The sequence below is a fragment of the Phenylobacterium sp. genome (genome assembly GCF_031360265.1).
Lineage (GTDB): Bacteria > Pseudomonadota > Alphaproteobacteria > Caulobacterales > Caulobacteraceae > Phenylobacterium.
In genome coordinates this window covers 1-82370 of sequence record NZ_JANMBF010000099.1, presented here as the reverse complement: position 1 = coordinate 82370, position 82370 = coordinate 1, and the positions used below count along the sequence as shown (strand labels likewise).

Sequence of the window (82370 nt, the reverse complement as noted above, 5' to 3'; positions counted from 1 at the left end):
GGATAATGCCGCCTTCCTGCCGGACTGAACCCAGCCACATTGCCCCGTAGCCCGTCTGCGTCCAGGTCTGGAGCAGCGCTTCCACCTCGCGGGCGCGCCGCTGCATCACCTTGGGAGCCAAGTGCTCCCACCATTGGCGATTGATCGTGACCACGCGCGCCTCCCTAAGGCCGGTGAGGCTAACGCAACCTAGCGAACTCGGCACCTCCGACTAGCTAAAGGAAAGGCTCAAGTGTCGCCGGACTAACTCGTTCGATCTCGATTGACACGTCCTTCTGGAGTTCATTCGCTGCGATCCATGCCTTGGTGATCAGCTCGTCCATCTCCTTGTCGTGCAAATCGGCGATTGGTCCCTTGAAGGTGATCATCGCATTGAGCTGATCGATGCGGGCGATCAGTTCACGGACCCCTATTGCCACAGCTTCCGAGAGGAGCGCGTCGAGGTCAGCGTTGTGACGCAGCTCGACCATCATCTCGATTGAATAGGTTGCGGCAACTGTCGCTGGGATGATCTCGTTCGACATGCTCGGCCACATGCGATGGAGGGTGGACTTGCGCAGATCGAGAAGCATTTTCGTGCGCGACGCCTCCATGGACAGAGCCATGAGAAGGGCGTGGCGACGGCGGTCGTCGGACTGACGTTCGTGAGATGCGAATTGGCTCAATTGGTGTTCAAGCGTCGCAACCTGCTTGTCGCCCGAGCTTTTGGTGGCGCGGGCCTGGACGATACCAGCCCGATACGCGAGCCAGCCGGCGAGCAGCGCGAGCAGTCCGGCGATGAAGCTGCCCAGATCCCGCAGGACCCCGTAGACAAGGCACATGTTCATCGCGTTTCCACCACCCGACGCCAGAATGGATCATAGCGAGCGCAGCGGCGCGTGAAATGACCATGTCTTAGAGCGGCGCAGTTTTGGCCGTTCGCCAGACCTCAACAAGGCCCTCGGGCCTCGGTTCTCGCCGCTCCGGCACCGGACCCATCGGCGAGCCGGAGGCCGCCCAGCAGCCATCTCTGGCCTTTCAACGGGCATCGTGAGAACACTACCTCACCGTCGCCCGGCTTGATCACCGTCGGCGGGGCGCATCACGCGCACACGCAGGGACCCCCGCTTTGTCGGGCGGCTCCCGAAATAAAACACCTCTCGTAGGAAATACGGGAGGCGCGTTCCCTGTGTGCGCGTGATCAACCGTCCCGGCTCCAGCCGAGACGTACACGGGGTTACGTCAGTGGCGGTGCGGAGCGCAGCAGGCAGAGCGGTGGTGATCGGCTGCGCGGGGGTGATGGCCCTCGCTATGGGCGTGATCTTGGTGAATTGCGGAAAGACCACGGGGGCGGTCGAAAAGAACCCCGAGCAAGTTGCCCAGGCCACGCTAGAAAATGAGCAACCACCGGCGCCGTCACAAACCACTCCTGCGGAAACGCTAGCCGCCTCAGCCTACATCGCGGTGCGCCGACGTGAGTTGGGCGTGACACCGTTGGGCTGGGGCGACGCCAATTGGAAGAAGGTGACTGACCAGCTCACAACTACGCGCGCGGAACTCTGGAATAATGCCGACGAGATTGGCCGACCCACCCCGTATTTCGAGCAGATTGAAGGCCACGATCTAGCATGGTTGCAGGCGGAATATCGGAAGGCGCGGATTGCGCTTGAGAAGGAAGTCGAGGCGAGCAACGAGAAGCTCTGCGGAAGGGACAAGGCGTGTGTCGCGGAGCAGAGAGATGCGGGCTTCGGCGAGATGAACATGGCGCGGGCCGCAGGCCGTTGCGTGTTGACCGATGCCCCTCAAGCTTGTGAAATCGGAGCTGCCCAACAGGCGGCATACCCGTCGAAATGAAGGGGCGCACCACGTCACCGGTGAGGCCGCCAGCCTGCGGCACTGTGCGAATGCTCCTAGTCATGGTTGCGGTTGTGGCTCTTGCGGGATGCGGCGACCAACCCTCGCCTGCTGCCGAGCCGACGGGCCCGCCCGTGTCCCTTGCGGGCGCCAAATCGGAGGGCTCGCCGCCGTTGTTTCAGCCCGCGTGGGTTCCGCCCGCGAGGGGCTCGGGCAACTTCGAAATCTGTCTCATGTCTGACGCTGCCGAGAACGGGATCAGCCGGGTCACCATCCCCGACAATGTCGTCATGGCGTCGGCTGGGCAGTTGGTCACCAGCTTGCGAGAGCGCGGGAACAATGATCCGCGCGTCATGGGTGCAAGAGACAAGGAAGCCCAAGAAGCGGAGGCTTATGCTGTGATCACGACGCAACCGGTCACGTTGACGACGTCGGAGCCGTGTCGGATCACGACCGTTCGGGCGGCGGTCCATGACAACCTTCGATGGACCCATGCCGAGGTGCCTGCCGACCTCCACTTCACCTTCTCCCCATGGCCCGCGATGGTCCGCGCACGTGTTGTTACGACCGACTATTGGGGCAAGATGACGTCGGGTGGTGCCAGCCGAGGCGGGATCGCAGGCGATGCCATTGCGGGTGAGTATTTCAGCGGCGTCGTCTTGAAGGACGCCGGCAGCACCGTCCCACTGGTAGACCCGGCAGACTGACTTGAAACCCGCCTGGACGGCGCCGCAGATCAGCGGAGTACGCAATCGCCCATATGTGCGGCGGTCTGATAGGCGGTAGGACGTCGAGGCAGGTCTAGCGTTGGAGAATTGGGGAGTAGCATGAAGCTGAGAACACCGGCCGGGATGCTATCGGGTGTGACCGGCGCAGTTGCGGAATCCATGGCACCGCTGCTCCGCGCCTATCACCGATCAAACGCCGTCGAGCAAGACTACTATCGGTCGGTCATTGATCGCATGGTTCGACACCTTGAGTATTTTGTGGTGCCGGGGGTGTCAGTCGCCGCCCAGGCGTTGGCGGATGAACAAAAGCTGGGTGATTTGCGACTGAGGCCTTGGGAACACCGGAAGACCCGACAAACGGTCAAATGGGAGCACCACCCGCCGGTCGCCGATCTCCTCAAGAGGCTCTTCGCCCTTGCCGATCCCGAGCCGGACGACATTCAGGCGATCCTAATGTTCGCTGGGGTGAATTGGATCACGCAAGAGGAAGACAAGACGCTTCCCCGCTACAATCGCGGGCACGATCTAGCTGCGCCCTATCTAAATGTCGTGATGCTCCACGAATGCCGCCGCGACTAGCCGAGCAATGCGAAGGGCAGCCGCGCCTGACCCGGATCGCTGCGCGCCACCGACGCAAGTTCGGGGTGATATCACCCGCGGCCCACAATATTGAGATCGGGATTAGATGGGCGGGATGATGGATGTATTTCCTAGAAGCCCAAAAACGGTAGAAATTTCAACATGCGGTGGTGGACGCGACAGGGATCGAACCTGTGACCCCCTCGATGTCAACGAGGTGCTCTCCCGCTGAGCTACGCGTCCAAGCCGTGGTCCCGGGAAGGCGGGGATATACCGACGTGGCCAGCCCCGCGCAAGCGCGCCGGCGCCGGCGACGTCAGGCGGCGATCATCCGCTCCACCTCGGAGACGATCTCACGCAGGTGGATGGGCTTGGACAGCACCTTGGCGCCGGGCGGGGTCTGGTCGCTGGCAGCCAGCGCCACGGCGGCGAAGCCGGTGATGAACATGATCCTCAGGCCCGGATGCAGGGCGGCGGCCTGGCGGGCCACCTCGATCCCGTCCATCCCCGGCATGACGATGTCGGTGAGCAATAGGTCCCACTCCTGGTCCAGAACGGCGGCGGCGGCGTCGCCGTCGGCGCAGGCGGTGACCTCGAAGCCGGCGCGCTCCAGCGCCCGCGCGAGGAACCCGCGCAGGCTGTCGTCGTCTTCGGCCAGGAGAATTCGGGGCATGGGGTTCCGGATTGCAGGGACGCGGGGCGCGCGCGATCTGGCGAACGGATCAGCATACCCCGTCAACGGTAAAGGCGCGATGAACCCTTTGACCCGCGCCCCCGGCTGAGCGTTCTATGGCCCCGATGACCGGGTGGGAGCCTTTGGGGGAGTTTTTGGGGGAGCCTTTGGTGGAACCTGTGGTCGCGCCAGGGGCCGCCGAGGCCGCGCCGGCGCGCGCGGCTTTTGGCCTGTGGCGGGCGGCCGCCGAAGGTCGCGCGGCGCCGACGCCGCTGGTGTTCGCCTCGCCCCATTCGGGCCGGCACTATCCCGACGACATGAGGGCCGCCGCCACCCTCGACGCCCACGCCATCCGCCGCTCCGAGGACGCCCTGGTCGACGACCTGATCGCCGCCGCGCCCGGCCTCGGCGCCGCCCTGATCGCCGCCCGCTACGCCCGCGCCTACATCGACCTCAACCGCGAGGCCTTCGAACTCGATCCCGGCATGTTCGCCGACGAACTGCCGGACTTCGCCCGCATCCGCACCGCCCGGGTCGCCGCCGGCCTGGGCGCCATCGCCCGCGTGGTTTCCGAGGGCCAGGAGATCTATGCGCGCAAGCTGACCTTCGCCGAGGCGCGGGGCCGCATCGATGGCGCGCACCGACCCTATCACGCCGCCCTGGAGGCGTTGATCGCCGAGGCGCACCGGGCGCACGGGTTCGCCATCCTCGTCGACTGGCACTCGATGCCGGCGGCCGCCGGACGGCTCGGCGGACGCGAGCGGCCCTGCGATTTCGTGCTCGGCGACCGCTATGGCGCAGCCTGCGCGGGCCTGCTCACCACCCGGGTCGAGCGCGACCTACGGGCCATGGGCTACAGCGTCGCGCGCAACACCCCCTACGCCGGAGGCTACACCACCGAGCACTACGGCCGTCCGGCGCGGCGCACCCACGCCCTGCAGATTGAGATCAACCGCGCGCTCTATCTGGACGAGGCGAACCTGACGCCCACCGCCGGCTTCGAGAAGCTGAAGGCCGACCTCGAACGCCTGACGAGGGCCCTGGCCGGCGCGGACTGGTCGGCGCTGGCGGCGGGATAGCGGCCAGTGCGCGCCGAGGGCGTATCCGACCTCCCCGCCTCGTCCGGCGAGGTGACGCAGGGAGCACCCTTGGCGAAGCGCCAGCCGGCCGGTTCGCGCGGCTTGTCTATTTGTCGCGGCCCTCTAGCCTACGCCAGGCATCTGACATCGAGGGCTTCCCATGCATCGAGGATCCTGCCTGTGCGGCTCCGTCACCTTCGAGGTGAAAGGCGATCTTCCCGGACCCGACGCCTGCCACTGCGGCATGTGCCGCAAGCATTCCGGGCACTACTTCGCCTCGACCGATGTCCCGCGCGCGGCGGTGACCATCCGCGGCGAGGACCACGTCACCTGGTATCGATCCTCGGACAAGGCGCGCCGGGGCTTCTGCTCGACCTGCGGCTCGTCGCTGTTTTGGGATCCGTTGTTTCGTGACTGGATCGGCCTGGCCATGGGCGCCTTTGACACGCCGACCGCCACCCATCTGGCGATTCACATCTTCGTCGCGGACAGGGGCGACTACTATGAGATCGGCGACGACGGGGTGAAACAGGTTCAGCAGCTGCCGCAATAGCGGCGTAGGGGCCCCTCGACCGCGGCGCGATCCCTCAGCTTTCCGCCGCCGCCATCGCCGCTCTCGACGCCGCCATCATCTTATCGAAGGCGCCGGTGCGGATCAGTTCGCGCCGCTCCTCCAGGCCGCGATGCAGTTCCACCAGGGTCCTGGCGGCGTGTTCGTTGGTCTGGATCGCGGCCCAATAGGCGGCGACCCTGGCGTTGGCCGGGATCGGATTGTCGAGGCCGGTGGCCGGCAGCACGTTTTCGACCATGAACAGGCCGGGGACCAGCGCGCAGTCGGCCATCGTCAGGCGCCCGCTGCAGGCAAAGCCGTCCTGGCCGATAAGCCTGTCCAGCGCCTTGATGTTGCGCACCACCTGGCCGCCGAGCAGCTCGACGATCCCGTCGTTGCGGGTGGCGGCCCGTGTCTGCCCCGACAGCATGAACATGTTGTTCATGATGTAGATGTCGCCGATGCGGGCCAGCGTGCGGATATGGGCGGTCTCGCGCGGCGTGGCGCCGAGCATCGAAGGCCGCGGATAGATCTCCTCCAGATATTCCGCGATCACGTCGGATTCCGGCATCATGTCGCCGTCGATATCAAGCACCGGGATGCGGCCGATGGGATGGTCCTGGCGGAACTTCGGCGTGCCGAACGTCGCCGGCCGCTCCAGCGCAATGTCGGTGACGCCCTTGGCGTAGATCTGCATCCGCACGCGGGCGGAAAACGGGCTGAGATCCCCGGAATAGAGCTTCATCGTGGGCTGCATGGCGGCTGAACGCTCCTCTGGGCGGCGGCTGACCTTAGGCGTCGAAGCCGACAAATACAGCGGCCTCATCGACCGATTTGCGCTGCGACACCACCGCATTGGCCGGGAAGCTGTCGTCGGGATAGCCCATGGCGATGCAGATCATGATCACCTGGTCGTCGGGGATTCCCGCATGCTCGCGGACCACGGGCGACTGCATGATCCCCTGGCTGTTGATCACGCAGCCCAGGCCCCGCGACCAGGCCGCGTTGACCAGGGCGTTGGCCACCGCGCCACAGTCGAACGGCGCGATGTCTCCGCCGTGGATCGATCGGTCATAGGTCACCACGATCGACACCGGCGCATCGAACTGGCGAAAGCCCCGCAGCACCCAGTCCTGGCGCTTTTCCTGATCATGCCGCTCGATGCCCATGGCCGCGAACAGCTGCTTGGCCACCCCGATCTGCCGCTCCCGGTGCGCGCCGGCATAGTCTCCATGGCTGCGAAATTCCCGCGACGACGGCACGCCGGCCAGGTTGCGCTCGGTATTGCCCGCCCGGATACGGTCGAGCGGCGCGCCGGCCACCACATAGAAGTTCCACGGCTGGGTGTTCAGCGACGACGGCGCGCGCATCGCCATGGCGATGATCTCCTTGATCACCGCCTTGGCCACCGGCTCGCGCGTGAAGCCGCGGATGCTCCGGCGCCCCATGACAACCTCTTCGAACGTCAGGGCGGCAGCGGAGGAGGGTTTCATCGGCGGGGTCCTGCGCCTTCGCGGCGTGACGGTTCGAGAGGAAGCGGGCGAGCCCAGCGCGGGTCGCCAGCCGCTTGGTCGTGCGGGCGGGTCGTGCGGGTCGTGCGGGTCGTGCGGGTCGTGCGGGTCGTGCGGGCTGGGTACAGCAAAGGCGCCGTGCGCGTAAACTCATCGCGCCGGTGATTGACACCCCCCGCCCGGAAGGCTCCCGTCCGCCACGGGTCTACGGCGGGTTTGCCCGCCGGGGCGTTGGGCGATGAAGCTGTGGCTGGGGATTGTGGTGGGATTGGCGCTGCTGGCGCCCTCGGCCTTCCCCGACGATACTGCGAGTGGATGCTGTTCACGACCCGTGACAACCTCGACGGGCCGGGGTTTACCCACACGCCGCCGCCGGTGAAGGACCACTGCAGCCCGGTCGTACATCGGGCGGGGCGCCTGGAATATGCGCCCGCCGGCGAGAGCGTGGTGGTGAGCTTCGGACCCGAAGGGTTCACCGCCACGATCGCCGGACAGTTCAAGGATTACTGGACGCGGGTGAAGTGAGGCCGACGCGCCGCGCGCCGGCTTGCCGTCTCAGTAGTCGAACCGGGCGCCCACCTGGTAGGTCTGGCCATAGAATTCGCGCTGGATGGGTCGGTCAGCCGTCCCCTGGTAGAAGGCGTGGGGCGTGTTCAGCAGGTTCTTGGCGTTGAAATAGACCACCCAGTTTGGATTGACCTTGTAGCTGGCGCCGATGTCCATCGAGGTTCGGGTGGCGTTGAAGACATCGCTGGTCTTGTCCCCGCCAATGGCGAAGAGATCTGCCGAGGTCGAATAGGCGGCCAGACGCAACGCCACCGGACCCTTCTCATAGTATAGGGCTGCGTTCCAGGTTTCCTTCGAGGATGACGGGAGTGGCGATTTCTCGCCCGGACGGATCTCGAACTGGGAATCCACGTAGGTGTAGTTCGCGCTGACCCCGAGACCGCTCCACAACCCTGGAAGCATGAGGAACTTCTCGTCGATGTTCAGCTCAACGCCTCGCGCGTAAGATCCGTTCGCATTTGCAAATGTGAAATCCTTGAGCAGCACGCCCTGCACCACTCTCGTACCGATACTGTTCGCGACGATGTAGTTGGAGATATCCTTGTAGAAGAATCCCACGGAGATGATGCCCGACCCCCCGAGATATTTTTCAAAACTGATATCGAAGCTGTTCGCCCGCGCTGGCTTGAGGTTCGGATTCCCTTCGGACACGATTCCTGACCCGAGGTCGATGGATTCAGCCGCGGTGGACTGGTTGAATCCCGGCCGGGCGATGGTCGAGGAATAGGTCGCGCGGGCAATCAGATCGGGCTCGATCTCATAGCGCAGCTGCACCGCCGGGAAGAAGTCGACATAGTTGTTCGACGCCCGCACGGGATTGGCGACCTGACTGCCGGTTGCGTCCCTCACGAGCGCGAAGGCCGTGGATCGATCGTCGGTCTGCTCCACCCTCACCCCTGCGAGGATGCCCAGGCGCCCCAAGGTCACCCGATATTCGCCATAGCCGGCGTAGACGTTTTCCTTCACGTCCAGATACTGCTGATCCGCGCTGAGCTGGTCGGACGCGGCGACCTGCCCGGGACCAAACATGTTCTGTAGAAATCCGGGGATGATGTCCGGACCGTTCTGATAGAGGCCCCGATAGTAGCGCTCGGGAGGAGTCGACGAGGCCGCGGCCAACGGCAACGTGGTGAGGTTGGCATAGGACAGGGGCTGCGCGGTCGTGCGCTTGTGCCGCAGGCGAGCGCTCAACCCGACCTTCAGGCTTTCATCCGAGCCCCAGACGGCGAGCGGGTATTGGAGGTTTCCGGCGAACGACAACTCCTTGTCGAAATTGTCCGCCTTGCCGTTGACCAGGTTCACCAACTGATAGTTGGCGGGATCCGCGTAGGTCGCGCCGCCAATCGTATAGAGGGGCACGTGCCCGGGTCCGGTCGGAGCATAGGTGATCGTGGCCGCGGCGGGCGCCGGCGTGTAAGCGAACGTGGAGTTCACGTCATAGGGCTTGTGGTAGGTTCCTTCAGTGAAACCCACCCTGTAGTCGAGGACAGCCTTGTCAAAGATGTTCTTGCCGCCAGCGACGAACACGCGGTCGGTGGACGTCTCAGCCTCGTCGCGGAGGGATTTCAGGATGGCCGTCGACTGGCCAGCGGCGTTCGCGGCCTGCAAGGTGTCCACGATCTGGCCGTTTGGCAGGAGCGCCGCGTTGCCGTCCGGCACGAGTTCCAGGATCTGTCGCTTGTAGCGCTCCGTGTAGCCCGCTTCGAAGGCGCGCAGGTACCAGCTGTTGTTGTCGTCCGGCTGATAACCCAGGTCGATGCCGAGCGTGTGGCGTTTGCGGTTAAGCTCATAGTCCCGCTGCTGGAGGTCGCTGATCGCGCTATAGGGTCTGGCGCCAAGGCCTTTGGGGTCATTGAAATAGGCCGGCTCAACGTCGTCGATCCCGCGCTTGTCCTCGTAATACGTCCCGGTCACCACAATCGAGAACGGTCCGGGACTGAGGAACCCCGACGCCCCGCCGAAGTGGGCGCCGGCTGTCACCGCCACGTCGGTGATCGGCGTGTTGCGAAGCGGCTCATACCCGGAACCAATATTGCCCTGGATGAACGGCTCTCCACCGCGCGGGGCGGTCTTTGGCGTGATCTCGATCGTCCCGCCCAACGCCTCCGCGTCCTGTTCGGGCAGGTTGGATTTGGTGACCGTGATCGCCCCCACCAGGCCGATCGGAATCGAATCGAGCGTGACGGCGCGATAGCCCCCGAACGGCGAGGCGTTGTTCGTCGGCGGCAGGCGCAAGCCGCCGAAGGTGGTGCTGTTGAGATCGGCGTCCAGGCCGCGGATATTGACGTAGCGGCCCTCTCCCTCGTCGGTCTCGAGCGAGATCCCCGGCACCCGCCGAACCGCCTCGGCCGTCGACACATCTGGCAGCTTGCGGATCTCCTGGTAGGTCTGGATGACCACCAGGTTGGGGGCTTCCTTTTGAGCGCTGCGCGCCAGGGCCTGCGGCGCGCGCTGGGCGAGGACGACGATCTCCTCCAGGGCTGTCGTCTTGTTGTCTGCGGAGAGGTCCTGGGCTGTCGTTTCGCCCGCCTTCACCGCGACACGGGTCTCGGTCTCAGCGCCGTTCGCGGCGGTGACGACCAGTGTATAGGCGCCAGGCGCCAGGTCGCCAAGGGCGTAGGATCCATCGGCGCCGGCCTTCGCCGTGCGACCGTTTTCCCTGATCCTGACCGCGGCGCCGGCAAGCCCCTTGCTGTCCTTCACGCCCATGACATGCCCGGCGATGGCGCCGGAGGGCGGCTGCGCTGACATCGCGGGATGAGCGAATGTGAGAAGGCTGGCGGCCGAAAGTAACGCCAGTCTGAGGGCCGATCGATGCACGCCAAGCTCCTTTGGTGGAGCGCGTCCAATATCCGCGGCTGGATGTCCGGCTCCGTCCGTGGGGCTAGCGGCGGGAGACGACAGACCTGCGAACTTGGTGTGACAAATCCAAGAACACTCTTCAGTTGCCAGTCGATATTGCTTTTGGAGACTACAGTTCTTGTGGGTGTGTTCGCGGAATACTGTTCGATGACGTCTGGTCTCGGACACGAAGACTGATCCGTCCAGCCATCGCCGGCGCGACCGGGCTGGCCCCAAGCGGTTCCATCGGACGCTCCGCGGCGTTCGTCGCTCAAAACGGAATGAGCGTCGTCCAGAAAAGGCCGAAGATCGGACGCGCCGAATGACCGCCGCGATCAGCCGATCCGGGCGCGGACTTCGTCACGCGCCGTGTAGAGGCGCCAGAAGGCCTCGGCGATGACGGCCGGCTCGAGAGTGGGCATGCCGGGGCTCTCCGGCCCCGTGCCCCTGACCACGCCGGCGATGGTGACCTCGCCGACATAGACGCCTTCGCCGCGAAGCCTGGCCGACAGCAGGCCCACAAGCTTGGCCTTGGCCGCGTTGCCCAGCGGCACGCCGACCTCGCCCAGGGCAATGGCGATGGCGTCGATCATCGGGTTGAGTTCGCCGAACGCGCCATTGGTGACCAGGACCGCGCCGTCGCCGGCGGCCTTCAGGTCCGCCAACGCCTCCTGTACGGCGCTCAGCAGGCCCACCAGCGCCACATCGAACAGGCCCGCCGCCTTCGCCGGGTTGACCGTCAACAGGTCGCCGAAGCCCCGCCCGCTGAAGGCGTTCCAGTGGATCACGCCGATGGGGCCTAGCGCCGCGCGCGCCGCGACGATGGCGCCCCGGATCGACGCCGGATCGCCGGCATCGGCCGGGAAGGCGCCGGCTGCGATCCCCCTTGCCCTCAACCCCTCGACACCGGCCGCCAGCTTCGCCTCGGTGCGCGCCACCAGGGCCACGGAGAAGCCCTCAGCCCCGAACCTCTCGGCTATCGCGGCGGAGACGCCGGGGCCATAGCCGACGACGACAAGGGTCTTGGCCATCGACAGTCTCCTCTCAGTACTTGCTGGCGCCCTGGTAATAGGCGTCGGCACCCAGGCCGGACAGCAGGCCCGGCTCGCGGGGCGCCCAGCCCAGCGCGGCCCGCGTGACGTGGGCGGTGGCGGGCGCGTCAAGGCCGAAGAACATGCCGAGGAAGCCGAAGTGCTCGCCGGCCTTTTCGGCCTCAAGACTCTGCACCGGCAGGCTCAGATGGCGCCCGATCGCCTCGGCGATCTGGCGCGTCGGCACGCCTTCGTCGCCGACGGCGTGGTAGCGGGCCCCGGGCGAGCCCTTCTCAAGGGCGAGGCGATAGAGCCGCGCCGCGTCGAGGCGGTGCACCGCCGGCCAGCGATTGGCGCCGTCGCCGATGTAGGCCGCCACGCCCTTCTGGCGCGCGATGTCGATCAGGCGCGGGGTGAAGCCCCGGTCGTCCTGGCTGTGCACCGTTGGCGCCAGGCGGATGGCGGCGGTGCGCACGCCGCGCTCGGCCGCCGCGACCACCAGGGTCTCGGTGGCGCCGCGCCCGAAGTCCCCGCCGACCACGGCCTCGGTCAGCACCTCGCCCGGCCGCACCATCAGCAGGCCGGAGCTGATCACCAGGGGCTTGTCCGACCCCGCCAGGGCGTCGAGCATCGCGGCCACCGCCACGCGCTCGATCTCGGCGCTCTCGGCAAAGCGGGAGAAGTCGTGGATGAAGGCGGTATGGGCGACGGCGTCGCAGGCTCGCGCGGCGTCCGCCAGCGTCTGCGGCTCGGTCAGGACGCCGCGATGGACGTCGATCCCTCGCGCCTCCAGCGCGCGCGCGCCCTCATCGGACCGTGCGACGCCCAGCACCTGGTGCCCCGCTGCGACCAGCTCGGCGATCACGGCCGTGCCGATATAGCCCGTGGCGCCGGTGACCAGAACTCGCATGCGTGGGAACCCTCAGATATGACGCCAAAGCCACCATAGCCCACCCGCCTCCGCGAGAGAGTCGAAAACGCATACGGGGATGATCGGCGCCCGGAAGCAGACCTTCCCAACGTCCGCCAAAAATTGTCCACTCGGCCCCAATCCCACGTCCGTTTCTGTCGTGGCGGCATGGTCTGCTGCCGCCATGTCGGTGGCTGCGGCGATAGTGGGTGGCCCTCCGGGTCGCATCGCGACCTGAACCGCCCGGGGCAGGCTCCCGAGCCGGGCCAGGACGAGCTTTGGGGGGTCAGATCGAGAGCCGAAGGCGTCAGCGCCCTGCGGAGCGGCGGCTCTGGCGGCGCCGAGCGATGGACGATAGCGTCGGTGGACGAAGATTCGAACCAGAGGAGGAATTGATGAAATCCGTGGTTTTTGGCGCCCTGTGTCTGGCGGCGCTGTCGACAGCCTCGGTCGCGACCGCGGCGAACCCTCAGCTTGAGGCGCCGATCCATCGGTTCATCGACGCCTTCAACAAGAACGATATCACCGGCGCCGCCGCCACCCACCTGGCCAACGTCTCGATCATCGACGAGGTGCCGCCCTACCTCTGGCGCGGCCCCAAGGCGTTCAGCGACTGGGTGGCCGACCTGACGAAGAACGACGCCGCGGCGGGGATCACCGGGGAGCATGTCACCCTCGGGCCGGTGAAACGCGAACTGATCACGGGATCGAACGCCTATGTGATCATCGCGGCGACTTACAGCTTCCAGCAGAAGGGCGTGGCCATGCACGAGCCGGCGCAGATGACCTTCGCCATGCGGAAGGACAACAAGGGCTGGAAGATCGCCGGCTGGACCTGGACCGGCCCCGATCCGACGCCGAAGTAGCGTCCCCAATCCCGGTCAGTCGGCCCCCTCTCAGTCCGGCATGTCGCGGGGATCGCCGGCGCTCAGGCGACCGTGCTCCAGCCAGTCGGCGCAGGCCGGCGAGACCTTGCGGCGGAACACCGCCTCGTAACGGGCGAGGTCGGCGTCGGTGAGCACGTCGCGCCAGCGGCCGTTGGTTCCCTTGTTGAGGAACCGCTCCGCGCCCTTGTCGAAGTGTTCGCCGATGTGCGGCAGCAGCGCTTCGCTGTTCGCCTTCATCGCCGCGAAGCCCGCCGCCTGGGCCAGAGTCGCCAGCCGGTCGGCGGGCGTGTCGATCTCCAGGAAGGTTGAGATACGAGCCATCTCGCCGGCGAGGTCGGCCTTCAGGTCGGCGTAGTGGACGAACAGCAGGTTCTCGCGCCTGCGCTCGGCCCAGTAGGTGTTTTCGAAGTCGAAATAGGAGAGGTCGGCGCCCGGCCCCCTGGCCGGGTCCGCCTCGGCTTGCGCGATCCAGGACTGGAAGAAGACCTGGGGGTCCGCCGGCGGCGCCGGCGGCGGCCCGCCGGCCATCATATGGGCCAGCGCCGGGTCGCTCATGATGACGCCGCTGACCTTCATCCTGGTTTCCGTCGTGAAGCCGCTCACGTGGTTGTGCCAGGACATGAAGGCGTCGCGGCCGTCGCGGGCCACGTGGATGTATTTCACCGTGTCGTAGATCGGCAGGGCGTCCAGCGGCAGGTGGCTCTTGATGAACCGCCGGTGGGTCTGGGCCGCCAGGGTCGCGACATTGGCCTCGTGGGTGTCGAAAATCCGCGAGTCGAGCCAGACCGCCGTGTCCATGATCGGCCGTGGCGCGGGGTCCTGAAACACCAGCAGATCGACGATTCGCTGGGTCCAGGTGGTGCCGCACTTGGGATAGGTGGCGATGACGATGTCGTCGGGCCGCATCGCGAAGCCGTCCCAGCGGGAGGACTCCATGATCGGCGTGCGGACGTCCCGCGTCGGCGCGCGTTCGAGTTTGGTCATGGTGTCGCTCCCCCCAATTGGAGGCGGAAACCCTAGAACCGTCGCCGAGGCCGAACAACCTCGTCGCATAGGAATCCTATCGCTCGCCCGCCATCGTCAGGATCGCCGCCCACTCGTCCGGCTTCACGGGGGACACCGACAGGCGGAACAGGCGCAGCATGGCCATGTCGGCCAGCGCCGGGTTGGCCTTCATCCGCGCCAGGGTCACGGGGCTTTTCAGCGGCCGCACAGGGGCTAGCTCCACGGCGACGAAGCGGCCGGCGGGATCGCCGGGATCGAGGAAGGCCTCGGTGACCACCCTGGCCACGCCGACGACCTCAAGCCCTTCCTGGGAGTGGTAGTAGAACGCCTCGTCGCCGACCTTCATGGCCTTCAGGTGGAGGGCCGCGGTGTTGTTGCGCACGCCGTCCCAGACGGTCTTGCCGTCCCGCACGAGGTCGGCGAAGGCGTATTTCGCCGCCTCCGACTTCACCAGCCAGTGGGCCATCTGCGAGCTCCATAGGGTCCTGACAATCGCTGCTGACGGATCACGGTCCCGCCAGCTTGGCAAGCCGAGGGCCGATTCCCGCCGCGCCGGCGGTTGACTTGCGAGCCGCGCGTCGCCTTTTTCCACGCGCCTGAGGAGCCACCGATGCCGACCGACACCCCCGAACGCGCGGCCCTGAACCGCGCGGCTCACCACGCCCAAGCGTTCCTCGATGACCTGGACACCCGGTCGGTGGCCGCGACGGTCTCCCTGAGCGACCTTCGCGCGCGCCTGGCCCGGCCGTTGGGCGACGGCGGGACGCAGGCGACCCAGGTCATCGACGACCTGGTCGCCGACGTGGCCGGCGGCATCGTCGGCTCGCAGAGCGGCCGGTTCTTCGGCTGGGTGATCGGCGGCGGCACACCGGCGGCGATGGCGGCCGACTGGCTGACCACCGTCTGGGACCAGAACGCCTGCCTGCACATCTCCGGTCCGGCGGCGGCCGTGGTCGAGGAGGTCGCCGGCGCCTGGCTGAAGGACCTGTTCGATCTTCCGGCCGAGGCCAGCTTCGCCTTCGTCACCGGCTGCCAGATGGCCCACGTCACCGCCCTGGCGGCGGCGCGGCACGGCGTGCTGCGGGATCGCGGCTGGGACGTGGAGCGCCAGGGGCTGTCCGGGGCGCCGGCGATCCGGGTGCTGGCCAACCCCGACCGTCATGGCTCGGTGGACGTGGCCTTGCGGATCCTGGGATTCGGCCTGGACGCCCTGGAGCCCCTGCCGCTGGACGCCCAGCGCCGGGTGACGCCGGAGGGTCTCGCCGCCGCCCTGGCCCAACGCGACGCCCCCACCATCGTCATCCTGCAGGCCGGCGAGCTCAATCTGGCCGCCTTCGACCCGTTCCGCGCCCTGGTTCCCATCGCCCGGGCGGCCGGGGCCTGGACCCACGTGGACGGAGCCTTCGGTCTGTGGGCCAAGGTCAATCCCGCGCACCGCCAGCTGGCCGACGGGATTGAACTGGCCGACAGCTGGACCACCGACGGCCACAAATATCTGAACGCGCCCTACGACAGCGGGCTGGCCTTCGTCCGCGACGCCGATGCGCATCGCGCGGCCATGTCGCTGGCGACCAGCTATCTGCCGCCGGGCGGAGGCGTGGCGCGCGACCCGCTGGACTGGAACCCCGAGCTGTCGCGGCGCGCACGAGGCTTCACCGTCTATGCGGCCCTGCGCGAGCTCGGCCGCGAGGGCCTGGCCGACCTGGTGGACCGGACCTGCCGGCACGCCAGCACCCTGGCCGAGGGCATCGGCGCGCTGCCCGGCGCGGAACTGATCTCCACCTCGGGCCTCAACCAGGCGCTGGTGCGGTTCCCGGCCCCGTCCGCCGCCGCCACCGACGCCGACCATGACCAGCGCACCGACGCGGTGATCGCCGCGATCAACGCCTCCGGCGAGGCCCTGTTCGGCGGCGTGACCTGGAACGGCCGCCGCGCCATGCGGATCAGCGTCAGCAACTGGCGCACCACCGAGGCCGACGTGGCCCGGGCCATCGCGGCGGTCCGGGCTGTGCTGGCGCATGAGACTGGGCTTGAGCTGAGCTGACCCGCCAGGACGCTCGCGGAGTTTTGCTTGCCATCGGCCGCGCGCGGCGGGACGCTTGGGCAAGGGGCGCTTAGGCCCCGCGCCGGGGAAGCCGCCATGTCACGGGTCGAAGCCGTCGAATATACCGACGCCGTCTGTTCGACCGCCTGGGGGGCGGAACCGCTGCTGCGCCGGCTGGACTGGCGACACGGCCACCACATCGCCTGGCGCAAGGTCATGGGCGGCCTGGTCGGCGACGCCTCCACCGGCAGGGACGGCTGGGACCGGGTCAGCGCGGCCGAGCCCATGCGCGCCTACTGGAAGCGGGTCTGGCGGCTGACCGACATGCCCTATCCGAACCCCATGCGCCTGATGCTGCGATCCACCGATCCGCTGGGCGCCGCGGTCAAGGCCGCCGAGCTGCAAGGCCAGGACGTGGCCGACGCCGTGCTGCGCCGCTTCCGCGAGCGGATCTTCGTCGACGGGATCGGGCCGCAGACCCCCGACGAGTTCGCAGCCGCGACGGTGGGCGTGACGGGTCTCGACCAGGCCCGCTGGCGCGCCGACCAGGCCCGCGCCGAGGTCGCCGCCGCCTACCAGGCCGACTGGCGGGAAACGAGGCTTCCTAATGATTATGTCCGCAATCTCAAGCACGACAGCCCGATGAACGGCGAGCTGAAGCACTCCGAGGGCCACGACCGCTACGCCCTGCCCACCGTGATCTTCAAGGGCCCCGGCGGCGAGCACACCGTCGCCGGCTGGGTTGGCTATGAGGAGTACGTCGCCGGCCTCGAGGCGGCCCTGCCCGGCGCAACCGCCGACCCACGGCCGGATCCGACGGCCGCCGAGGCCTTCGCCCGCTGGGGCATGCTGACGGCGAAGGAACTGGCCTTCCTCTGCGGCGACGCCGCCCAGCCACCGGCCGACGCGCGGGTCCACGACTGGGGCGACGGGGTCGTCTACTATTCCGCCGCCGAGGCCAGGGCGCGCGGGCTCGCGGCGATGGCGGGAGCCTAAAGCTCGGCCAGCACCGCGTCGCCCATCTGCGCCGTGCTCAGCGTCCCGCCCAGGTCGGGCGTCCGCGCGCCCGTCTCTAGCGCCCGGTTGACGGCGGCGAACAGCGTGTCGGCAAGGTCCGGCCGCGCCAGCGACCAGCGCAGGGCCATCTCGAACGACAGGATCGCGGCCAGCGGGTTGGCGATGCCCTGGCCGGCGATGTCGGGCGCCGAGCCGTGGATCGGTTCGTAGAGGCCCGGCGTCCCAGGCGCGCCCAGCGCCGCTGACGGCAGCATCCCCAGCGAGCCGGTCAACTGGGCCGAGATGTCCGACAGGATGTCGCCGAACAGGTTGTCGGTGACCATGACGTCGAACTGCCGGGGGTTCTTGACGATCTGCATCGCCGCGTTGTCGGCCAGGATGTGCTCCAGCTCGACGTCGGCATAGTCGCGGGCGTGCAGGTCGGTGACGACTTGCCGCCACAAGAGCCCGGTTTCCATGACGTTGGACTTCTCAGCGCTGGTTACCTTGCCCCGTCGGCCGCGAGCAAGTTCGAAGGCCACGCGGGCCACCCGCTCGATCTCGCCCGAGGTATAGACCTGGGTGTCCACGGCGCGGCGGCCGCCGCCGGGCAGGTCCTCGATGAACCGCGGCTGGCCGAAATAGACCCCGCCGGTCAGCTCGCGGACGATCATGAAGTCGAGGCCCTCGATCCGCTCGCGCTTCAGGCTGGAGGCGTCGGCCAGCGGCTGGAAACAGAGCGCCGGGCGCAGGTTGGCGAACACGCCCATCCCGGTGCGCAGCGCCAGCAGGCCGGCTTCCGGGCGATGGGCGCGCGGCGCGTTGGCCCACTGAGGTCCGCCCACCGCGCCCATCAGCACGGCCTTGGCCGACCTTGCTGCCGCGAGCGTCTCGTCGGTCAGCGGCGAGCCATGCAGGTCGAAGCTGGTCCCCCCGAAAGGGCGCTCGTCGATCGTCAGGTCGTTGGCCAGGCGGTTGGCGACGCGGCGGACCTGGGCGGTCACCTCGGGCCCGATCCCGTCACCGGGCAGCAGCAGCAGGTCAGTCATGGGCCCCTCGACGCCAGGTGATTCAATCGGTTCTTCTTTGATCGTCATCACCCGGCTTGTCCGGGTGACCCATGATCTCGGCGATGAAGGCCGGAGCGCTGCGGCGCCCCCGAATCCGAGTCTGCCGGCACATAGATCATGGATGGCCCGGACAAGCCCGGCCATGACGTTCTTTCCACCCTAGAGCGGACGTTGCGAGGCGATCTCGTAGGCGAAGAGTTGGCGGTCGGATACCCCGAAGCTTGGCCACTGGTCCCGCCACGCCGCCATGTGCGACGTCCGGAAATGGGCGTCGAGGGCGGCCTGATCGCGCCAGGCCTCGAAGACGCGGACCAGTCCCGGATCGGCCACGTCGACCGCATAGGAATAGTCCTGACAGCCATCCTCGGCCCGGCTGGCGGCCAGCATGGCCTGCATATGAGGTCTGAACGTCTCGAGGTTCTCGGGCGGCACGCGCACGGTTCCGGCAATGATCAGGGTCATGCGTCCTCCAGCCCCTAGGCGTCTTCCAACCAAGGTTTAGCGAGCGCCTGTTTCATCTCATAGACATCGATGTCGGAGGCGGCCTGCAGGGTCTCGCCGATGGCGTCCAGGCCGTTCAGCATCTTCTGCTTGCGCTGCGGGTCGATCTCGAAGGCGAAGGTCCGGCCCGACGGCGAAACCACGGTCTGGGCCGCCAGGTCAACGGTGACCAGGTGGTTGCCGCCCTTGGCCTCCTCCATCAGCGCCTGCACCTCTTCGGCCTTCAGCACCACCGGCAGGAGGCCGTTCTGGAAGCAGTTGTTGTAGAAGATGTCGGCGAAGCTGGTGGAGATCACGCAGCTGATCCCGAAGTCCAGCAGGGCCCAGGGCGCATGCTCGCGGCTCGACCCGCAGCCGAAATTGTCGCCGGTCACCAGCACGCCCGCGCCCTTGTATTCCGGCCTGTTGAGCACGAAGTCCGGCCGCTCGCGGCCCTCGCCATCGAAGCGCAGGTCGTAGAACAGACCCTTGGCCAGCCCCTCGCGCTCCACGGTCTTGAGGAACTGCTTGGGGATGATCTGGTCGGTGTCGATGTTGGCCAGCGGCAGCGGGGCGATCTTCGCGTCCAGGCGGGTGAAGGCGTCCATCAGGAGGGATCCATTTGCGGCGAGGGCATCAGCATCAGCGTCGGCACGCCGCCCGGCGCATCGCGGACGGTGAACACCTTGGTTCCGGGCTTACGGCCGATGCGCACCTCGGAGACGTCGAAGCCGGCGGCGGCGATGCGGGCCTGGGCGGCGTCGGGGTCGGTGACCCGCCAGGCGAGGCCGCCGAACCGGTCGGGCTCGTCCAGGCTTTCTGGGCTGACCGGACCCTTCAGGCTCGCGCCCACTTCGAACACCGCCCCGCCGCAGCGAAAGAAAAGTTGCCGCGCGCCCCACTGTTGGTTGGCGCGGTCGAGGCGCAGGTCCAGGCCGAACTTGGCGCCATAGAGGCCGAGCGCCCGGTCGGGGTTGGGCGTGTGGACGACGACGTGATCGAGAGCGCTGACGGCGGCGGCCTCGCCGTCGGTCGGGGGCGAGAGCGGCGCGTCGGCCTTGGGCGTCAGGACGAAGGTGAGACCGGCGGCGCGCACACGCGCCAGCGCGCCGATCGGCTCGACCTCCAGCCCACGGCGGCTCAGCAGGCGCGAGGCGGCGGCGACGTCATCGACCTGGAACGCGGCCAGCCAGGTTCCTTCGCCGGCCGTGTCGATCTGAGCGCGCACGCGGTCGCCGGCCCCGCCCGCTCCCGTGGGCGAGATCACTTCCAGCGCCATGTTGGGAAAGCGGAACCAGGCGCGGTTCGCGCCATTGCGCGGCTCCAGGTCCGGCTCGCGGCCGAGCAGGCGGCGATAGCCATCGACCCCGGCGTCGAAGTCGGTGACGGCAATGGCGATGTGGTCGAGGGCGCGGATCATCGGGTCAGACCCATAGCACAGCCAGCCCTTCATAGGCGGCGAAGGCGCGGTCATGGGTGACGACGGTGAGGTTCTCCGCCATCGCCTGAGCAATCATCAGCCGGTCGAACGGATCGCCGTGGTGGCGCGGCAGGTCGCGCAGGCGCGCGGCGTGCGACAGGGTAAGGGGCAGGGGCTCGATACTGTTCTCACTGAGAATCACGGTGAATCTGGCAAGTGGGTCGCTCATGACGGCCGGCGGCAGCACCAACTTCCCCAGGCCGCTCTTGATGCAGAGTTCGGCGATACCGACCACGCTGACGTAAAGGTCATTGTCGGCATCCTGGAGCACTGCGCGCACTGCCTGCGGGATCGGCCGGTCGCCGCCGACCAGCCACAGCAACACATGGCTGTCGATCAGATATCGGCTCACGGATCGTCCGGCGGGAACACCGGCCCATCTTCCCACAAGGCGATCTCCTCGGGCGTGGTTTCAGGAAACACCTCCGGCGCCTGCCACCCGTAGTCGCGGCCCCATTGCCCAAACTGGCGCGGCGGACGCTTGGCCGCTTCGGGGATCGCCACAAGCCGCGCATAGGGCTTCCCGTTCTTGGCGATGATGATCTCGCCGCCGGCCGCCGCCTCCTCGACCAGGGCCGAGAGGTGGGTCTTGGCCTCATAGAGATTGACCTGTTTCATGGCTTCAAGATGGTCGCCTTGACCAAGTTGGTCAAGCTACAGGAAATCCCTGACGTCGGCGATGTGGCCCGCGATGGCGGCGGCGGCGGCCATCACCGGGCTCATCAGGTGGGTGCGGCTCGCGCGGCCCTGACGGCCTTCGAAATTGCGGTTGGAGGTCGAGGCGACCCGCTGGCCGGGGGGCGCCTTGTCGGGGTTCATCGCCAGGCACATGGAACAGCCCGGCTCGCGCCATTCGAAGCCGGCGGCCAGGAAGATCTCGTCCAGGCCCTCGTCTTCCGCCTGGGCTTTCACCAGGCCCGAGCCCGGCACGACCATGGCGCGGACGTGAGGCGCGACGAGGCGGCCGTTTTCCAGAGCCTTGGCCACGATCTGGGCTGCCGCGCGCAGGTCCTCGATGCGGCTGTTGGTGCAGGATCCGATGAACACCATGTCGACTCTGGCCTCGGTGATCGGCTGGCCGGCGGTCAGCCCCATATAGTCCAGCGCCCGCGCCGCCGAAGCTCGCTTGTCAGGGGTCTCGAAGCGCGCCGGATCGGGAACTCGGTCGCTCACTGCGATCACATCCTCGGGGCTGGTGCCCCAGGTGACCAGCGGCGCGATAGATGCGGCGTCGATGACGATCTCACGATCGAAATGGGCGTCGGGATCGGAGAAGAAGGACTGCCAGTAGGGCAGCGCCATCTCCCAGGCCCCGCCCTTGGGCGTCGCCGGACGGCCCCGCAGATAGTCGAAGGTGGTTGCGTCCGGCGCGATCAGCCCGGCTCGGGCGCCGGCCTCGATGGTCAGGTTGCACAGCGTCATGCGGCCTTCCATGGACAGCGCCCGGATTGCCGAACCGGCGTACTCGATAACGTAGCCCGTGCCACCAGCCGTGCCGATCGCCCGGATCACCGCCAGCGCATAGTCCTTGGCCCCGACGCCGGGGATCGGCGCGCCGTCGAGCGTCACCCGCAGGTTCTTCGATTTTTTCTGGCGCAGGGTCTGGGTGGCCAGGACGTGCTCGACCTCCGAGGTGCCGATGCCCTGGGCCAGCGCCCCGAACGCGCCGTGGGTGGAGGTATGGCTGTCGCCGCAGACGATGGTCATGCCAGGCTGGGTGCGGCCCTGCTCGGGGCCGACCACATGGACGATGCCGTTGCGCACGTCGCCCATCGGGAAGAACTCGATCCCGTAGTCCTTGACGTTGGCTTCCAGGGTCTGGAGCTGCAGGCGGGCTTCCGCATCGGCCACGGCGGAGACGCCCAGGCCCTGGCCCTCGGTGGGAACATTGTGGTCAGCGACGGCCAGCGTGCGATCGGGCCGGCGCACGGCGCGTTTTGCGGCCCTCAGCCCCGCGAAGGCCTGGGGCGTGGTCACCTCGTGGATCAGGTGCAGGTCGATGTAGAAAATGGACTCGCCATCCTGGTCAGCGACCAGGTGGGCGTCCCAGATCTTGTCGTAGAGCGTCTTGCCAAACATGGATCGCATGTAGGTCCGCGACCCCGGGCGCGTCCAGTGCCGCGGAGCCTCGGATTTGCGGGGCGGCGCATTGTCTTGCCGTCAGGCTGCGAGCGCCGTGGTTTCCCGCGGCAGGGCGTTCAGGCCCTCCAGCGCGGCCCGCAGCGCATCTTCCAGCGGCGTATGCGGCTCGGCGCCGAGGCGGGCGACCAGCCTGGCGTTGTCCAGCAGCACCGGCTCGTCCCAGAGGTAGCGCATTTCCAGCATCTCGCGCATCGTCTCGTTGAAGGCCGCGGCGGCGCGGACGGCGAACCAGGGCAGGCGGCTCACCGCCAGCTTGCGGCCGGCCACGCGGGTCAGCGCTTCGACGAAGGCCTGGCCGGTCTGGCTGTGGCCCCTCATGTGGAAGACTTCCAGGCCGCCCAGATCGGGCAACGCCGCCAGCCGCACCATCGTCTTGGCAACGTCGGGCAGGTAAGCCCAGCTGTGGGCCACCGACAGCGGGCCGGGATAGCTGACCGCGGCAAGCGGGCGGCCGGGCTTGACCAGTCCCGGCGACAGCCAGTTGTTCCCGGGTTTCGGGCCGAAGAAGTCGCCCGCGCGAACGATCAGCACCCGCACGCCGTCCTCGGCAGCCCGGGCGAGCGCCTGCTCCATCCGCACACGGATCTTTCCTTTGCGGGTCACGGGGACCTGGGGTGAGGTCTCGGTCAGGGTCGGGAAGGCGCTCGGGCCGAAGTTGTAGACGGTTCCGGGAAACACCAGGCGCGCGCCGGACGCCTTGGCCGCGGCGATGCTCGCCGCCAGCATCGGCATCTGCAGGCCGGCCCAGTTGCGATAGCCCGGCGGATTGGCGCCGTGAACCAGCAGCTGGACACCCCGCGCGGCGGCGACCACGTCGGCCTCGACCATGGCGTCGCCCTTGACCCACTCAAGGCCGGGCCGGGTCGCTCGCGCCTTGTCGGGATTGCGGTTCAGCGCCCGCACGCGCCAGCCGTCGGCCACCAGCTGGTCCGCCACCGCCCCGCCGATCCCGCCCGTGGCCCCGATCACCAGCGCCCGTCTTTCCGTCGTCATCTGTCCGCTCCTGGGCTTCGCGCTACAGATGCCGTCCTTGTGACCCAAACGGAATTGCCCAATTCTCTGGATCAGCTATGCATTGATGCATGCCTGGACCGAATGACTGGGATCTATTCCAAAGCCTGCACGCGGTGCTGGAGGCCGGCACCCTGTCGGCGGCGGCGCGCTTGCGTGGCCTCACCCAGCCAACGCTGGGCCGCCACATCGAGACGCTGGAGCAGCGCCTGGGCTCCCCGCTGTTCCTGCGCAGTCCGCGCGGCCTGCAGCCCACCGACCTGGCCCTGGAGCTCAAGCCCCACCTGCACGACATGGCCGCGGCCGCCTCGGCGGCGGTGCGCGACGCCACCGGCGCGGCGGACTCCCATGTGGGCGCGATCCGTATCACCGCCAGCGAGATCGTCGGCGCCGAGGTCCTGCCGACGATGCTGACCCGATTTCGGGAAACCCACCCCGGCACAGTGATCGAGCTGATGATGTCCAATGTGCTCGACGATCTTTCACGCCGCGAGGCCGACATCGCCGTGCGCATGGCTCCGCCGACCCAAAGCGCGCTGGTCGCCAAGAAGGTCGGCGAGGTGAGCCTGGGCTTCTACGCCGCGCCCGACTACATCGCCCGGTACGGCGCGCCGGCCAGCTTCGAGGAGCTGGAGCGCCATCCGGTGATCGGCTTTGACAGCGCCGCGCGCAGCGTGCGCGATCTGGGCGGCCGCAACGTCGTGATAAGCCGCGAGACCTTCGCCTTCCGAAGCGACAGCGACCTTGCCCAGCTGGCGGCGATGAGCGCCGGCTTCGGGATCGGTGTGTCTCAGCCGTCCATCGCGCGCCGCCGCAGCCTGGTCAGGGTGATGCCCGACATCACGGTCTTCCAGCTTGGGGTCTGGATCGTGATGCACGAAAACCTGCGCGGCAGCCGGCGCATGCGCGCCATGTTCGACCACCTGGTCGAGGGCGTCACCGCCTATGTGAAGGACAGCCACGACTGAGCGGAGGAACGGACCGTGGTTCGGCGCGATCCGCCCTGCATCTGCGCCTTAGTGAACCTGGCCGCGAAGACTCTCCATCTCTTCCTTCAGCTTGAGCTTCTGTCGCTTGAGCTCCTTCAATCGGATGTCGTCGGCGGCGGGCCTGCGCAGTTCGTCCTGAATGGCTTGTTCAAGGGACTGATGGCGGGATCCGAGTTCACGGATCCGGGCTTCCAACGCCATGCGAATGACCTCCTTGCTGTTGGAAAGCACAGTGAACACCCGCTATGCCTCGCTGTCAGATCACATATGTTTGCAGACGGCTAAGCTGAAACCTTGGCTGGCGTCTGCGCGTTAGGGACCGCTTCCATGGCCAAGATCGAGCGCCCCAAGATCGAGCGCCCAAGGCTGGTGGTCGGCATCTCCGGCGCGTCCGGCGTGGTCTACGGCCTGCGGGTGTTGGACGCCTGCCGCGACCTAGGCGTCGAATCGCACCTGGTGATGAGTCGCGCCGCGGCGCTGACGCTTGCCCAGGAGACCGAGCTTTCCCAGGCCGAGGTCAACGCCAGGGCCGATATGGCGCACAAGGCCGGCGACATCGGCGCGGCTATCGCCTCCGGCTCGTTTCCCACACTGGGGATGATCGTCGCGCCCTGTTCGGTGCGCACCATGAGCGAGATCGCCACCGGCGTCACCGCTTCGCTGCTGACCCGCGCCGCCGATGTGGTGCTGAAGGAGCGCCGGCCGCTGGTGCTGATGGTCCGCGAGACGCCGCTGCACCTGGGCCACCTGCGCACCCTGGTCCAGCTGGCGGAGATGGGGGCGATCATCGCCCCGCCGCTGCCGGCCTTCTACGCCCGGCCCGCGAGCCTTGAGGCCATGGTCGATCAGTCGGTGGGCCGCGCGCTCGATCTCTTCGGGCTGTCGTGGACGCCGGTGAAACGCTGGGGCCTGGACATCGGCCCGCTGAAGTCGGAGGCGTGAATTCATGACACTCTGGAACTGGACGCTCTCGGCCTATGCGCGCGACGGTGCGCCACAGGCCTGCCTGACCCTGCAGGATGTTCACGGCCAGAACACCTCTCTGCTGCTCTGGGCGGTGTGGGCGGAGACCGACGACGCACGCCTGCTCGATCGCGCGGCCGATGTGGCGCGCCGCTGGGAGGCGCTGGCGCTGGGGCCGCTGCGCGACATTCGCCGGGCCTTGAAACCAGCCTTCACCGGCGTCGAGGACGACGCCCGCCAGGGTCTGCGCGAGGACGTCAAGGCCGCCGAGCTGCGCGCCGAGCGGGTGCTGCTGGAAACGCTGGAGACGCTGTCCAAGGGGCGGGGCGGGGCCCATGCCCTGACTGCGCTGGAGGCGGCGTCCCGGGCCTGGGGCAGGCCCGCGCCGCCGGACGCCCTGGCCGCTCTGGCCGCCGCGCTGGGTTAGGATCAGGCCGCGCCATGAACGACGACGAAGACACCTCCGAAGACGCCCTCAGGGCCCGCCTGGCCGAGGCGCGCCAGGACCACGCCGACCTGGACGCCGCCGTCCAGGCGATCGCGCTGTCGCCGCTGCCCGACATGCTGCTGATCGGCCGGCTGAAGCGCAAGAAGCTGGCGCTGAAGGACGAGATCTTCCGCATCGAGGACCTGCTGACCCCCGACATCATCGCTTAGAGTCCTATCGGACGGCTCAGCCCTGACCGACCCAAAGTCGGCCCCAGGACAGGGTTTGAGCGAGGGGCAGCGAGGGAAGACAGGCTCAGGCCGCCTTGGCGAACAGCCTGGCCCACCGGCGCCGGGCGCGGGCCTTGTGGGCGCCGCGGTGGAAAGCGTCGGAGGCAATCAGCGGCACGACCGTGGTGGCCTCGGCGAAGACCATCTGCTCCCAGGTGACGTCGACCTTGCCCCAGGAGCAGGCCTCTTTCAGCGTCGAGGACGAGCACGCGCCGTCGCGGACGTCGGCGACGGTGATCTGCACGGCGTATTTGTGCATCTCCGCCACGTGGCCGAGGATCTCGGCGCAGACCACGGTGTCCTGGGCGAAGTTCTTCGGCACACCGCCGCCGACCATGAACAGGCCGGTGGTCCCGGCGGCGATCTTGATGTCGGTCAATTCGCGGAAGTCGGCGACCGCGTCGATGGTCAGGTAGGGCCTGCCGGCCTTCATCTGTTCCACCTGATGCTTGACCAGGCCGAACCCGGCCGATGAGTCGGTGAAGGCGGGGCAGAAGATCGGCACGTCTTCCTCGTAGGCCGTCTGGACCAGCGAGCCCGGCTTCTTCGCGCCGCCGGATGCCAGCCACTTACCCATCTCCCAGATGAACTCGCGGCTCGAATAGGGGCGCGGCTCGAGCGCGTTGCACAGGTCGAAGATCGTCGCGTCGCAGGTCTGCAGCTCTTCCTCGTCGATATAGGTGTCGTAGATGCGGTCGATATAGAGGTCGCGCAGGTCGCGGTCGTCGACGGAGGCCTGCGCCTGATAGTGCTTGAAGCCCAGCGCCTCGAAGAAATCCATGTCGACGATGGAGGCGCCGGTGGAGACGATCACGTCGATCATCCCGTGCTTCACCATGTCGCGATAGATGTGCATGCAGCCGCCGGCCGAGGTGGAGCCGGCCAGCGTCAGCCAGGTCGAACAGCCCGCGTCCTCCAGGCTCATCGACCAGATGTCGGCGGCGCGCGCGGTGTCGCGGCTGGTAAAGCTCATCTGGCGCATGGCGTCGATGATCGGCCGCGCGTCATAGGCGTCGATCGCCACGTGCTCGACCGTGTTGGCCAGCAGCTCGGCCTTGCGGTTGGACTTCTGAACGTCAGCGTTCATTCCCTGAGTTTCCTTCGAGTTTGAGCGCCCGTCCAAATCAGTCCTGCCGGGTCGGACGGAGCGACGAACCGGAAGCCCCCTCCCCCTTGCGGGGAGGGGTTGGGGTGGGGGTGTCAGCGCGGAACTGGCCGGCGTGGGAGATGCACCCCCATCCGACTGCCCACGCGGCCACCTTCCCCGCAAGGGAGAAGGACCAACATTCTATCTGCCTATCTGCGCCGCCGACTCTTGCCGGCGCGACCCTTGGGGCGGGACAGGCGGACCACCTTGCGGTCTTCCTCCTGCTGTTCGCGCGGCAGGCGGATGTTGCGGCCGGCCAGACCGAACATCGAGGCCATCGGGGCGTCGCGCACCTCGACCGTGTCGGCGTCGCCGAAGCCGTTGAAGCGGGTGTTCATCGCCACCCCATAGGCGCCCAGCATGCCGATCTCGATGTAGTCGCCCTCGGCGACATCCTCCGGCAGCCAGAACGGACCTGGCATGTGGTCGATGGAATCACAGGTCGGGCCGTAGAAGCGGAACGGCTTCATCGGGCCGTCGACTTCGCGGGCCAGGCCGTCTTCGTTCCGGAACAGCTTCACCGGGAACGGCCATTTGGTGTGCGCTGCATCGAACAGGCTGCCGTAGCTGCCGTCGTTCAGATAGAGCGCGTCGCCCTTCTTCAGCTCGACCCGGGTGAGGATCGAGGAGCCCTCCGCCACCAGGGCGCGGCCCGGCTCGCACCAAAGCTCAGTGTCCTCGTGGACCATCATCTCGGCGAAGCCGCGCTCGATGGAGTCGAAATAGTCGGCCATGTCCGGCGGCACCATGCCCGGGTAGACGCTGGGAAAGCCGCCGCCCACGTCGACAATGTCGACCATAACCCCGGCGCGGACGATGGCGCGGCTGGCCTGGGCCATGGCCGCCTGGAACGCGGTCGGGCGCATGCACTGGCTGCCCACATGGAACGAGACGCCCATCCGGCCACGGGTGGCCTGGCGCGTGGCCAGCAGCAGGGACGACGCCTCGTGAGCCTCGACACCGAACTTGCCGGACAGGGAGTAGGCCGCGCCGGTGGCGCTGACCGCCAGGCGCACGATCAGGGTCAGGTCGTCGGCCCCGCCGGTGGCGGCGAGAATCTTGGCCAGCTCTTCATGGGTGTCGAGCGCGAAGGTCGTGACGCCGTGGTCGCGGTAGGCCGCGGCGATGGCGGCGCGGCTCTTGACCGGGTGCATGAAGGCCATGCGCGATCCCGGCGCGAACCGGTTGACCAGTTCGATCTCCGGCATCGAGGCCACATCGAAGGAGGTCACGCCGTTCGCCGCCAGGGTCTCGATGACCCAGGCCGACGGGTTCGCCTTGACCGCGTAGAAGACGTCGCCTTTGAACTTGTCCTGGAACCAGCGCGCCGCGGTCGCTACCGCATCCGGTCGCGCGAGTGCGACGGGACGTTCCGGAGAGCGATCACGGACCAGGTCCAGGGGCGTATGATACGTGTGCAATTCACGTAACCCCCAACGGATAGTTGAACCCAATCCGGCGTTAGCAGCGCTTTTCAGGACATCGGGTCCGCCGGAACGCGCCAAATAGGGTCATCGGACCGCGATGTAAAGAGTTCTATCCACAGCGGCGGCCCATGGCTTTCGCTGCGCTAGACCGGACGCGGGCGGGCGTGCCATGAAGCCTGGGCAGGGCGGGCCTGTTTGCCCGCCCACAGGCTCGTTTCGGGGAAGCCCAACCGTCCATGTCCGACGCCGCGGTCCTGTCCATCCGCAAGGCCAGCAAGAGCTTTGGCGCGCGCCGGGCGCTGGACGGCGTGTCGCTGGAGGTTCGCAAGGGCGAGATGATCGCGCTGATCGGCCCCTCGGGCTCCGGAAAATCCACCCTGCTGCGCTCGATTTCGGGCCTGCAGACCATCGATCCCGGCGCCGGCGTCATCGAGGCGTTCGGCGGCCCGGTGCAGGAAAACGGCCGCATCAACAGCGGGGTCCGCAAGACCCGCACCCGCATCGGCTTCATCTTCCAGCAGTTCAATCTGGTGGGACGCCTGTCGCTGTTCACCAACGTGGCGCTGGGCTCGCTGGGCCGGATCGGCGCCTGGCGGGGCCTGCTTGGACTTTGGCCACAGGAGACCCGGCTGGCGACCATGACGGCGCTGGCCCGCGTCGGCGTCGCTGACTACGCCGCCCAGCGCGCCAACACGCTCTCCGGCGGCCAGCAGCAGCGCGCCGCCATCGCCCGCGCCCTGGTGCAGAAGGCCAAGATCATCCTGGCCGACGAGCCGGTGGCCTCCCTCGATCCGGTCGCGGCGCGCAAGGTGATGGAAAGCCTGCGCGACCTGAACGCGCGGGACGGACTGACGGTGATCGTCACCCTGCATCAGGTTGACTATGCGTTGCGCTACTGCGAGCGCGTTGTGGCGCTGAAGGCTGGAAGGATCGTCTACGACGGCCCGTCCCGCGACCTGAAGACCGAACAGTTGATCGACATCTACGGTCCGGAATTCGAAGACGTGTTCTGGGAAGGAGCTCCGAAATGATCGCCCGCCGCACCCTGGCCGGCGCGCTGGGTCTTTGCGCCTTGGCGGCGTTGAGCGCCTGCGCACCGAAACCCGTCCCGGTCGCCCCGCCGAGGGAGATCACCTTCACCATCCTGTCCGCCGAAAACCAGGCGTCGATGTCCCCTCTCTGGACCCCGCTGCTGGACGACATGTCGGTGCAGATCGGGGTGAAGGTGAAGCCGTTCTTCGCCACCAATTACACCTCGCTGATCGAGGCCATGCGCTTCAACCAGGCGCAGGTGGGCTGGTTCTCCGCCCTGCCGGCGCTGGACGCGGTGGAGCGGGCCGACGCCGAGGTGCTGGGGCGGGTGGTCGATGCCGGCGGGGACGCCACCTACAAGTCGGTGATCATCGTGCGCAAGGGCTCGGGGATCACGCTGGACAAGCTGCTGGCCTGCGGCCAGCGCTACGCCTTCGGCCTGGGCGATCCGCAGTCGACGTCCGGCACGCTGGCGCCGATGGCCTACCTGTTCACGCCCAAGGGGATCGAGCCCTCCAAATGCTTCAAGACCGTGCGCTCGGCCAGCCACCAGGCCAACGCGTTCTCGGTGGCCAATGGCGTGCTGGATGTGGCCACCAACAATTCCGTCGGCCTCCTGTTCTTCCAGCGCGAGAACCCGAAAGAGGCCGCCAGGATCGAGACCATCTGGACGTCTCCGCCCCTGCCGGAAAGCTCGATCGTCGCGCGCAAGGACCTCGATCCGGCAATCAAGGAGAAGATGCGCCAGTTCTTCCTGACCTACGGCGTGGGAACCGGCCCCACCGCCGACCGGCAGCGCCTGGTGCTGAAGGGCCTGGCCTACGGCGGCTTCAGGCCCGCCGGCAACGCCTACCTCGACCCGATCCGCGAGATGCAGGCCTCCCAGGCGCTGGCCGCGGCGCAGGCCGGCAAGGATCCGGCCAAGATCGCCGCCGCGCAGGCCGCCTTCGACAAGATCCATGCCGCCGCCGCCAGCAAACGCGCCAAGGAGCCGGACGTCTGATGAGCTCGACGGCGCTCAGCGCGGGCGAGATCCCGCCGCCGCCGCACCGCTCGCTGCTGCAGCGGGCGCCCGACACCCTGGTCTGGGGGGTGGTGATCGTGCTGTTGCTGGTGGCCTACAAGCCCGTGGAGATGAGCCACGTCACCAAGCTGTTCACCAACTCGCAGAACATGCGCGAGTATGGCGCGGAACTCTTGAAGCCCGACTTCACCGACTGGCGGCTCTATGTCGAGATGATGTGGCTCACGGTGCAGATCGCCATGTGGGGCACCTTCCTGGCGGTGATCCTGGCGGTCCCCTTTGGTCTGGCCTGCGCCAAGAATGTCTCGCCGGCCTGGGTGCAGCAGCCGATGCGCCTGTTGATGAACCTGCTGCGCTCGATCCCGGACCTAGTGCTGGGCACGCTGTTCCTGGTGGCCGTCGGCCTGGGTCCGCTGGGCGGGGTGATGGCGCTGGCGGTCAATACCGGGGCAGTGCTGGCCAAGCTGTTCTCCGAGGCGGTGGAGTCCATCGACCGGGGGCCGGTTGAGGGCGTCCGCGCCACCGGCGCCAACCGCCTGCACGAGGTGGTCTGGGGCGTGATCCCTCAGGTCGCTCCGCACTGGACGTCCTATGCGCTCTATCGGTTCGAATCCAATTCCCGTTCGGCCACGGTGCTCGGCCTGATCGGCGCCGGCGGCATCGGCCAGCTGCTGTTCGAGACGATGAACGCCTTCGACTATCACAAGCTCTCGGCCATCGTGATCGTGATCATCGTCGCTGTGACCCTGATCGACCTGTTGTCCCAGGCCATGCGGGGCCGGCTGCTCTGACGCCTGGCCCATCCTGAATAAGAAGACGCCGCCGCGGGGGGGCGCGGCGGCGCAAGGGCTCTGCGAGGGAGGCAGAGGGGGGATCAGAAGCTGAGCTGGCTGCGCAGCGCGATGGCGTCGTATTGCTGGCCGACCTGCAGACCGGCGGCGTTGTAGCGGTTCACATCGACATGCTGGTAGTCGAGCATGAAGCGGATGTCGGCGTTCAGGTACCAGTTGAGACCGAGCGTGGAGATCTTCTGCTCACCGCCGCGAATGGCGTCGAAGCAAGCGACCCCCGCGGCCGGGATGGCCTTGCCGGCGCCGCAGTCGTGATAGTTCAAATTGAGGTCCGAATACCGGGCGGCGATTTCCCAGGCGCCCCAGGTCCCGGCGGCCGGATTGAAGTTGTAGTTCGGCTTCGGACCGTCGAACCGCGCCTCGGCAGGGTTGTAGGACCGGGATTCGCCGGTAAGCACCCAGACGCCCGTGACGTACCAGCCCGTGAAGTTCGGGTTGCTAGGCGCGATGGCCGGGCTGGCGGCGTTGCGGCGGTCGATCCGGTAGTCGAAGTACTCGCCTTCGACCATGAAGTTGCGCACCGTCAGGCCAGCCTCGGCGCCAAGAACCGTGACGTGGCGCGTATCGATCGCGCCGGTGTCCACTAGACGGGCGCCGTCGATCCGCAATTCCGGCCGGTCGCGCAGCTGCACGGGATAGCGCGGGCTGGCCGCGGCGCCGGCGTCGTTCGGCTGGGTCACGTACTGGGCGTTGACGCCGAAGTGCGCCTGCCAGTCGGTGGAGCTGAACGGGGCGACCGCGAACCGGCCGATGATCGCGGTCTGCTCGCCAGAGGGCTGCGGTGTCGCCGCGCCCGTGGAATTGATCGTGCCGATGGTATTGCCCGTCACCGCGCCCGACAGCATCCAGCGCGTGGCGACGCCGGTGTCGCCCGCGCCCCAGAGGCCGTTGCCATACACCTGCAGCGCGCTGCGCGAATCGCCGCCGGCGACGTTGCGGGCGACTTCGGCCGGGGACGGGCGTTCCAGGATCGGCATCTGGCCGGTGGCGACGTCAGCCGCCAGGCCGACCTTGGGCTCGAAGGCGCCGAGCTTGATTTTCCAGGGCTTCAGCGCGCTGTACTGGATATAGAATTCATAGAGTTGGCCGGCATTTTCGCCGCCGGATCCCCCGAATTCCATGATCATCGAATAGTCGAAATCCTTGAAGATCTTTCCATCGACCCCGAACCTGGCTCGGCGGAAGTTGGTGCCGCTGTTCAGGTCGCGGTTGGTGACCTGAGCCGGCAGGTTGGATTTTTGGAAATACCTGGCCGCGTCGAACATCACGTTGGCGCGGACGTTGGCGGTGAAGCGGCCGTCGGCGGTGGCGAAGGCGGGCTTGCCATTGGGCAGAGTGGTGACCACGGCCCCACCGGACGGCGGCGCCTGCAGGGTGATGATGCTCGAGGCGTCGGCGGTCTGCGCCGCCTTTACCTCGGCCAGCTGGGCGTTGACGGTGTCGACCTGCTGCTGCAGCGCCGCGACGCGAGCCTCGCCCTGGTCGGGCCCCTTCTGGCCCATCTGCGCCATCTGCGCGCGCATCTCGTCGATCTGCTGCTGCATCGCCGCCAACCTGGCGTCGCGGGCGTCAACCACCGGCGCCTTGGGGGCGTGCGCCCTGTGGTGCTTCGGCGCGGCGAGCGCGCCGGAGGCCGCGCCCGACATCAAAAGCGCGATGCAGGCCGCGCCGGCATAGCGTCGCGCCTGCCCGGTGTTCGGAAGGTTCATGATCTTTGTCCCCGTCTTATCTGCCGCCGGGTCTTAGCGACGCCGTGTGACGACTGGCCGACAATCGAATGACAGGGATGTGACAGTGCGCGGTCCGTCCGCCGGCGGACGTTTGGCGTCCGCTGTCACCAAACTGACAACCAAGGCCGTTAAGGACCCGGGAAAGAGCGACAGGGACGCGGCGCTCTATTCAGGAGAGAACCATGATTCAATTTTTTCGGGCCGCCGTCGGCGCGCTTTTGATCGCCGGTGCGGCCGGCGCCGCCCAGGCCGCCGATTCGATCTCGGGCGCGGGCGCGACGTTCCCGGCGCCGGTCTACGCCAAGTGGGCGGAGATGTATAAGGCCCAGACCGGCGCCAGCCTGAACTATCAGTCGATCGGGTCCGGCGGCGGCATTCGTCAGATCACCGCCAACACCGTCGATTTCGGCGCGAGCGACAAGCCGCTGAAACCCGACGACCTGGCGACCAACGGCTTCATTCAGTTCCCCACCGTGATCGGCGGCGTTGTGCCGGTGGTCAACCTGCCGGGTGTGAAGTCCGGCCAGATCAAACTGACCGGCGCGCAGATCGCCGACATCTATCGCGGCGTGATCAAGAGATGGAACGATCCGCTGCTGGCCAGGACCAACCCCGGCATCACCCTGCCGAACCTGCCGATCACTGTCGTGCACCGTTCGGACGGGTCCGGCACGACCTTCATCTTCACGACCTATCTGGCGTTGAAAGCCGCCCACTGGGCCAGCGACGTCGGCGCCAGCGACTCCGTGTCCTGGCCCACCGGCCTAGGCGGCAAGGGCAATGAGGGCGTCGCCGCCTTCGTCAAACAGACCCCCGGCTCCATCGGCTACGTGGAATACGCCTACGCGACGCTGAACGACCTGACCTACACCCAGGTGCAGAACAAGGCCGGCAAGTTCGTGTCCCCTACCGCCGCCGCCTTCGCCGCCGCCGCCGCGGGCGCCAAGTGGCAATCCGCGCCGGGCTTCTATCTGCTGCTGGTCGATCAGGCCGGGCCGGACGCCTGGCCGATCTCGGGCGCGACGTTCATCCTGCTGCACACCAACCAGGCCAAGGGAAAGTCCGTCCTGGCCTTCTTCGACTGGGCCTACAAAAACGGCGACGCGGCGGCCTCGCAACTGGCCTATGTTCCGCTACCGGCGTCGGTCAAGGAGCAGGTCCGCAAGCTCGCCTGGTCGAAGCTGAAGTAGCGTCTACTCGCCGCCCGACCCGCTCGTCGCCAACCCCTGGCGCCGGGTGGGCCGGGGCGGCGCGCGAACCCGAGCGAAGGCATGCCTGAAACCGTCATCTCCCGTCCGCCTTCGACCGTCCGTTCCTCACCAAGCGGCGCCTTTGTGGGCGTGATCTTCGAAGGCGCCTGTTTCGCCGCGGCCACCGCCGTGCTGGCCGCGCTGAGCGGCCTTCTATTGTCGCTGGTGATCGGCGGCTGGCCGGCGATCCACAAGTTCGGCTTCGGCTTCCTGACATCGGCCACCTGGAACCCGGTGACGGAGGTCTATGGCGCGGCCGGCCCGATGGTGGGCACCTTGATCACGGCTGGGGTGTCGCTGGTGATCGCCCTGCCCATCGCCGGCGGCGTGGCCTTTTTCCTCACCGAACTCTGCCCCGCGCCGCTGCGCCGGCCGATCGGCACGGCGGTGGAGCTGCTGGCCGGCATCCCCTCGATCGTCTACGGCATGTGGGGCCTGTTCGTCTTCGCCCCGATGTTCTCGAAATACGTCCAGCTGCCGCTGATGTCGGCGGCCAGGCCGGGTTCGCTGCTGGAAACCCTCACCACCGGCGTTCCCAACGGGTCAGGCATCCTGTCGGCCTCGATCATCCTGGCGATCATGATTCTGCCGTTCATGGCCGCCACCCTGCGCGACCTGTTGATGACGGTGCCCGCCTCGGTCCGCGAAAGCGCCTATGGACTGGGGGCGACCACCCGCGAGGTGGTGATGTCGGTCACGCTGCCCTACATTCGCACCGGCGCCATCGGCGCGGTGATGTTGGGGCTCGGTCGCGCCCTGGGCGAGACCATGGCGGTGACCTTCATCATCGGCAATTCGCACGGCTTCCCCAAGTCCATATTCGACAGCGGCTCGACCATCGCCTCGACGATCGCGAACGAGTTCACCGAAGCCTCGGGCGACATGCATCTCGCGGCGCTGATCGCGCTGGGCCTGGTGTTGTTCGTCATAACCTTCATCGTGCTGGCCTTGGCGCGCCTGTTGCTGGGCCGGCAGGAGCAGAGGCTTTGAACAGATCCTCCAACCTGATCCTGGTGCGCCGGCGGGTCTGGAACGCCCTGTTCGTGGTGTTCTGCTACGCGGTGACGGCCGTCGCCCTGGCGGCGCTGGCCGCCATCCTCTGGACCCTGCTCAGCAAGGGCGTCGGCGGGCTCGACCTCAGCGTCTTCATTCATTCGACCCCCGCGCCGGGATCCAAGGGCGGCCTGGCCAACGCCATCGTCGGCTCGATCATGATGTGCTTGCTGGCCATGGTTCTGGCGGTGGTGTTCGGCGTCCTGGCCGGGACCTGGCTTGCCGAGTACGGCGGGCGCAGCCACTATGCCGAGGTCATCCGGTTCCTGAACGATGTGCTGCTCTCGGCGCCCTCGATCCTGGTCGGCCTGTTCGTCTATGAAATCCTCGTCGCGCCGTTCCACAGCTTCTCGGCCTTCGCCGGCGCGGTCGCGCTGTCGCTGCTGGCGATCCCGGTGATCACCCGGACGACCGAGGATGTCCTGCGGCTGCAGCCGTCCACCCTCCGCGAGGCCGGCGTGGCGCTCGGCGCGCATTTCTCCTTCGTGGTGCGCAAGATCCTCTGGCCGTCGGCGCGCAACGGCATGCTGACCGGCGCCCTGCTGGCCTTCGCCCGTGTCAGCGGCGAGACCGCGCCGCTGTTGTTCACCGCCCTGAACAACCAGTTCTTCAGTCTCGATCCCACCAAGCCGATGGCCAACCTGCCGGTGGTGATCTTCCAGTTCGCGCTCAGCCCCTATGACGACTGGCGCAGGCTGGCGTGGGCGGGCGCGCTGCTGATCGCCGTCACGGTGCTGTCGGTGACCATCATCGCGCGCCTTATCGCCAGGGACTCCACAAGCCGATGAATACCTCCAATCCCAACGAGATGTTCGAGACCAGCATCGCTGACGTGGATCGCGCGCAGGTGAAGGTCGATGTGCGCAACCTCGATTTCTACTACGGCAAGCTGCACGCGCTGAAGGCGGTCTCCATCCCGTTTACGAAGAACAAGGTGACCGCCCTGATCGGACCCTCCGGCTGTGGCAAGTCGACCCTGCTGCGCACGCTCAACCGCATGTACGCCCTCTATCCGGGCCAGCGGGCGACCGGCGAGATCATGCTGGACGGCGAGGATGTGCTTGGCCCCCGCGTCGACCTGGCGGGGCTGCGGGCCCGGGTCGGCATGGTGTTCCAGAAGCCGACGCCGTTTCCGATGAGCATCTATGACAACGTCGCCTTCGGGGTTCGCCTCTACGAGACCCTCGGCAAGGCCGAGATGGACGCGCGGGTTGAAGAGGCGCTGACCCGCGCCGCCCTCTGGGGCGAGGTGAAGGACAACCTCAAGGGCCCGGGGCTCGGCCTCTCCGGCGGCCAGCAGCAGCGGCTTTGCGTGGCGCGCGGCGTGGCGGTGCGGCCAGAAGTGCTGCTGCTCGACGAGCCGACCTCGGCGCTCGACCCGATCTCTTCGGCCAAGCTGGAGCAGACGGTGACCCAGCTCGCCGCCGACCACACCATCGTCATCGTCACCCACAACCTGGGCCAGGCGGCCCGGGTCAGCGACTACACTGGCTTCATGTACCTGGGCGAGCTGGTCGAGTTCGGGCCGACCGAGAACCTCTTTCAGCGCCCTGCCACGCGGCGCACTTCGGACTACATCACTGGCCGCTTCGGCTGAGGCCTGTCCAGGGTGGCTCAAAAGGTTCCCTTTGATCGTCATGGCCCGGCTGACGTGAATCACGTCAGCCGGGAAAGAACAGGGTGGTCGCTTATATCTGGAGCCCCATCTCCTCCACTCAGATTGAGCCAACCTGAGTGGGACAGGCTCCTAGCCCAGGCTTGACGGGCTCAGGCCACTTCGGGCCTACGCCGCCGCACCCGGGCGAGCCGCCGCAGGCGCCGCCAGAACCGGGTCTTCTCTGGCTCGGGATAGGGCTGCAGGTTGCGCAGGAAATCCTCGGCGCAGGCCCGCCAGGAAAAGGTCTCGGCGAAGGCGCGGACCACGGCGCGATCGCAGGACAGCGCCTCCAGGCACGCCTCGCGCAGGCCCTCCGTGGCGCTGGCGGCCAGCTTGCCCGCGGCGGAGTTGGGGATGATGTCGATCGGGCCGGGGGCGGGGTAGGCGGCCACTGGGGTGCCGCAGGCCATGGCTTCCAGGATCACCAGACCGAAGGTGTCGGTGAGCGACGGAAACACGAAGACGTCCGCACCGGCGAAATAGGCCGCCAGCTCTTCGCCCCCCTTGGATCCGACGAACACGGCCCGCGGATAGCGCGCTTCCAGCTCCTCCTTCTGCGGCCCGGGGCCGACCACCACCTTGGTTCCGGGCAGGTCGAGGCCGAGGAAGGCTTCGATATTCTTTTCCACCGCCACCCGGCCGACCGACAGGAAGATCGGCCGCGCCATCCCCTCATAGGGGTCGAGGTCACCGGGGCGCCGCGCATGGAAGACCTCGGTATCGACTCCGCGCGACCAGGCGGAAATGTTGCGGAATCCATGGCCGGCGAGCTCGTCGCGCATCGTCGGCGTGGCCACCATCAGCCGCCCCGACGGCTTGTGGAACCACCGCATGTAGGCGTAGCCGGCGGCCAGCGGCAGCGGCAGGCGGGCGGAGACATATTCCGGGAACCGCGTGTGATAGCTGGTGGTGAAGGGCAGCTTCCATTCCACGCAAATGCGCCGCGCGGCGAGCCCGATGGGACCTTCGGTGGCGATGTGGATGGCTTCCGGCTCGAAGGCCTTGAAGCGTTCCTGCACCGGCTCATAGACCCCGATCGCCACCTTGATCTCGGCATAGGTGGGCAGCGGGAAGGTCTTGAACTGGTCGGGGCTGATCACCTCGACCATGTGACCCATGGCGCGCAGCTCGGCGACCACGCGGGTGAGCGTGCGCACCACGCCGTTGACCTGGGGCTCCCAGGCGTCGGTGGCCACCAGGATGCGCATTGGCCGGCCGGCGTCGTGCGGGGCATTGATCGCCTCGCGGATGCGCGGCAGCGAGCGGGGCGGCCTGGGCGCCTGCGGCGGAACCACGGCCTGGGTCTGCATCCAGGTCCAGAAGGCGCCCAGCAGGGCTTCCTTGGTGGGATAGTGGCGATAGACCGTCCGCTCGCCGACGCCTGCGTCGCGGGCGATATCAGCGAAGCTGAGATCCTCCAGCGGCCCGGCTTCGAGCTGGCGGCCCACCGCGCGAAGGATCTGTTCGCGTGTCTCCTGGCGCTGCCGCTCGCGAAGGTTCGTGGCCGGCAAGGGAGATTTCATGACAGCGCCACTGTCACAAGTTCCTCAGGACTGTCAATCGGCTGTCAGGCGGCCCGGGGCGCGGCGGCGGGGAGGGGCGCCAGCGCGAGCGCCGCCGCCCGCTGGCGGACCTTGGCCCAGTCCAGGATCTCCATGCGGCCGTCCCTGTGCTCGACCAGGGCGGTGCAGCTTTCCACCCAGTCGCCGTCGTTGATGTAGGCCACCTCGCCGATCATCCGGCTTTCGGCCTTGTGAATGTGGCCGCAGATCACGCCGTCGACCCCGCGTCGGCGGGCCTCGGCGGCGACCGCCTGCTCGAAATTCTCGATGAACTGCAGCGCTTTCTTCACCCGCGTCTTGGCGAAGGCCGAGAAACTCCAGTAGCCGAACCCGAGTCTGCGGCGGACCTGGTTGATCGCGGTGTTAGAGGCCAGAAGGGCGCGATAGGCCCAGTCGCCCAACAGCGCCAGCCATCGGGCGTGCTGCACGACTGCGTCGAACTCGTCGCCGTGGATCACCAGGAAACGCCGGCCGTCGGCGGCCTCGTGAATCGCGTCGCGCGCCACCACCACGCCGCCGAAATGCACGCCGCAAAAATTGCGGATCTGATCGTCGTGATTGCCGGGAATATAGATCACGCCCACGCCCTTGCGGGCCAGACGCAGGATCTTCTGCACCACGTCGTTGTGCGACTGCGGCCAGTACCAGCCCGATTTCAGCTTCCAGCCGTCGACGATGTCGCCGACGAGGTAGAGGGTCTCGCACTCCATTGCGCGGATGAAATCGAGCAGCATCTCGGCCTGGCATCCGCGCGTGCCCAGATGCACATCGGAGATGAACACGCTGCGATAGCGGTGGAGTGCAGCCTCGGTCAATTGACACCCTGATCGCCCAGTTGACGGGCACGTTTGGCCTGATTCCATGTCAGTTTTGCGAAACCCGGCTGATCTTCTGGCGCCGGCGTGGATTTTCCTGCTAGACCCTGGGACGATCCGCACCGGCGACGGCCCAGGTTGGCGGGTCGCCCGAGACGGGGTTCCATGGACGCCACCACCTATCCGGCGAAGGCGACGCCGAAGTCGCTTCGCACGCGCCAGAGAATTCTCGACGCGACCATGCGGCTGTTCGCCGAGGTCGGCTATGGCGCCGCCTCCAACAGCGTGATCGCCGCCGCCGCGAAGCTGACGCGCGGCGCCATGCTCTACCATTTCGCGACGCGGGAAGAGTTGGTCGAGGGCGCGGTCGCGCATATCGAGCTGGCCCGCGCCAAGCTGTTCGAGCAGGCCGCGCGGGCTTCGAGCGCTCAGTTGGCCGCCGGCGCCGGCCTGGACGCCTCCGAACAGGCGATCGACGCCTATTGGGCGCTGCTGCACGAGATCCCCTTCGTGGCCTTTGCCGAGCTGGAGGCCGCCGCCCGCACCGATCCGATGCTCAAGGCCCGCCTGGCCGCGGCCCAGGCCGCGTTCGACCACGCCCAGGTCGGCGAGCGTTTCGGCGCCCTGGCCCAGGCCGGCGCCGACCCCCGGTTTCAGACCAGCCGCGACCTCGGCCGCTTCCTGCTGGAGGGCCTGGCGCGGGGCGCCATGACCTATGACCAGGCGGCCCGCCGCGACCGGCTGCTGGCGGTCGTCAAGCGCGCGGTGCGCATGCTCAACCGCAAGGGCGGAATCCACGACCTGTGGGGCGAATAGCCGTCCAAAAGAAAAGGCCCGGAGCTTTCGCCCCGGGCCCTGGCTCAACCTCTCGGTCGAGATCTATTTCCCACCGCGGGTCGCCGCGGGGGGGGCGGTTGACGCGGGCGCCTTCGGCGTTTCGGCCGAGGCTTCGCGCTTGCGGCGCTGGCCGCCCATCATCTTCTGCATCGCCGCCAGCTCGTCCTTGTCGAGCGCGCCGTCGTGGTTCTTGTCGAGCACGTCGAAATATTTGGCGATCATGTCACCCATCTGGCCCTTGAGTTCGGCCTTCTGGATCTTCCCATCGATATTCTGGTCCAGCATGCCAAGGATACGGTCCTGGTCCAGGTCCTTGTCGAAGTCGTTCATCTTCGCGGAAGTCTCACCGATCCAGCGGTAGCGGAGCGCGGTGTAGAACATCTCCTCCCAGGACTGATCGCCCCAGACCACGGTCTTGTTCGGATCGGGGTTGTTCGGGTTGCGCTTGGAGTTGTCGTAGATGAAGTGGGCGATCAGCTTCGAGCCCGCGGGCACCTTTACCGGCTCGGCGAAGGTGTAGGCGCGCTGCCAGCTGAAATCGTAACGGGGCAGGGAGAGCAGGAGCCTGTCCTTGCCGTCCGGCGTACGCAGCCACAGGTCCGCCGACGCCCCGCGATAGTGGGCGTGCGGGAAGGCCGAATAGAGCAGCATCTCGTGCGGGATATTGAGGTAGGTGGTTTCCAGATGGTGCCCGTCATTTGGCGGCAGGACGATCGAGTTGTTCACGATCACCGAGTTGTGCATCACCATCTCGGGCTTCTCGTTGGCCTTGTAGAAATAGAGCGCGACCTGGCTGTGGTCGGTCACTTCCTTGCCGAACGGCGTATAGTGGGTCTGAAAACCGACAGCCCCGCCCGGGGGCAGGTAGGCGCCCACGTTCTTCGGCGCGATCTCGCTCTCGGCGCCGACGGCGTAGCCGCCGACCGAAACGCCCCATTTGTTCTCGAACGCCTGGCCAGGCTTGGGGACCTCGGTCATGTAGCCGGTCAGGATGTGGTGCACGCCCTGGCGGCTTTCGACCTTGATGGTCGAGGCGCGAAGCCACTTGCCCTCGGTCAGCGGGTTGATCGCGTAGGGGTGCTGATAGTCCACCACGCCCGAGGCCGGGATCGTGTAGGCGGGGACGTTCAGGACGAGGTCCGGCTTGCCCAGCGGCCACTCCGGCGCGACGTGCTTCTTGGCGCCCAGCGGGTCGACGCCGTCGCCGCGTGGCGCGCCGGCCTCCACCCAATGGACGATCGTCTTGATCTCCTTGGGCGTCAGGCTCTTGTCGTCGGAGAACTTACCCACATGGGGGTCGGCGTTGTAGGGCGGCATCCGGTCGGTGCGGATCACCTCGCGGATCATCGGCGAGAAGCCCTTGACCATGGCGTAGTTGGTCATGGCGAACGGGCCGATGCCGCCTTCCTCGTGGCAGGCCACGCACTTGGCCTCCAGGATCGGGGCGACGTCCTTGACGTAGGAAATCCTGGTCGCCGCGGCCTTGCCGCGTTCGGGGAAGTCCACCAGGCAGCCCTTGGAGGCCTGGGTCGCGGCCGGCGCCGGCTTGCCGGCCAGTACGGCGGCGAGCGCATCGTTGGCGAATTCCTTGGTCGCGGCTTTCTGCACGCCATAGTCGGCGGCGTCGCTCACCGGACCGTGGTAGGCGACCTTCCAGGTTTTCGGAGTGATCACGAACACCTCGGCGGTTCGCGTGACGCCCAGCGCCTCGCCGACCAGCTGGTTGGAGTCCATCAGGATCGGGATGTCGATGCCGTATTCCTTGGCCTCGGCGGCGATGGCGTCGCGGCTGTCCTGCAGGTTCGAGTCGACCAGGAACATCTCGACCCCCTGGGCGGCGTACCGGTCGCGCAGCGCCTTCAGCGCCGGCACCATGGACCGCGCGATCGGGCAGCCGACGCCGGTCGAGACCAGCACGATCGCCTTGTCGTCGGCCATCCGGTAGAGGTCGTGAGCCTCCAGCTTCTGGGCGTCCACCAGCATGAAATTGTCGATTGTGGCCGGCGTCGGCGCGGCCATGGCCTCGGCCCCCGCCGCGACCTGGGCATGATCCAGCGCGCTCTGCGCGCCGTTCGTGGAGCAGCCATAGACCAGGGCGGCGCTCGCCAGCAGACCCAGCACGCCAATTCGCGCAGACAGCATTGGAAATATCCTCCCCAGGAAACGGGCTCTTGCGGTTTCCCGGGCAAATATCCGCGGAACACCTATCATCGGCTTAACTTAACACCGTTAAGGGGCCGGAATCCACAGACTGTTGGTTTCAAATTTGTCATGTTGAGCCCCGGCTGGGGCGCAGGGCCTTGGGCGGACGCACGGCGCGGACCTGGCGCCGGTTCGTAGCCTGGGAGGGACGCCCATGAGCTTTGTCACACGCCGGAAGCCCATCGCTGCGGAAGCCGCCGCCGGCGCCCATGGCCTGAAGAAGACCTTGAGCTGGCCGCATCTGATGGCGCTGGGAGTGGGCGCGATCATCGGCACCGGCATCTACACCCTGACCGGCGTCGCCGCCGGACTGGCCGGGCCCGCGGTGATCCTATCGTTCGCCGTGGCCGGGGCGGTGTGCGCGGTGGCCGCGCTGAGCTATGCCGAAATGGCCAGCCTGATGCCGCACGCCGGCAGCGCCTATTCCTATGCCTACGCCACCCTGGGCGAACTGATCGCCTGGGTGATAGGCTGGAGCCTGATCCTCGAATACACCCTGGTCTGCAGCGCGGTTTCCGTCGGCTGGTCGGGCTATGCCGCCGGGCTGATCGAACAGGCGCATTGGGCCGTCCCCAAGGCGTTGCTGGCGGGACCCGAGGCCGGAGGTCTGGTCAATCTGCCGGCGGTGGTCATCGCGCTGGCGGTCACCGGCATGCTGCTGGTCGGCACCCGGGAGAGTGCGACGGTCAATTTCATCCTGGTGTGCATCAAGCTGTTGGCGCTGGCGGCCTTCGTGGCGCTGACCCTGCCGAGCTTCGACGCCAGCCACTTCCACCCCTTCGCGCCGTTCGGCTATGCGGCGCACGAGATCGACGGCAAGAAGTACGGGGTGATGGGCGCCGCGGCGATCATCTTCTTCGCCTTCTACGGGTTTGACGCCATCTCCACCGCCGCCGAGGAGACCAAGAACCCGCGGCGCGACCTGACCATCGGCATCCTCGGCTCGATGGTGCTGTGCACGCTGATCTACATGGTGGTCGCCGCCTGCGCCCTGGGCGCCTCGCCCTATGAGGTGTTTTCCAAGAGCGGCGAACCCCTGGCCTTCGTGCTGCGGCAACTGCATCGGCCGGCCGCCGCCGCGGTGATCGCCGGCGCCGCGGTGGTCGCCATGCCGACGGTGATCATGGTGTTCATGTTCGGCCAGAGCCGGGTGTTCTTCGCCATGGCCCGCGATGGCCTGCTGCCGCGCGGGCTGGCGCGGGTCAGCTCGCGCGGCGTGCCCAGCACGGTCACCATCCTGACCGGGGTCATCGCCGCGGTGATCGCCGGCGTGATGCCGCTGTCGGAGATCGCCGCGCTGGCCAACGCCGGCACCCTGGCCGCCTTCATCGCCACCACGCTGGCCGTCCTGGCGCTGCGCCGCGCCATGCCCGACCTGGCGCGGCCGTTCCGCACGCCGTTGATCTGGCTGGTCGGCCCGGCCGGCATCGCGGGCTGCCTCTATCTGTTCACCAGCCTCTCGGCCAAGACGATGATCTTCTTTGGGGTCTGGAATGTCGTCGGCGTGGTTGTTTACCTGATCTACGGCCGCACGCGGAGCCAGCTCGCCGCCGCCTGAAGCGCAACGCGCCTTGCGCGGTTTTCGGACGCGGGGCCGAAAGCGGTGCTTTGCGTGACGTGGGGTTGAGGTCTATCCCCAACCGATGACCGCAACCGGCGCCGCAGCTCGCAGACCAGGACCCCCGGGGGGGCCGCCGACGGGGGGCTTTCCCGGCCGCAAGGGCCCGGACCTGACCATCGGACCCATCGGGCCGACCCTGATCACTTTCGCCCTGCCAGTGCTGGGCTCCAACATCCTGCAGTCGCTGAACGGCTCGGCCAACGCCGTCTGGGTCAGCCATGTGCTGGGCGAGGCCGCGCTGACCGCCACCTCCAACGCCAACCAGATCTTCTTCCTGATGCTGGGCGCGGTGTTCGGGGTCTCGATGGCCGCCAACATCATGATCGGCCAGGCGGTCGGGGCGCGGGATGAGGCCCTGGCCAAGCGGGTGGTGGGCACCTGCACCACCTTCTTCATCGTGCTGTCGTTGGCGGTGGGCGTCGCCGGCGGCATCGCGACGCCACACATCCTGGACGCCATGCGCACCCCGCCCGCCGCGCGGGCCGACGCCATCGCCTATCTGCGGGTGATCTTCGCGGCGATGCCGTTCATGTATTTCTTCAGCTTCATGATGATGAGCCAGCGCGGGACTGGCGACAGTCGCACACCGTTCTATTTCTCGCTGCTGGCCGTCGGCCTCGACGTGATCCTCAACCCGATGCTGATCATCGGCATCGGGCCGTTCCCGAAAATGGGCATCGCCGGCTCGGCGACCTCGACGCTGATCGCCCAGACCGTCACCCTGGCGGTGATGCTGATCCACCTTTACCGGCGCAGATCCATCCTGGTGGTCCGGCCCCCCGAATGGCGGCTGCTGATCCCCGATTTCACGATCATCCGGTCCCTGGTCACCAAGGGCCTGCCGATGGGCTTCCAGATGATGGTCATCAGCCTGGCGGCGGTGACCATGATGAGCTTCGTTAACCGCTATGGCGTGCACACCTCGGCGGCCTATGGCGCGGCGGCGCAGCTGTGGACCTATATCCAGATGCCGGCCATGGCACTGGGCGCCGCGGTTTCCTCGATGGCCGCCCAGAACGTCGGGGCGGGCAAGATGGACAGGGTCGAGCGGGTGGCGCGGATCGGGGCACTCTATGCGATCCTGTTCACCGGCGTGCCGGTGCTGACCATCTACCTGACCGACCCGTGGGTGCTGCGGGCCTTCCTGCCGGGGGCCAGTCCCTCGCTGCCGATCGCCGTGCATATCAATTCGATCGTCGTCTGGGGCTTCGTGCCGTTTGGGGTGGCGTTCATCTTCTCCGGCATCGTGCGCGCCACCGGCGCGGTCTGGCCGCCGCTGCTGGCGATGATCATCTCGCTTTGGGGCGTACGGATCCCGATGGCCAGGCTGCTCGAGCCGCACATCGGCGCCGACGCCATCTGGTACGCCTTCCCGGTCGGCAGCTCGATGACCTGCCTGCTGGCGGGGGGCTATTTCCTGTGGGGCGGCTGGCGGACGTCGCGCATGCTCGAGGTTACGCCCAGCGCCGACGCCCCTGACACCGGCCTCGGCCAGCCGATGATGGATGAGAGCGAGGCGATCACCGACGAGGAGATCCGCCGCCAGGATCTCAAGCGCGAGACTCCATCAGCGCCGAATAGACCAGGGTCCGAAGCTCCCGCCGGATAGGATAGGTCGAGGACGGCAGCAGCTGGGTCATGAACACCGCGGTGACCTTTTCCACCGGATCGACCCAGAAGGCCGTGGATGCCGCGCCGCCCCAGTAGAACTCGCCCATCGAGCACGGGATCAGGGTTTTGGGCGGATCGAACACCACCGCGAAGCCCAGGCCGAAGCCGACGCCTTCGTTTGTGGCCTCGGAGAAAAGCGAGCGCGACATTTCGGTCAGGTCGCGGCCGCCCGGCAAGTGGTTGGACGCCATCAGCCGCACGGTCATGGGACTGAGGATCCGCGCGCCCTCCAGCTCGCCGCCGTTTACCAGCATGATGGTGAAGCGCAGATAGTCCGCCGCCGTCGAGACCAGGCCGCCACCGCCCGATTCCAGGGCGGGGGGCTTGAGGTAGGAGCTGTCGGCCGGGTCGTCCTGCAGCTTCAGCCCGCCCTGCGGCGTGGCGCTGTAACAGGCGGAAAACCGGTCTCGCTGATCCGGCCGGACGAAGAAGCCGGTGTCGACCATTTTCAGCGGGGAGAAGATTCGCTCGGCCAGCACCTGGCCCAGCGGCTTGCCGGCGAGCTTCTGCACCAGATAGCCGACCACGTCGGTGGACACCGAATAGTTCCAGGCCTCGCCGGGCGAGAACTCCAGCGGCAGGGTGGCGAGCTCGGCGATCATGCCGTCCAGGTCCCGCGCGCCATGCATCTCCTCGACCTTCGCGCGACGATAGGCGGCGTCCACATTGGTGCGGTTCTGGAAGCCATAGGTCAGGCCCGAGGTGTGGCGCAGCAGATCGACCACCTGCATCGGCCGCGCGGGCGGCGTGGTCAGGTAGGGGCCGACGCCGGCCGAAAACACCGCCAGGTCCTTCCAGGCCGGGATATGTCTTGCGACCGGGTCATCCAGAGCGATCAGGCCCTCCTCGACCAGGGTCATCAGCGCCACGCAGGCCAGGGGCTTGGTCATCGAATAGATGCGGAAGACCGTGTCGCCGGTCAGCACCGTCCCGCGCTCGATATCTCGGGTCCCGAGCACCGTCTCGTGGACGATCTCGCCGTCGCGGGCGAGGACGAACTGGGCGCAGGGCATCCGCCCGGGGCCGGTATATTTCTCGGCGAGAAACCGATCGATGCGCGCCAGGCGCTGTGGCGAAAAGCCGTGGGACTTGGCCTTGCTCATGGGACAGCAGCTCCGGTTGCGCCCCCTAATGGCCCCGCCAGGAGCGCGGTCGCAAGGGGCTTTCCCGCACACCGACGACGCCAGCGACATTGCGCAACGCCAGCCCGCGCCCAATACTCGGCTGAGGTCGGAGACATGCCGGCCCGGCGAAAAAGCCGATCAGCGGAGGCGACCATGGCCTGGGATTTCGAGACCGATCCTGAGTTCCAGAAGAAGCTCGACTGGATCGAGGATTTCATGGCCGACGAGGTCGAGCCGCTGTCGCACCTGGGCATGGCCGTCCATGGGCCGCTGGGCCGCGAGAAATTCATCAAGCCGCTGCAGCAGAAGGTCCGAGACCAGGGCCTTTGGGCCTGCCACCTGGGGCCAGACCTGGGCGGTCAGGGCTATGGCCAGCTGAAACTCGGGCTGATGAATGAGAAGCTGGGCCGCAATGGCCTGGCCCCCACCGTCTTTGGCTGCCAGGCGCCCGACAGCGGCAACGCCGAGATCATCGCCCACTACGGCACCGAGGCGCAGAAGCAGCGCTGGCTGTGGCCGCTGCTGAACGGCGAGATCCGATCGGCGTTTTCGATGTCCGAACCCACGGGCGGCTCCGACCCACTGACCTTCAAGACCCGCGCCGTGCTCGACGGCAAGGATTGGGTGATCAACGGCGAGAAGTGGTTCTCCACCAACGCCCGGTTCTCGAAGGTCCTGGTGCTCTATGCGGTCACCGATCCGGACGCCAAGGACCCCTATCGGCGGACCTCGATCTTCCTGGTGCCCACCGATACGCCGGGCGTGGAGATAATCCGCAATGTCGCGGTCGGCGGCGGCGGGGAGATCGGCGGCGGGACCGAGGGCTACGTCCGCTACACCGATGTCCGCCTGCCCTACGACGCCCTCTTGGGTGAGCGCGGCGCGGCTTTCGTCATCGCCCAGGTGCGGCTGGGCGGCGGGCGGGTGCACCATGCCATGCGCACCGTCGGCGCCTGCAGGAACGCGCTCGACCTGATGTGCAAGCGCGCGGTCAGCCGCACCACCCGCGACGGCAGGCTGGCCGACCTGCAGATGGTCCAGGCCGACATCGCCGACAGCTGGATCCAGCTGGAGAGCTTTCGCCTGATGGTGCTGCGCACCGCCTGGCTGATCGACAAGCACCAGGACTATCAGCTGGTCCGCAAGGATATCGCCGCGATCAAGGTGATGATGCCCCGCGTCTATGGCGACATCGCCACCAAGGCCGCCCACCTGCATGGCGCGCTGGGCGTCTCCAACGAGATGCCGTTCATGCACATGGTGACAAGTTCACTGGTCATGGGCATCGCCGATGGCCCCACCGAGGTGCACAAGATCACCCTCGCCAGGCAGGTTCTGAAGGACTACCGCCCCGACAACGACCTGTTCCCCGCCTACCACATCCCCAAGCTGCGCGAGGCGGCCCAGGAGAAGTACGCCACCGAACTGGGCGAGCTGAAAGAGGCCTACGCCAAGCGGGAGAAGTCGCCGGCCTAGGCGAAACCGCCACCCTTTCTATTGTTGCCGTCATCCCGGCCGCAAGGTAGCGGAGAGCCGGGACCCAGAGGGTTCTGCCGTGGCGTCCCCCTGGGTCCCGGATCGCCCCTTCGGGCCGTCCAGGATGACGATTTGTTTGGAGTTGCTACGTGCCCGACGCCGCCTGGCCCGTGATTTCGATCGCCGAGGCCCACGCGCGGCTCACCGCCCCCGGCGAACGTTTCGAAATCGAGGAGATGCCAATCCGGGGCGTTTTGACCCGGGTGTGGAAGAATGCCCCGCCGACCCTGCGCGACGTGTTCCTCAACGCGCGTGGCTTTCCGGATCGCGAGTTCCTGGTCTACGACGACGAACGCGCCACCTACGAAGCTTTCGCCCGCGCCACGTTGACGCTGGCCGCTAGGCTGCGCGCCGACGGGGTGGGCAAGGGCGACCGGGTGGCGGTGGTAATGCGCAACCTGCCGGAGTGGCCGGTGGCCTTCTTCGCTGCGGTCCTCGCCGGCGCCATCGTCACGCCGCTGAACGCCTGGTGGACTGGCCAGGAGCTGGAGTATGGCCTGGCCGATTCCGGGGCCAAAATCGCCGTTGTCGATGATGAGCGGCTGGGGCGGATCGATGACTATCTGGACAGTCTGGCCGATCTGAGGGCGGTCTACGTTTCGCGGCTGACCGCGCCAGCCGCTCACGCTAAGGTCCATCGGCTGGAGGACATCATCGGTCCGGTGAGCGGCTGGAGGGACCTGCCCGACCTGCCGGTCCCCCAGGTTGACCTGGGACCCGAGGACGACGCCACGATCCTCTACACGTCCGGCACCACGGGGCGGCCCAAGGGCGCCTTGGGCACCCACCGCAACATGACCTCGAACATCGCCGCCGGCGGCATCTCGGCGACGCGCAACTTCCTGCGCGCCGGCCAGCCGCCGCCGGAGAGTGATCCGCACAAGCTGCCGCAGCGGGTGACCCTCCTGGTGGTGCCGTTCTTCCACGCCACGGGGCTGTCGGCGACGCTCGGACCGACGATGAATGCCGGCGGCAAGATCGTGCTGATGCGCCGCTGGGACGCCGAGCCCGCCATGCGGCTGATCGAGCGGGAAAAGGTGAGTTCGACGGGGGGCGTGCCGACCATCGCCTGGCAGCTGATCGAGCATCCGGCGCGCGCCGACTACGATCTGTCGTCCCTGGTGGCGGTCACCTATGGCGGCGCGCCCTCCGCGCCGGAGCTGGTGCGCAAGATCGGCGAGACCTTCCCCGGCTCGGCCCCCGGCAATGGCTGGGGGATGACCGAGACCACCGCCACCTTCACCTCGCACCTGGGCCGCGACTACGAGAACCGCCCCGACAGCGCCGGGCCGGCCGCTCCGGTCGGCGAGATGCACGTTCGCGATCCCGCCGACGGCAGGACGATCCTGCCGCAGGGGACCGTGGGCGAACTCTGGGTCAAGGGCCCGCAGGTGGTGAAAGGCTATTGGAACAAGCCCCAGGCCACCGCCGAGACCTTTGTCGACGGCTGGCTTCGAACCGGCGACCTGGCGCGGATCGACGACGAGGGCTTCCTGTTCATCATCGACCGGGCCAAGGACATGCTGATCCGCGGCGGCGAGAACATCTACTGCGTCGAGGTCGAGAACGTGCTGTACGATCACCCCGAGGTGATGGACGCCGCCCTTGTCGGCATCCCGCACAAGACCCTTGGCGAGGAGCCCGGCGCGGTGGTGCATCTGAGACCCGGCGGCTCTGTCACCGAGAGCGACCTGCGCGCCTTCGTCCGCGCGCGGCTGGCCGGCTTCAAGGTTCCGGTGAGGGTGGTCTTCTGGCCCGAGACCCTGCCGCGCAACGCCAATGGGAAGATCCTCAAGAGCGAGCTGAAAAAACTGTTCCTGCCTGAATCCGAATCCGCATGACCGGACCCCTGATCGTCGGTATCGGCGGCACGCCGCGCACGGTCTCCACGACGGAGCGGGCGCTGGCGCTGGCATTGCGCCAGGCCGCGGCGGCCGGGGCGCGGACCAAGCTGTTCGGCGGCGAGTTCCTGGAGCGACTGCCCCACTTCAATCCCGGTCCGGCCGGCCCCAGCCCCGAGCAGGCCGACCTGGTCGCCGCCGTGCGCGGCGCCGACGGAATCATCCTGGCGACGCCCGGCTATCACGGCTCGCTGTCGGGGCTGGTAAAGAACGCGCTGGACACGCTGGAGCTCACCCGCGCCGACCCGCGGCCCTATTTCCATGGTCTGCCTGTGGGGATCATCATCACCGCCGACGGCGCCCAGGCGGGCGGCACCACCTTGATGGCGGTCCGCGCGATCATACATGCCATGCGCGGATGGCCGACGCCGTTCGGGGCGGCGCTGAAGGCGTCGAACCTGTTTGACGAAGGTGGCGAGATCGGCGAGGCGAAGGACGCCGCACAACTGGTCCTGGTCGCCGGTCAGGTCGTGGAGTTCGCCCAGATGCGTCGCGCACAATCGAAGGGAGCCGACCAATGAAGCGTCCCTATCTCGTCCCGCCCGCCAAGGCGTTCGGCGACGACCGCCCGCCGGAGGACGACGACCTGACCTCGGCGATCAGCCCCATCGAGGACATCATCGAGGACGCCCGCAACGGGCGGCCCTACATCCTGGTGGACGCCGAGGATCGCGAGAACGAGGGCGACGTGATCATCCCGGCGCAGTTCGCCACGCCCGAACAGATCAATTTCATGGCCAAGCACGCCCGCGGCCTGATCTGCCTGTCGATCACCGCCGAGCGGGCGCGACAGCTCCGCCTGCCGCCGATGGCCAGCGACAACCAGTCGGGCCATGGCACGGCCTTCACCGTGTCGATCGAGGCGCGCGAAGGGGTCACCACCGGCATCTCCGCCCACGACCGGGCTCACACCATCGCCGTCGCCGTCGATCCGACCAAGGGCGTCGATGACATTGTTTCGCCCGGCCACGTCTTCCCGCTGGTGGCCAAGGACGGGGGCGTTCTGGTCCGCGCCGGTCACACAGAGGCCGCGGTCGACATCTCGCGGCTGGCCGGGCTCAACGCCGCGGGGGTGATCTGCGAGATCATGAAGGACGACGGCTCTATGGCCCGGCTGCCGGACCTGGTGGCCTTCGCCCAGCTGCATGGCATCAAGATCGGAGCCATCGCCGACCTGATCGCCTATCGCCGGCGCACCGAACGCCAGGTGGAGCGCGTGCTGGAAACACCGTTCGATTCAGCCTACGGCGGCCGCTTCCGGATGGTGATCTATCGCAACATCCTGGACGGCACCGAACATGTGGTGCTGACCAAGGGCAAGATCGATCCGGACAGGCCGACGCTGGTGCGCATGCACCGGGTCGACCTGGCCGCCGACATGCTGGGCCATACCGAGGCGCGTCGCGACTATGTGCCGATGGCGCTGGCCGCCATCGCCGCCTACGACGGGGCCGGCGCGGCGGTTTTCATCCGCGACTCCAATCCCGCCTGGCTTTCGGAGCGTTACGGCCAGCCGGACGCCAACCAGAGCGCCAACGTCCTGCGCGACTATGGCGTGGGCGCCCAGATCCTCATCGACCTGGGTGTGCGTGACATGCTGTTGCTGACCTCGTCCAAGACCGTGCTCCCCGGTTCGGCGGGCTACGGCCTGCGGATTCTAGGCCGGGCGCCGCTGGGTTAGAACGAAGGTTGCCAGGGCGCCCAGAAGACGGGACAAGGGGTTGGCTCCCATAGAGTTCCGTTGATGGCGTCCGATACTTTCCCCGGCATGGTCATGACAGCCAACGGCGACGGGTCGCGGCCGGTGTTCCTCGCGCGGGCGGGAGATCCCTATGCGGCGGCCGCCATGACCCTCGATGGCGGCGGCCCCCTGGCCTTCCTCAACGCCGACCAGCGCACCGGGATCGCCGACAACGGCAAGCCCAGCCTGACCATCGATGAGGCGGCGAACAAGCTGATCGGCGGCGCGCCCGGCTGGTCAAGCGCGCTGGGCGTCGGAGCGACGGTGAGCTATGCCTACCGCGCGGACGCGCCTTCCGTGATGCCGGATGATTCCGGTGGGTTCGCGCGGTTCAACATTGGCCAGATCGACCAGGCTGAACTGGCGCTCAGGGCCTGGGCGGATGTCGCCAACATCAGGTTTGTCCGGGTGGGAGCCGGCGATGTCGGCGAGGGCGCCTATTCGAACGCCGCCACAATCCTGTTCGGCGACTACACCACCGGCGTCGCCGGGGCCTCGGCCTTCGCGAAATTTCCGGGCAGCACCAGCTTCAGTTCCTCGGCGGGAGACGTCTGGATCAATTCGACCTACGGCTACAATACCGTTCCGAACCAGGGAAATTACGGCGGCCAGGTGCTGGTGCACGAGCTTGGTCACGCGATCGGCCTGGACCACCCATCCAGCTACAACGCGTCCGCAGGCGTCACCATCACCTACGCCGCGGACGCCAGCTACTATGAGGATAGCCGTCAATACACGGTGATGAGCTATTTCAACGAGTTCAACACCGGCGGTGACTACGGCCCAGTCTACGCCTCCGCGCCGCAGCTGGACGACATCGCCGCAGCCCAGCTAGAGTATGGCCCCAACATGACCGCCCGGACTGGGGATACGGTCTATGGCTTCCATTCCAACGCCGATCAGCCGTGGTACGTCGCCACCTCCAGCGCCACCAACCTGGTGTTCGCCGTCTGGGACGCCGGCGGCAACGACACCCTGGATTTCTCCGGCTACTTCGACAGTCAGGTCATCGACCTGCGCCAGGGCTTTTTCTCCAGTGTCGGTGGCCTGATCGGCAACGTGGTCATCGCCAAGGGCGCCGACATCGAGAACGCCGTGGGCGGTTCGGGACCCGATTCCATCACCGGCAATGCGCTCGCCAATTCCCTGTCGGGCGGCGACGGGGCCGACACCATCGTCGGCGGGGCCGGCAATGACACGATCGACGGCGGGGCGGGGATCAGCTACCTGCGCGGCGGCGACGGCAACGATTCCATCACGGGCGGCGCGGCCTTCGACGACATCAACGGCAACGCCGGAAACGACACCGCCCACGGCAACGGCGGCGACGACTGGGTGGTAGGCGGCAAGGGCGACGATATGCTGTTCGGCGATGCGGGGAACGACATCGTCTGGGGCAATCTGGGCAATGACACCCTCGACGGGGGGGCTGGGAACGACCAGGTGCGCGGCGGCCAGGGCGACGACGTGCTGTTCGGCGGTCCGGGCGACGACTTTCTCTCCGGCGACCGGGGAAACGACACCATCACCGGCGGCCCCGGGGCCGACATCTTCCACACCTCGCAGGACGCCGGCATCGACAAGGTGCTCGACTTCAACCTCAGTGAAGGGGATCGGGTGATGCTGGACCCGGGCACCACCTACACGGTCAGCCAGGTGGGCGCCGACACCATCATCGACATGGGAGCGGGCAACCAGATGATCCTGGTAGGCGTGCAACTCTCCACCCTGACCCCCGGCTGGATCTTCGGAGCCTGAGCGGCGACCGGCGCCAGCGACCGGCGCACACAATCCCGTTTCCTCCCGCGCGGAAGGGGCATATAGATCGCGCCTCACCGCCCGGCCGAAAGGCCGGGCGCCTTCATTTCCGACGCACGGAAAACTCACATGACCACCGACATCCTGATGCCCAAGGCCACCGCCGTCTGGCTGGTGGACAACACCTCGCTGACCTTCGAACAGATCGCCGACTTTTGCGGCCTGCACCCTTTGGAGGTGAAGGGCATCGCTGATGGCGAAGTGGCGCGCGACATCCGCGGCGCCGACCCGATCGCCAACGGCCAGCTGAGCCGCGAGGAACTCGACCTGGCCGAGAAGAACGACAAGCACCGGCTGGTGGCGCTGAAGAGCCGGCACGCGGAATATCTGAAGCCGCAGAAGAAGGCCCCGCGTTACACGCCGGTCTCGCGCCGGCAGGATCGCCCGGACGCCATCGCCTGGTTCCTGCGCAACCACCCAGAGGTGGCCGACAGCCAGCTGGCGCGCATTCTCGGCACCACCAAGGCGACCATCGACCAGGTGCGCAACCGCACGCACTGGAACTCGACCAACATCAAGCCGGTCGATCCGGTGACGCTGGGACTGTCGACTCAATTGGAACTCGACGCCGTGGTCAAGAAGGCGGCCGACAAGAAGGCCAAGGACGACAAGCGCCGCGGCATCGCCGAGCCGGAGGGCCCGACGCTCGCGCCCGCGTCGGAAACCGGGGCGATCCCGGCGGCGCCGACCGACGACCACGCCGACGAGGCCGACCACACCGCCGAATCGGTCTTTGACGACGAGGACGAACACGACGACGCCGACGCCTGAGGGGCGCACGAAAACGGCGGCCGCATCGCTGCGGCCGCCGCTTGAATGGCTGTGGCGCGAGGCGCTCTACGCCTCGGGCGGCGTCTCGGTCACCCGCGCCATGGAGTGCTCGGCGATCCGGGCGGACTTGCCGCGACGATCGCGCAGATAGTAGAGCTTGGCGCGCCGCACGACGCCGCGACGTTTGACTTCGATGCTCTCGATCATCGGGCTCATCACCGGGAACAGCCGCTCGACGCCTTCGCCGAAGCTGATCTTGCGCACGGTGAAGCTCTCGTTGATGCCCTGACCGCCGCGGGCGATGCAGACGCCCTCATAGGCCTGGACACGCTCGCGCTCGCCTTCCTTGATCTTGACGTTCACGCGCACGGTGTCGCCGGGCTGGAACTCGGGGATCTTGCGGGTCGCCAGCAGACGGTCGAATTCTTCCTTCTCGAGGGTCTCGATCATATTCATGGTCTTGTCGTCCTTCCGGGCTTAGTCGCCCTTTGCCTGTTGATTGGCGGATCGCCGCGCCCACAAGTCCGGCCGCTGCTCCCGCGTGGTGGTCTCCCGCTGAGCCTGCCGCCATTTCCGAACCTCGGAATGGTTGCCGCCAAGCAGCACCTCGGGAATATCCAACCCTTCGAACGTCCGCGGCCGGGTAAACTGCGGATGCTCGAGGAGTCCGTCCTCGAAGCTTTCGTCACTCAAACTCTCAGGTTGACCCAGAACCCCCGGGACCAGCCTGACGCACGCCTCGATCGTCACCAGCGCCGCGGCCTCGCCACCGGCCAGAACCGCATCGCCAACCGCGACCTCCTCGAACCCGCGAGTCGCGATGACCCGTTGATCCACCCCCTCGAACCGACCGCAGAGCACGATCAGCCCCGGCCCTTGGGCCCACGCACGCACCCGCGCCTGGGTCAGGGGCCGACCCCGGGCGCTCATATACAAAAGCGGGCGCGCCCGTCGCTCCACGCTGTCCAGCGCCGAGGCGATGACGTCCGCCCGCATCACCTGTCCAGGACCTCCCCCCGCGGGGGTGTCGTCGAGGAAGCCGCGCTTATCTCTGGAAAACCCCCGAATGTCCACCGTTTCCAGGGTCCAGAGCCCTTGGTCGCGCCAGGCGGTCCCGATCAGCGAGACGCCCAGCGGGCCGGGAAAGGCTTCCGGAAACATGGTCAGGACTGTGGCGTCGAACGGCATGGCCGGAGCAAAGGGCCGCCACGAGCGGCGGCGTCAAGTCTTGCTGGCCGGCCGCGCGGAGCGTAAGCGGCGGCACATGGACATCGAGAACCTGACCGAGACGCTGCAGCTTGAGCGGATCGAAGTGAACCTGTTCCGGGGCGTCACCGCCGACAACGCTCCCGGCCGTATCTTCGGCGGCCAGGTGATCGGCCAATCGCTGCTGGCGGCCTATGAGACGGTGGAAGACCGCATCTGCCACTCGCTGCACTGCTATTTCATCCGGCCGGGCGATCCGACCGTGCCGATCGTCTTCGAGGTGGATCGCTCCCGCGACGGCGGCAGCTTCACCACGCGCCGGGTGATCGCCATCCAGCATGGCCAGCAGATTTTCAACCTCGCCGCCTCGTTCATGGAGGCCCAGGACGGCTTCGAACACCAGGCCCCGATGCCGGCCGCCACGCCGTGGGCGGACCTGCCCGACGAGGCGGAGATGCAGGAGGCGGCGATGAAGGATGCGCCGGAGGAGGCGAAGCGCTGGCTGTCGCGGCCCCGGCCCATCGAGATGCGCTCGGTGGACGCGCGCACCTATTTCCAGGGCGGCGTGGCCAGGGATCCGGAGAGCCAGAGCTGGATGCGGGCGCGCGAGCCGATCGGGCCGGACCAGCACATGCATCAGGTGATCCTGGCCTACGCCTCGGACATGAACCTGCTTTCGACCGCCATGCGGCCGCACGGCGTGCATTGGCAGACAAAGGGCTTCCAGTCGGCCAGCCTCGACCACGCCATGTGGTTCCACAAGCCGCTGAACTTCAACGACTGGCACCTCTATGCCCAGGACTCCCCCAGCGCTTCGGGAGGCCGTGGCTTCATCCGCGGCTCGATCTTCGCCGCCGACGGGACCCTGGTGGCCTCGGTGGCCCAGGAAGGCTTGATGCGGATGCGCAAGCCGAAGTGAAGGCCTCTCCCCAGCAATGTGTTCGATAGTGTTGAGCGGCTTTCTTCGACCGGCCCGACCTTGAGTGGAATGACCGCATGCCCAAGATCGACATCGCCCAGGCGCCCACACGCTTCGGATCGGCCTATCCGCCGCCGTTTGACGCGCCGTGCGCCGGTCGCAAGCGCTGGAAGCTGGGCGACGCGGCGGGCTTGACCCAGTTCGGCGTCAACCTGCAGCGGCTCGGCCCCGGCGTCTGGTCGAGCCAGCGGCACTGGCACACCGCCGAGGACGAGTTCGTCTGGGTGGTCTCCGGCGAGGTGGTGCTGGTCACCGACGAGAGCGAACAGGTGCTGCGCGCCGGCGACTGCGCGGGCTTCCCGGCCGGCGCCCCCAACGGCCATCACCTGCAGAACCGTTCGGACGCGGAGGCGGTGCTGCTGGAGGTCGGTTCGCGGCGCGAGGCCGAAGACGGGTGCGACTATCCCGACATCGACATGGTCGCCCACCCAGGCTCCGACCGCTATCACCGCCGGAATGGGACCCCGTACGAATAGGTGCAGGTCTGGGTCAGGCTATCGCCTACTTCAGGGTCCCAAGGTAGGCGATCAGGTCCGCGCGCTGCGTGGCGTCGGCGACGCCGGGCGAGGTCATGGTGATGCCCCGGATGGTCTTGCGCGGCTGGGCGATGAAGGCGTCCAGGGTCTCGGCGTTCCAGATGAGGCCCGAGGTTTTCACCGCGGCCGAATAGGGGAAGTCGCTGACGCTCCCGGCCTTGCGGCCAAACAGGCCGGCCAGACTGGGTCCGGTGACGATCTTGCCGCGGCGGGTGGAATGGCACTCGGCGCATTTGTGCGTGAAAACGACCGCGCCCGCCTTGGCGTCGGCGCTGGCCGTCGCCGGCGCGATCAGCGCCGCAAGGCCGGCGGAGGCGGCGATGCGCCGTGACGCAACGGCCAACGCCCGGCAAGCCAGCCAAGCCTGATCTCGACCCATGATGCGGCGCATTTGGACAGACCCCGACTCACCCAGGCGCCCTGACTTCGAGCCTTGGGCTGAAGGATGCTAGAGCCCGCGCCAGGGGTTGTGAAGCCGACCGTAGGGTCCGCCCAAGTCCTGAGCGCTCGGTCGCGCGCGGGCGCGGCGCGATCGACCCGGGCCAAGCTCGAATTGACGCAGGCTTCAAGGGCTGATCGACTGCGCTAGGGCGGCCCCGTCGATGGACCGGGTGGATTTCGAGGGCGATCAATGTCGGGAACATGGGCCGCCGCGCTGTTGAGTCTGATCGTCCTGGCGCCGTGCGCGGGCAGGGCGCAGACGCCGCCGCCGATCCCGGCCGAGGAGATCTCGGTCGAGAAGGCCATCAAGCCGGGCCCCAACGTCTTCGTCACAACCAGCGCCTGGGCCGGCGCGGGCGCGATCTACGTCTTCTCGGCTGACGACCTGACCTACAAGGGCGACTACGCCACGGGCATGCAGCCGCAGTTCGCCCTGTCGCCTGGCGCCGACACCGGCGTCGTCGCCTCGGCGTTTCCCAAGCGGATCATGTACGGGCCGGTCGAGGCGATCCTCCAGAAGTTCGACGTCGCGACCCTGAAGACGCAGCAGGAAGCGACGATCCTGCCGAAATTCGCACAGGTCTCCCCGCAGCAGGGTCAGATCCAGGTGAGCGCCGATGGCGCGCGCGCCTATGTCCAGAACGCCACCCCGGCCACATCGGTGACGGTGGTCGACCTCAAGTCCGGCAAGGTGACCGCCGAAGTGCCTATTCCCGGCTGCTGGCAGGTCAACCTGGCGCCGGACGGCTCGCATTTCTCGAGCCTGTGCGGCGACGGCTCGATCCTGACGGTGAAGATCGGCCCCGACGGCAAGGCGGCCGGCCAGGCGCGAAGCAAGCCGATCTTCGATGTCGAAAAGGATCCGTTGTTCGCCCAGTCCCAGCGCGTGGACGGCGACCTGACGTTCGTCTCCTACAACGGAGTTTTCTACCGGGTGTCCGACAAGGGCGACACCGCGCGGCTGGTGGACACCTACGCCTTCACCAAGGGCGTCGAGGGCGACTGGGCGCCGGGCGGCTACGCGATCATGGGCTACAGCGCGCCCTATGGGATCATGTTCGTCGCCATGCATTCCGGCGCCAAGGACGGCGGTCATAAGGACGGGTCGGAGGAAATCTGGGCCGTCGACCTGGCGCACAAGGCGGTGCTGTACCGGTCGGTGGCCAAGGGCCTGACCCAGATTGCGGTGTCGCAGGGCAAGATCCCGCTGGTCTTCGGCGTGGCCAGCCACGGCGGCGGCCTGTTCCGCTTTGAGGTCGACCCGACCGCCAGGTTCGCCGCCAAGCTGACGCACCAGATCGCCCTGCGGGACGCCGCGGCGGTGACGGTGCGGTGACGATGATCGGCGACCTCCTGCGCCTTTGCAGCGGCAGTGCGGCGGCGTTCGTCGCTCTCATTTTGCTGCGCGCGGCGCTGCACAAGGCGGCCGACCAGGAGGGGTTCGAAGGCGTCCTGGCCGACTATGGCCTGATCCCCGAGGCGGCCCTGAAGCCGTTGCGCGCGATCGTGCCGGTCTTGGAACTGGCGGCGGCGGTCGCACTTTGCATTGGCCCGGTCCGGGCTGCCGGCGTCGCGCTGGCGAGCGGACTGCTGCTGGTCTACGCCGCCGCGATGACGGCGGCGCTGCGGCAAGGGCGGACGCAGATCGACTGCGGCTGCGGCGGTCCGCCGTCGCCGCTTAGCTGGGGCTTGGTCGGTCGCAACTTCATTTTGACCGCGGCGCTGATCCTGGCGGGCCTCGGCCTTGGTGAATGGCGCACCCTGGGTGAGGCCGGCGTCGGCTGGGCCGTAGCGCTCATCGGCCTGGCCTGCTGGATCGCCTGCGAGCACCTGGCGGCGAATCACCATCGCATCCGACAGGCCTACGCCCCCTCGGCGGCGGACCTCTTCGGAGGCGCGGCATGACGTTGCTGGTATTCGCCGTGGCGGCCCTTTGGGTGCTGGTCCTGGTCCTGGTCACGGTGATCGTGGTGATGCTGCGCCAGATCGGCGTGCTCTACGAGCGGGTCTCGCCGATGGGCGCGATGATGGACCGCGCCGGGCCCCAGGTGGGCGAACCCAGCCCCCGGTTCATGGCGCACAGCCTGACAGGCCCGCCCATCGAGATCGGCGGGGCGAGGGGTCGCGCGCAGCTGGTGTTCTTCCTGTCGCCCACCTGCCCGGTCTGCAAACAGCTCTTGCCGGTGCTGACCAGCATCCGCACCGACGAGAAGGCGTGGCTCGACGTGGTGCTGGCCAGCGACGGCGACCAGGCCAAACATCTGGAGTTCATAGGCCGGCGCCGGCTGACCGCCTTCCCCTATGTCCTGTCGTCGGAGCTGGGCATGGCCTACCGCGTCCAGCGGCTGCCGTTCGCCGTGCTCACCGACAAGACCGGCGTGGTCCGCGCCAAGGGCCTGGTGAACAATCGCGAGCAGCTCGAGAGCCTGTTCAGTGCGTTGAACGCCAACGTGCCGTCCCTCCAGCAATATGCCGCCAACCATGCGGCCGAGTAGAACCGGGAGACCATCGGTGACGAATTTCTTCAACCGGGTCGGAAAGACGCTCGACGAGGCCCTGGTGTCGGGGGCCCGGTCCAGCGCGCGGCGGTTTGGTCGCCGCAGCGCCCTGGCCAGGCTGGGCGGCTTCCTTGTGGGCGGCGCGGTGGTCGCGGCGCTGCCCTTCGACCGCGGGTTCGCGGCCACCGGCGAGAAGCCCGCCCCGATCGACGACGACAAGAGCTGCGACTACTGGCGCTACTGCGCGCTGGACGGGAACCTCTGCACCACCTCCGGCGGGACCAAGACGAGCTGTCCGGTGGGCGCCGAGGCCTCGCAGGTGTCGTGGGTGGGCACCTGCCACAACCCGGGCGACAAGCGCGACTACCTGGTCTCCTACTACGACTGTTGCGGCAAGACCCCCTACTCGGGCGCCCAGTTCTGTCTGCACAGCAAGGGCGAGCGTCCCGGCTATTCCATGGGGCTCTACAACGACATCAACTGGTGCATGGCCAACACCAACAAGGGCTACCACTGCACGGTGGCCATCGTTCTGGGCGTGGCCGAATAGCCATGAGCCGCCGGTCGCTGCTGACTGGCGTGGTGATGGCGGCGCTGATCGCGACGGCCTGGCCAGCGAGCGGCCAGTCGGCGCGGGCCCTGTACCTGCTGAAGTGCTCCGGCTGCCATCGGGCCGACGGCCAGGGCGCGGCGGACGCCGGCGTGCCGCCGTTTCCGGGCTTCATCGGGGAGCTCGCCCGCGATCCGGCGGGCCGCACCTATATGCTGCATGTGCCGGGAGTGGCGAGTTCGGGTCTGAACGACGCCGATCTCTCGAACGTCCTGAACTATCTTGTCGACCGTTGGTCAGCCGCGCCCGCGGACCCGATCCGCCAGTTCACGCCCGTCGAGGTCGCGACCCTGCGCGCCGTCAGCGTCAACGACGTCGTCAGCTATCGCCGCACCCTGGTGGCCCGCCTGCGCAAGACCGGCGCGGCGATCGCGGCCTATCCCTGGCCCTGACGCCTCAGTCTCGCAGCAGCTCGTTGATCGAGGTCTTGGACCGGGTGCGCTCGTCCACCGTCTTCATGATCACCGCGCAGTAGGTCGACGGCATCCCCTCGTGCGGGCTGGGCCGCGAGCCCGACATGATCACCGAATAGGCCGGCACTTCGCCGGTGATGGTCTCGCCGGTCCTGCGGTCGACGATCGGCGTGGTCGAGGTCAGGTAGACGCCCATGGACAGCACGCTGCCCTCGCGCACGATCACCCCCTCGGCGACCTCGGAGCGGGCGCCGATGAAGCAGTTGTCCTCGATGATCGTCGGGTTGGCCTGCAAGGGCTCCAGCACCCCGCCGATGCCCGCTCCGCCGGAGATGTGGCAGTGCTTGCCGATCTGGGCGCAGGAGCCAACCGTGGCCCAGGTGTCGACCATGGTGCTTTCGTCGACATAGGCGCCGATGTTGACGAACGACGGCGTCAGCACGACGTTCTTCGCCAGAAAGGCCCCTTTGCGCACCACGCAGCCGGGCACCGCGCGAAAGCCCGCGGCCTCGAAGCGGGCGGCGTCCCAGCCGGTGAACTTGGAGGGGACCTTGTCCCAGTAGGGGCCGGGCGCGGGCGCCTCGACCAGGCTGTTGGGGGTCAGGCGGAAGAACAGCAGGATCGCCTGCTTGGCCCACTGGTTGGTGACCCAGGTTCCGTCGGCCCCGCGCTGCGCGACCCGCAGGGTTCCGGCGTCGAGCCGTTCGAGGGTCTCCAGCACGGCCTCGCGCACCGGACCCCGGGTGGCGTGGCTGACCGCGTCGCGATCCTCCCAGGCGGCCTCGATCACGGCCTTCAGGTCATCGCTCATCGGGCGGCCTCGCTCAGCAGGGCGTCCGCCAGGAAGGACGCGAGATTGTCAGTCTTGTGGGTGATGAACGCCGCCGTCGAGGCGGGCGCGTCGGGGCCGACCAGCACGGTGGTCATGCCGCGCGCCGCGGCGGGCGCCAGGTTGCGCTCGGCGTCTTCGAAAAACACCGTCGCCACCGGATCGATCGCGTGCGCGGCGATCACCTTGTCGAAGGCCGCGGGATCGGGCTTGCCCACATAGTCCGCCGCGCCGATGTCGAAAATCCCCTCGAACAGGTGACCCAGCCCCAGCCGGTCGAGCACCCGGGTCGCATGCACCGCGTCGGCGTTGGTGAAGATCAGCCGGCGGCCGGGCAGCCGTTCGAGCGCGACCAGCAGCGCCGGATCGTGCGCCAAGGTCTCCAGCGACAGGTCGTGGAATTCCTCGTGGAACGCCTTGGGCTCGATCCCGTGATGGGCGATCAGGCCGCCCAGGGTCAGGCCATAGTCGGCAAGGTAGCGTTTCTGCAGCCGAAAGGCCTCATCGCGCGGCAGGCCGGTCAGCCGTTCCACGATCCCCGTCATCCGCTCGGAGAACTGCGCCATGAAGCCGGATTCGACCGGATAGAGGGTGTTGTCCAGGTCGAACAGCCAGGTGTCGATATGGCGAAGATCGGCGGTCATGCGCAGACCCCCTACTCGCAAATCAGCGTCCCCGCCCCATGCTCGGTGAACAGCTCGACCAGCATGGCGTGCGGTCGGCGCCCGTCCAGGATGACCACGGCCCCGACGCCGGCCTCGACGGCGGCGATGGCGGTTTCCAGCTTGGGGATCATGCCGCCGGTGGCGACGCCGCTGGCGATGGCGGCCCGGGCCTCGACCACGGTCATCTGGCGGATCAGCTTGCCGTCCTCGTCCAGCACGCCCGCCACGTCGGTGAGCAGCAGCATGCGCTTGGCGTTGAGCGCACCGGCCAGCGCGCCGGCCACCGTGTCGGCGTTGATGTTGTAGGTCTGGCCGTCCTCGGCCACGCCGATCGGGGCGATCACCGGGATATAGTCCTCATCGGCGTAGATCAGGGCCTCGATCAGCTTGGGGTCCACCCGCTTGGGATCGCCGACGAAGCCGAGGTCGACGGCCCTTTCGATATTGGAGTCCGGGTCCTTGCGGGTCCGGGTGACCTTTTCCACGGTGATCAGCCGCGCATCCTTGCCTGACAGCCCGACGCCGCGCACGTCGGCCTCCTTGCCGGCGAGCGTGATCCAGTTGGCGATTTCCTTGTTGATCGCGCCGGAGAGGACCATTTCGGCCACCTCCATGGTCGCCGCGTCGGTGACCCGCAGGCCGTCGATGAAGGTCGATTTCACCCCCGCACGCTCCAGCATGGCGGAGATCTGCGGCCCGCCGCCGTGCACGATCACCGGGTGCAGGCCCAGCATCTTGAGCAGCACCGCATCGGCGGCGAACTGCTTGGCGACCTCGGCCTCGCCCATGGCGTGGCCGCCATATTTGATCACCACGGTGGCCCTGTCATAGCGCTGGATATAGGGCAGGGCCTCGGCCAGCGTCCTGGCGGTCGCCCAGCCGCCGTCCGTGTCGGCCTCAGCTTGGATGGTGTCAGTCACGGGCGGCGCGGCTCTGCGGGGTTCGGAGCGCTCCGATAGCGGACGCGGGGGGCGATGTCATTCCGCAAGCGCGCAGGCGGCGACGATCTCGGCGCGCAGTTCGGGAATGCCGGTTCCCTTCTCGGCGGAGGTGGCGAGCACGCGGGGATAGGCGGCGGGACGCTTGGCGACGGCGGTGAGCGTGCGGGCGACCATTTCCTCGACGTCGGCGGGCTTCAGCTTGTCGGCCTTGGTCAGCACGATCTGATAGGACACCGCGGCGGTGTCGAAGGCGTCGAGCGCCTCGGTGTCCACGTCCTTCAGCCCATGGCGGGCGTCGATCAGCAGATAGGCGCGCTTCAGGTTCGGCCGGCCCCGAAGGTAGTCGCGACCGAGGTTCTGGAATTTTTTCACGTCCCCGCGCGAAGCCCGCGCGAAACCATAGCCGGGCAGATCGACCAAACGCAGCTTCTCGTCAGCGACGAAGAAGTTGACCTCCCGCGTGCGGCCCGGCGAGTTCGAGGCTCGCGCCAGGTGAAGCCGTCCCGTGACCGCGTTGATCAGCGTGGACTTGCCCACATTGGAGCGGCCGGCGAAGGCCACCTCGGGCAGGTCGGCGGGGGGCAGGCCAGCGATCTCGACCGCGCCCATCATGAACTTGACCTCGTGGGCGAAGAGCACGCGGGCGGCTTCCAGCGCCGCGTCGTCGAATGGCTCGCTCACGCGCCTGGCCTCATCCTGAAGCCTTCGCCTTGCCGGTCAGCCTGGCGATGATCCGGTCGATGGGGTTGTCCACGCCGAAGCGGCGCATCATCACGTATTGCTGCAGCGTGGTCAGCACGTTGGACCAGGTCCAGTAGATCAGCAGGCCGACCGCGAAGGGGGCCATGATGAACATGAAGAACAGCGGCATCAGCTGGAAGATGCGCTGCTGCGCCGGGTCGGGCGCGGGCGGGCTCATCGAGGTGGTCAGCCACATGGTCACGCCGTAGGCCAGCGGCAGGATGCCCAGGTGCAGGGTGGTGTCGAGGATCGTCCCCGCCAGCGGCAGGCCGGCCGGGTTCCAGGGAATCAGGCCGAACAGGTTCCAGATGGTGGTCGGGTCGCGCGCCGACAGGTCGTCGAAGCCGAGGAAAGGCGCGTGGCGCATCTCGATGGTGACGGTCAGCACCTTATAGAGCGAATAGAACACCGGGATCTGCAGCAGGATCGGCAGGCAGCCGGCCAGCGGATTGACCTTCTCCCGCTGATAGAGCGCCATGATCTCCTGCTGCTGCTTGGCCGGGTCGTCCTTGAAGCGTTTCTTCACCTCTTCCATCAGAGGCTGGACCTTCTTCATCTTGGTCATCGATTCGTACTGCTTGTTGGCGATCGGGAAGAAGGCCACGCGCACGCAGATGGTCAGCAGCAGGATGGCGATGCCGAAGCTGCCGACGTGCCGGAAGATGAAGTCGAGGAAGGCGAACATCGGTCGGGTCAGGAACCAGAACATCCCCCAGTCGACCGCGTCGTCGAGATGGGCCACGCCCAGTTTGGTCTGGTAGGCGGTGAGCAGGGGTACGGTCTTGGCGCCGGCGAACAGGTGCTGGGTGACGCTGACCTGGGCGCCCGGCGCGATCATGCGCCCGGCGCCGGTGTAGTTGGCCTCGTAGACATCGACGCCGCTGTCCTTGGCGTCGCGGTAGATGGCGTGGATCGGCTCGGCCGGGTCGGGGATCAGGGCCGCCAGCCAGTACTTGTCGGTGATGCCGGTCCAGGCGGCGGTGGAATTGAACGCCTGGGGCGCGGCGCCCTTCTTCGACAGGTCCTTGTATTTGAAGCGCCGCACGCGGCCGTCGAGATAGCCGGTGGCGCCCTCATGGACGATGCCGGACTGGCCGACATCGTGTGGCACGCCCTGGCGCTGGACGGAGCCGTAGGGGGCAAGGGTCACCGCCGCGGCGCCGGTGTTGGCCACGGTGTCGGTCAGCGTGAACAGGTAGTGGTCGTCGACCTCAACCTTGCGGGTGAAGGTCAGCCCCTGGCCGTTGGCGTAGGTCAGGGTCACCGGCCGGCCGGGCGCCAGCGTCGAGCCCTCGGCCAGGGTCCAGAGCGTCGCCGGCGTCGGCAGACCGGGGACGTTCTGGCCCACCCAGCCATAGTCCACGAACCAGGCGAAGGGCGCGCCTTCCGGCCGCAGCAGTTCCACCGGCGGCGAGGCCTTGTTGGTGGTCTGGCGGTACTGGGTCAGGAACAGGTCGTCGAGGCGGGCGCCGCGCAGCGAGATCGAGCCCTGCAGCGCCGGTGTCGTCACCGGCACGCGGGGGCTGGCGGCCAGGGCCGCGGCGCGGGTCACCGCCGGCGCCACGCGCACCCCGGGGACGGCCAGGGTTCCAGTCGGTCCGACCGCGGCCACGGGCGCGGGATGGCTGGCGGCCTGCGCGGCCACCTCGGCCTGGCGGCGCTTGGCGGCCGGCTCCAGCACGAACTGGTTGTAGAGCAGGAACATGAGCGCCGCGCACACGAGGAAGATGATCGTGTTGCGGTTGGATTGGTCTTGCATGGAAGGGGCGCGGTCCGGCTGGAGAAAAGGCCCTTACGTCGCAGGGCGGTCGCGGTCGGCGGCGAGCCTTAACAGCGCGCTTTTCACATCGTCAAGCAAACGCGGCCACGGGCGGGTGGTCACACCGCTGCGGGCGATGACCACATAGTCGAAACCTGGGGACGCCAGGCCCGGAAGCAAGAGGCGTGCGGCTTCGCGCAGGCGGCGTTTGGCGCGATTGCGCTCGACCGCCCCACCGATCCGCTTGGTGGCGGTAAAGCCGACGCGGACCAGGGGCAATTCGTCACGCGGGCGCGCCTGGATCAGCACGGCGCCGCGCGCGCAGGACGCGGCCTTGGCGCAGGCCAGGAAGTCCGGGCGCTTTCTCAGGCGTTCGATCTTGAAGTCGGCGTCGGTCACACCGACACCCTACAGCGCAATCGGGCTTAGGCGCTCAGGCGCTTGCGGCCCTTGGCGCGGCGGCGCGCCAGCACCTTCTGTCCGTTCTTGGTGGACATGCGCAGGCGGAAGCCGTGGCGACGGGCGCGGACGAGACGGGAAGGCTGGAAAGTCCGCTTCACGGAAGGCTCCGGGGGTCGAAAATCGAGCGGCGGTGGATAGGCGAAGGACGCGGCGGTGTCAACTACATCGCCTTCCCCGCGTCATCCCGGTTTCGCCCGCGAAGACCGGGACCCCTACGCGCCGGCGGGGATCGCGCATCACAGATCCGGCCGGATGATGGTCTTGCCGATCACCTTGCGGTCGGCCAGCGACGAGAAGGCGGCGCGCCAGTCGGCCAGGGGGTATTCGGCGTCCACGCGGGGTTTCACCAGCCCGTCTTCGGCCAGTTTCCAGATGGTGGCCTGGTTCTCGGCCCCCTTGTCTGGGAATTGGCGGCCGTATTCGCCGGCGCGCACGCCCATCAGGGAAAAGCCCTTGATCAGCGCCATATTGACCGGCAGCACCGGCAGGCGGCCGGACGTAAAGCCGATGGACAGCAGGCGGCCGTCGAAGGCGATGCAGCGGACGCTCTCGTCGAACACATCGCCGCCGACCGGATCGTAGATCACGTCGGCGCCGTGGCCGCCGGTGATCTCCTTGACGCGCTCGCGAAAGCCGCCGGTGACATTGACCGTGGCGTCCGGGGCATATTCGGCGGCGACCACCGCCAGCTTGGCGTCGGAGGCCGAAGCCGCGATCACCCGCGCGCCCAGCACCTTGGCCAGGTCGACAGCGGCCAGGCCGACGCCGCCGGCGGCGCCGTGCACCAGCACCCACTCGCCGGGCTGCAGCCGCGCGCGGCGGACCAGGGCCACATAGGCCGTGATATAGGCCGTGCCATATCCGGCCGCCTGGCTGAACGACAGGCGCCCGGGCTTCAAGCGCAGGCCCGCCACCGGGGTGACGGCGAACTCGGACATGCCGCCGATCATCGCGCCTCCGACCACCGCGTCGCCGACCCTGAACCGGTCGACGCCCTGGCCCAGCGCCTCGACCTCGCCGGCGATCTCCAGGCCGGGGATGAACGGCAGGGCCGGCTTGTGCTGGTATTCGCCGCGGGTCTGCAAAAGGTCGGGGAAGTTCACCGAGGCGGCGCGCACGCGCACGCGGACCTGGCCAGGCCCCGGCTCGGGGGTGGGGATCTCCTTCAGGACGCAGCCCGCGTAGTCCGCCGCCAGGACTTCCACCACCAGTGCGCGCATCAGTCGATCTTCCCTTCAAACCCTTGGCGCACCAGGCCCGCGATCTCCCGGCAGGCGGCGTCGGCGGCGGGGACCGCGCCGGTGAAGGCGGTGAAGCCATGGGCCAGGCTGTCGTGGCGCCGGTAGGTCACCGGCACGCCGGCGGCCTTCAACCGGCGCGCATATTCCTCGCCCTGGTCGAGCAGCGGATCGAAGCCCGCGGCGACCACGAGGGCGGGGGCCAGGCCGGCGAGATCCTCGGCGGCCAGCGGCGACAGGCGCGGGTCGAGGACGCTGTCGCCGGCGCCCCTGTAAAGGTCCATGAACCAGTCCATCAGCGCCTTGCCCAGCGGGAAGGCCCCGGCATAGGTGGTCATCGACGGCCGCGTGCAGGCCACGTCGACAGCCGGGTAGATCAGCAGCTGCAGCACCGGTTGCGGCTCCCCCGCGCGCTTGAGATCCTGACAGACGACGGCGGCGAAATTACCGCCCATGGAATCGCCGCCGATCGCCGCCTGGGCTACCGGCGCTCCGAACCGCTCGGCATTGTCGCGGCCGAAGCGATAGGCCGCCATCAGGTCGTCGAGGCCGGCGGGGAAGCGGTGCTCGGGCGCCAGGCGATAGTCGGCGGAGAGCACCGGCCCGCGACCGATCTTGGCCAGCAGGCCGCAGAACGCGTGGCAGGTTTCCAGATCGCCGATCACGCCTCCGCCCATGTGGGCATAGACCATCAGCGGCGCCTCGGGGTCCTGGACCCCGGGGTGGTAGACGCGGGCCGGGATCGCGCCGGCGGGTCCCTCGATGACGATCGGCTCGACGCGCACGCCGGGTTCCGGATCGCCGGCCAGAGCCGCCAGGCCCCGGGCGCTCGCACGCCGGGCGTCCTGCGGCGACAGCGTTTCCATCGGGGCTGCGTTGCGGGCCTGGGCCGCCAGGAATTGCAGGCGCGGGTCGAGCGTGCGGCCGCCCTGATAGACCACCCCGCCGCCAGCCATCAGCCGCAGCACCGGGCTGGGCAGGCTGAGCAGGGCGCGCACGAGTCTGCGCTGGGTGGCCGGGCTCGGCATCCGTTACGCCGGCGCCCGGGGCAGGCCCTTCAGGCCGGTGAGGATCATCGCCACCGCGAACTGCGCGGCGCAGGCGGTGTCGATCGGCCGGCGCTCCAGCATCTTGTCGCCGACATCGCGGGCGATGGCGATGCAGGCCGCGGCCATATAGTCGGGGTCGGCGAAGGGACCCTTGCGCTGGGCGATGTCCTCGGCGAGCGCGTCGCGGATGTCGGCGAACACGGCGGCCATCTCCGGGGTCTCGCCGTGGACGTGGGGATGCGGCTCGCCGGCCGGGCGGCGCTCGACCCAGGTGCGCTGTTCCTCGGCGATGAACCCGAAATAGGCGCCGATGGCCGCCTGAACGAAGTCCTCGAAGCTGAGGCCGCGACCGCGCAAGGCCTTCAGGATCGGCGCGAAGCGGCGGGCGCCGTCGTCGGCGAGGGCGGCGAACACCTCCTCCTTGGACCGGTAGTAGTTGTAGAAGGTCCCGGCCGCGAGGCCCGTGCGGCGGATGATGTCGCGCACGGTGGCGGTCTCGTAGCCCAGCTCGCCGAACACCTCGCGCGCCGCGTCGAGGATCGCCAGGCGGTTGGCGACCTTGGTCTGTTCGCGCTTGCCGGGATTGAGATAGGCGACGTCTGACATACGGCTCTTTGTGTATGACCACGACTCGAAAAATGACACCCGTCACTCTAGGGGCGCCTCAGCGGAATGCAAACCGTGTCGTCGCGCGCCTTGCTACGTCCCCCCGCGAAGCGGGGTGGCAAAAGCCCTCTCCCCCTTGCGGGGAGAGGGTTGGGTGTGGGGGTGTCTGCTCTGAGTCAGAGACGTCGCACTGAAGACCGGTGAGCCAACGCTCGCCGCCGAGTCTGCACCCCCACCCCAACCCCTCCCCCGCAAGGGGGAGGGGCTAGCGCTATGGTTCCGCAAGCGGAGAACGGACGCCGCTTCGGTGAGATGTGTGAATGCCGTGGCGAGGCGGCGAGCGGTCCCCTTACGGCCATCGCTGCCTCGATTGGGGGAGGTAGGGCGTCTCGCTAGACCGTCCGCTGGGCGCGGTCCTTCTCGTTGGCCGCCTGGATCGAACTGCGCGCCGCTTCCCATTCGGCGTCGCCCCAGCCCGACAGCCGGTTGAAGCCTCCGCCGCCCTGCAGGTGCGCACCGCCGTCGATGGCGATGGTCTGGCCGTTCACATAGGCCGAGCCGGGATCGAGCAGATAGACCGCCAGGTTGGCCAGTTCGCGCATCTCGCCGTTGCGGCCGAGCGGGATGGTCGGATCCTTCTGCTCAGACTCCGTGCCGCCGCCGGGATTGAGCCGGGCCCAGGCGCCCTCGGTGGGAAAGGGGCCCGGCGCGATGGCGTTGAAACGGATGCCGCGGTTGCCCCATTCCACGGCCAACGACTGGGTCATCACGTTGAGACCGGCCTCGGACAGCCCCGAGGGCACGGTGAAGGGTCCGCCGTTCCACACCCAGGTGGTCAGGATCGAGACCACCGAGGCGTGCTTGCCTTCGGCCAGCCAGCGCTTGCCGCAGGCCTGGGAGACGAAGAACGACCCCCGGAAGACGATATTGGAGATGGCGTCGAAGCCGCGCGCCGACAGGTCCTCGGTGCGGCTGATGAAATTGCCGGCGGCGTTGTTGACCAGGCCGGTGAGCGCGCCGCCGTCGGCCCAGACCGTCGCGATCATCTCCTCGATGGCTTCCGGCACCCGGATGTCGCAGGCCAGGCCGACGCATTTGCCGCCGTGGGCATCTGTGAGGTCCTTGGCCGCAGCCTCGACGACGCCGCCGCGCCGGCCGCAGATATAGACTTCTGCGCCCAGGATCAGGCAGGCTTCTGCCATCACCTTGCCAAGGCCGGTGCCGCCGCCGGTGATCAGGATGCGCTGACCCTTCATCAGGCCGGGGCGATACATCAGGTCGTCGATCGATAGCTCGGCCATCTCGGATCCTCCCAGATCATGTGGTGGCCGTAAGCCAAGGCGGCTGACGCTGGGTCGGTCAAGCCCGGGTTTTAAGCTTGCGGGCTTCGAACTTTGCCTCATCTGTCAGGTAGGACCCCAAATTCTGTCATCCCGGACGGCCTCCAAAGGCCGAGCCGGGACCTAGCAGCAACCACACAGCATGAACCTTCTGGGTCCCGGCGCTCCAGCCTGCGTCCGCAGGCTTGCGGCCGGGATGACAGGGAAGATTTGTGGTCTGTTGACCGGTGTTCGGCGCCCTGCTTCAGGCTTGCGGGTATTCAGGGCAGCGGCTGGGCGGAAAATTGCGGATCGACACGCTGGATCAGCTCCATGGCCGCAGCCGGGGCGCGGACCTTTCCCTCGTGGATGACGAAGGCGTAGACGTCGCGCGGCGCCGGTGGCAGGCCGGTGCGGTCGATCGGCGTGAAGTCGGTCGGCAAGTCGCCCCGCGCATAGGCCCGGAAGCGGTCGGCCCACAGGTCCAGCTCCGCCGGCGCATAGCCGGTGGCGATCTCGTCCGACGCCGAGATCAGGCGCAGGTAAACGAAGTCGGCGGTGACGTCGGCGATGATCGGGTAGTTGGCGTTTTCCGAGACGCAGATGGCGATGTTGCGGTCGCGGCACAGGCCGACGAACTTCGGGTCGGCGAAGGTTGCGTTGCGCACCTCGATGACGTGCTTCAGCGGCAGGCCGCCCAGGGCGCCGGGCAGCAGGTCGAAGAAGCCGGCAAAATCATCGTAGTCGAACCTCTTGGTGGCCATGAACTGCCACAGGATCGGGCCGAGTCGGTCGCCGAGTTCGGTCAGGCCCTGGCCGAAGAACACCTCCAGTGAGGATCTGGCGTCGGTGAGCACCTTGCGGTTGACGCAGAACCTGGACGCCTTGACCGCGAACTTGAAGCCGGGCGGCGTGGAGTCCCGCCATTTCGCCCAGCTGTCGGGCTTGAAGCTCGAATAGTAGGTGCCGTTGATCTCGATGGCGGTCAGCTGGCGGCTGGCGTACTCGAGCTCCCGCTTCTGCGACAGGCCCTTGGGATAGAACGCCCCGCGCCAGGGCTCAAAGGTCCAGCCGCCGATCCCCGCCCGGATGCGCCCCGCGGCCATGGCTAGCGCCTTGCCGCCGCGGTCTCATTCCGCGCCGCGATCCGCGGATCGACGGCCGGCGCGGGACCGGCCAGGGCGCCAAAGCCAGCGGCCGCCAAGTGATGCATTTTCATCGATAACTCGAAATCCGGATGCAACGTTTCGCCAGCCTAATGGGGCCCGGCCGAAACGGCTAGGCCGTGCTTTACAACCTCCGGGGATTGGCCCACGGGAGGGCCGCCAAGCATCCGAAGAGATGCTGCCGGGGCGTCAAATCATCGGGTCTGTGTGTCTATGTCGCGAAACATCATGCTGCGCTGCCGGCATCCGAAGGGACCCTTGGCGGCGACCAGCATCGCTCCTGTCGCCCCCGCCGTTCTTCGAAAAGCCTTCATGCCCCGAGCCTCTTCCGCCGCTCTTCTCGCCTGCCTCACGCTCGGCGCCTGCGCCCATGTGCGCCCAGCGGACACGCGCCTGCCGGCCGCCTTCGAGGCGCCGCAGGGCCAGCCTGCCGGCGCGGTGGCCCTGGACCGCTGGTGGCTGGCGTTCAATGACCCGGTGCTGAGCGGGCTGATCGACCAGGCTCTGACCGCCAATCCCGACGCGCGCAGCGCCGCGGCCCGGCTTGACGAGGCCCGCGCCAACCGCGTCGAGGCCCTGGTCCATTTCCTGCCGCAGGGGGACGCCGCGGGCTCCACGCGCGAGACCCATACCCGCAAGCTTGCCGGCACGACGATCAGCTTCCCCGGCTTCTCCAACAACGGCCAATCTGACGCCGCGTCGGCCAGTTTCAACGTCAGCTGGGAAGTCGATGTGTTCGGTCGCCTGCTGGCGGCCCGCAAGGCGGTGAACGGCGACATCGCCGCGGCGCGCTTCAACTACGAGGGCGCTCGCGCCAGCCTCGCCGCCCAGGTGGCCGACGCCTATTTCCAGTCGCGCGGCCTGGCGATCCAGCTGGGCGACGCGCGCGAATCCGCCCGGATCGAACGCCTGCTCTATGACGCGGCGACCAAGCGCGCCAACGCCGGCCTGGCGGCGAGCGCGGACGCCGACCGCGTGGCCGGCGATCTCGCCCAGGCCGACGCCCAGGCCGCGGGTCTGGAGGCCGATCTGCAGGTGCAGCGGCGGACGCTGCTGATCCTGGCCGGCCGCACCGTCGAGCCCACCGCCAACGTCGCGGTGGAGGCCAGTGTCGGGGTTGCTCCGCCGGTCCCCGCGGCGATCCCCGCCGAGCTGCTGGCGCGGCGCCCCGATGTGCGCGAAGCCCACGCCCGGATCGCCTCGGCGGCGGGACGCTCCGACGCCGACATCCTGTCCTTGCTGCCGACGATCAGCTTCACGCCAGGCCTCGGCTGGTCGAAGAACTCCCAGCCTGGGTTTGCCTCGACCACCCAGAACTGGTCCCTGGGCGGGGCGATCACCCAGCCGATCCTGTCGATCCCCAAGCTGCTGGCGGAGCTGAAGGCCCAGAACGCAAGGCTCGAACAGGCGGTCACCGCCTATGAAAAGGCGGTGCAGACGGCGTTTTCGGAGTCCGAGGGCGCGCTGGTGCGGCTCGACGCCGACCGCCGCCGCGTGGCGCTGCTGACCGACGGTGAGGCGCGCGCGCGCCGCGGCTATCAGGCCAGCCGCATCGGCTATGATCACGGGCTCACCGACCTGCAGACCGCGCTGGGGGCCGAGCAGTCCTGGCGCGCGACGCGCACGCAACTCACGGCCGCCCAGGTGCAGGCGCTTCGCCGCACCGTACAGGCCTACAAGGCGCTCGGCGGCGGCTGGCCCGCCGAGCGTTTTCCCACCGACAAGCAGGCCCGCTGAGACTTGACCCGGATGAAACGATCCTTGAGCTTCCTGTCGCTGATCGCTGCCCTCGCGCTGGCCGGCTGTCACAAGCCGCCGGTTCGCCAGACTGAGGCCGATCAGGCGCGGGCCGTGCGCGTCGTGCGCGTCGAGCCACACGATATTGTCGGCGCCCTGGCCGCGTCCGGCGACCTCGTGTCGCGCGAGGAGGCCGCGGTGATGCCGGAGGTCAACGGCTATCGGGTCGCTCGCGTGCTGGCGGACGTCGGCCAGTATGTCCGCGCCGGCCAGACCCTGGTGCAGCTCGATCCCAGCCTCATCCAGGCCCAGGTCGCCCAGTCGGAAGCCCTGGCCGCCCAGGCCGACGCCCAGGCCCAGCAGGCCGAGGATCAGGCCGCCCGCGTGAAGGACCTGGACGGCCAGGGCGTGATCTCGCAGGAGCAGATCGATCAGCGCCGGCTGCAGGCGCGCGCCGCCCGCGCCCAGGCCCGCGCCCAGGCCGCTGCACTCAAGGACCTGCGCACCCGCGCCGGCAAGCTGTCGGTGACGGCTCCGGTTTCGGGCCTGGTGCTGTCGAAGTCGGTGCGCCCGGGCGATCTTTCCGCCGCCAGCGCAACGCCGTGGTTCCGACTGGCGCGGGACGGACAGATCGAGCTTTCCGCCAACCTCAGCGAGCGCGACCTGGCCCGGGTCAGGGTCGGTCAGACCGCCACTGTGACCCTGCCTTCCGGCGCCGTCATGACCGGTCATGTGCGGCTGATCAGCCCGCAGATCGACAACCAGACCAAGCTGGGCGAGGTGCGCGTCCAGCTGCCGGTGCGCTCCGACATCCGGGCGGGCGGCTTCGGCAGGGCGGTCTTCACCGACGCCGCCGGGACCGCCATGGCCATCCCGGAAACCGCCGTGCGCTATGACGCCGATGGCGCCGGCATCATGGTGGTGGGCGCCGACAACCGTGTGCATCGGATGCTGATCCAGGCCGGTCCGCGCGGCTCGGGCCTGGTGCAACTGATCAAGGGGCCTCCGGCCGGGACGCGGATCGTGGCCAACGCCGCGGCGCTGCTGCTCGACGGCGACCTGATCCGTCCCGTTGAAGGCGCCGCCCCCCTCGTCGCCCCCCGCGCCGCCGCGCCGGTCCCCGCCGCCAAATGACCCAGCCTCGCTTCGCGCTCTCGTCTTGGGCGATCCGCAACCCCGTCCCCGTGGCGGTGCTGTTCATCGGCCTCGTGCTGGCCGGCCTGATCGCCTACGCGGGCCTGCCGGTGAAGCAGTACCCGAACATCCAGTTCCCGCTCATCTCGGTGACGGTGACCGAGAACGGGGCGGCCCCCGGTGAAATGGAGACCCAGATCACGCGGCCGGTGGAGGACGCCGTGGCCGGCGTCACCGGCGTCAAGACCGTGCAGTCGACGGTGACCCAGGGCGTCTCGACCACCGTGATGGAGTTCGAGATCGGCGCGAACCTGCAGAAGAAGACCGACGAGGTCCGCTCGAAGATCGCCCAGGCGCGCGCCAACCTGCCGCGCGACATCGACGAGCCGCAGGTCACCCAGGTGGAAATCGATTCCGCCGCGCCGATCATGACCTATGCGGTCTCCGCCCCGGCGATGTCCGCCGACCAGCTGTCGTGGTTCATCGACGACACCGTCGCGCGCACGCTGCAGGGGGCCAACGGGGTCTCGCAGGTCAACCGGGTCGGCGGTGTGGCGCGCGAGATCAATGTGATCGTCGATCCGGACCGGCTGGCGGCCCGCGGCCTGACGGCAAGCCAGGTCAATACCGCGCTGCGCGCCTTCCAGACCGACGCGCCCGGCGGGCGCGTGAACGTCGGCGGTCGCGAGCAGACCCTGCGCGTGCTCGGCAACGCCGCCTCCGTGGCGCAGATCCGCGACCTGACCATTCCCATCGGCGCCGGCCGGTTCGTCAAGCTCGCCGACGTGGCCGATATCGGCGACGGCGCCGCCGAGGTGCGCGGCTTCGCGCGACTGAACGGCCGGCCGGTGGTGGGCTTCCAGGTCGCCAAGACCAAGGAGGCCAGCGACGTCGCGGCCGAGGACGCCGTGGTCGCCAAGCTGGCCGAGCTGCACAAGAGCCATCCCGGCGTAACCTTCTCCAAGATCTTCTCGTCGGTGGACGAAACCCGCGACAGCTTCAAGGCCACCCAGCATGTGCTGGCCGAGGGCATGTTCCTGGCGGCGCTGGTGGTGTTCTTCTTCCTGCGCGACTGGCGCGCGACGATGATCACCGCGATCGCCATGCCGATCTCGCTGATCCCGACCTTCTTCATCATGAAGCTTGCCGGGTTCTCGCTGAACGTCGTCACCCTGCTGGCCCTGACCCTGGTGGTCGGCATCCTGGTGGATGACGCCATCGTCGAGATCGAGAATATCGAAAAGCGGGTGCAGCGGGGCCTGCGGCCCTACCAGGCCGCGCTCGAAGGCGCCGACGCCATCGGCCTGGCCGTGGTGGCGACCACCATGGCGATTGTCGTGGTGTTTACCCCGGTGAGCTTCATGCCCGGGATTCCCGGCCAGTTCTTCAAAGAGTTCGGGCTCACGGTCTCAGTCGCGGTGCTGTTCTCGCTGCTGGTGGCGCGTCTGGTGACCCCGCTGATGGCGGCCTACCTGCTGAAGCCGACCGCCGAGCCGCACGAGCGCAAGCCGTTCAAGGGGTTCTACCGCAACGTGCTGGAGTGGGCGCTGGCGCACCGGATCGTCTCTTCGATCGGCGGCGGCCTGGTGTTCGTCGGCTCGATCCTGCTGGTGCCGATGTTGCCGCAGGGCTTCCAGCCGGCGTCGGATCCCGACTTCGTCTATGTGGATATCCAGGGACCGCCCGGGGCGTCGGCGGCCGACATGGACTCCACAGCCCAGCAGATCACCGCGCTGTTCCGCCGTCAGCCGGAGGTCACCGGCGTCTTCATCCAGATCGGCTCGACGGTGTCCAGCTTCGGCCCCGGCATGGACCGCGGCGGCGGCGGCGACCTGCGCAGCGGGACCGCCACCATCCTGCTCGATCCCCACCGCAAGGTCTCGGGCGATGCGATCCGCGCGCGCATGCGCACCGGCTTGCGCGCCATTCCCGACGCGCGCCTGACGTTTCTCGATTTCCAGGGCGCCGCCGGCTACCAGCAGATCCTCACCGGCGACAACCCGGCCAATCTGCAGGCCGCGGCGCTGGAGCTTGAGCAGGAAATGCGCAAGCTGCCGCAACTGGCCAATCCGCGCCCGTCGAAGCCGCCACAGGGGCCGGAGATCATCATCCGGCCCAAGCCCGAGGAAGCCGCCCGGCTGGGGGTCTCCTCCGACGTCATCGCCGCCGTGGCGCGGGTGGCCACCGTCGGCGACATCGACGCCAATGTCGCCAAGCTGAACGACGGCGAGCGGCGGATTCCGATCCGGATTCGCCTGCCGCTCAGCTCGCGCGCCGATCTGGAGCGTATCCGATCGCTGCGGGTGCCGACCGGCCAGGGCGGCATGACCACGCTGGCCAGCGTCGCCGACATCGGGTTCCAGGCCGGACCGGCGCGGATCGATCGGCTCAACCGCGAACGCCAGCTGACGGTGCGCGCCGAACTCAACGGCGTTGAAGCCGGCGAGGCGCAGAAGGCGGTCAATCGCCTGCCGATCATGAAGCATCTGCCGCCCGGCGTGCGCCCGGCCGCGGTCGGCAACCAGCAGGCCATGGCCCAGCTGTTCGGCGGCTTCCTGCTGGCGATCTTCGCCGGGGTGTCGATGATCTATGGCGTGCTGGTGCTGCTGTTCCGCAGCTTCTTCAAGCCGGTGGTGATCCTCTCGGCCCTGCCGCTGGCGGTGGGCGGGGCGTTCCTCGGCCTGCTGGCCTTCAACCTGTCGCTGTCGATCCCATCGCTGATCGGGTTCCTGATGCTGCTCGGCCTGGCGGCGAAGAATTCGATCCTGCTGGTCGAATACGCCATCGAGCGCGAGCGCGAGGGCTACAGCCAGAAAGAGGCGATCCTCGAGGCCTGCCGTGAACGGGCCCGGCCGATCATCATGACCACCCTGGCCATGGCCGCCGGCATGCTGCCGACCGCATTTGCCCTGGAAAAAGGCGCGGAATTCCGCCAGCCGATGGCCGTGGCGGTGATCGGCGGCCTGATCACCAGCACCCTGCTCTCGCTGGTGCTGGTCCCGGTGGTGTACGAGTTCGTCGATGACTTCGAGCAGTGGCTGAAGCCGCGGCTCGCGCGCTTTGTCACGCCGCGGGAGGCCCCGGCGCAGCCGGCCCCGGAGGACCGCCTCTAGGGCTGGCTGGCCAAGCTTTGCCAAGGGCGCCTATTCTTCGGGGGCTAGGGAGAGCGACCATGAGCGGTTTTTCGGCAAGCGAGGCCCTGGCGTCGGGCTTCCAGGTGATCCGCCGACGGCCGGCGGCGCTGCTGGCCTGGGCGGCGGTCTATCTGGCGATGGGGATCGGGCCCCAAGTGCTGATGTGGCTGAGCATCTGGCCGAGGGTGTCCGCGCAGATGGCCCATCCGGGCGCCGACCCGGCCGCCATGGCCCAGGCCATGTCCGGGCTGACGGTCTTGCAACCGGTGATCTGGGCGGTTTCCCTGGTGCTGATGTCGATCCTCTACGGCGCGGTCTATCGGGCCGTGCTGACGCCGCAGGATCGGCGCTTTTTCTACCTGCGGCTCAGCATGAAGGAGCTGTGGCTCGGCCTGACCATCCTGGCGCAGATCGGGGTGTTCATCGTGGGCTGCGTGATCGCGGGGGCCGCGGTGACCCTGATCGGTCACAGCGCGCCGGGGATCGTCACCTTCATCGTCAGCCTCGCGGCCGTCGTCGGCGGGATATGGCTGTTGATGCGCTTTTCGCTGGCGGGGCCCATGGCCTTCGCCGAGACGCGGTTCATCTTCGCTGAGTCCTGGCGCCTGACGCAGGGCCATGCGCTCAAGCTGTGCGGCGTGGCGCTGGCCCTGTTGGCGATGATCCTGGCGGCGGAGTTGGTGGTCCTGGTTCCGCTGGGGATCATCGGCGGCTTGACGGGCGCCCTGTCGCACGCCGGCCAACAGATGGCGGCGGACCCGGTGAAATTCATGCGGGACCTCGCCCCCTGGCTGGTGTTGGGCGGTCTCGCCGGCTCGCTGGTCGCGGCCGCGCTTCACGCGATCCTTGGGGGGCCGTGGGCCGAAATCTACCGGGAGCTGTCGGCCCAGGCGGACGCGCCCGCCGAATAGAGCTCGCCGCGCAGGACGCGCGCGAAGAGGTCCGGGTCGACGTTGCCCCCGGAAAGCACCAGGGCCACGGTCTCGCCGGCGCCGAGCTTGATCTTGCCGGCCAGCAGAGCGGCCAGGCCGACCACACCGCCCGGTTCGACCACCAGCTTGAGGGTGGAATAGGCGTAGCGCATGGCCAGGGCCACCTCGGCGTCGGAGACCAGGGCGATGTCGGCGAGGGTCTTCTGCAGGACCGGGAAGGTGAGCTCTCCGGGCGCGGGACTCTCCAGGGCGTCGCAGAGCGATCGGGTCGCCGGTCTGCTGACGATCCGATGGCCGGCCCGCAGCGAACGCAAGGTGTCGTCGAAGGCTTCCGGCTCGACGCCGATCATGGCGGTCTTGGGCGACAGCGCCTTCACGGCGGTGGACACGCCGGCCATCAGGCCGCCGCCGCCGACCGGGGCGACCACCAGGTCGAGCCGCGCGCCCAGGGCCTCGGCCTGGCGGACCAGTTCAAGCCCGACCGTGCCCTGCCCCGCGATGATGTGCCGGTCGTCAAAGGCGGGCACGACAACGCATCCGCGTTCGGCGGCGATGGCGGTGGAAATAGCCTCACGGTCGTCGGTGAGACGGTCGTAGAGCTGGATCTCGGCGCCATAGCCCCGCGTCGCGGCGATCTTGATGGCGGGCGCATCGGACGGCATGACGATCAGCGCGGGCATGCCGAGCAGCTTCGCCGCCAGGGCCACGCCCTGGGCGTGGTTGCCGCTGGAGAAGGCCACCACCCCGCGCCTGCGCTGGTCGGCGTTGAGCTGGACCAGGCGGTTGTAGGCGCCGCGGAACTTGAACGCGCCGACCCGCTGCAGGGTCTCGGGCTTGATCAGCACGCGCAGGCCCAGCCGCTCGTTCAGCGCCGGGCTTTCGATCAGCGGCGTGACGACCGCGTGGCCGGCGATCCGCGCGGCGGCCGCCTCGATGTCGGCCAGGGTGACGCTCGCGCCCGCGCCGGTCATCGGGCGAACACCATGGCGTCGTCGGCGAAGGCCTTGAACTCCAGCGCGTTGCCGCTGGGATCGAGGAAGAACATCGTCGATTGCTCTCCGGCCTCGCCCTTGAACCGGGTGTGGGGCTCGATGACGAAGCGCGTCCCGGCGGCGGTCAGCCGCGCGGCCAGCGCGGCCCAGGCGGCGGGCGCCAGGATCGCCCCGAAGTGGCGGACGGGGACGTCGTGGCCATCGACGGGGCTGGTGGCGGCGCGCCCGATCTCGTCCGGCGCCAGGTGGGCGACGATCTGGTGGCCGTGGAAGTCGAAGTCGATCCAGGCCTCGCTGGACCGGCCCTCCGGGCAGCCCAGCAGGGTTCCATAGAAGGCGCGCGCCTCGGCCAGATCCCGTACCGGAAAGGCCAGGTGAAAGCGGGGGATGTCCATGCGCCGCCTGATAGCGCAACTGGCCGGTCCCGCGAAGCGACGCCGCCACTTTTCGGGAACCCCAGACGACACGGAAAGCGCCGGCGTGACCGCTTCCTGTCGTCCGTGGCGCCGATTTGGCCGGCGCGGTTGAAAGGCGCGGCCCGCTGGTCTACACAGCGGCCGCGCCCACGAAGCTGGACGCCTCAGACTGATCCAAGCCAGACGCCGAGCACCTGTCGAAGGGCGGCTGGTGGTCTCCCGGCAGGTGGAGGGATCATACCCATGGCCAATGTCACGGTGATCGGCGCCCAGTGGGGCGACGAGGGCAAGGGCAAGCTCGTCGATTGGCTGAGCCATCGCGCCGACGTGGTGGTTCGCTTCCAGGGGGGGCACAACGCCGGCCATACGCGGGTGGTCGGCGAGCAGGTCTACAAGCTGTCGCTGCTGCCCTCGGGGGTGGTGCAAGGCAAGCTCTCGGTGATCGGCAACGGCGTGGTGGTCGATCCCTGGCACCTGCTGGAAGAGATCGCCAAGCTGGGCGACCAGGGGGTGACGATCACCCCCGACCTGCTGGTGCTGGCCGACAACGCCTGCCTGATCCTGCCGCTGCACCGCGACCTTGACCAGGCGCGCGAAGCCGCCGCCAGCCAGAAGATCGGCACCACCGGGCGCGGCATCGGCCCGGCCTATGAGGACAAGGTGGGCCGCCGCGCCATCCGCGTCGCTGACCTGGCCGACCGCGAGGCGCTGGAGGCCAAGATCGACAGGCTGATGAGCCATCACGGGCCGCTGCGTCGGGGGCTGGGCCTGCCCGACATGGACGGGGCGGCGCTGCTGGCCGAGCTTGAGCGTCTGGCGCCGCTGATCCTGCCCTTTGCTCAGCCCGCCTGGCTGGTGCTGGGCGATCTGGTGAAGGCCGGCAAGCGGGTGCTGTTCGAAGGGGCGCAGGGCGCGCTGCTGGACGTCGACCACGGCACCTATCCGTTCGTCACCTCGTCGAACACAGTGGCCGGGCAGGCCGCGGCGGGTTCGGGGCTGGGACCCAAGGGGCCGGGCTATGTGCTGGGGATCGTCAAGGCCTACACCACCCGGGTCGGCGAAGGACCTTTCCCCACCGAACTCTTCGACTCGGTGGGCCAACACCTGGGCGTGGTCGGCAAGGAGGTCGGCACGGTCACCGGTCGAAGCCGTCGCTGCGGCTGGTTCGACGCGGCCCTAGTGCGCCAGTCGGTTGCGCTGAACGGCATCAGCGGCATCGCGCTCACCAAGCTCGACGTGCTCGACGGCCTGCCGACCCTGAAGATCTGCACCGGCTATCGGCTCGGCGAGGCGGCGTTTGGCTACCTGCCGGCGGGCCTGAAGGCGCAGGCCGCGTTGACCCCGGTCTATGAGGAGATGGAGGGTTGGTCGGGCACCACCCAAGGGGCGCGGTCGTGGCGCGACCTGCCGGCCAACGCGGTGAAATATGTGCGTCGAATCGAGGAGCTGATCGGCGCCCCCGTGGCTCTGCTGTCGACCAGTCCGCAACGTGACGACACGATACTGATGCGCGATCCTTTCCAAGACTAAACCCCTGGTCGAAGTCAGTTTTCGTCAAGGCGTTCTTTACCTGCGACGCGTTAGACAAGGCGCATAGACGGAGCGCGCGGGCCTTGTTCAACGCAGACGCCAAGATCATTCAGCGCATGACGCCGATGCTGCAGCGCGTGATGATCGTCGATCCGCAACCCGCCGGCGCGCGGTTGATCGG

83 protein-coding genes, 1 tRNA gene and 1 pseudogene are annotated in these 82370 nt (G+C 68.0%); 41 read left to right on the top strand and 44 right to left on the bottom strand.

Annotated features, from left to right (window positions below; translation table 11 throughout):
* Positions 1 to 215: 215 nt before the first annotated feature.
* Positions 216 to 821, bottom strand: coding sequence for a hypothetical protein (locus RMN86_RS08850; RefSeq protein ID WP_309605466.1), 606 nt, complete (start codon positions 819 to 821; stop codon positions 216 to 218).
* A 436-nt stretch (positions 822 to 1257) separates the two neighbouring features.
* On the opposite strand from RMN86_RS08850, the gene RMN86_RS08845 reads away from it, so the two are divergent.
* The 3 genes from RMN86_RS08845 to RMN86_RS08835 all read left to right on the top strand — a co-directional run bounded on the left by RMN86_RS08845 (position 1258) and on the right by RMN86_RS08835 (position 3140).
* Positions 1258 to 1833 (top strand): hypothetical protein, encoded by a 576-nt coding sequence (locus RMN86_RS08845; RefSeq protein ID WP_309605465.1) that lies wholly within the window; start codon positions 1258 to 1260, stop codon positions 1831 to 1833.
* 233 nt (positions 1834 to 2066) lie between these two features.
* A complete protein-coding gene (locus tag RMN86_RS08840; protein ID WP_309605464.1) occupies positions 2067 to 2540 on the top strand; it encodes a hypothetical protein in 474 nt (157 codons plus the stop codon).
* Between the two features lie 120 nt (positions 2541 to 2660).
* The gene (locus RMN86_RS08835; RefSeq protein ID WP_309605463.1) at positions 2661 to 3140 is read left to right on the top strand and encodes a hypothetical protein; all 480 of its coding nucleotides are present in this window, start codon (positions 2661 to 2663) and stop codon (positions 3138 to 3140) included.
* 168 nt (positions 3141 to 3308) lie between these two features.
* Here RMN86_RS08835 and RMN86_RS08830 read toward each other — a convergent pair.
* Positions 3309 to 3383, bottom strand: a tRNA-Val gene (locus RMN86_RS08830).
* Positions 3384 to 3456: 73 nt separating this feature from the next.
* A complete protein-coding gene (cpdR, locus tag RMN86_RS08825) occupies positions 3457 to 3813 on the bottom strand; it encodes a cell cycle two-component system response regulator CpdR (protein WP_309605462.1) in 357 nt (118 codons plus the stop codon).
* A gap of 125 nt (positions 3814 to 3938) precedes the next feature.
* Here cpdR and RMN86_RS08820 point away from each other — a divergent pair, with 125 nt between their 5' ends.
* Together RMN86_RS08820 and RMN86_RS08815 are read left to right on the top strand one after the other, a co-directional pair.
* Positions 3939 to 4892 (top strand): N-formylglutamate amidohydrolase, encoded by a 954-nt coding sequence (locus RMN86_RS08820; RefSeq protein WP_405041335.1) that lies wholly within the window; start codon positions 3939 to 3941, stop codon positions 4890 to 4892.
* A gap of 160 nt (positions 4893 to 5052) precedes the next feature.
* The gene (locus RMN86_RS08815) at positions 5053 to 5445 is read left to right on the top strand and encodes a GFA family protein (RefSeq protein ID WP_309605460.1); all 393 of its coding nucleotides are present in this window, start codon (positions 5053 to 5055) and stop codon (positions 5443 to 5445) included.
* Between the two features lie 34 nt (positions 5446 to 5479).
* Here the strand turns inward: RMN86_RS08815 and RMN86_RS08810 are convergent, their stop codons facing one another.
* Both RMN86_RS08810 and RMN86_RS08805 read right to left on the bottom strand, forming a co-directional pair.
* A complete protein-coding gene (locus tag RMN86_RS08810; protein ID WP_309605459.1) occupies positions 5480 to 6199 on the bottom strand; it encodes a glutathione S-transferase family protein in 720 nt (239 codons plus the stop codon).
* Between the two features lie 34 nt (positions 6200 to 6233).
* Positions 6234 to 6935, bottom strand: a complete 702-nt coding sequence (locus tag RMN86_RS08805; RefSeq protein WP_309605458.1) for a nitroreductase — start codon at positions 6933 to 6935, stop codon at positions 6234 to 6236.
* Between the two features lie 333 nt (positions 6936 to 7268).
* On the opposite strand from RMN86_RS08805, the gene RMN86_RS08800 reads away from it, so the two are divergent.
* Entirely contained in the window at positions 7269 to 7478 is a 210-nt protein-coding gene (locus RMN86_RS08800) for a hypothetical protein (RefSeq protein ID WP_309605457.1), read from the top strand.
* A 30-nt stretch (positions 7479 to 7508) separates the two neighbouring features.
* Here RMN86_RS08800 and RMN86_RS08795 read toward each other — a convergent pair whose 3' ends face one another.
* The 3 genes from RMN86_RS08795 to RMN86_RS08785 form a co-directional block, all read right to left on the bottom strand.
* The gene (locus RMN86_RS08795; protein WP_309605456.1) at positions 7509 to 10550 is read right to left on the bottom strand and encodes a TonB-dependent receptor; all 3042 of its coding nucleotides are present in this window, start codon (positions 10548 to 10550) and stop codon (positions 7509 to 7511) included.
* 146 nt (positions 10551 to 10696) lie between these two features.
* Positions 10697 to 11392 carry an SDR family NAD(P)-dependent oxidoreductase gene (locus RMN86_RS08790; RefSeq protein ID WP_309605455.1) on the bottom strand — a complete coding sequence of 232 codons (696 nt, stop codon included), beginning with the start codon at positions 11390 to 11392 and terminating at the stop codon, positions 10697 to 10699.
* A 13-nt stretch (positions 11393 to 11405) separates the two neighbouring features.
* Positions 11406 to 12302, bottom strand: coding sequence for an SDR family oxidoreductase (locus RMN86_RS08785; protein ID WP_309605454.1), 897 nt, complete (start codon positions 12300 to 12302; stop codon positions 11406 to 11408).
* Between the two features lie 395 nt (positions 12303 to 12697).
* On the opposite strand from RMN86_RS08785, the gene RMN86_RS08780 reads away from it, so the two are divergent.
* Positions 12698 to 13168 carry a nuclear transport factor 2 family protein gene (locus RMN86_RS08780; RefSeq protein WP_309605453.1) on the top strand — a complete coding sequence of 157 codons (471 nt, stop codon included), beginning with the start codon at positions 12698 to 12700 and terminating at the stop codon, positions 13166 to 13168.
* A 30-nt stretch (positions 13169 to 13198) separates the two neighbouring features.
* Here RMN86_RS08780 and RMN86_RS08775 read toward each other — a convergent pair whose 3' ends face one another.
* Both RMN86_RS08775 and RMN86_RS08770 read right to left on the bottom strand, forming a co-directional pair.
* Positions 13199 to 14173 carry a sulfotransferase domain-containing protein gene (locus RMN86_RS08775; protein WP_309605452.1) on the bottom strand — a complete coding sequence of 325 codons (975 nt, stop codon included), beginning with the start codon at positions 14171 to 14173 and terminating at the stop codon, positions 13199 to 13201.
* Positions 14174 to 14249: 76 nt separating this feature from the next.
* Positions 14250 to 14660 (bottom strand): EVE domain-containing protein, encoded by a 411-nt coding sequence (locus RMN86_RS08770; protein WP_309605451.1) that lies wholly within the window; start codon positions 14658 to 14660, stop codon positions 14250 to 14252.
* A gap of 144 nt (positions 14661 to 14804) precedes the next feature.
* Here RMN86_RS08770 and RMN86_RS08765 point away from each other — a divergent pair, with 144 nt between their 5' ends.
* Positions 14805 to 16238, top strand: coding sequence for a pyridoxal-dependent decarboxylase (locus tag RMN86_RS08765; protein ID WP_309605450.1), 1434 nt, complete (start codon positions 14805 to 14807; stop codon positions 16236 to 16238).
* A gap of 96 nt (positions 16239 to 16334) precedes the next feature.
* Positions 16335 to 17234 (top strand): DsbA family protein, encoded by a 900-nt coding sequence (locus RMN86_RS08760; RefSeq protein ID WP_309605449.1) that lies wholly within the window; start codon positions 16335 to 16337, stop codon positions 17232 to 17234.
* Here RMN86_RS08760 and leuB read toward each other — a convergent pair.
* The 8 genes from leuB to RMN86_RS08720 all read right to left on the bottom strand — a co-directional run bounded on the left by leuB (position 17231) and on the right by RMN86_RS08720 (position 23399).
* Positions 17231 to 18283 carry a 3-isopropylmalate dehydrogenase gene (gene leuB / locus RMN86_RS08755; RefSeq protein ID WP_309605448.1) on the bottom strand — a complete coding sequence of 351 codons (1053 nt, stop codon included), beginning with the start codon at positions 18281 to 18283 and terminating at the stop codon, positions 17231 to 17233. The two genes, RMN86_RS08760 and leuB, sit on opposite strands and share 4 nt — an antisense overlap.
* 180 nt (positions 18284 to 18463) lie before the next feature.
* Positions 18464 to 18766 carry a putative quinol monooxygenase gene (locus RMN86_RS08750; protein ID WP_309605447.1) on the bottom strand — a complete coding sequence of 101 codons (303 nt, stop codon included), beginning with the start codon at positions 18764 to 18766 and terminating at the stop codon, positions 18464 to 18466.
* A 14-nt stretch (positions 18767 to 18780) separates the two neighbouring features.
* Positions 18781 to 19392 carry a 3-isopropylmalate dehydratase small subunit gene (gene leuD, locus RMN86_RS08745; RefSeq protein ID WP_309605446.1) on the bottom strand — a complete coding sequence of 204 codons (612 nt, stop codon included), beginning with the start codon at positions 19390 to 19392 and terminating at the stop codon, positions 18781 to 18783.
* Positions 19392 to 20204 carry a VOC family protein gene (locus RMN86_RS08740; RefSeq protein WP_309605445.1) on the bottom strand — a complete coding sequence of 271 codons (813 nt, stop codon included), beginning with the start codon at positions 20202 to 20204 and terminating at the stop codon, positions 19392 to 19394. Before RMN86_RS08740 ends, leuD begins: the two co-directional genes overlap by 1 nt.
* 4 nt (positions 20205 to 20208) lie before the next feature.
* Entirely contained in the window at positions 20209 to 20616 is a 408-nt protein-coding gene (locus RMN86_RS08735) for a type II toxin-antitoxin system VapC family toxin (RefSeq protein ID WP_309605444.1), read from the bottom strand.
* The gene (locus tag RMN86_RS08730; RefSeq protein WP_309605443.1) at positions 20613 to 20882 is read right to left on the bottom strand and encodes a type II toxin-antitoxin system prevent-host-death family antitoxin; all 270 of its coding nucleotides are present in this window, start codon (positions 20880 to 20882) and stop codon (positions 20613 to 20615) included. Before RMN86_RS08730 ends, RMN86_RS08735 begins: the two co-directional genes overlap by 4 nt.
* Before the next feature lie 36 nt (positions 20883 to 20918).
* The gene (leuC, locus tag RMN86_RS08725) at positions 20919 to 22343 is read right to left on the bottom strand and encodes a 3-isopropylmalate dehydratase large subunit (protein ID WP_309605471.1); all 1425 of its coding nucleotides are present in this window, start codon (positions 22341 to 22343) and stop codon (positions 20919 to 20921) included.
* Positions 22344 to 22424: 81 nt separating this feature from the next.
* Complete coding sequence (locus RMN86_RS08720; RefSeq protein ID WP_309605442.1) at positions 22425 to 23399, bottom strand: SDR family NAD(P)-dependent oxidoreductase; 975 nt, start codon at positions 23397 to 23399, stop codon at positions 22425 to 22427.
* 89 nt (positions 23400 to 23488) lie between these two features.
* Here RMN86_RS08720 and RMN86_RS08715 point away from each other — a divergent pair, with 89 nt between their 5' ends.
* Entirely contained in the window at positions 23489 to 24385 is an 897-nt protein-coding gene (locus RMN86_RS08715; protein ID WP_309605441.1) for a LysR family transcriptional regulator, read from the top strand.
* A 48-nt stretch (positions 24386 to 24433) separates the two neighbouring features.
* On the opposite strand, the gene RMN86_RS08710 is transcribed toward RMN86_RS08715, so the two are convergent.
* The gene (locus RMN86_RS08710) at positions 24434 to 24607 is read right to left on the bottom strand and encodes a DUF465 domain-containing protein (protein WP_309605440.1); all 174 of its coding nucleotides are present in this window, start codon (positions 24605 to 24607) and stop codon (positions 24434 to 24436) included.
* Between the two features lie 126 nt (positions 24608 to 24733).
* Here RMN86_RS08710 and RMN86_RS08705 point away from each other — a divergent pair, with 126 nt between their 5' ends.
* The 3 genes from RMN86_RS08705 to RMN86_RS08695 are packed head-to-tail and all read left to right on the top strand — an operon-like array spanning position 24734 to position 26026.
* Complete coding sequence (locus RMN86_RS08705) at positions 24734 to 25348, top strand: UbiX family flavin prenyltransferase (RefSeq protein ID WP_309605439.1); 615 nt, start codon at positions 24734 to 24736, stop codon at positions 25346 to 25348.
* A 4-nt stretch (positions 25349 to 25352) separates the two neighbouring features.
* Positions 25353 to 25796, top strand: a complete 444-nt coding sequence (locus RMN86_RS08700; protein ID WP_309605438.1) for a TIGR02444 family protein — start codon at positions 25353 to 25355, stop codon at positions 25794 to 25796.
* Positions 25797 to 25810: 14 nt separating this feature from the next.
* Complete coding sequence (locus tag RMN86_RS08695) at positions 25811 to 26026, top strand: DUF465 domain-containing protein (protein ID WP_309605437.1); 216 nt, start codon at positions 25811 to 25813, stop codon at positions 26024 to 26026.
* An 85-nt stretch (positions 26027 to 26111) separates the two neighbouring features.
* Here RMN86_RS08695 and RMN86_RS08690 read toward each other — a convergent pair whose 3' ends face one another.
* Complete coding sequence (locus RMN86_RS08690) at positions 26112 to 27173, bottom strand: 1,9-bis(guanidino)-5-aza-nonane synthase (RefSeq protein WP_309605436.1); 1062 nt, start codon at positions 27171 to 27173, stop codon at positions 26112 to 26114.
* Positions 27174 to 27382: 209 nt separating this feature from the next.
* Positions 27383 to 28654, bottom strand: coding sequence for a type III PLP-dependent enzyme (locus tag RMN86_RS08685; RefSeq protein ID WP_309605435.1), 1272 nt, complete (start codon positions 28652 to 28654; stop codon positions 27383 to 27385).
* A gap of 242 nt (positions 28655 to 28896) precedes the next feature.
* On the opposite strand from RMN86_RS08685, the gene phnC reads away from it, so the two are divergent.
* Genes phnC through phnE form a run of 3 tightly spaced genes read left to right on the top strand, consistent with a single transcriptional unit; the run spans position 28897 to position 31507 of the window.
* Positions 28897 to 29691 carry a phosphonate ABC transporter ATP-binding protein gene (gene phnC / locus RMN86_RS08680; RefSeq protein WP_309605434.1) on the top strand — a complete coding sequence of 265 codons (795 nt, stop codon included), beginning with the start codon at positions 28897 to 28899 and terminating at the stop codon, positions 29689 to 29691.
* Positions 29688 to 30695 (top strand): phosphate/phosphite/phosphonate ABC transporter substrate-binding protein, encoded by a 1008-nt coding sequence (phnD, locus tag RMN86_RS08675; protein ID WP_309605433.1) that lies wholly within the window; start codon positions 29688 to 29690, stop codon positions 30693 to 30695. The genes phnC and phnD overlap by 4 nt, the downstream gene beginning before the upstream one ends.
* Positions 30695 to 31507 carry a phosphonate ABC transporter, permease protein PhnE gene (gene phnE / locus RMN86_RS08670; protein WP_309605432.1) on the top strand — a complete coding sequence of 271 codons (813 nt, stop codon included), beginning with the start codon at positions 30695 to 30697 and terminating at the stop codon, positions 31505 to 31507. The genes phnD and phnE overlap by 1 nt, the downstream gene beginning before the upstream one ends.
* Positions 31508 to 31590: 83 nt before the next feature.
* Here the strand turns inward: phnE and RMN86_RS08665 are convergent, their stop codons facing one another.
* Complete coding sequence (locus RMN86_RS08665) at positions 31591 to 33276, bottom strand: porin (protein WP_309605431.1); 1686 nt, start codon at positions 33274 to 33276, stop codon at positions 31591 to 31593.
* Between the two features lie 203 nt (positions 33277 to 33479).
* On the opposite strand from RMN86_RS08665, the gene pstS reads away from it, so the two are divergent.
* From pstS to pstB, 4 genes are all read left to right on the top strand, one after another.
* Positions 33480 to 34487, top strand: a complete 1008-nt coding sequence (gene pstS / locus RMN86_RS08660) for a phosphate ABC transporter substrate-binding protein PstS (protein WP_309605430.1) — start codon at positions 33480 to 33482, stop codon at positions 34485 to 34487.
* Between the two features lie 81 nt (positions 34488 to 34568).
* Positions 34569 to 35537: a phosphate ABC transporter permease subunit PstC gene (gene pstC, locus RMN86_RS08655; RefSeq protein WP_309605429.1), complete on the top strand. Its 969-nt coding sequence runs from the start codon at positions 34569 to 34571 to the stop codon at positions 35535 to 35537.
* Positions 35534 to 36388, top strand: coding sequence for a phosphate ABC transporter permease PstA (pstA, locus tag RMN86_RS08650; protein ID WP_309605428.1), 855 nt, complete (start codon positions 35534 to 35536; stop codon positions 36386 to 36388). Before pstC ends, pstA begins: the two co-directional genes overlap by 4 nt.
* 20 nt (positions 36389 to 36408) lie before the next feature.
* A complete protein-coding gene (gene pstB / locus RMN86_RS08645; RefSeq protein WP_405041334.1) occupies positions 36409 to 37197 on the top strand; it encodes a phosphate ABC transporter ATP-binding protein PstB in 789 nt (262 codons plus the stop codon).
* A gap of 170 nt (positions 37198 to 37367) precedes the next feature.
* Here the strand turns inward: pstB and RMN86_RS08640 are convergent, their stop codons facing one another.
* From RMN86_RS08640 to RMN86_RS08630, 3 genes and pseudogenes are all read right to left on the bottom strand, one after another.
* Positions 37368 to 38465, bottom strand: a complete 1098-nt coding sequence (locus tag RMN86_RS08640; RefSeq protein ID WP_309605470.1) for a glycosyltransferase family 1 protein — start codon at positions 38463 to 38465, stop codon at positions 37368 to 37370.
* 126 nt (positions 38466 to 38591) lie between these two features.
* Positions 38592 to 38780, bottom strand: a pseudogene (locus RMN86_RS08635) (TetR/AcrR family transcriptional regulator); the annotation flags it as partial.
* A 44-nt stretch (positions 38781 to 38824) separates the two neighbouring features.
* Positions 38825 to 39634, bottom strand: coding sequence for a UDP-2,3-diacylglucosamine diphosphatase (locus RMN86_RS08630; RefSeq protein WP_309605426.1), 810 nt, complete (start codon positions 39632 to 39634; stop codon positions 38825 to 38827).
* 165 nt (positions 39635 to 39799) lie between these two features.
* On the opposite strand from RMN86_RS08630, the gene RMN86_RS08625 reads away from it, so the two are divergent.
* Entirely contained in the window at positions 39800 to 40450 is a 651-nt protein-coding gene (locus tag RMN86_RS08625) for a TetR family transcriptional regulator (RefSeq protein WP_309605425.1), read from the top strand.
* A 63-nt stretch (positions 40451 to 40513) separates the two neighbouring features.
* Here the strand turns inward: RMN86_RS08625 and RMN86_RS08620 are convergent, their stop codons facing one another.
* Positions 40514 to 42613 carry a redoxin family protein gene (locus tag RMN86_RS08620; protein ID WP_309605424.1) on the bottom strand — a complete coding sequence of 700 codons (2100 nt, stop codon included), beginning with the start codon at positions 42611 to 42613 and terminating at the stop codon, positions 40514 to 40516.
* Positions 42614 to 42827: 214 nt separating this feature from the next.
* On the opposite strand from RMN86_RS08620, the gene RMN86_RS08615 reads away from it, so the two are divergent.
* Positions 42828 to 44231, top strand: a complete 1404-nt coding sequence (locus RMN86_RS08615) for an amino acid permease (protein WP_309605423.1) — start codon at positions 42828 to 42830, stop codon at positions 44229 to 44231.
* An 85-nt stretch (positions 44232 to 44316) separates the two neighbouring features.
* Entirely contained in the window at positions 44317 to 45903 is a 1587-nt protein-coding gene (locus tag RMN86_RS08610) for an MATE family efflux transporter (protein WP_309605422.1), read from the top strand.
* On the opposite strand, the gene RMN86_RS08605 is transcribed toward RMN86_RS08610, so the two are convergent.
* Entirely contained in the window at positions 45845 to 47068 is a 1224-nt protein-coding gene (locus RMN86_RS08605; protein WP_309605421.1) for a serine hydrolase domain-containing protein, read from the bottom strand. The two genes, RMN86_RS08610 and RMN86_RS08605, sit on opposite strands and share 59 nt — an antisense overlap.
* Before the next feature lie 174 nt (positions 47069 to 47242).
* Here RMN86_RS08605 and RMN86_RS08600 point away from each other — a divergent pair, with 174 nt between their 5' ends.
* The 6 genes from RMN86_RS08600 to RMN86_RS08575 all read left to right on the top strand — a co-directional run bounded on the left by RMN86_RS08600 (position 47243) and on the right by RMN86_RS08575 (position 54856).
* On the top strand, positions 47243 to 48565 hold the full coding sequence (locus RMN86_RS08600; protein ID WP_309605420.1) for an acyl-CoA dehydrogenase family protein: 1323 nt from the start codon (positions 47243 to 47245) through the stop codon (positions 48563 to 48565).
* Between the two features lie 149 nt (positions 48566 to 48714).
* Complete coding sequence (locus tag RMN86_RS08595) at positions 48715 to 50466, top strand: class I adenylate-forming enzyme family protein (protein ID WP_309605418.1); 1752 nt, start codon at positions 48715 to 48717, stop codon at positions 50464 to 50466.
* Positions 50463 to 51047 (top strand): NADPH-dependent FMN reductase, encoded by a 585-nt coding sequence (locus RMN86_RS08590; RefSeq protein WP_309605416.1) that lies wholly within the window; start codon positions 50463 to 50465, stop codon positions 51045 to 51047. The genes RMN86_RS08595 and RMN86_RS08590 overlap by 4 nt, the downstream gene beginning before the upstream one ends.
* Complete coding sequence (gene ribB / locus RMN86_RS08585; RefSeq protein WP_309605415.1) at positions 51044 to 52207, top strand: 3,4-dihydroxy-2-butanone-4-phosphate synthase; 1164 nt, start codon at positions 51044 to 51046, stop codon at positions 52205 to 52207. The genes RMN86_RS08590 and ribB overlap by 4 nt, the downstream gene beginning before the upstream one ends.
* Before the next feature lie 63 nt (positions 52208 to 52270).
* A complete protein-coding gene (locus RMN86_RS08580; RefSeq protein WP_309605414.1) occupies positions 52271 to 54025 on the top strand; it encodes a M10 family metallopeptidase C-terminal domain-containing protein in 1755 nt (584 codons plus the stop codon).
* Positions 54026 to 54154: 129 nt separating this feature from the next.
* Entirely contained in the window at positions 54155 to 54856 is a 702-nt protein-coding gene (locus RMN86_RS08575; RefSeq protein WP_309605413.1) for a cell cycle transcriptional regulator TrcR, read from the top strand.
* Positions 54857 to 54922: 66 nt separating this feature from the next.
* On the opposite strand, the gene rplS is transcribed toward RMN86_RS08575, so the two are convergent.
* A complete protein-coding gene (gene rplS / locus RMN86_RS08570) occupies positions 54923 to 55312 on the bottom strand; it encodes a 50S ribosomal protein L19 (RefSeq protein WP_309605412.1) in 390 nt (129 codons plus the stop codon).
* Positions 55313 to 55333: 21 nt separating this feature from the next.
* Positions 55334 to 56044: a tRNA (guanosine(37)-N1)-methyltransferase TrmD gene (trmD, locus tag RMN86_RS08565; protein ID WP_309605411.1), complete on the bottom strand. Its 711-nt coding sequence runs from the start codon at positions 56042 to 56044 to the stop codon at positions 55334 to 55336.
* A 76-nt stretch (positions 56045 to 56120) separates the two neighbouring features.
* Between trmD and RMN86_RS08560 the strand changes: the two genes are divergently transcribed.
* Both RMN86_RS08560 and RMN86_RS08555 read left to right on the top strand, forming a co-directional pair.
* Entirely contained in the window at positions 56121 to 56981 is an 861-nt protein-coding gene (locus tag RMN86_RS08560) for an acyl-CoA thioesterase II (RefSeq protein ID WP_309605469.1), read from the top strand.
* Between the two features lie 77 nt (positions 56982 to 57058).
* Positions 57059 to 57517: a cupin domain-containing protein gene (locus RMN86_RS08555; protein ID WP_309605410.1), complete on the top strand. Its 459-nt coding sequence runs from the start codon at positions 57059 to 57061 to the stop codon at positions 57515 to 57517.
* A 25-nt stretch (positions 57518 to 57542) separates the two neighbouring features.
* Here RMN86_RS08555 and RMN86_RS08550 read toward each other — a convergent pair whose 3' ends face one another.
* Positions 57543 to 57968: a c-type cytochrome gene (locus tag RMN86_RS08550; protein ID WP_309605409.1), complete on the bottom strand. Its 426-nt coding sequence runs from the start codon at positions 57966 to 57968 to the stop codon at positions 57543 to 57545.
* Positions 57969 to 58208: 240 nt separating this feature from the next.
* Between RMN86_RS08550 and RMN86_RS08545 the strand changes: the two genes are divergently transcribed.
* Genes RMN86_RS08545 through RMN86_RS08525 form a run of 5 tightly spaced genes read left to right on the top strand, consistent with a single transcriptional unit; the run spans position 58209 to position 61518 of the window.
* Positions 58209 to 59354, top strand: coding sequence for an amine dehydrogenase large subunit (locus tag RMN86_RS08545; RefSeq protein WP_309605408.1), 1146 nt, complete (start codon positions 58209 to 58211; stop codon positions 59352 to 59354).
* Positions 59355 to 59356: 2 nt separating this feature from the next.
* The gene (locus RMN86_RS08540; RefSeq protein WP_309605407.1) at positions 59357 to 59923 is read left to right on the top strand and encodes a MauE/DoxX family redox-associated membrane protein; all 567 of its coding nucleotides are present in this window, start codon (positions 59357 to 59359) and stop codon (positions 59921 to 59923) included.
* Positions 59920 to 60513, top strand: a complete 594-nt coding sequence (locus tag RMN86_RS08535) for a redoxin family protein (RefSeq protein WP_309605406.1) — start codon at positions 59920 to 59922, stop codon at positions 60511 to 60513. The genes RMN86_RS08540 and RMN86_RS08535 overlap by 4 nt, the downstream gene beginning before the upstream one ends.
* A gap of 16 nt (positions 60514 to 60529) precedes the next feature.
* Positions 60530 to 61066 (top strand): methylamine dehydrogenase light chain, encoded by a 537-nt coding sequence (locus RMN86_RS08530; protein ID WP_309605405.1) that lies wholly within the window; start codon positions 60530 to 60532, stop codon positions 61064 to 61066.
* Between the two features lie 2 nt (positions 61067 to 61068).
* A complete protein-coding gene (locus RMN86_RS08525; protein WP_309605404.1) occupies positions 61069 to 61518 on the top strand; it encodes a cytochrome c in 450 nt (149 codons plus the stop codon).
* Between the two features lie 4 nt (positions 61519 to 61522).
* Here RMN86_RS08525 and dapD read toward each other — a convergent pair whose 3' ends face one another.
* From dapD to RMN86_RS08465, 12 genes are all read right to left on the bottom strand, one after another.
* A complete protein-coding gene (gene dapD / locus RMN86_RS08520) occupies positions 61523 to 62350 on the bottom strand; it encodes a 2,3,4,5-tetrahydropyridine-2,6-dicarboxylate N-succinyltransferase (protein WP_309605403.1) in 828 nt (275 codons plus the stop codon).
* Complete coding sequence (locus RMN86_RS08515; RefSeq protein ID WP_309605402.1) at positions 62347 to 63012, bottom strand: pyrimidine 5'-nucleotidase; 666 nt, start codon at positions 63010 to 63012, stop codon at positions 62347 to 62349. The genes dapD and RMN86_RS08515 overlap by 4 nt, the downstream gene beginning before the upstream one ends.
* A gap of 11 nt (positions 63013 to 63023) precedes the next feature.
* On the bottom strand, positions 63024 to 63941 hold the full coding sequence (argB, locus tag RMN86_RS08510; protein ID WP_309605468.1) for an acetylglutamate kinase: 918 nt from the start codon (positions 63939 to 63941) through the stop codon (positions 63024 to 63026).
* Positions 63942 to 64010: 69 nt separating this feature from the next.
* Entirely contained in the window at positions 64011 to 64613 is a 603-nt protein-coding gene (gene yihA, locus RMN86_RS08505) for a ribosome biogenesis GTP-binding protein YihA/YsxC (protein ID WP_309605467.1), read from the bottom strand.
* A gap of 52 nt (positions 64614 to 64665) precedes the next feature.
* Positions 64666 to 66474 (bottom strand): membrane protein insertase YidC, encoded by a 1809-nt coding sequence (gene yidC, locus RMN86_RS08500; RefSeq protein WP_309605401.1) that lies wholly within the window; start codon positions 66472 to 66474, stop codon positions 64666 to 64668.
* Between the two features lie 33 nt (positions 66475 to 66507).
* Positions 66508 to 66873, bottom strand: a complete 366-nt coding sequence (gene rnpA / locus RMN86_RS08495) for a ribonuclease P protein component (protein WP_309605400.1) — start codon at positions 66871 to 66873, stop codon at positions 66508 to 66510.
* Positions 66874 to 66899: 26 nt separating this feature from the next.
* Complete coding sequence (rpmH, locus tag RMN86_RS08490; protein WP_111457208.1) at positions 66900 to 67034, bottom strand: 50S ribosomal protein L34; 135 nt, start codon at positions 67032 to 67034, stop codon at positions 66900 to 66902.
* A gap of 138 nt (positions 67035 to 67172) precedes the next feature.
* Positions 67173 to 68156, bottom strand: coding sequence for an NADPH:quinone oxidoreductase family protein (locus tag RMN86_RS08485; protein ID WP_309605399.1), 984 nt, complete (start codon positions 68154 to 68156; stop codon positions 67173 to 67175).
* A complete protein-coding gene (locus RMN86_RS08480; protein WP_309605398.1) occupies positions 68156 to 69202 on the bottom strand; it encodes an alpha/beta hydrolase in 1047 nt (348 codons plus the stop codon). Before RMN86_RS08480 ends, RMN86_RS08485 begins: the two co-directional genes overlap by 1 nt.
* Positions 69203 to 69205: 3 nt before the next feature.
* Positions 69206 to 69829 carry a TetR/AcrR family transcriptional regulator gene (locus tag RMN86_RS08475; RefSeq protein ID WP_309605397.1) on the bottom strand — a complete coding sequence of 208 codons (624 nt, stop codon included), beginning with the start codon at positions 69827 to 69829 and terminating at the stop codon, positions 69206 to 69208.
* A gap of 392 nt (positions 69830 to 70221) precedes the next feature.
* Positions 70222 to 71130: an SDR family oxidoreductase gene (locus RMN86_RS08470; RefSeq protein ID WP_309605396.1), complete on the bottom strand. Its 909-nt coding sequence runs from the start codon at positions 71128 to 71130 to the stop codon at positions 70222 to 70224.
* Positions 71131 to 71429: 299 nt separating this feature from the next.
* Complete coding sequence (locus tag RMN86_RS08465; RefSeq protein WP_309605395.1) at positions 71430 to 72254, bottom strand: DUF72 domain-containing protein; 825 nt, start codon at positions 72252 to 72254, stop codon at positions 71430 to 71432.
* A gap of 372 nt (positions 72255 to 72626) precedes the next feature.
* Here RMN86_RS08465 and RMN86_RS08460 point away from each other — a divergent pair, with 372 nt between their 5' ends.
* From RMN86_RS08460 to RMN86_RS08445, 4 genes are read left to right on the top strand one after another with little or no spacing between them, the layout of a single operon-like run.
* Positions 72627 to 74051, top strand: coding sequence for a TolC family protein (locus tag RMN86_RS08460; RefSeq protein ID WP_309605394.1), 1425 nt, complete (start codon positions 72627 to 72629; stop codon positions 74049 to 74051).
* A gap of 12 nt (positions 74052 to 74063) precedes the next feature.
* On the top strand, positions 74064 to 75185 hold the full coding sequence (locus tag RMN86_RS08455; protein ID WP_309605393.1) for an efflux RND transporter periplasmic adaptor subunit: 1122 nt from the start codon (positions 74064 to 74066) through the stop codon (positions 75183 to 75185).
* The gene (locus tag RMN86_RS08450; protein WP_309605392.1) at positions 75182 to 78298 is read left to right on the top strand and encodes an efflux RND transporter permease subunit; all 3117 of its coding nucleotides are present in this window, start codon (positions 75182 to 75184) and stop codon (positions 78296 to 78298) included. Before RMN86_RS08455 ends, RMN86_RS08450 begins: the two co-directional genes overlap by 4 nt.
* 59 nt (positions 78299 to 78357) lie before the next feature.
* A complete protein-coding gene (locus RMN86_RS08445) occupies positions 78358 to 79230 on the top strand; it encodes a hypothetical protein (RefSeq protein ID WP_309605391.1) in 873 nt (290 codons plus the stop codon).
* On the opposite strand, the gene RMN86_RS08440 is transcribed toward RMN86_RS08445, so the two are convergent.
* Together RMN86_RS08440 and RMN86_RS08435 are read right to left on the bottom strand one after the other, a co-directional pair.
* Positions 79188 to 80222: a threonine/serine dehydratase gene (locus tag RMN86_RS08440; protein ID WP_309605390.1), complete on the bottom strand. Its 1035-nt coding sequence runs from the start codon at positions 80220 to 80222 to the stop codon at positions 79188 to 79190. The two genes, RMN86_RS08445 and RMN86_RS08440, sit on opposite strands and share 43 nt — an antisense overlap.
* Positions 80219 to 80638: a VOC family protein gene (locus RMN86_RS08435; RefSeq protein ID WP_309605389.1), complete on the bottom strand. Its 420-nt coding sequence runs from the start codon at positions 80636 to 80638 to the stop codon at positions 80219 to 80221. Before RMN86_RS08435 ends, RMN86_RS08440 begins: the two co-directional genes overlap by 4 nt.
* A 264-nt stretch (positions 80639 to 80902) precedes the next feature.
* Between RMN86_RS08435 and RMN86_RS08430 the strand changes: the two genes are divergently transcribed.
* On the top strand, positions 80903 to 82189 hold the full coding sequence (locus RMN86_RS08430) for an adenylosuccinate synthase (protein ID WP_309605388.1): 1287 nt from the start codon (positions 80903 to 80905) through the stop codon (positions 82187 to 82189).
* Positions 82190 to 82370: the final 181 nt, after the last annotated feature.

Coding starts and splice junctions, on each gene's coding strand:
- RMN86_RS08465 (WP_309605395.1), bottom strand. CDS start 72,254: ATGGCCGCGGGGCGCATCCGGGCGGGGATCGGCGGCTGGACCTTTGAG.
- yidC (WP_309605401.1), bottom strand. CDS start 66,474: ATGCAAGACCAATCCAACCGCAACACGATCATCTTCCTCGTGTGCGCG.
- leuB (WP_309605448.1), bottom strand. CDS start 18,283: ATGACTGACCTGCTGCTGCTGCCCGGTGACGGGATCGGGCCCGAGGTG.
- RMN86_RS08590 (WP_309605416.1), top strand. CDS start 50,463: ATGACCGGACCCCTGATCGTCGGTATCGGCGGCACGCCGCGCACGGTC.
- pstC (WP_309605429.1), top strand. CDS start 34,569: ATGCCTGAAACCGTCATCTCCCGTCCGCCTTCGACCGTCCGTTCCTCA.
- RMN86_RS08765 (WP_309605450.1), top strand. CDS start 14,805: ATGCCGACCGACACCCCCGAACGCGCGGCCCTGAACCGCGCGGCTCAC.
- RMN86_RS08470 (WP_309605396.1), bottom strand. CDS start 71,130: ATGGCCGAGCTATCGATCGACGACCTGATGTATCGCCCCGGCCTGATG.
- leuC (WP_309605471.1), bottom strand. CDS start 22,343: ATGTTTGGCAAGACGCTCTACGACAAGATCTGGGACGCCCACCTGGTC.
- phnD (WP_309605433.1), top strand. CDS start 29,688: ATGATCGCCCGCCGCACCCTGGCCGGCGCGCTGGGTCTTTGCGCCTTG.
- RMN86_RS08740 (WP_309605445.1), bottom strand. CDS start 20,204: ATGATCCGCGCCCTCGACCACATCGCCATTGCCGTCACCGACTTCGAC.
- RMN86_RS08790 (WP_309605455.1), bottom strand. CDS start 11,392: ATGGCCAAGACCCTTGTCGTCGTCGGCTATGGCCCCGGCGTCTCCGCC.
- RMN86_RS08820 (WP_405041335.1), top strand. CDS start 3,939: ATGACCGGGTGGGAGCCTTTGGGGGAGTTTTTGGGGGAGCCTTTGGTG.
- RMN86_RS08780 (WP_309605453.1), top strand. CDS start 12,698: ATGAAATCCGTGGTTTTTGGCGCCCTGTGTCTGGCGGCGCTGTCGACA.
- phnE (WP_309605432.1), top strand. CDS start 30,695: ATGAGCTCGACGGCGCTCAGCGCGGGCGAGATCCCGCCGCCGCCGCAC.
- RMN86_RS08455 (WP_309605393.1), top strand. CDS start 74,064: ATGAAACGATCCTTGAGCTTCCTGTCGCTGATCGCTGCCCTCGCGCTG.
- ribB (WP_309605415.1), top strand. CDS start 51,044: ATGAAGCGTCCCTATCTCGTCCCGCCCGCCAAGGCGTTCGGCGACGAC.
- RMN86_RS08475 (WP_309605397.1), bottom strand. CDS start 69,829: ATGTCAGACGTCGCCTATCTCAATCCCGGCAAGCGCGAACAGACCAAG.
- RMN86_RS08545 (WP_309605408.1), top strand. CDS start 58,209: ATGTCGGGAACATGGGCCGCCGCGCTGTTGAGTCTGATCGTCCTGGCG.
- RMN86_RS08815 (WP_309605460.1), top strand. CDS start 5,053: ATGCATCGAGGATCCTGCCTGTGCGGCTCCGTCACCTTCGAGGTGAAA.
- RMN86_RS08625 (WP_309605425.1), top strand. CDS start 39,800: ATGGACGCCACCACCTATCCGGCGAAGGCGACGCCGAAGTCGCTTCGC.
- RMN86_RS08540 (WP_309605407.1), top strand. CDS start 59,357: ATGATCGGCGACCTCCTGCGCCTTTGCAGCGGCAGTGCGGCGGCGTTC.
- RMN86_RS08700 (WP_309605438.1), top strand. CDS start 25,353: ATGACACTCTGGAACTGGACGCTCTCGGCCTATGCGCGCGACGGTGCG.
- RMN86_RS08610 (WP_309605422.1), top strand. CDS start 44,317: ATGACCGCAACCGGCGCCGCAGCTCGCAGACCAGGACCCCCGGGGGGG.
- RMN86_RS08600 (WP_309605420.1), top strand. CDS start 47,243: ATGGCCTGGGATTTCGAGACCGATCCTGAGTTCCAGAAGAAGCTCGAC.
- RMN86_RS08785 (WP_309605454.1), bottom strand. CDS start 12,302: ATGCGAGTTCTGGTCACCGGCGCCACGGGCTATATCGGCACGGCCGTG.
- RMN86_RS08440 (WP_309605390.1), bottom strand. CDS start 80,222: ATGACCGGCGCGGGCGCGAGCGTCACCCTGGCCGACATCGAGGCGGCC.
- RMN86_RS08515 (WP_309605402.1), bottom strand. CDS start 63,012: ATGACCGCCGATCTTCGCCATATCGACACCTGGCTGTTCGACCTGGAC.
- RMN86_RS08550 (WP_309605409.1), bottom strand. CDS start 57,968: ATGCGCCGCATCATGGGTCGAGATCAGGCTTGGCTGGCTTGCCGGGCG.
- RMN86_RS08810 (WP_309605459.1), bottom strand. CDS start 6,199: ATGCAGCCCACGATGAAGCTCTATTCCGGGGATCTCAGCCCGTTTTCC.
- RMN86_RS08750 (WP_309605447.1), bottom strand. CDS start 18,766: ATGACCCTGATCATTGCCGGAACCGTGCGCGTGCCGCCCGAGAACCTC.
- RMN86_RS08640 (WP_309605470.1), bottom strand. CDS start 38,465: ATGCGCATCCTGGTGGCCACCGACGCCTGGGAGCCCCAGGTCAACGGC.
- RMN86_RS08480 (WP_309605398.1), bottom strand. CDS start 69,202: ATGCCGAGCCCGGCCACCCAGCGCAGACTCGTGCGCGCCCTGCTCAGC.
- phnC (WP_309605434.1), top strand. CDS start 28,897: ATGTCCGACGCCGCGGTCCTGTCCATCCGCAAGGCCAGCAAGAGCTTT.
- pstB (WP_405041334.1), top strand. CDS start 36,409: ATGTTCGAGACCAGCATCGCTGACGTGGATCGCGCGCAGGTGAAGGTC.
- cpdR (WP_309605462.1), bottom strand. CDS start 3,813: ATGCCCCGAATTCTCCTGGCCGAAGACGACGACAGCCTGCGCGGGTTC.
- RMN86_RS08485 (WP_309605399.1), bottom strand. CDS start 68,156: ATGCGCGCACTGGTGGTGGAAGTCCTGGCGGCGGACTACGCGGGCTGC.
- RMN86_RS08620 (WP_309605424.1), bottom strand. CDS start 42,613: ATGCTGTCTGCGCGAATTGGCGTGCTGGGTCTGCTGGCGAGCGCCGCC.
- pstS (WP_309605430.1), top strand. CDS start 33,480: ATGATTCAATTTTTTCGGGCCGCCGTCGGCGCGCTTTTGATCGCCGGT.
- RMN86_RS08560 (WP_309605469.1), top strand. CDS start 56,121: ATGGACATCGAGAACCTGACCGAGACGCTGCAGCTTGAGCGGATCGAA.
- RMN86_RS08705 (WP_309605439.1), top strand. CDS start 24,734: ATGGCCAAGATCGAGCGCCCCAAGATCGAGCGCCCAAGGCTGGTGGTC.
- RMN86_RS08580 (WP_309605414.1), top strand. CDS start 52,271: ATGGCGTCCGATACTTTCCCCGGCATGGTCATGACAGCCAACGGCGAC.
- RMN86_RS08715 (WP_309605441.1), top strand. CDS start 23,489: ATGCCTGGACCGAATGACTGGGATCTATTCCAAAGCCTGCACGCGGTG.
- RMN86_RS08775 (WP_309605452.1), bottom strand. CDS start 14,173: ATGACCAAACTCGAACGCGCGCCGACGCGGGACGTCCGCACGCCGATC.
- RMN86_RS08615 (WP_309605423.1), top strand. CDS start 42,828: ATGAGCTTTGTCACACGCCGGAAGCCCATCGCTGCGGAAGCCGCCGCC.
- RMN86_RS08720 (WP_309605442.1), bottom strand. CDS start 23,399: ATGACGACGGAAAGACGGGCGCTGGTGATCGGGGCCACGGGCGGGATC.
- RMN86_RS08835 (WP_309605463.1), top strand. CDS start 2,661: ATGAAGCTGAGAACACCGGCCGGGATGCTATCGGGTGTGACCGGCGCA.
- RMN86_RS08800 (WP_309605457.1), top strand. CDS start 7,269: ATGCTGTTCACGACCCGTGACAACCTCGACGGGCCGGGGTTTACCCAC.
- RMN86_RS08445 (WP_309605391.1), top strand. CDS start 78,358: ATGAGCGGTTTTTCGGCAAGCGAGGCCCTGGCGTCGGGCTTCCAGGTG.
- RMN86_RS08840 (WP_309605464.1), top strand. CDS start 2,067: ATGTCTGACGCTGCCGAGAACGGGATCAGCCGGGTCACCATCCCCGAC.
- RMN86_RS08525 (WP_309605404.1), top strand. CDS start 61,069: ATGAGCCGCCGGTCGCTGCTGACTGGCGTGGTGATGGCGGCGCTGATC.
- RMN86_RS08665 (WP_309605431.1), bottom strand. CDS start 33,276: ATGAACCTTCCGAACACCGGGCAGGCGCGACGCTATGCCGGCGCGGCC.
- trmD (WP_309605411.1), bottom strand. CDS start 56,044: ATGCCGTTCGACGCCACAGTCCTGACCATGTTTCCGGAAGCCTTTCCC.
- RMN86_RS08850 (WP_309605466.1), bottom strand. CDS start 821: ATGTGCCTTGTCTACGGGGTCCTGCGGGATCTGGGCAGCTTCATCGCC.
- RMN86_RS08690 (WP_309605436.1), bottom strand. CDS start 27,173: ATGAACGCTGACGTTCAGAAGTCCAACCGCAAGGCCGAGCTGCTGGCC.
- RMN86_RS08760 (WP_309605449.1), top strand. CDS start 16,335: ATGTCACGGGTCGAAGCCGTCGAATATACCGACGCCGTCTGTTCGACC.
- leuD (WP_309605446.1), bottom strand. CDS start 19,392: ATGGACGCCTTCACCCGCCTGGACGCGAAGATCGCCCCGCTGCCGCTG.
- RMN86_RS08695 (WP_309605437.1), top strand. CDS start 25,811: ATGAACGACGACGAAGACACCTCCGAAGACGCCCTCAGGGCCCGCCTG.
- RMN86_RS08535 (WP_309605406.1), top strand. CDS start 59,920: ATGACGTTGCTGGTATTCGCCGTGGCGGCCCTTTGGGTGCTGGTCCTG.
- RMN86_RS08605 (WP_309605421.1), bottom strand. CDS start 47,068: ATGAGCAAGGCCAAGTCCCACGGCTTTTCGCCACAGCGCCTGGCGCGC.
- RMN86_RS08770 (WP_309605451.1), bottom strand. CDS start 14,660: ATGGCCCACTGGCTGGTGAAGTCGGAGGCGGCGAAATACGCCTTCGCC.
- rplS (WP_309605412.1), bottom strand. CDS start 55,312: ATGAATATGATCGAGACCCTCGAGAAGGAAGAATTCGACCGTCTGCTG.
- RMN86_RS08460 (WP_309605394.1), top strand. CDS start 72,627: ATGCCCCGAGCCTCTTCCGCCGCTCTTCTCGCCTGCCTCACGCTCGGC.
- RMN86_RS08710 (WP_309605440.1), bottom strand. CDS start 24,607: ATGGCGTTGGAAGCCCGGATCCGTGAACTCGGATCCCGCCATCAGTCC.
- RMN86_RS08430 (WP_309605388.1), top strand. CDS start 80,903: ATGGCCAATGTCACGGTGATCGGCGCCCAGTGGGGCGACGAGGGCAAG.
- RMN86_RS08435 (WP_309605389.1), bottom strand. CDS start 80,638: ATGGACATCCCCCGCTTTCACCTGGCCTTTCCGGTACGGGATCTGGCC.
- dapD (WP_309605403.1), bottom strand. CDS start 62,350: ATGAGCGATGACCTGAAGGCCGTGATCGAGGCCGCCTGGGAGGATCGC.
- RMN86_RS08450 (WP_309605392.1), top strand. CDS start 75,182: ATGACCCAGCCTCGCTTCGCGCTCTCGTCTTGGGCGATCCGCAACCCC.
- RMN86_RS08555 (WP_309605410.1), top strand. CDS start 57,059: ATGCCCAAGATCGACATCGCCCAGGCGCCCACACGCTTCGGATCGGCC.
- RMN86_RS08575 (WP_309605413.1), top strand. CDS start 54,155: ATGACCACCGACATCCTGATGCCCAAGGCCACCGCCGTCTGGCTGGTG.
- RMN86_RS08805 (WP_309605458.1), bottom strand. CDS start 6,935: ATGAAACCCTCCTCCGCTGCCGCCCTGACGTTCGAAGAGGTTGTCATG.
- RMN86_RS08730 (WP_309605443.1), bottom strand. CDS start 20,882: ATGAAACAGGTCAATCTCTATGAGGCCAAGACCCACCTCTCGGCCCTG.